At 62.0% G+C, this 115,343-nt stretch carries 94 protein-coding genes and 4 tRNA genes (2 of these 98 cut by a window edge); 54 read left to right on the plus strand and 44 right to left on the minus strand.

Annotated features, from left to right (window positions below; genetic code table 11):
* The 4 genes from dnaA to ACRQEC_RS03340 form a co-directional block, all read left to right on the plus strand.
* Nucleotides 1-753 carry the final stretch of a chromosomal replication initiator protein DnaA gene (dnaA, locus tag ACRQEC_RS03325; RefSeq protein ID WP_284889884.1) on the plus strand. Its footprint begins 951 nt before the window's first position, so the window shows 753 of its 1,704 coding nt (coding positions 952-1,704); its start codon lies off the left edge, out of view; its stop codon occupies nt 751-753.
* Between the two features lie 653 nt (nt 754-1,406).
* Nucleotides 1,407-2,537, plus strand: a complete 1,131-nt coding sequence (dnaN, locus tag ACRQEC_RS03330; RefSeq protein WP_284889883.1) for a DNA polymerase III subunit beta — start codon at nt 1,407-1,409, stop codon at nt 2,535-2,537.
* A 13-nt stretch (nt 2,538-2,550) separates the two neighbouring features.
* Complete coding sequence (gene recF / locus ACRQEC_RS03335) at nt 2,551-3,840, plus strand: DNA replication/repair protein RecF (RefSeq protein WP_284889882.1); 1,290 nt, start codon at nt 2,551-2,553, stop codon at nt 3,838-3,840.
* Nucleotides 3,830-4,420 carry a DciA family protein gene (locus ACRQEC_RS03340; protein WP_284889881.1) on the plus strand — a complete coding sequence of 197 codons (591 nt, stop codon included), beginning with the start codon at nt 3,830-3,832 and terminating at the stop codon, nt 4,418-4,420. Before recF ends, ACRQEC_RS03340 begins: the two co-directional genes overlap by 11 nt.
* 96 nt (nt 4,421-4,516) lie before the next feature.
* On the opposite strand, the gene ACRQEC_RS03345 is transcribed toward ACRQEC_RS03340, so the two are convergent.
* Nucleotides 4,517-4,888 carry a metallopeptidase family protein gene (locus ACRQEC_RS03345; RefSeq protein ID WP_284889978.1) on the minus strand — a complete coding sequence of 124 codons (372 nt, stop codon included), beginning with the start codon at nt 4,886-4,888 and terminating at the stop codon, nt 4,517-4,519.
* Nucleotides 4,889-5,036: 148 nt separating this feature from the next.
* On the opposite strand from ACRQEC_RS03345, the gene gyrB reads away from it, so the two are divergent.
* The 7 genes from gyrB to ACRQEC_RS03380 all read left to right on the plus strand — a co-directional run bounded on the left by gyrB (nt 5,037) and on the right by ACRQEC_RS03380 (nt 11,617).
* Nucleotides 5,037-7,154 carry a DNA topoisomerase (ATP-hydrolyzing) subunit B gene (gene gyrB / locus ACRQEC_RS03350; RefSeq protein ID WP_284889880.1) on the plus strand — a complete coding sequence of 706 codons (2,118 nt, stop codon included), beginning with the start codon at nt 5,037-5,039 and terminating at the stop codon, nt 7,152-7,154.
* A gap of 14 nt (nt 7,155-7,168) precedes the next feature.
* Nucleotides 7,169-9,793, plus strand: coding sequence for a DNA gyrase subunit A (gene gyrA / locus ACRQEC_RS03355; protein WP_284889879.1), 2,625 nt, complete (start codon nt 7,169-7,171; stop codon nt 9,791-9,793).
* Nucleotide 9,794: 1 nt separating this feature from the next.
* Nucleotides 9,795-10,460, plus strand: coding sequence for a DUF3566 domain-containing protein (locus tag ACRQEC_RS03360; RefSeq protein WP_301575031.1), 666 nt, complete (start codon nt 9,795-9,797; stop codon nt 10,458-10,460).
* Entirely contained in the window at nt 10,453-11,142 is a 690-nt protein-coding gene (locus ACRQEC_RS03365; protein ID WP_284889877.1) for a YczE/YyaS/YitT family protein, read from the plus strand. The genes ACRQEC_RS03360 and ACRQEC_RS03365 overlap by 8 nt, the downstream gene beginning before the upstream one ends.
* A 183-nt stretch (nt 11,143-11,325) precedes the next feature.
* Nucleotides 11,326-11,399: transfer RNA gene (locus tag ACRQEC_RS03370), tRNA-Ile, on the plus strand.
* 17 nt (nt 11,400-11,416) lie between these two features.
* Nucleotides 11,417-11,542, plus strand: a complete 126-nt coding sequence (locus ACRQEC_RS03375) for a hypothetical protein (RefSeq protein WP_257960159.1) — start codon at nt 11,417-11,419, stop codon at nt 11,540-11,542.
* Nucleotides 11,542-11,617: transfer RNA gene (locus ACRQEC_RS03380), tRNA-Ala, on the plus strand. The genes ACRQEC_RS03375 and ACRQEC_RS03380 overlap by 1 nt, the downstream gene beginning before the upstream one ends.
* 609 nt (nt 11,618-12,226) lie before the next feature.
* On the opposite strand, the gene ACRQEC_RS03385 is transcribed toward ACRQEC_RS03380, so the two are convergent.
* On the minus strand, nt 12,227-12,451 hold the full coding sequence (locus tag ACRQEC_RS03385) for a DUF6290 family protein (protein WP_284889876.1): 225 nt from the start codon (nt 12,449-12,451) through the stop codon (nt 12,227-12,229).
* Between the two features lie 235 nt (nt 12,452-12,686).
* Between ACRQEC_RS03385 and ACRQEC_RS03390 the strand changes: the two genes are divergently transcribed.
* From ACRQEC_RS03390 to ACRQEC_RS03420, 7 genes are all read left to right on the plus strand, one after another.
* Complete coding sequence (locus ACRQEC_RS03390) at nt 12,687-13,931, plus strand: ATP-binding protein (protein ID WP_284889875.1); 1,245 nt, start codon at nt 12,687-12,689, stop codon at nt 13,929-13,931.
* A 278-nt stretch (nt 13,932-14,209) separates the two neighbouring features.
* On the plus strand, nt 14,210-14,977 hold the full coding sequence (locus tag ACRQEC_RS03395) for a GntR family transcriptional regulator (RefSeq protein WP_284889874.1): 768 nt from the start codon (nt 14,210-14,212) through the stop codon (nt 14,975-14,977).
* A gap of 82 nt (nt 14,978-15,059) precedes the next feature.
* Nucleotides 15,060-16,028 (plus strand): ribokinase, encoded by a 969-nt coding sequence (locus ACRQEC_RS03400; protein ID WP_284889873.1) that lies wholly within the window; start codon nt 15,060-15,062, stop codon nt 16,026-16,028.
* 23 nt (nt 16,029-16,051) lie between these two features.
* Nucleotides 16,052-16,756, plus strand: a complete 705-nt coding sequence (deoC, locus tag ACRQEC_RS03405; protein WP_284889872.1) for a deoxyribose-phosphate aldolase — start codon at nt 16,052-16,054, stop codon at nt 16,754-16,756.
* An 8-nt stretch (nt 16,757-16,764) separates the two neighbouring features.
* Nucleotides 16,765-17,739 (plus strand): nucleoside hydrolase, encoded by a 975-nt coding sequence (locus ACRQEC_RS03410; RefSeq protein WP_284889871.1) that lies wholly within the window; start codon nt 16,765-16,767, stop codon nt 17,737-17,739.
* 41 nt (nt 17,740-17,780) lie between these two features.
* Nucleotides 17,781-19,250, plus strand: coding sequence for an MFS transporter (locus ACRQEC_RS03415; RefSeq protein ID WP_284889870.1), 1,470 nt, complete (start codon nt 17,781-17,783; stop codon nt 19,248-19,250).
* A gap of 93 nt (nt 19,251-19,343) precedes the next feature.
* Complete coding sequence (locus ACRQEC_RS03420; protein WP_284889869.1) at nt 19,344-20,681, plus strand: MFS transporter; 1,338 nt, start codon at nt 19,344-19,346, stop codon at nt 20,679-20,681.
* Nucleotides 20,682-20,810: 129 nt separating this feature from the next.
* Here the strand turns inward: ACRQEC_RS03420 and ACRQEC_RS03425 are convergent, their stop codons facing one another.
* The 6 genes from ACRQEC_RS03425 to ACRQEC_RS03450 form a co-directional block, all read right to left on the minus strand.
* Nucleotides 20,811-21,629, minus strand: coding sequence for a class II aldolase/adducin family protein (locus ACRQEC_RS03425; RefSeq protein ID WP_284889868.1), 819 nt, complete (start codon nt 21,627-21,629; stop codon nt 20,811-20,813).
* Between the two features lie 13 nt (nt 21,630-21,642).
* Entirely contained in the window at nt 21,643-23,145 is a 1,503-nt protein-coding gene (locus tag ACRQEC_RS03430; protein ID WP_284889867.1) for a rhamnulokinase, read from the minus strand.
* Between the two features lie 127 nt (nt 23,146-23,272).
* Complete coding sequence (gene rhaI / locus ACRQEC_RS03435) at nt 23,273-24,451, minus strand: L-rhamnose isomerase (RefSeq protein ID WP_284889866.1); 1,179 nt, start codon at nt 24,449-24,451, stop codon at nt 23,273-23,275.
* 33 nt (nt 24,452-24,484) lie between these two features.
* Nucleotides 24,485-25,777, minus strand: a complete 1,293-nt coding sequence (locus ACRQEC_RS03440; protein WP_016442072.1) for an MFS transporter — start codon at nt 25,775-25,777, stop codon at nt 24,485-24,487.
* A gap of 23 nt (nt 25,778-25,800) precedes the next feature.
* Entirely contained in the window at nt 25,801-26,166 is a 366-nt protein-coding gene (locus tag ACRQEC_RS03445; RefSeq protein ID WP_016442073.1) for an L-rhamnose mutarotase, read from the minus strand.
* Between the two features lie 187 nt (nt 26,167-26,353).
* On the minus strand, nt 26,354-27,364 hold the full coding sequence (locus tag ACRQEC_RS03450; protein WP_284889865.1) for a LacI family DNA-binding transcriptional regulator: 1,011 nt from the start codon (nt 27,362-27,364) through the stop codon (nt 26,354-26,356).
* Between the two features lie 221 nt (nt 27,365-27,585).
* Here ACRQEC_RS03450 and ACRQEC_RS03455 point away from each other — a divergent pair, with 221 nt between their 5' ends.
* Nucleotides 27,586-28,806 carry a hypothetical protein gene (locus ACRQEC_RS03455; RefSeq protein ID WP_284889864.1) on the plus strand — a complete coding sequence of 407 codons (1,221 nt, stop codon included), beginning with the start codon at nt 27,586-27,588 and terminating at the stop codon, nt 28,804-28,806.
* Nucleotides 28,807-28,873: 67 nt separating this feature from the next.
* Here the strand turns inward: ACRQEC_RS03455 and ACRQEC_RS03460 are convergent, their stop codons facing one another.
* Nucleotides 28,874-29,536 (minus strand): NADPH-dependent F420 reductase, encoded by a 663-nt coding sequence (locus ACRQEC_RS03460; RefSeq protein ID WP_284889863.1) that lies wholly within the window; start codon nt 29,534-29,536, stop codon nt 28,874-28,876.
* Between the two features lie 219 nt (nt 29,537-29,755).
* Here ACRQEC_RS03460 and ACRQEC_RS03465 point away from each other — a divergent pair, with 219 nt between their 5' ends.
* Both ACRQEC_RS03465 and ACRQEC_RS03470 read left to right on the plus strand, forming a co-directional pair.
* On the plus strand, nt 29,756-30,424 hold the full coding sequence (locus ACRQEC_RS03465) for a VIT1/CCC1 transporter family protein (RefSeq protein ID WP_284889862.1): 669 nt from the start codon (nt 29,756-29,758) through the stop codon (nt 30,422-30,424).
* Nucleotides 30,425-30,609: 185 nt separating this feature from the next.
* Nucleotides 30,610-31,653, plus strand: a complete 1,044-nt coding sequence (locus ACRQEC_RS03470; protein ID WP_284889861.1) for an LLM class flavin-dependent oxidoreductase — start codon at nt 30,610-30,612, stop codon at nt 31,651-31,653.
* Between the two features lie 178 nt (nt 31,654-31,831).
* Here ACRQEC_RS03470 and ACRQEC_RS03475 read toward each other — a convergent pair whose 3' ends face one another.
* Nucleotides 31,832-32,779 (minus strand): hypothetical protein, encoded by a 948-nt coding sequence (locus ACRQEC_RS03475; RefSeq protein ID WP_284889860.1) that lies wholly within the window; start codon nt 32,777-32,779, stop codon nt 31,832-31,834.
* 144 nt (nt 32,780-32,923) lie between these two features.
* On the opposite strand from ACRQEC_RS03475, the gene ACRQEC_RS03480 reads away from it, so the two are divergent.
* From ACRQEC_RS03480 to ACRQEC_RS03495, 4 genes are all read left to right on the plus strand, one after another.
* On the plus strand, nt 32,924-33,445 hold the full coding sequence (locus ACRQEC_RS03480; RefSeq protein WP_087070133.1) for a peptidylprolyl isomerase: 522 nt from the start codon (nt 32,924-32,926) through the stop codon (nt 33,443-33,445).
* A 275-nt stretch (nt 33,446-33,720) separates the two neighbouring features.
* Complete coding sequence (locus tag ACRQEC_RS03485; protein WP_284889859.1) at nt 33,721-35,232, plus strand: ATP-binding protein; 1,512 nt, start codon at nt 33,721-33,723, stop codon at nt 35,230-35,232.
* 236 nt (nt 35,233-35,468) lie between these two features.
* Nucleotides 35,469-36,137: a rhomboid family intramembrane serine protease gene (locus tag ACRQEC_RS03490; protein WP_284889858.1), complete on the plus strand. Its 669-nt coding sequence runs from the start codon at nt 35,469-35,471 to the stop codon at nt 36,135-36,137.
* 310 nt (nt 36,138-36,447) lie between these two features.
* A complete protein-coding gene (locus ACRQEC_RS03495; RefSeq protein ID WP_284889857.1) occupies nt 36,448-38,613 on the plus strand; it encodes a CAP domain-containing protein in 2,166 nt (721 codons plus the stop codon).
* Between the two features lie 131 nt (nt 38,614-38,744).
* On the opposite strand, the gene ACRQEC_RS03500 is transcribed toward ACRQEC_RS03495, so the two are convergent.
* Nucleotides 38,745-39,884: a 6-phosphofructokinase gene (locus ACRQEC_RS03500; protein ID WP_026428940.1), complete on the minus strand. Its 1,140-nt coding sequence runs from the start codon at nt 39,882-39,884 to the stop codon at nt 38,745-38,747.
* A 3-nt stretch (nt 39,885-39,887) separates the two neighbouring features.
* Nucleotides 39,888-40,265: a cell division protein CrgA gene (locus tag ACRQEC_RS03505; RefSeq protein WP_026428941.1), complete on the minus strand. Its 378-nt coding sequence runs from the start codon at nt 40,263-40,265 to the stop codon at nt 39,888-39,890.
* Between the two features lie 256 nt (nt 40,266-40,521).
* Between ACRQEC_RS03505 and ACRQEC_RS03510 the strand changes: the two genes are divergently transcribed.
* On the plus strand, nt 40,522-41,454 hold the full coding sequence (locus ACRQEC_RS03510) for a class E sortase (protein WP_284889856.1): 933 nt from the start codon (nt 40,522-40,524) through the stop codon (nt 41,452-41,454).
* Nucleotides 41,455-41,510: 56 nt separating this feature from the next.
* Entirely contained in the window at nt 41,511-41,669 is a 159-nt protein-coding gene (locus ACRQEC_RS03515; RefSeq protein WP_169719563.1) for a hypothetical protein, read from the plus strand.
* A 787-nt stretch (nt 41,670-42,456) separates the two neighbouring features.
* Here the strand turns inward: ACRQEC_RS03515 and pknB are convergent.
* Genes pknB through ACRQEC_RS03545 form a run of 6 tightly spaced genes read right to left on the minus strand, consistent with a single transcriptional unit; the run spans nt 42,457 to nt 50,455 of the window.
* A complete protein-coding gene (gene pknB / locus ACRQEC_RS03520; protein WP_284889855.1) occupies nt 42,457-44,640 on the minus strand; it encodes a Stk1 family PASTA domain-containing Ser/Thr kinase in 2,184 nt (727 codons plus the stop codon).
* A 29-nt stretch (nt 44,641-44,669) separates the two neighbouring features.
* The gene (locus tag ACRQEC_RS03525; protein WP_284889854.1) at nt 44,670-46,127 is read right to left on the minus strand and encodes a penicillin-binding transpeptidase domain-containing protein; all 1,458 of its coding nucleotides are present in this window, start codon (nt 46,125-46,127) and stop codon (nt 44,670-44,672) included.
* A complete protein-coding gene (locus ACRQEC_RS03530) occupies nt 46,124-47,668 on the minus strand; it encodes an FtsW/RodA/SpoVE family cell cycle protein (protein WP_284889853.1) in 1,545 nt (514 codons plus the stop codon). The genes ACRQEC_RS03525 and ACRQEC_RS03530 overlap by 4 nt, the downstream gene beginning before the upstream one ends.
* The gene (locus ACRQEC_RS03535) at nt 47,665-49,266 is read right to left on the minus strand and encodes a PP2C family protein-serine/threonine phosphatase (protein WP_284889852.1); all 1,602 of its coding nucleotides are present in this window, start codon (nt 49,264-49,266) and stop codon (nt 47,665-47,667) included. Before ACRQEC_RS03535 ends, ACRQEC_RS03530 begins: the two co-directional genes overlap by 4 nt.
* Nucleotides 49,263-49,760, minus strand: a complete 498-nt coding sequence (locus ACRQEC_RS03540; RefSeq protein WP_284889851.1) for an FHA domain-containing protein FhaB/FipA — start codon at nt 49,758-49,760, stop codon at nt 49,263-49,265. The genes ACRQEC_RS03535 and ACRQEC_RS03540 overlap by 4 nt, the downstream gene beginning before the upstream one ends.
* Complete coding sequence (locus ACRQEC_RS03545; RefSeq protein ID WP_087070127.1) at nt 49,757-50,455, minus strand: FHA domain-containing protein; 699 nt, start codon at nt 50,453-50,455, stop codon at nt 49,757-49,759. The genes ACRQEC_RS03540 and ACRQEC_RS03545 overlap by 4 nt, the downstream gene beginning before the upstream one ends.
* Before the next feature lie 387 nt (nt 50,456-50,842).
* On the opposite strand from ACRQEC_RS03545, the gene ACRQEC_RS03550 reads away from it, so the two are divergent.
* Nucleotides 50,843-50,929 (plus strand) — tRNA-Leu (locus ACRQEC_RS03550).
* Nucleotides 50,930-51,320: 391 nt separating this feature from the next.
* Here ACRQEC_RS03550 and ACRQEC_RS03555 read toward each other — a convergent pair.
* Nucleotides 51,321-51,518 carry a hypothetical protein gene (locus ACRQEC_RS03555; protein ID WP_284889850.1) on the minus strand — a complete coding sequence of 66 codons (198 nt, stop codon included), beginning with the start codon at nt 51,516-51,518 and terminating at the stop codon, nt 51,321-51,323.
* A 330-nt stretch (nt 51,519-51,848) separates the two neighbouring features.
* On the opposite strand from ACRQEC_RS03555, the gene ACRQEC_RS03560 reads away from it, so the two are divergent.
* Complete coding sequence (locus ACRQEC_RS03560; RefSeq protein ID WP_284889849.1) at nt 51,849-53,957, plus strand: ABC transporter transmembrane domain-containing protein; 2,109 nt, start codon at nt 51,849-51,851, stop codon at nt 53,955-53,957.
* Nucleotides 53,954-55,705, plus strand: a complete 1,752-nt coding sequence (locus ACRQEC_RS03565) for an ABC transporter ATP-binding protein (protein WP_284889848.1) — start codon at nt 53,954-53,956, stop codon at nt 55,703-55,705. The genes ACRQEC_RS03560 and ACRQEC_RS03565 overlap by 4 nt, the downstream gene beginning before the upstream one ends.
* A gap of 78 nt (nt 55,706-55,783) precedes the next feature.
* Here the strand turns inward: ACRQEC_RS03565 and ACRQEC_RS03570 are convergent, their stop codons facing one another.
* The 3 genes from ACRQEC_RS03570 to ACRQEC_RS03580 are packed head-to-tail and all read right to left on the minus strand — an operon-like array spanning nt 55,784 to nt 58,027.
* Nucleotides 55,784-56,023, minus strand: a complete 240-nt coding sequence (locus ACRQEC_RS03570; protein ID WP_284889847.1) for a hypothetical protein — start codon at nt 56,021-56,023, stop codon at nt 55,784-55,786.
* Nucleotides 56,024-56,051: 28 nt separating this feature from the next.
* Entirely contained in the window at nt 56,052-57,146 is a 1,095-nt protein-coding gene (locus ACRQEC_RS03575; protein WP_284889846.1) for a DsbA family protein, read from the minus strand.
* On the minus strand, nt 57,146-58,027 hold the full coding sequence (locus tag ACRQEC_RS03580) for a macro domain-containing protein (RefSeq protein WP_026429261.1): 882 nt from the start codon (nt 58,025-58,027) through the stop codon (nt 57,146-57,148). The genes ACRQEC_RS03575 and ACRQEC_RS03580 overlap by 1 nt, the downstream gene beginning before the upstream one ends.
* 180 nt (nt 58,028-58,207) lie before the next feature.
* Here ACRQEC_RS03580 and ACRQEC_RS03585 point away from each other — a divergent pair, with 180 nt between their 5' ends.
* The 3 genes from ACRQEC_RS03585 (at nt 58,208) to ACRQEC_RS03595 (ending at nt 63,342) form a co-directional block, all read left to right on the plus strand.
* Nucleotides 58,208-59,041: a ribonuclease H family protein gene (locus ACRQEC_RS03585; protein ID WP_284889845.1), complete on the plus strand. Its 834-nt coding sequence runs from the start codon at nt 58,208-58,210 to the stop codon at nt 59,039-59,041.
* Between the two features lie 236 nt (nt 59,042-59,277).
* Nucleotides 59,278-60,213, plus strand: coding sequence for an Abi family protein (locus ACRQEC_RS03590; RefSeq protein WP_284889844.1), 936 nt, complete (start codon nt 59,278-59,280; stop codon nt 60,211-60,213).
* Between the two features lie 861 nt (nt 60,214-61,074).
* Complete coding sequence (locus ACRQEC_RS03595; RefSeq protein ID WP_284889843.1) at nt 61,075-63,342, plus strand: S9 family peptidase; 2,268 nt, start codon at nt 61,075-61,077, stop codon at nt 63,340-63,342.
* A gap of 16 nt (nt 63,343-63,358) precedes the next feature.
* On the opposite strand, the gene mtnN is transcribed toward ACRQEC_RS03595, so the two are convergent.
* The 5 genes from mtnN to ACRQEC_RS03620 form a co-directional block, all read right to left on the minus strand.
* Nucleotides 63,359-64,792, minus strand: a complete 1,434-nt coding sequence (gene mtnN / locus ACRQEC_RS03600) for a 5'-methylthioadenosine/S-adenosylhomocysteine nucleosidase (protein WP_284889842.1) — start codon at nt 64,790-64,792, stop codon at nt 63,359-63,361.
* On the minus strand, nt 64,789-65,244 hold the full coding sequence (locus ACRQEC_RS03605) for an S-ribosylhomocysteine lyase (RefSeq protein WP_201769801.1): 456 nt from the start codon (nt 65,242-65,244) through the stop codon (nt 64,789-64,791). The genes mtnN and ACRQEC_RS03605 overlap by 4 nt, the downstream gene beginning before the upstream one ends.
* A 293-nt stretch (nt 65,245-65,537) precedes the next feature.
* Nucleotides 65,538-65,873: a type II toxin-antitoxin system HicB family antitoxin gene (locus ACRQEC_RS03610; protein WP_284889840.1), complete on the minus strand. Its 336-nt coding sequence runs from the start codon at nt 65,871-65,873 to the stop codon at nt 65,538-65,540.
* The gene (locus ACRQEC_RS03615; RefSeq protein ID WP_284889839.1) at nt 65,870-67,057 is read right to left on the minus strand and encodes a hypothetical protein; all 1,188 of its coding nucleotides are present in this window, start codon (nt 67,055-67,057) and stop codon (nt 65,870-65,872) included. The genes ACRQEC_RS03610 and ACRQEC_RS03615 overlap by 4 nt, the downstream gene beginning before the upstream one ends.
* Nucleotides 67,058-67,152: 95 nt before the next feature.
* Nucleotides 67,153-67,707: a DUF4232 domain-containing protein gene (locus ACRQEC_RS03620; protein ID WP_284889838.1), complete on the minus strand. Its 555-nt coding sequence runs from the start codon at nt 67,705-67,707 to the stop codon at nt 67,153-67,155.
* A 417-nt stretch (nt 67,708-68,124) separates the two neighbouring features.
* Here ACRQEC_RS03620 and ACRQEC_RS03625 point away from each other — a divergent pair, with 417 nt between their 5' ends.
* Complete coding sequence (locus tag ACRQEC_RS03625; RefSeq protein ID WP_284889837.1) at nt 68,125-70,728, plus strand: hypothetical protein; 2,604 nt, start codon at nt 68,125-68,127, stop codon at nt 70,726-70,728.
* 34 nt (nt 70,729-70,762) lie between these two features.
* On the plus strand, nt 70,763-73,186 hold the full coding sequence (locus ACRQEC_RS03630; protein WP_284889836.1) for an LPXTG cell wall anchor domain-containing protein: 2,424 nt from the start codon (nt 70,763-70,765) through the stop codon (nt 73,184-73,186).
* Between the two features lie 179 nt (nt 73,187-73,365).
* On the opposite strand, the gene ACRQEC_RS03635 is transcribed toward ACRQEC_RS03630, so the two are convergent.
* Entirely contained in the window at nt 73,366-73,605 is a 240-nt protein-coding gene (locus ACRQEC_RS03635; protein ID WP_284889835.1) for a hypothetical protein, read from the minus strand.
* A 564-nt stretch (nt 73,606-74,169) separates the two neighbouring features.
* On the opposite strand from ACRQEC_RS03635, the gene ACRQEC_RS03640 reads away from it, so the two are divergent.
* The 3 genes from ACRQEC_RS03640 (at nt 74,170) to ACRQEC_RS03650 (ending at nt 77,862) form a co-directional block, all read left to right on the plus strand.
* Complete coding sequence (locus ACRQEC_RS03640) at nt 74,170-75,024, plus strand: GmrSD restriction endonuclease domain-containing protein (protein ID WP_284889834.1); 855 nt, start codon at nt 74,170-74,172, stop codon at nt 75,022-75,024.
* A 129-nt stretch (nt 75,025-75,153) separates the two neighbouring features.
* On the plus strand, nt 75,154-76,740 hold the full coding sequence (locus ACRQEC_RS03645; protein ID WP_284889833.1) for an L-serine ammonia-lyase: 1,587 nt from the start codon (nt 75,154-75,156) through the stop codon (nt 76,738-76,740).
* Between the two features lie 231 nt (nt 76,741-76,971).
* Nucleotides 76,972-77,862, plus strand: a complete 891-nt coding sequence (locus tag ACRQEC_RS03650; protein ID WP_284889832.1) for a dihydrodipicolinate synthase family protein — start codon at nt 76,972-76,974, stop codon at nt 77,860-77,862.
* A gap of 837 nt (nt 77,863-78,699) precedes the next feature.
* On the opposite strand, the gene ACRQEC_RS03655 is transcribed toward ACRQEC_RS03650, so the two are convergent.
* Nucleotides 78,700-79,830, minus strand: coding sequence for an L-talarate/galactarate dehydratase (locus ACRQEC_RS03655; protein ID WP_284889831.1), 1,131 nt, complete (start codon nt 79,828-79,830; stop codon nt 78,700-78,702).
* A gap of 327 nt (nt 79,831-80,157) precedes the next feature.
* The gene (locus ACRQEC_RS03660) at nt 80,158-80,922 is read right to left on the minus strand and encodes an IclR family transcriptional regulator (protein WP_301575020.1); all 765 of its coding nucleotides are present in this window, start codon (nt 80,920-80,922) and stop codon (nt 80,158-80,160) included.
* A gap of 316 nt (nt 80,923-81,238) precedes the next feature.
* Between ACRQEC_RS03660 and dapA the strand changes: the two genes are divergently transcribed.
* The 7 genes from dapA to ACRQEC_RS03695 all read left to right on the plus strand — a co-directional run bounded on the left by dapA (nt 81,239) and on the right by ACRQEC_RS03695 (nt 88,685).
* The gene (gene dapA, locus ACRQEC_RS03665; protein WP_087070094.1) at nt 81,239-82,126 is read left to right on the plus strand and encodes a 4-hydroxy-tetrahydrodipicolinate synthase; all 888 of its coding nucleotides are present in this window, start codon (nt 81,239-81,241) and stop codon (nt 82,124-82,126) included.
* Nucleotides 82,127-82,264: 138 nt separating this feature from the next.
* Nucleotides 82,265-83,626 (plus strand): gluconate:H+ symporter, encoded by a 1,362-nt coding sequence (locus tag ACRQEC_RS03670; RefSeq protein ID WP_284889829.1) that lies wholly within the window; start codon nt 82,265-82,267, stop codon nt 83,624-83,626.
* A gap of 171 nt (nt 83,627-83,797) precedes the next feature.
* Nucleotides 83,798-84,694 (plus strand): 2-hydroxy-3-oxopropionate reductase, encoded by an 897-nt coding sequence (gene garR / locus ACRQEC_RS03675; protein ID WP_284889828.1) that lies wholly within the window; start codon nt 83,798-83,800, stop codon nt 84,692-84,694.
* A 233-nt stretch (nt 84,695-84,927) separates the two neighbouring features.
* Nucleotides 84,928-86,262 carry an enolase C-terminal domain-like protein gene (locus ACRQEC_RS03680; RefSeq protein ID WP_284889827.1) on the plus strand — a complete coding sequence of 445 codons (1,335 nt, stop codon included), beginning with the start codon at nt 84,928-84,930 and terminating at the stop codon, nt 86,260-86,262.
* A 149-nt stretch (nt 86,263-86,411) separates the two neighbouring features.
* Nucleotides 86,412-87,611 (plus strand): glycerate kinase, encoded by a 1,200-nt coding sequence (locus tag ACRQEC_RS03685; protein ID WP_284889826.1) that lies wholly within the window; start codon nt 86,412-86,414, stop codon nt 87,609-87,611.
* A 78-nt stretch (nt 87,612-87,689) separates the two neighbouring features.
* Nucleotides 87,690-87,953 (plus strand): hypothetical protein, encoded by a 264-nt coding sequence (locus ACRQEC_RS03690; protein ID WP_284889825.1) that lies wholly within the window; start codon nt 87,690-87,692, stop codon nt 87,951-87,953.
* A gap of 297 nt (nt 87,954-88,250) precedes the next feature.
* On the plus strand, nt 88,251-88,685 hold the full coding sequence (locus ACRQEC_RS03695) for a hypothetical protein (RefSeq protein ID WP_284889824.1): 435 nt from the start codon (nt 88,251-88,253) through the stop codon (nt 88,683-88,685).
* Nucleotides 88,686-88,970: 285 nt separating this feature from the next.
* Here the strand turns inward: ACRQEC_RS03695 and ACRQEC_RS03700 are convergent, their stop codons facing one another.
* The 5 genes from ACRQEC_RS03700 to ACRQEC_RS03720 form a co-directional block, all read right to left on the minus strand.
* The gene (locus ACRQEC_RS03700) at nt 88,971-92,084 is read right to left on the minus strand and encodes a Cna B-type domain-containing protein (RefSeq protein WP_284889823.1); all 3,114 of its coding nucleotides are present in this window, start codon (nt 92,082-92,084) and stop codon (nt 88,971-88,973) included.
* A gap of 430 nt (nt 92,085-92,514) precedes the next feature.
* The gene (locus tag ACRQEC_RS03705; protein ID WP_087071230.1) at nt 92,515-93,165 is read right to left on the minus strand and encodes a LutC/YkgG family protein; all 651 of its coding nucleotides are present in this window, start codon (nt 93,163-93,165) and stop codon (nt 92,515-92,517) included.
* The gene (locus tag ACRQEC_RS03710) at nt 93,162-94,859 is read right to left on the minus strand and encodes a LutB/LldF family L-lactate oxidation iron-sulfur protein (protein WP_284889822.1); all 1,698 of its coding nucleotides are present in this window, start codon (nt 94,857-94,859) and stop codon (nt 93,162-93,164) included. Before ACRQEC_RS03710 ends, ACRQEC_RS03705 begins: the two co-directional genes overlap by 4 nt.
* Nucleotides 94,856-95,719: a (Fe-S)-binding protein gene (locus ACRQEC_RS03715; RefSeq protein ID WP_284889821.1), complete on the minus strand. Its 864-nt coding sequence runs from the start codon at nt 95,717-95,719 to the stop codon at nt 94,856-94,858. The genes ACRQEC_RS03710 and ACRQEC_RS03715 overlap by 4 nt, the downstream gene beginning before the upstream one ends.
* Nucleotides 95,720-95,812: 93 nt before the next feature.
* A complete protein-coding gene (locus ACRQEC_RS03720) occupies nt 95,813-97,426 on the minus strand; it encodes an L-lactate permease (RefSeq protein WP_284895990.1) in 1,614 nt (537 codons plus the stop codon).
* A 503-nt stretch (nt 97,427-97,929) separates the two neighbouring features.
* Between ACRQEC_RS03720 and nrdH the strand changes: the two genes are divergently transcribed.
* From nrdH to nrdE, 3 genes are read left to right on the plus strand one after another with little or no spacing between them, the layout of a single operon-like run.
* Complete coding sequence (gene nrdH / locus ACRQEC_RS03725) at nt 97,930-98,193, plus strand: glutaredoxin-like protein NrdH (protein WP_026429161.1); 264 nt, start codon at nt 97,930-97,932, stop codon at nt 98,191-98,193.
* Between the two features lie 42 nt (nt 98,194-98,235).
* Nucleotides 98,236-98,634, plus strand: coding sequence for a class Ib ribonucleoside-diphosphate reductase assembly flavoprotein NrdI (gene nrdI, locus ACRQEC_RS03730; RefSeq protein ID WP_026429160.1), 399 nt, complete (start codon nt 98,236-98,238; stop codon nt 98,632-98,634).
* Nucleotides 98,616-100,769 (plus strand): class 1b ribonucleoside-diphosphate reductase subunit alpha, encoded by a 2,154-nt coding sequence (gene nrdE / locus ACRQEC_RS03735; RefSeq protein WP_284895993.1) that lies wholly within the window; start codon nt 98,616-98,618, stop codon nt 100,767-100,769. Before nrdI ends, nrdE begins: the two co-directional genes overlap by 19 nt.
* A 238-nt stretch (nt 100,770-101,007) precedes the next feature.
* Here nrdE and ACRQEC_RS03740 read toward each other — a convergent pair whose 3' ends face one another.
* Both ACRQEC_RS03740 and ACRQEC_RS03745 read right to left on the minus strand, forming a co-directional pair.
* The gene (locus tag ACRQEC_RS03740) at nt 101,008-104,196 is read right to left on the minus strand and encodes a DEAD/DEAH box helicase (protein WP_284895996.1); all 3,189 of its coding nucleotides are present in this window, start codon (nt 104,194-104,196) and stop codon (nt 101,008-101,010) included.
* Nucleotides 104,197-104,205: 9 nt separating this feature from the next.
* On the minus strand, nt 104,206-104,475 hold the full coding sequence (locus ACRQEC_RS03745) for a hypothetical protein (protein ID WP_284895998.1): 270 nt from the start codon (nt 104,473-104,475) through the stop codon (nt 104,206-104,208).
* A 240-nt stretch (nt 104,476-104,715) separates the two neighbouring features.
* Between ACRQEC_RS03745 and ACRQEC_RS03750 the strand changes: the two genes are divergently transcribed.
* The 4 genes from ACRQEC_RS03750 to ACRQEC_RS03765 all read left to right on the plus strand — a co-directional run bounded on the left by ACRQEC_RS03750 (nt 104,716) and on the right by ACRQEC_RS03765 (nt 108,198).
* A complete protein-coding gene (locus tag ACRQEC_RS03750) occupies nt 104,716-106,314 on the plus strand; it encodes a trypsin-like serine peptidase (protein WP_284896001.1) in 1,599 nt (532 codons plus the stop codon).
* 120 nt (nt 106,315-106,434) lie between these two features.
* Nucleotides 106,435-107,412: a class 1b ribonucleoside-diphosphate reductase subunit beta gene (gene nrdF, locus ACRQEC_RS03755; RefSeq protein WP_016442136.1), complete on the plus strand. Its 978-nt coding sequence runs from the start codon at nt 106,435-106,437 to the stop codon at nt 107,410-107,412.
* Between the two features lie 123 nt (nt 107,413-107,535).
* Nucleotides 107,536-107,622: transfer RNA gene (locus tag ACRQEC_RS03760), tRNA-Ser, on the plus strand.
* 123 nt (nt 107,623-107,745) lie between these two features.
* Nucleotides 107,746-108,198: a DUF488 domain-containing protein gene (locus ACRQEC_RS03765; RefSeq protein ID WP_435734850.1), complete on the plus strand. Its 453-nt coding sequence runs from the start codon at nt 107,746-107,748 to the stop codon at nt 108,196-108,198.
* Here the strand turns inward: ACRQEC_RS03765 and ACRQEC_RS03770 are convergent.
* The gene (locus ACRQEC_RS03770; RefSeq protein ID WP_284889814.1) at nt 108,169-108,993 is read right to left on the minus strand and encodes a DUF8757 domain-containing protein; all 825 of its coding nucleotides are present in this window, start codon (nt 108,991-108,993) and stop codon (nt 108,169-108,171) included. The genes ACRQEC_RS03765 and ACRQEC_RS03770 overlap by 30 nt on opposite strands.
* 285 nt (nt 108,994-109,278) lie before the next feature.
* On the opposite strand from ACRQEC_RS03770, the gene ACRQEC_RS03775 reads away from it, so the two are divergent.
* Both ACRQEC_RS03775 and ACRQEC_RS03780 read left to right on the plus strand, forming a co-directional pair.
* Nucleotides 109,279-109,641 (plus strand): hypothetical protein, encoded by a 363-nt coding sequence (locus tag ACRQEC_RS03775; RefSeq protein ID WP_284896009.1) that lies wholly within the window; start codon nt 109,279-109,281, stop codon nt 109,639-109,641.
* Between the two features lie 349 nt (nt 109,642-109,990).
* Nucleotides 109,991-110,263 (plus strand): hypothetical protein, encoded by a 273-nt coding sequence (locus ACRQEC_RS03780; RefSeq protein ID WP_284896011.1) that lies wholly within the window; start codon nt 109,991-109,993, stop codon nt 110,261-110,263.
* Between the two features lie 116 nt (nt 110,264-110,379).
* Here the strand turns inward: ACRQEC_RS03780 and ACRQEC_RS03785 are convergent, their stop codons facing one another.
* From ACRQEC_RS03785 to ACRQEC_RS03810, 6 genes are all read right to left on the minus strand, one after another.
* Complete coding sequence (locus ACRQEC_RS03785; protein WP_284896014.1) at nt 110,380-110,598, minus strand: hypothetical protein; 219 nt, start codon at nt 110,596-110,598, stop codon at nt 110,380-110,382.
* 108 nt (nt 110,599-110,706) lie between these two features.
* On the minus strand, nt 110,707-111,021 hold the full coding sequence (locus ACRQEC_RS03790) for a hypothetical protein (protein WP_284896017.1): 315 nt from the start codon (nt 111,019-111,021) through the stop codon (nt 110,707-110,709).
* 198 nt (nt 111,022-111,219) lie between these two features.
* A complete protein-coding gene (locus ACRQEC_RS03795) occupies nt 111,220-112,467 on the minus strand; it encodes a leucine-rich repeat protein (RefSeq protein ID WP_284896019.1) in 1,248 nt (415 codons plus the stop codon).
* A 181-nt stretch (nt 112,468-112,648) separates the two neighbouring features.
* Nucleotides 112,649-113,587: an HAD family hydrolase gene (locus tag ACRQEC_RS03800; RefSeq protein ID WP_284896022.1), complete on the minus strand. Its 939-nt coding sequence runs from the start codon at nt 113,585-113,587 to the stop codon at nt 112,649-112,651.
* Nucleotides 113,588-113,668: 81 nt separating this feature from the next.
* On the minus strand, nt 113,669-114,952 hold the full coding sequence (gene serS, locus ACRQEC_RS03805) for a serine--tRNA ligase (RefSeq protein ID WP_284896025.1): 1,284 nt from the start codon (nt 114,950-114,952) through the stop codon (nt 113,669-113,671).
* A gap of 9 nt (nt 114,953-114,961) precedes the next feature.
* Nucleotides 114,962-115,343: the end of an aminoglycoside phosphotransferase family protein gene (locus ACRQEC_RS03810; RefSeq protein WP_284883304.1), read on the minus strand. Its footprint extends 743 nt past the window's final position; only the last 382 of its 1,125 coding nucleotides appear in the window; its start codon lies beyond the right edge, outside the window — the gene reads right to left on this strand; it ends in the stop codon at nt 114,962-114,964.

Here is a 115,343-nt window from a genome sequence, read left to right on the forward strand (position 1 = left end):
TCTTTCCGCAAGGTCGATATTTTGCTGATCGACGATATTCAGTTCATTGGCGGGCGCGATACCACCGTGGAGGAGTTCTTCCACACCTTCAACGCCCTGACGAATTCCAATAAGCAGATTGTTATTACCTCCGATGTGGCGCCGAATCTGCTCAACGGTTTTGAAGAGCGGATGCTCTCGCGTTTCAATTCCGGGGTGGTGGCCAGTATTGACCGCCCGAATCTGGAAACTCGTATCGCCATTCTGGAAAAGAAAGCGCACGTGGACGGCATTAGTGTGCCGCGCGAAGTGCATGAATATATCGCCACGCATATGACCACGAATGTGCGTGAAATGGAAGGGGCGCTGCGCCGGGTCACCGCCTTCGCGGATCTGTCCAAACAGCCGGTTTCGCTCACTCTTTCCGAGATGGTTCTCAAGGATCTCATCACTAATCCGGACTCGGTGGATATTAAGCCGAGCCTCATCATGGCGCAGACCGCGAATTACTTCTCCATCACCATTGACGACCTGACCAGCGCGGATCGTTCCCGAATCCCGGTGACCGCGCGGCAAATCGCCATGTACCTGTGCCGCGAAATGACGGATCTGTCCCTCCCGAAAATCGGTTCGCTTTTCGGCGGGCGCGACCACACCACCGTCATGCACGCGTATCGCAAAATCGATAAGCAGATGGCCGAGCGGCAGACCACCTACAACCAGGTCTCCGAGCTCTCCGTGCGTATTAAGCAAGCCGCCAGCCAGGCGGAGTAGCGCTGTAACGCCGTAGCTCGCGTTTAGTACGACGACGCCGCCACCTGACTAAACGGACTCCACGCCTTCGAAGCGACTTTTCGGCTTATTCCCGCGCTTTCCCCATGCTTTCCTGTACCAATCCGGCGCGCCCGCCCGTTAAAATCTGACTAAATGAGCCAAGTCATGTTTCACCTCTGGCACCTCATCTGCCACGTGCGGCGCACAGCCCGCTCACAGCCCGCCTCACAAACCGCTCTGTTTCCTCACCCACATGACCTGCGCGAACGCTATCCACAGGGCTTGCGGATAAGCTGTGGACACGGGCGTAAATTAAGCGGATCGGCGAGATTTAGCGGTGGATAGCCGAAAGCCCAAAGTGTCTCATCCCCCGAAAACCCATATTATCCACAGCGCCGTCCACAGGCTCATCCACAGCCCAGATCCGCATGCTCACGCCGTTTCGAACACATTTCCACAGTGTCCACAGCACCTACTACTACCACTACCTATTAACACCCGCATGAACAACAAACGGTTGCCGAGGGCCGGTGCACCCGCGCACCGTAAATTACACTGGTGTAATTACAAAGCCGCTAAATTCTTTTCCTTCCGGGCCCTCCCTCGCGTAAAGTAGCCCTAGACGTTTCTTGTTATTGGGAGGAAGGTTCGCTGTGAAATTGCGGATTGAACACGATGTCTTCGCGGACGCCGTCTCGTGGACGGCACGCACTATCCCCACCCGCCCTTCGCTGCCCATCCTCTCCGGGATCAAAATCGAAGCCAAAGACACCGGCGTCATTGCGCTTTCCTCCTACGATCCTGATATTTCCTCCTACGCTGAAATCACCGGGGATGTGGAAGAAGCCGGAACCATTTTGGTGCACGGGCGCCTGCTGGCCGAATACGCCCGCGCGTTGCCCAATAAGCCCATTGACCTCACGGTTGAGGGCACCAAACTTGATCTGCAATGCGGTTCTTCGCGCATGGTGATGACTTCGATGCCGCTGGAAGATTACCCGGCAGCCCCGCCTCTCGATGGGGTTTCCGGCGTGGTGGACGGTGCTGCCTGGCAGCACGCGGTGGCCCAGGCCGTCACCGCCGCCTCCACCGATGACACCCTCCCGCTTCTCGTCTCGGTCTGCATCGAAATCAATGGCGAAAATATTGCTCTCATGGCAACGGACCGCTATCGCCTGGCCATCGCTAACCTTACCTGGGAACCGGAAGATCCGCAGATTTCCGCGCGTATCCTGGTGCGGGCCAGCCGCCTGTCCGATATTGCCAAGTCCCTCAGCTCGGTGGGTAATGTGCGTATGACCCTGGATACCAGCGGGCGTACCGGCCTCATCGGTTTCCGCGCCGCGGACCGCCAGAACGTAGCCCGCCTTATCGACGGGGATTACCCGCAGGTGCGGGCCCTTTTCCCGGATACCGTCAATGGGTACGCCGTGATTGATCGCCTCATGCTGCTCGATGCCATCAAGCGTGCGCGGCTCGTCGTCGAAAAAAATAGTGCGGTGCGCTTGAGTTTCAGCGAAGGCAGCGTGGTTTTGGACGCTGGTCAAAACGATTCGGCACAAACCAGCGAAGCCCTGCCGGCCACCCTTACCGGGGAAGATATTGCGATGGCTTTCAACCCGGCCTACCTGCAAGACGGCCTGACCGCGGTGGATACGCCTTTCGTGCGCCTGTCCTTCACCAGTCCCACGAAACCAGCGGTTATTACCGGCCAGCCCGAAGAAACCGGCTCCGATACGGATGAGTTCCGCCTCCTCCTCATGCCGATTCGCACCTACTCCTAAGGCGCGGGTGTGAGTGTACATCTCTGACTTAGCGCTGGCGGATTTTCGTAATTACCGGCGTGAAGTGGCTCGTTTCCGCCCCGGGGTGACCATCCTCGTGGGCGAAAATGGCCAGGGGAAAACCAATCTGGTGGAGGCCATTGGCTACCTGGCCACCCTCACCTCCCACCGGGTCTCCTCCGATAATGCGCTGATCCGCCAGGGTGCCGCCGCCGGCGTGGTGCAGGCCCGGGTGCTGCGCGGCGAATCGCCCACCACCGTGGAAGTGGAAATTTACGCCGGGCGCGCCAACCGAGCCCGCCTCAATCGCGGGAACGTGCGCCCGATAGAAATTCTGGGCACGATCCGCGCGGTGCTTTTCGCTCCCGAAGATTTGGCGCTTGTGCGCGGCGAACCCGCGGTCCGGCGCGCTTTCCTGGACGACCTCATGGTCCAGCTCCGCCCGCGTCTCGCTTCCGTAAAAAGCGAATACGAGCGGGTGATCCGCCAGCGCGCCGCCCTCCTCAAAACGGCCGGGGCTGCGCGCCGCCGCGGGAAAGCCGTGGACCACGCCGCGATTGATGTGTGGGACGAGCAACTAGCCGCGCTCGCCGCCCAGATCGTGGCCGCCCGCGCCGAATTGGTGGCGCGCCTGCGCCCGTACGTCACCGACATGTACAACGTGGTCTCCGGCAACCGCGGCCACGCCCGCCTCGATTACGCGGCGAATGCGTGGCGCGGTACCTTCACCCTGCCCGATGCCGCCGCGCTTTTAAACGACGACGACGCCAGCTGCCACGCCGTCACCGCCCAGGAAGAAGCACTGCGCGATGTGGAAACCGCCCGGGCTTTGCTGCGTTCCCAGCTGGATGAACGCCGGGATCAAGAAATTGAGCGGGGCGTGAACCTGGTGGGCCCGCATCGCGATGATCTGCGCTTATCTTTGGGGAGTCTGCCGGCCAAAGGCTATGCGAGCCACGGGGAAAGTTGGAGTTTCGCCCTCGCGCTGCGCCTGGCCTGCTGGAAATTACTGAGTGAGGATGGCGAACCTATCCTCCTCCTCGACGATGTTTTTGCCGAACTTGATGCCCGGCGCCGCGAACGCCTGGCCGAGCTGGTGGCCGGCGCGGAGCAGGTGATTGTGACCGCCGCGGTGGGTGATGACCTGCCCGAAAGCTTGCGCGGGGACCGCCTCCATATCGCGGCCGGCAGCATTACCGGGGAGGTTCGCGATGGTGCGGTGACTGAAGAGGCCTCCGCTAGCGTGATACCGGAAGAAGCCGCTGGCAGCGCGATTCCCAAGGAGGTGGGCGATGGCGCGTGATGCCGGCGATCTTTTCGCGCTCCACGCCCTGGATGCCGCCCGGGAAGCCGCGTTCCGGCGCGGAGATGTGCGCACCCGCCGCCCCGCTGCCGCACCCCGCTACCTCGCGGCGAGCGGCGCGGGAGCGCCCGGTGAAAATGGCGCGGCTGATCGCATCGGCGACCCGGTGGCCAGCCCCGGCCCGGGCTGGGGCGATGTGGGATCCGGGGCCAGGCCCTCCTGGCGCGACCCGCATCCGATCGGTGAACTCCTGGCCCGCACCATCCGCGACCGCGGCTGGCAAAGCCACCTCGATATCGCCTCCGTCTCCGCGCGCTGGGATGCGATTGTGGGACCGAATGTGGCGCGGCACTGCCGTATCGAAGATTTTTCCGACGACGGCGTTCTCACCCTGCGCGCCTCGTCCACCTCGTGGAAAACTCAGATGCGCGCGCTTCTCGCAACCCTTTCCGGGCGGATTGCCGCCGAAATAGGGGAGGGGATTGTCAAGGAGATTGTGATTTTGGGCCCGCATCGGCCCAGCTGGAAGCACGGGCCGCTCTCGGTTCCCGGCCGCGGACCCCGCGATACCTACGGATAGTACTGGATACTCACGGATAGCCCGGCCCGCTTATCCGTAGGCAAACCCGAACCGTCAGCCCCGATACCCACGGCCAGCCCGGCGCACCGATGCTGGCTATTCCCAGCCCAGGGCGTGCAGGGCGTCGTCGTTCAAACCGTAAAAATGCCCGACCTCGTGGATAATGGTGACCCCGATTTCCTCCACCAATTCTTCGCGCGTTTCGCACCAGCGCATGAGTGGGCCGCGGAAAATAAAGATGCGGTCGGGAAGTAAGCCGGCGTCGTCCCCGCGCTCGGTCAGCGCTACTCCGTCGTAAAAACCGAGTACCGCGGGCAGGCCGTCCTCATCGTAATCTTCCGGGCGGAGCATATCGGGCTCGGGTTCCTCCTCCACCAAAAACACCACATTGGGAAGGGAGGCGAGGAAAGCCTCGGGAAGCAGATCGATGGCATCGGCCACCGCCTCCTCGAATTCTTGCTCGGACATCTCCAGCACAGCGGTCCTCCGTCTCAGTTTCATAGCTGCTTATAGGCTAGAATAGACGAGGGACTCTCCAGCGTAGGTACCTACCAGAACGGCGGTCAACGCGGGAGAGGCCCATTTTTGAGAGTTAGCCTGAAGGAGTGTTCCGCGCGTGTCGGAAACAACGAGTCATCCCGAACCGGTGCAGCAGCCGGAACAAAACCCGGCCTCGCAGCCGGAGCAGAATCCGGCCCCGCAGGGCCCTGCGCATCACGTCGGCGAAGTATCCCCCGATCAGTCCTATGACGCATCGAATATTACCGTCCTCGAGGGCCTGGAGGCGGTGCGCAAGCGCCCCGGTATGTATATCGGCTCCACCGGGGAGCGCGGTCTGCACCACCTGGTCTACGAAGTTGTAGACAATTCGGTTGATGAGGCGCTGGCCGGCTACGCGGATACCATCACGGTGACCCTGCGTGAAGATGGCGGGGTGCGCGTGGAAGATAACGGGCGCGGTATTCCGGTGGATATGCATCCCACCGAAGGGCGCCCCGCGGTGGAAGTCGTCATGACCGTGCTGCACGCCGGCGGAAAATTCGGCCAGGGCGGCTACGCGGTGTCCGGCGGCCTACACGGCGTGGGTGTGTCTGTGGTGAATGCGCTGTCCACCCGGATGGAAACCATCGTCAAACGCGATGGCTATGTATGGCGCATCGCCTACGAAAACGGGGTACCCACCCGGGAACTGGAACGCGGGGAAGAAACCACCGAAACGGGAACCACCCAAACCTTCTGGGCTAATCCGGATATTTTCGAAACCACGGATTATGATTTCGAAACGCTGCGCAAGCGTTTCCACCAGATGGCCTTCCTCAATAAGAACCTGCGTATCAACCTCATTGATGAACGCTGCTCCGCCACCTCGGAAGGCGATGAAGTCACTGGGGCAGAAGGGGAAAGCGCCGCGGAGGTTCCGGCTAAGCGCGAAGTGTCCTATTGCTATTCCGGCGGGCTGCTTGACTACGTCAAGTTCCTCAACTCGATGAAGAAATCGGACATCATCAATAACGACATCATCTACTTCGAAGCTGAAGATGATGAGAAGCAGATCGAAGTGGAAGTGGCCATGCAGTGGACCTCGGCCTACTCCGAATCGGTCAATACCTTCGCGAATACCATTAACACCACCGAAGGCGGGATGCACGAAGAAGGCTTCCGCTCCGCCCTCACCTCGGTGATTAATAAGTACGCGCGCGAACACGGGCTCCTCAAAGATAAAGACCCGAATCTTTCCGGTGATGATGTGCGCGAAGGTCTTACCGCGGTGATCTCCGTGAAATTGGGCAACCCCCAATTCGAAGGGCAGACCAAAACCAAGCTTGGGAATACCGAAGCGCGCACTTTCGTGCAGCAGCAGATGTACACCCAGCTCAGCGATTGGCTTGATTCTCACCCGGCGGATGCCAAAGAAATTATCCGCAAGGGTACCCAAGCTTTTGCCGCGCGTGCCGCGGCCCGCAAAGCCCGGGAAGCCACCCGCCGTAAATCCGTGCTGGAATCGGCCTCTATGCCCGGCAAGCTCAAGGATTGCACCTCGAATAAACCCGAGGAATGCGAAATTTTCATCGTGGAGGGTGATTCCGCCGGTGGTAGCGCGGTGAACGGGCGCGATCCGGAACACCAGGCGATTATGCCCATCCGCGGCAAGATCCTCAACGTGGAAAAGGCTCGCCTGGATCGGGCGCTTTCCTCGGATACCATCCAATCGCTTATCACCGCTTTCGGCACCGGCATCGGCGATGAATTCGATATCGATAAGCTGCGCTACCACAAGATTATTTTCATGGCCGATGCGGATGTGGACGGCTCGCATATCGCGACCCTCCTGCTCACCCTGGTGTACCGCTATATGCGCCCGCTGATCGAAGCCGGGCACGTCTTCCTGGCCATGCCCCCGCTCTACCGCATCAAATGGACGAACGCCCCGCATTCTTACGTGTTCTCGGATCGGGAACGCGATGAGGTGCTCGAAGAAGGCAAAGAAAAGGGATGGCGGCTGCCCCGCGAAGAATCCCAGCGCATCCAGCGCTACAAGGGTCTGGGTGAAATGAACGCGGAAGAACTGTGGGATACCACCATGAATCCGGAATTCCGCACCCTCAAGCAGGTCTCCATCGGGGAGGCCGCCGCAACAGACGAAACCTTCAGCGTTCTCATGGGCGAAGATGTGGATTCTCGCCGCGGCTTCATTCAACGTAATGCGCACGACGTGCGCTTCCTCGATATCTAGGATTTGTCATCATTATGAGCGAAAGCGAAACGACGTCCACGTATAATCACGGCGCGATTATGGAGGTGGATCTCCAGCGCGAAATGGAGAGTTCCTACCTCGATTACGCCATGTCCGTTATTGTGGGTCGCGCGCTGCCGGACGTGCGCGACGGCCTCAAGCCCGTGCATCGGCGCGTTATCTACGCGATGTACGACGGCGGATACCGGCCAGATTCCTCCTTCTCCAAGTCAGCGAAAATCGTGGGCGATGTTATGGGGCACTACCACCCCCACGGCGACGCCGCGATTTATGACACGATGGTGCGCCTGGCCCAACCCTGGTCCATGCGCTACCCGCTGGTATCGGGCCAAGGAAACTTCGGTACCTCCGGTGATTTGGGGGCGGCCGCCCCGCGCTACACGGAAGCGCGTATGGCCCCCCTCGCCCTGGAAATGGTGCGGGATATCAAGGAAAATACGGTTGATTTCGAGCCGAATTACGATGGCTCGCTTATGGAACCGACCATCCTCACCTCCCGCTTCCCGAACCTGCTGGTCAACGGCTCCGAAGGTATCGCGGTGGGTATGGCCACCCGCATTCCCCCGCATAACCTGCGCGAAGTGAATGACGGCGTGCAGTGGTACCTCGCCCACCCGGATACTTCCCGGGAAGAACTCCTGGGTGAGCTCATGCGCCGCATCAAGGGCCCGGATTTCCCCACCGGGGCAACGATTCTAGGTACTCGCGGTATCGAGGATGCCTACCGGACCGGGCGCGGGTCTATCACCCAGCGCGCCGTGGTGGAAGTCGATGAAATCGGGGGCCGCACCTGCCTGGTTATCACCGATCTGCCCTACCAGGTCAATCCGGATCGGCTGCTGGACAAAATGGTGGAGGGCATTAAGGATGGCCGCCTCCCGGGCATTGCTGATATTCGCGATGAGACCTCCGGGCGGGCCGGCCAGCGGATCGTCGTCGTTCTCAAACGCGACGCGGTACCGAAGGTAGTCCTCAATAATCTCTACAAGCATACGCAACTGCAAAATAATTTCCCGGCGAATATGTTGGCGCTGGTGGACGGGGTGCCGCGTACGCTTTCCCTGGACGGTTTTGTGCGGCACTGGGTCGCGCACCAGATGGACGTGATTCGCCGGCGCACTGAATACCGCCTCAACGAAGCGCTCAAGCGCATGCATATTCTGGAGGGCTACCTCAAGGCTCTCGATGCTCTTGATGAAGTTATTGCGCTGATTCGGGCTTCGGCCACCGTGGATGTGGCCCGCACTGGCCTTATGGAGCTCCTCGATATTGATGAGGACCAGGCCAATGCGATTCTGGAAATGCAGCTGCGCCGCCTGGCCGCCCTGGAACGCCAGAAGATCCTGGATGAATACGAAGAAAAGCGGGCCCTCGTGGAGGACTACCGCGGGATTCTGGCTTCGGAGGATCGCCAGCGTTCCATTATTTCCGAAGAACTCCAGGCCATTACCGACAAGTACGGTGATGACCGGCGCACCACCATCCTTCCCTACGACGGCGAAATGAGCGTGGAAGACCTCATCCCCGAAGAGGACGTGGTGGTTACTGTCACGCGTTCGGGTTACGTCAAGCGCACCAAGGTGAGCGAATACCGCGCCCAGCATCGCGGCGGTAAGGGGATTCGTGGGGCCTCGCTGCGCGTGGATGATGTGGTCGATCACTTCGGGATTGCCTCCACCCACGATTGGCATTTGTTCTTCACGAACCTGGGACGGGTGTATCGCCTCAAGGGCTACGAGCTTCCCGAAGGTGGGCGCGATGCCAAGGGCCAGCACGTGGCGAATCTGCTGGCCTTCCAGCCTGGGGAAACGATCGCGGCGGTGCGTTCGATCCGCAGTTACGAGGACGCGAAGTACCTGGTGCTCGCCACGAAGTCCGGGCTGGTGAAGAAGACCCCGCTCCAGGATTACGATTCCCCGCGCTCGGGCGGTTTGATTGCGATTAAGCTGCGCGAGCTGGCGGATGGGTCCAGCGATGAGGTGGTGGCCGCTTCCCTCGTGGATGAGGCCGATGACCTGCTGCTCGTCTCCCGCCACGGCATGTCCTTGCGGTTCACCGCGGATGCCGAATCGCTGCGGCCGATGGGCCGGGCGGCTTCCGGGGTGACGGGTATGAAATTCCGCGGGGATGATTCGTTGCTGACCATGGACGTTGTGCATGATGACTCCCAGGTATTCGTCATGACCGAGCAGGGCTTTGCCAAGCGGACCAGCGCGGATGAATACCGGGTGCAGGGCCGTAACGGCATGGGTATTAAGGTGGCGAAGCTGACCGAGGCCCGCGGCGATCTGGTGGGCGCGCTCATGGTGTCCAGCGGTGACGAGGTGCTCGCTATTATGGAATCGGGCAAGGTGATGCGCGCCGCGGTTGATGAAGTGTCGCTCACCGGCCGCAACACCCAGGGCGTTACTTTCGTGCGGCCCGATAAGGGTGACAGAATTATTGCTGTCGCGCGTAATGCTGAGGTGGAGATCGAAGAAGAGGTCCCCGCCGCAGGCGAGCAGGCGGCAGCGGAGGCATCCGCGGAATCTTCGGAAGCTGCTGAGGTGACGGAACCTACGGCAGCCGCGGAACATGCGGAACCTACAGAACCGGCCGCTGAAACCTTGGAGAACTGAGATGACAGATACACAACACACTCCGGAACGCGGGTCCGGCCGCGGGCGTGAGCGCGCGGGGCTGGAGGCCACCCGGGTGCGCGGGGCCATGCCCGCGGCGGCGGAGGGCCACACCGGTCCGGCTGCTTCTACTGCTTCCGCGCCGGCGCATTCAGCTATGCAGTACGACGGCGCCGCTGGCGCCCCGGGGCGGGCCGCCAGCGGATCAGCTGGCCCGGCCGCGGGCGGGGCCGCAACCGGGCATCGGGCTAGTGCCTATCCTCGGGTTTCCGCCCCGGAAGGCGCTGCTCCCGCGAAGCAAACCGTGGGCATTCGCCGGATCCGGATGACCATCGCCAAGGTCGAGCCGATGTCCGCCATGAAAATCGGCTTCCTGCTGTCCGTGGCGATTGGCGTGATGATCGTGATCGCGATGATGCTCATTTGGTTCGTGCTGGACGGCATGCACGTGTTCTCCCAGATGTCGGATCTATTTGAGACCCTCGGCAACGAAGAATTGCTGCGGGTGGGCGAATACATGGAATTTGGTCGCTGGATGGCTTTCGCCGTGCTGGTGGGGATTATTCATATTGTGCTTCTGACCGCGCTCTCCGCGATCGCGGCGCTGATCTATAACCTCTTCGCGGCTCTGGTGGGAGGACTGCGCTTGACAGTCACCGATGAGTAGGGCGCACGCCCCGTGGTGGCTGTGGGTTATCCGCTACCTTGTGCTGGCCCTGGGCCTGTTCATTATGGGCTTCGGTATCCAGCTGGCTATTGCCTCCGATCTGGGTACTTCCCCGATTTCTTCCCTCCCCTACGTGGTTTCGCGGATGACGCCGATCTCTGTGGGCACCCTGACCGGGTGCATGCACGTGGTCTTCATCGTGATCCAGCTGGCTTTGCTGCGCCGCGAATTCCCGCCGCTGGAATTCCTGCAATTACCGATGGCCCTGTTCATGGCCACGGGTATCGACGCGGCCGGCGCGATCCTCGGCCCGATCACGTATTCGAGCTACACCCAGCAGTGGCTGCTGTGCCTGGGCGGCGTGGCGGTGCTCGCGGTGGGTATCTGCGTGGAGGTGAGCTCCGGGGCGGTCGTCAACGCCGGCGAAGGCGTGGTCATCGCGATCTACCGAAAAACAGTGCGCCGCTTCGGCGTGCATCGCTGGACTAATTTCGGCGCCATCAAGGTCTATAACGACGCCGCCCTGGTTGCTCTGGCCACCGCATTGTCGTTCGCGGTGCTCGGGGAGCTCGTGGGCGTGCGAGAAGGCACCCTGGCGGCGGCGGTGCTCACCGGCCCGGCCATCCGCCTGGTGACTCCCTGGCTCGGGGTGCCGCTGCGCCGCCTGCTCCGGCTCGCCTAGCCACCAGCCGGCCGGGCGCGCCGGCGAAGCCGGCGCCGGCGTCGTCGTAAAAAATACGCGCGCAGATGCGGGTTCCTGGGCGTGAAAACGGCGTTTGCGCACGCCATCGGGCCGGTGTGACGCGAACCGCAAGCGAAACGATTTGGAAACGGCGGCTCGCCGGTGTAAACTCATGTGGTCACCGGGCCTATAGCTCAGTTGGTTAGAGCGCAGTCCTGATAAGACTGAGGTCGATGGTTCGAGTCCATCTAGGCCCACGGTTACGAGGAGGGTTATGAAACGGGTTGGTTTCTTCCTCGGTTCGCTTGCTGCTGGATGTTGTGCTGTCGCTGCCCTGGTGCACGTGATGGATGAGCATTCTCGTTGGCACCACGTTCCGGATCCCGCGCCGGAATCTTAGGGGCTATGGCGCAATTGGTAGCGCACCTGCTTTGCAAGCAGGGGGTTAGGGGTTCGAGTCCCCTTAGCTCCACCAGATTTTCCTTGATGCTCAGCCTTTATCCCGCCCGCAAAGTGTGTGTATGAGCACCGTTTTCTCTTGTTTTTGGGTGTCTTATACACACTTGGGCATCCGAGCGGTTGTGAGGCTGGCGGCCCGCCGGCCTACCGGCCTTGCCAGTCTCGTCAGCAAAATGTACGAGGGTGACAGTTTTCAGCTGGATTTATGTTCCTGACGTACATTTTGCGGCCCGTTAGGTCCGAAATGTACATTCTGTGAAGCCGGAAGCCGAGGCCCATTCAGGATAAACGTAACCCCGGCGATTCAGCCGAGGCTGGTGATCGTTCCGGGGTCTTCGCGAGCAATCCTACGGGAAATCCGATCAAAGTCAACAGTGTATCGACGGGTAAATAGACAAAAATGGTTGCTAATACCCGGACTTTCCCTTGCGCCGGCTACGCGAAATGCAAGACACCCGGCGCTGGAACGCCGGGTGTCTCTGATCGAAAGGAAATGATCATGCAATGAAACACTGACATTTCAATGCTGAAAATAACTTTACGACGCTTAGTTGTGGAAATCAACGCAAAGCTAAGGCGAGCACCCTTAACCTGACTTGGCTCATTTAGTCAGACGGTATCGGTATCAATCCTCTGCGACCACGCGCATGACCTCGTCCATGGAGTACCGAATTCCGTCGTCTTGATCCTGTGCCTGCAGATAGAGTTCCGTATCAATAATTTCTTCAACGCGCTCCAGGGCAGATTCACGAACAAAATCCGAAAGGCTTTGGCCCAGCGTATTAGCGTGCGCCTGAATCCACTCAAGTTCCCAAGGTTCGAAGTGGATGTCCACCGTGGATGTGTCCATGACTTACCTCTCCTACAACGTTGTGAAGCCAAGTGCTAAGGCAGCTATATCCAAGGATATCTTCAATGGGATCGCCCGCGTGCTACAAAGTGACGACTGCACCGCCTACAAACTGACGACTGTATTCTCCACAAACTGACGACTCGATTTCCGATAAACTGACGACTGTATTCTCCACAAACTGACGACTCCACCCCAAAAGCGCGAGATATCAGGGAAAATGAAAGCAGGCGATATGGCTCAGGAAAGCATCTCCTACCGACCCAGGCTGGCCGATAGCGAGCTGGAAGATGCTCTGGCGCGCGCCGGTGGTGTACTCGTGACCGGGCCTAAGGGATGCGGGAAAACGGAGACGGCTCGCCGGTATGCCAAGAGCGCGATTCAGGCGGATATTGATCCGCAGCTCGAACAGCAATTAGCGGTGCTCCCGCAGCTTGTCCTCGAGGGCGATACCCCGCGGCTCGTGGACGAATGGCAGGTTTTCCCGGTGCTATGGGATTTGGCCCGGCATGAAATTGATCGGCGCCACCGCCCGGGCCAGTTCATTTTTACTGGCTCCACTGCTCCTGGCGAGGGCGCCGCCCGCCACAGTGGCGCGGGGCGGTTCGCGCGCCTCGTGATGGGAACCATGACCTTCGTGGAAACCGGGCACAGCGACAACGCCGTCTCCCTGCGTGAGCTCGCGCAATTGCCGCCCGGAGCTGCGATTACTCCGACCTCCTCATCCCTTACCGTCCCGGATATCGCCCAGCGCATCGCGCACGGGGGCTGGCCGGGCAACCTCGAGCTCAACACGGAACAAGCCCGTGCTAATAATCGTGATTATCTGGAGACCGTCTGCGCCGTCGACATTAGAATTCCGGACAATACATATCGCGACCCGCAGCGCGTCGCGGCCCTCCTCACCTCCCTCGCGCGCGGAACCGCAACGGAAATGTCCGTCAGCGCGCTGGCGCGCGATACCGGCTTGGCGCGCGATTCGGTGCGGGATTACCTCGATTCTTTGCAGCGTATTTTTATTACGACGCCGCAGCCAGCCTGGCGTGCGCACCTTCGCTCCGCAGCGCCGCTCCGAGAAGCGCCCAAGCACCACCTGGCTGATCCGGCGCTTGCCGCTGCCGCATTGCACGCGAGCGAGCGCGAACTCCTGAACGACCTCGAGTTTTTCGGGCAGCTTTTCGAATCCCAGGTTGTGCACGATCTGCGCTACCTGGCTCGTACCGATATTTATCACGGTCGCAGCGCTGACGGGCTGGAAGTCGATGCCATCTTGGATATTGGTGGGCGAACGGCACTGGTCGAAGTGAAACTCGGCTCGGTTCCGGGCATTATTGATGGGGCAGCCGCGAATTTACAGCGTTTTGCGCAGCGGTATGTGAAAAGTCCGGATCCGCTCCTCGTGGTGGTGACCGGATCGGGCCTCAGTTATACCCGCCCCGATGGGGTGCACGTGGTGGCCTTTGGAAACCTTGGTGCTTGAAAGGCGGTGACGGGGAACGTACTGCGTTTGTGGTACATACGCGGTACAGCTCGGAAAGAACATACCATCTCCGGTGCCGCCCGAACCTCGTGTTCCTAATCCGCCCGCACCCACACCTAGCGTGCATGCCACCCGCGCCTCCCGCCCCCGCCAGCCCACCATCAGGCGCTTTCCAGCGCCCTCCCAGGCCGCGCGGTACCCTAGAGATGCCGGGCAAAGCAGCCCGGATCCGAACATAGATCCGAACATAGACGTCCAGGAAGCGATGGTGAGGAACCATGCACACCGAGTCCCCGGGCCTTGACCGCAATGCCCCCACCCCGATTTTTCGGCAGCTCGCCACCTGGATGCGTGAACAAGTAAGCACGGGCGCGTGGCGCCGCGGCGACCAGCTCCCCATGGAAATCACCCTCGCCGAACAGCTCAATGTGGCCCGGGGGACCCTGCGCAAAGCCGTGGACCAGCTCATTGACGAAGGTCTGCTGGTCCGGGTACGCGGGCGCGGCACCTTCATCGCCCACGATATTGTGCGCTCGCCGCTCACCTCCTCCCTCACCACCCTCGCCGAGGAACTCAAGCAGCGCGGCATCGACTACACCACCCGGGTGCTCGCCCAGGAAGTCATCCCCGCCCCGCCGCCGATTGCCGCTGCGCTGGGAATCGATGGCAACATTTTCCACCTGCGCCGCATGCGTGGCGACACCGAAGGCTCCATCACCCTACTCGATAATTGGGTGATCCTCCCCCCGCTCTGCGCGGAACGCGCCGTCCTCGTCAAGCAGGATTACGAGGCGAATTCCCTTTTCGGCACCCTGGAAAACGATCTCGGCATCGCCCTCTCGCACGGCAGCCGCACCATCTCCGCCGTCGGGGCCGACCGCAACCTCGCGCGCATCCTCGCCGTTCCGCACGGCTTCCCACTCATCGACATGAAACAGGTCACCTACGATGCCTCCGACCGCCCGGTAGAAACCTCGCGCATCTGGATCCGCCCGGACCGCCTGCGGATTCACTCCATCGTGCACCGCACCCCGCTTCCCTCCTAAACCTGTCCACTAGCTGTACCTACTTGTATATACTTGTTCACACTGCTACCCTCGCCTTAACGCACGAGTTCAAGGGGGAGCAATGCGAATACTTGTTGTCGGCGGCTACGGCGTCGGCCTGTCATTTTTCACCGAGCGCCCGCCCGCGGACGGAGAAACCGTCTCCGGGGCGCGCTTCAGCCAGGAACACGGCGGCAAAGCATCCAACCAGGCAGTCGGGGTGGCCCGGCTGGGAATCCCGGTTAGCTTACTCACCGCCGTCGGCTCGGATTGGTACGCCCACGCCGCGCGCGAAATGTGGGCGGCCGAGGGCGTGGACGCCTCCGCCGTCGTCACCAAAGAAGGCGTCACCATGGTCGGTGCGATTATCACGGACGCCACCGGAGAAAATCGCATTATCCTCGCCAACGGGGTTTTAGACCAGCTCAGCCCGGCAGATATCGGCGCGCACGCCGCCATATTTGAAAGCGCGGATACCGTCCTTATTTCCTGCGAAATCCCCGCGCCCAGCGTAGCGCGCGCGATCACCTTCGGGCGCGCGGCCGGGGCGCGCGTCATTCTCAACCCGGCCCCGGTGCCGCGCCTGCCCGAACACGTGTTGCGCCAGGTCGACGTCATCACGCCCAACGAAACGGAAGCGCTCGCGCTCTTGCAGATGTTGGGGAACGACGACGCCGCCACCGCGCTCGCGGCCCTCCCGCCGCAAGAAAAAGCCGCCCGCATCGCCCAAGCCCTGGAATGCACCGTGGTGCTCACCCACGGAGCGGAGGGCTGTTACGTATGCGAAAGCGGGGGCCAGCCGCAGAAAATCCCAGCTGAGAAGCCCCGCGCTGTTGTGGATACCACCGGGGCGGGCGATGCCACGAACGCGGCGCTCGCGGCGGCCCTCACCTGCGGGGCAACGCCCGCGGAAGCGGCTCGCTTCGCGAATTGCGCTGGCGCCCTTACCGTAGAAGCGGAAGGAGTGCTGCCGGGTATACCCAGCATTGACGATCTTCACACTCGCTTCGGTGCCGAGCGCTGCGCCGTCGTACTTCCACGTAACTCATAACAATCCGAACGGAAGGATAAATAATGGAAAAACCCACGCGTATCGCGCCGGAAGCTATTACGAATCCGCGCGATTTAGCCCCGTATATTCAACACACACTCATTAAGATCGGAACCACGCGGGCCGAATCGATCCGGCACGCGGAGCAAGCCATCGAATATGGATTCAACGCGGCGATGGTCGCCGGATCCCAGGTGCCCATTACCGCGAAGGTGCTGGAAGGTACCGGGATTGAGGTGGCCTCCGCGCTCGATTTCCCGACCACCGGGGTGATGACCTCGGCCGGGAAAGCCGCGGAAGCCGAAGCGCTGGTCAAGGCCGGCGCCACCCAAATTGATATCGGGGTGCAGATCGGGTGGCTCAAGGACGGCGAATATGACAGGTTCCGCGAGGATATTGCCGGCGTCGTCGCCGCGGGCGTGCCCGTTAAAGTGATGCTCGAACTGCCGCTCCTCACCGAGGCCGAACGCCGCGCCGCGGTGGAACTCTCCGTGGAAGCCGGCGCGAAATACCTCAAAAATGCCTCCTCCGGTTCGGTGGAAAAGGCGAGCGTTGAATCGATTAAGTTCCTGAAAAGCCTGGCGCCCGCGGGCGTTCTCATCAAGGGGTCGGGCGGCATCTCCACCTTTGACCACGCACTATCGTTGATCCGGGCCGGAGCGGCCCTGGTGGGATCCTCGAACTCGGTTGCCATTGTGACCGGGGAAAACGGCCACGAAAGTTACTAGGAGCACTCATGACGAAGGTACCTTTTATCCTCGATACCGATACCGCGCAGGACGATTGCGTGGCGATTCTCTTCGGCCTTCTCGATGAGCGGGCTGATTTGCGGGCCATCACCATGGTGGCCGGAAACGTTGGTTTTGAGCGGCAGATCAAAAATGCGCAGATGACGCTCAACGCTGCCGGTAAGCTCGGCGCGGTCCCCATTCACGTGGGGTGCTCGCAGCCGATGTTGCGCGAATGGGTGTCCGCGGAGGACGTCCACGGTGACGGCACCGGCGGTTTGAGTATTGATTTTACGACGACGCACGTGGAGCACGAGCACGCCGTAGACGCTCTTCTGCGTATTACAGCTGCCCAACCGGGTGAGGTGAGCGTGGTGGCCATCGGGCCACTGACGAATATCGCGACCGCGGTGGTCAAAGACCGCAATTTCGTGAAGAACGTCAAGAGCCTCTACATTATGGGTGGATCCAATAACGGCCGTGGAAATACGATTTCCGCGGCCGAATTTAATTTCTACGTGGATCCGGAGGCCGCTCAGATTGTGTTCACGGCCGGCTTCGAGGATATTCACGTGGTGACCTGGGATCCCATCACCCTGCGTGATGCCACGATCACCCGCGCGGAATACAATGCGCTGGCTGATAAGAACACCACCCTCGCGAAGTTCTTCAAGAAGGTCTGCGATACCACCTTGGACTTCAACGAATCGGTGGGAGTGGATGGCTCCACGCACCCCGATTCCATGACGGTGGCTACCCTCCTGCATCCGGAACTCATCCTCAGCGAAAACCGCTACCGGGTGGATATTGAAACCGGTTCGGAGCTCACCCGCGGGTACTCGGCCATGGCCTGGGAGAAATTCCCACTCCCCGCGAATGCGTACGTGGTGGAAGAAGCCGATAAAAAGGCATTCTTCGCGCGCCTGGATGCTTTGCTCGCGCTGGAAACCACCCCGAATCAGCCCTTCGCGGGCCTCGCGTAGTTCTGCCGGATATCAATTCATCATTTGTGAAGGAGAATTCCATGGCTGAACTTTTGCGGGAACAACCCTCAAAGGAACTCCCCTCCGAATATATTGAGGGGACCACGGTGCGTGCCGCCGGCAACCGTGCGATTAATCCGAAGCTGGTGCTCACCGCACTCATGCTGGTCATCGCGAGTTTCCAGCTCAATGCCACGATGCTGGCGCCGGCTATCGGCGATATGGCCAGCGCCCTTAATACCAATGCCGGGGTGATTGGCTGGAGCTCCACGGTATTCCTCGCGGTGGCCGCGGCGCTCGCGATTTTCTTCCCGCCGCTGGCCGATAAAATCGGGCGGCGCGTGACCCTGCTGATTTCCGTGAGTTTTATGGTGGTGGGAACGGTGCTGGTGCTGGTGACCAGCAGCGTGGCCATGCTCATGGTGGGGCGCTTCCTCCAAGGTTTCTGCGGGGCCACGTTCGCGCTGGGTAACCTCACGCTGCGCGCCATCCTCCACCCGAAGAAATACGGTTTCTATATCGGTTTAGTTGCCGCGATTAATTCCGGGGTGGCCGGGATCGACACCCTGCTGGGCGGGGTGATTGTGGATCACGCCGGCTACAAGGGAATTTTCTGGACGATCCTTGCTCTGGAAGTCCTGGCCCTCATCTGCGTGGTGGCCTGGGTGCCGGAAACGCGCGTTCCGGCGGCCAGCCGCATGGACTGGGGCGGGGCGATGACCCTGACCGGCTCGCTATGGTCGGCGAATATGGCGCTCACCTTCGGCTTCGGTTCGCTGGGCTGGGGGAATACCTGGACCATTGCCGCGATTATCGCGGCGGTGGTGCTGGCGGTAGCCTTCGTGCTGGTGGAGCGCGGGGTGGCGGATCCGCTGGTTCCGCTCAACGAGCTGGTCAAACGCCAAACTTGGGGCGTGACCGGCACAGCCTTCTTCACCCTGGCTTCCGCTTTCTCGGTGCTCATGTACCTTATCCCGGCGGTATCCCAGGACGCGGAGAACGGCCTGGGGATGGGAGGCACGGAATCCGCGCTGCTCTACCTCACGCCGTTCTCACTGCTGGGCTGGCTGCTGGCGCCCTTCGTGGGCAAGTATGCTCCGCGGCTGGGCTACCGCGCGATCCTGCGCGCGGGCCTGCTGGGCAGCATCGTGCTCATCACCGGGGTGGTGGTTTTCGGCTTCGAGAATCGCTGGGTGCTCTTCACCCTGGCCTTCCTCATGGGCGCCACCTATACCGCGATGTCCAATACCACCCTCAATGCCATGGGCGTGCTTTACGCTTCGCCCACTCGGCCGGGGGTGCTCCCGGGCCTGACCTCGGCGGCCTTCAACCTGGGCGCGGGCGTGGGTACCGGGGTGATGGCCTCCTTCGTGGCTCGCAATGCGGTGGCCGGCGATATTACCGCTGGCTATTCCCAGGCGGCCATTGTGGGCTTGGTCTGCGCGGTGATCGCCTTCGCGATTTCCCTGGCGCTACCGGCCCAGGAAACGACCGGAGGTGAGAAGATCTAGGTTGGCTTTTCTCGGGAGCCCGCGGCCCCGCTTTTCTCGGTAGGGTGGAAGCGTTAACACCGCATACAAACGATCCGCACGCAAAGGATAGTTGTGACAACGCAGCACGTTTCCCGGCGCCGGCGCCCGCCGAGTTCGCGCCACTACAGCGCCACCCAATTGCACCATGCCCGCCTGGCGGTGAGCGCGCTCTTCTTCACCAACGGCGCCATTTTCGCCAATATCGTGCCGCGCTTCCCCGAAATCAAGCGAATCCACGAGCTCGACAACGCCGTCTACGGCCTCGCGCTCGCGGCCTTCCCGGCCGGCGGCATCATCGCAGGTGTATTCGCCGCGCCCCTCATCCGCAAATTCGGCTCCGCGCCGGTGGCGGTGGCCGGCACGCTGCTCACCGCACTCGGCCTCATTGTGGCGGGCGTGGGCCCCACGGGAATCTTCTTCGCGGCGGGCATGTTCCTCGGCGGCGCCTGCGATGCCGCCACGGACGTGGGCCAAAACGCGCACGGCCTGCGGGTCCAGCGCCATTACGGGCGCTCAATTATTAACACCTTCCATGCCACCTGGTCCGTGGGCGCGATGAGCGGCGGGCTCATGTCCGCCGCCGCAATCGGAATCGGATTATCGGTGCCCACGCATATGGTGCTGTCCGGAATACTGTGGGCCGCGGTTGCGCTGGTGGCCCGGCGCTTCTGTTTACCCGGGAACGACGCCGCAGACCCCGGGCCAAGCGGCGCTCCCGCAGGTCACGTTGGTGGCGGGGTAGGCGATGCGGGGGAAGTGGCGGCGTCGTCGGCCCTCAATACGGATACGCAAGAAGCTGAGCCCTCGGAGGCTACCGCACCCACCGGGACTTCGGGGCCTCTCACGCTTCGGACCGTGGCGATGCTGGGTGCGCTGGTGCTCATTGCCACGATGGGCGGGCTCATCGAGGATGCCGGGTCGAGTTGGGCGACGCTGTACGTGGGGCAGCTCGGTGCCGCGGGCGGGCTGGCCGCCGCGGGGTATGTGGGGCTGGTCGGCTCGCAGTTTGTGGGGCGGCTGCTGGGCGATGGGCTGGTGGACCGCTTCGGGCGGCGCACCGTGGCCCAGGGCGGGGCGGCGCTCATTACCGCGGGGATGGGGCTGGCGCTGCTGTTCCCGAGCGTGCTGGGCACAATTGCTGGTTTCGCGGTAGCCGGTTTCGGCTCGGCCACGCTGGTGCCGGCCGCGATCCAGCAGGCCGATGAGCTTCCCGGTCTCAAGCCGGGCACGGGCCTGACCGCGATTTCCTGGCTTATGCGCATCGGTTTCCTGGTGTCGCCGCCGATTGTGGGGATGGTGGCCGATACGTTTGGGCTGCGCACCGGCCTGTGCGTGGTGCCTTTCGCCGGCATTACGGTGCTCCTCCTCAGCGGGACGCTGAGCCAGGGCGCGCGGGGTGCTCGGGAATAGCGAGCCGAACCGGGCGCGCGCGATGAGCGCGGGGAGCGGGGTGAGCGCGATAAGCGGCACATCCCCGCGCCGCCCCGGCCCAGCGTCCGGGAGGAAGAAGAGAGTTAATGCTCTCGGATTTCGTACTTTTTAGTACATATCTGTTTTCACATTGAATGCGGATACGACGCGGCGGATTTCGTCATCGCTGAGGCCGGTTCCCTTTCCACCGCTTGCGGCGTTCATGTGTTCGTACATGGCGCCGGTTTCGAGGTATTCGATGGTATCGACCGCGGAAAGGGCGGAGGAATCCGAACGAACCATAATTCCGTGCTTGGCCCACAGCGCGATGCGATGATCACGCAGCCCGATCACATTGTTCTCCATGAGTTCATCGCTACCGGGAACCATGAATTCGAGCACGGCGATCCCTTCCGGAACCTGAACGATGGTTTCCGGCTCCCACCGGAAGATCATGCGATTGAAATCCTTGTTGTTCAGAGTCTCGGGAATATGTGAGAGGGCAACGAGGTACGGAGGCTGCGCGTGCACAATCGCCTGGAAGCTCACGCCGCGCTGAGCCACCTGGTCGTTATGCACCGCAAGATGCGAATTGAATTCGCTCGTGGGGCGCTGATACGCCTTATTTGGATGCGTGTACCAGGTACCGGTTTCGCCGCCTTCGTCCACAATGAAGGCCGAAACATTCTTTTCGGGCGCGTCCGCTACCTCGCGCAAGCGGCATCCCGATCCGGTTACGAACACCGTTCGTCCCGCCAGAGCAGGTACCTTCCAGGGGAGCTTGACGCCGGCTTTTTTCTCCGGGAAAACTGATTCGAGATCGGTATCCCAATCAACGGAAATAGAGATATTTCCGGCGCCGGCTTCCGCGGCATGCAGGTGGTCGAGGCGACGTCCGGTCACTCCCATTTGTTCCAGGAGGGCGTCAACAGTTAATTGAGAAGTCATGGTCTCTCCATCCTTATTCGAAAATTCGACGTCGGGCTTCTTGCCAAACGCTGTGATTGTTCTGGGGTGTATAGCTGGTGAGTTCGGTCGATGCACGTACAACCTCACGCAGCGAGGTAAGTGAATCCGATATCGAACCAGCCGTTCGTGCCTGGAGTAAAAGATTTCCAAGCGCCGTTGCTTCCGTGGGGCCTGCGACGACGGGAAGTCCGCACGCATCGGCAGTTAGCTGACACAGTAATTTGTTCTGAGATCCTCCTCCGACGATATGGATAACATCTATATCCACCTGTGCAAGGCGGGCAGCCTGCTCGATGGTCTGGGCATGTGCAAGAGCCAGGGAATCAATGATGCAACGGGCATATTCCCCAATATCCCGGGGACGCGGTTGCCCGCTCGCTTCAGCAAGGGAATCAATTCGAGCGATCATATCTCCCGGTGTTGCGAAGATCGGGTTATTGACATCGATAACCGTGCGAAGGGACGGTGCTGCGGCCGCAAGGGAAATCACCTGGGAAATCGATAGGCTGGGATCGGTTTCTTTCCATTGGGCCACGCAACCGTTAAAGATCCACATCCCCATAATGTTCTTCAAATAGCGGATGGTCCCATCAACACCGAGTTCATTAGTGAAGTTAGCTTGCCGCGATTCTTCACTCAGGATCGGCGAATCTAATTCGAGCCCGGCCAATGACCACGTCCCACACGAAATAAAAGCGAAGTTCGTGTGGGCGCTAGCGGGCACGGCTGCTACCGCTGAGGCGGTGTCATGGCTACCCACCGCCACCACTGGAGTGGTTTCTCGGTTCTGGGTACGTAGATCGCATATCTCAGGCCGAATAGCGCCAATTCGAGTTCCAGGCTCGATGAGTTCGGGTAGTTTCGCGGAGATATCAATGCCGGATATTTCCTTATATATGCCAGTCATCTCGGGTGACCAGGATCGGGTGCGAGGATTGACGAAGCCCGTTGACGAAGCATTTGTTATCTCCGCATACTTCTTCTCGGTCAGCCAATAATTGACGAGGTCTGGCAGGAGCAGGAGTGATTCTGCTTGTTCCACGGCCGGTCGATAGTCTGCGCTGCGAGCAGCTGCGAGCAATTGGAAAATTGTGTTGATATCAATGTTTTGCAGGCCGTTATGGGTGTAAATATCCGTTGCAGAGTAGCGGGAATACAGTGTTTCGGGAACGCCCTGAGTCCTGCTATCGCGATAGCTAAAGGGGGGACTAATAAGTCCGCCTTCCGCGCCGAGCAGGCCGTAATCAACCGCCCAGCTATCCACGCCAATTGATTCGACAGGAGTGTCGCGTAAATTCTTGAGCGAGGCGCAAATATGCTCCCACACCTGGAGCAGTGGCCAGAAAAGATTATTCTTATCGGTCCCTGGAACACAGATAGGTCCGTTTGGAAATCTAGTGATTTCGCTGGTCGATTTCAGTTTTCCGTCAGCAATGGAGCCGGTCATGACTCTGCCGGAGGAAGCACCTAAATCGATAGCAACAAAAGTTTTCATTACTCACATTCCTCAGTGGAGCTTCGGGCCGGGCCCGTACGAGCTCGGCCCGAAGCTGGTTTGGCGCTCAATAGTTTCAATAATTCAGCGCTGGATGGTTAGTGAGGTCCACAGGGAAGCGGGAGAATTAGGCGCCCCAGCTTGCCTGAGTTCCACCAACCCGTTCCTTCCGAATCTTTTCCAGATAGCCGGATTCCATAAAGGCCCGCATCGGATCCGGATCAATACCTTGGGACTCGCGCAATTCGCCCAGGAGGCCGCGCACATCCGTGTAGAAAGCATCCATAAGAATGTCATTCGCCCCGAGAACATCGCCGGCTACCTGCTTTTTCTTGAGAGCATCGCGATCAACGAGCAGAGCCTTCGCGGTCATTTCCTGCACGTTGGTCACGGAGCGGATTTCAGCCGGGATCTTTTCTTCCAGGTTGTGGCACTGATCGAGCATGAAGTTCACAGGCGACCCTTCATCCAGAGCACCGGCCGCGACGATCTCATTGAGAATGCGGAAAAGCTGGAACGGATCGGCAGCCCCGACGATAAGGTCGTCGTCTGCATAGAACCGAGAATTGAAATCAAATGCACCAAGGCGTCCCACTCGGAGGAGCTGAGCCACGATGAATTCGATATTGGTGCCGGGAGCATGGTGGCCGGTATCCAGAACCACCATGGCGCGTTCGCCCAGCGCTTGGCACTGAACAAGCGACGTTCCCCAGTCCGGAACATCGGTGTGGTAGAAAGCCGGCTCGAAGAACTTGTATTCGAGCACCAGCCGCATATCATCATCGAGTTCCGCGTAAATCTCCGCAAGCGATTCCGCCAGCCGATCCTGACGCTCCCGAATGGAATCTTGACCGGGGTAATTGGTACCATCAGCCAGCCAAATCTTCAGGTCCTTCGATCCGGTTTTGCGCATAATATCGATGCATTGCTTGTGATGATCGATGGCTTTCTGGCGGATCTTCGGGTTCACGTTGCACAAGGAGCCGAACTTGTAATCTTCGTCCTGGAAAACATTCGAGTTAATCGTCCCGATTGTGACGCCAAGATCCTCTGCATGCTTGCGAAGCGCATCGTAATCATCGGTGAGATCCCACGGGATGTGGAGGGAAACTTTCGAGGCGGCGTGAGTGTAGGCATTCACCTGTGCCGCGTCGGATACCTTCTCGAAGGGATCACGTGGAACGCCAGGCGTTGTGAAAACACGGAAACGCGTGCCGGAATTTCCGAAAGCCCACGAGGGGAGTTCAACATCTTGACGTTCGAGGATCTCGCGGTTCTTCGCGCTGAGATCACTGAGTTTCACCATTGTCTGTTCCTTTCTCAATATTTCTTTGCGGTTTTATTTCGACGACGCAGCTGAAACAACTCGCCCGTACCGCTCGATCTCGATGTCCTCGAGCGACTTGCCCTGGGTCTTCGGTGCGCCAAGGGTGCCAACAATGAGCGAAATCGAGAGGAATCCGATAAGGATCAGTCCGTCGATCATGAGTCCGTTCTCCCACTGGAGGATGACCGGGAAGATAAGGGAAATAAGGCCGGATGCGACTCGTACCAGGAAGAAGATGATTCCCTGCGCACCGGCGCGGTACGGAGTGGCGAAGAGTTCCGGTGCCCACACCGAGTAGAAAGCCTGGGCGGAAGGACCAGCCGAAATACCCCAGATGATCGCGTAACCGAAAGCGGTGAAGGCGGAATCGGAAGGACCGAAGATGAGGATCAGCCAGGCAACGATGGCCAGAACAGCACCAATGAAGAAGTGGGTGCGGTAGGGCATCGTGTCCACGAAGTACATGAAGAAGACCGTGCCGATGATGACCACGCCCCACGAGAGCATGGAGAAGAGATTCGAGGCCAGCTGGTCGTAGCCGACGCTATTGAGGATGGTTGGGAGGAAAATACCGTTTTGCGAAGCTGCCTGATTCCAGCAGGTGTAGATAACCGCGAGGAAGATCAAGGCGCGGATATTGCACTTCCAGGAGAACAGTGCCTTGAAGGATTGGAACATCGACGGTGGCTTGGTTTCGGAACCGCCCTTGGCTTGCTGCCAAGCCTCCGATTCTTCCAGATTCCGCCGGATATACCAGGTAATCAGAGCGATAACCACGAGGTGGGCGAAAACGAGTCGGGATCCGAGCAGCCCCAGGGGTGTCACGGCGCTCGCGAGACCGAAACCGATGAACGGTCCGAATGACCAGGCCAATTGGGTTGCCCCAATATGTCTGCCTCTACTCTCGGTTGGTGCAAATTCCGCAATATATGTCCATCCTGCTGGAACTGATGCACCTACCGCGAGTCCAATTATGACGAAGCCTATGAAGAGCATCGGGAGGTTACCGGCGAAAACGACAATGAGTCCACCCAGCGCGTAGACGAGGAGGTCGTAGGTGTAGATAACTTTTCGCCCGTATTTGTCACAGAGCGGTCCGCCAATAAGAGCACCGATGGCGGCACCGAAAGCATTGGAACTGAAAGCAGCGAGCAATCCCGCGATTCGGCCGTTGTCATCAGGGAAGTATGCGGCGCCCCAAAAACCAAGCGAGGTTGCAATCGCAATAATGGACCCTGAGTCGATGTAATTGGACATGGAAACGGCAATTGTTGCCTTCCATCCGGTTAATGGCTTTTTTGACATGTTCTCTCCGTTGAAATCAGATGTCACTGAAGATAGAAATACTGGGACAAGAAGTAGTTCGTGCCGCCGTCGGGCTGTACAAAGTACTGAGCCATTTCGGCCTGCCACTTGGTGTTAATCTCCTCGTTCTCCATGCAGTTCATCGCTTGCCACACGTCATCGGCTTCGAAATAGCCAAAAACGACGGCGGTTTCCGGATCGACGAAGAGTGAGTAGTTCCGCCAGCCGGAACGTGACAAGGCATCGCGCATCTCTTCCCATACATGGCAGTGCGCTTGGAGGTATTCATCCAACTTGTCTTCGCGGACTCGTAAAACAAAGCCACATCTTGAATCAGACTTCTGCGTCGTGTCATTCAAAATCTGGTCAACAGTCGGGGTGCTAACCATAAGTCAACTCCTTCGTTGAAGGATTGAAAGGTTTCAATCCGTAATGAAATACTACGTTTGATACGTTTCAACGTCAAGTGGCAAATGTTGTTTGCTTCTGGGCAAACGCAGCTTGGTTGCTTATTCGCGCGGCTGCGCTACCCAAAGAAAGGGCGCAATAAGGGCGCAGTAACGCCGCTTTCGGATATCAATTGGCGGGCTGGCGTGGAGGCGCCGTCGATTCTCGAACTACCAGCTCAGGAATAAAGGCAATGTCTTGAGCTTCGGCGGGTTGCTCCAGAAGAAGGCGAGCCGCGGTTTCTCCGAGTTGCTCCATCGGCTGCCGAACCGTTGTGAGCGGAGTGATGAGTTCACGGGCAACGTCAATATCGTCAAAGCCAATAATGGACATATCGCGTGGGATAGAAAGATGATGCCGCCTGGCAGCACGCATTGCCCCGATGGCGAGGGAATCGTTGGCACAAAATACGGCGGTAACTTCCGGGTGGGAGGACAGGAGCTTCGTCATGGCGCGTTCACCGCTTGCTGCATCAAAACGCTCGGCGTTGATTTCCACCAAGGTTAGCAGGTCATCGGATTTCATGACGGTCTGGCGCACCCCTATTCTGCGCGCCTGCGCTTGCCGTACTTTAGCCGAACCGTTGATAAAGCCAATGCGGTGGTGGCCGAGGCTGCGAAGATGCTCAATGGCAATTTCAGCTCCCCTGGTGTCGTCAACTGAAACCGCATTCATCCCGTCCTTGAGTGCGGGATGATCAAGCAGAACGAGGGGTATTCTGCGGGTCTCGAGCAGATGCAAGCTTTTTTCGGCACCGGAGGATGGTGTCAGGATAATTCCGCGAACTTCTTGCCCGAGCAAGAGACGAAGCAAGCCAGCCTCGCGGTTAGGATCTCCCCCGGTTGAGCCGATAACGGGAAAACATGATTCTTCTGCTAAACGGGCTTCAATTGCGCTTGCGGCAGCGGCGAAAAATGGATTGGCGACGTCGAGAACTAGGACTCCGACCAATTTGGAATCGACTTTACGTAGGCGGCGCCCCGCTTCGGAAGGGATGAAACCGAGTTTCTCAATAGCTGCTTCGACTTTTTTGCGTGTGTGGTCGGAAACCCGTTCCGGATGATTGAGAACATTGGAGGCAGTTCCTAATGACACCCCGGCTAATTGTGACACCTCGCGGATACTGGGACGTCGAGTCACGTGTCCTCCTCGGAATTGGAACGGTAATATTAGCCATCCTAGGCGAGTTTCTTTACGGGCGGCGCCTTCCACATCACCATGAAACACTTACACGAAAAAGACCTCGCCGCGGCACAACCGCACCCGCGCCTGAGCCGATGTAACCGCCGAGCCTACCGCGAGGAATGGTTCCATCCATTCCTGCCAAAAATCGTGTCGTAGCAGCCCGGTAAACTGATGGCATGAGCGACAACGGAGCCCTAACTCGGCAAGAACCCCGCAGCCGTGCCACCCGCACGTCCCTGATTGCAGCACTTCTGGTGCTTGTACTTGGCGTGGCTGGCGGGCTCTGGTGGTGGTTCAATGGGCGAACTTCCTCAACTCCGGCGGCCGGCCCCTCGGCTACCGCAACGGCATCTGCTGAGGCGGGCGGAGCGGCAGGTGCGGCGTCGTCGCCCACTATCGCGGCGGAAAATAGCCCCGCGCCGGTGCCCGGCCCCACGGATAAAGAAATGCGCAACGGCACGTATATTCTTCCGGATGCGTGTTACACCAAACGCAACCCGCCCGCGCCCGTGACCGTGGCGCACGGGAAGATTCTTCCGGATCGCGAAACGGGGATGCAGCCGGGCACCGTTCACCTCACCGAGCCGCTCGTGCTCGAAGGCGTGGAATATCGCGCGGTCGCGATGTCGTGCGGGGTGGGGGACCCGACCATCGGAGCCATCGGGATTTATGACGCGAACCTCAAGCTTGTTTCCGCCATCGGGAACCGCACCCACGATGCTGGCGAAAACATCCGCGGCACCCACATCACCCAAGATCACGACGGCCTGTGGTCATTCAACGTGAGTTCCATGGAATTTGAGGCAGGCCAGGCGCGCATCACGTACACGTCCTACACGCCCGTCGGCGGCGTAACGCGGGCAATGGAACGCGCGTATCCGCCGCATTCCACCACCGTGAATTTCGTGTGGAACGGCTCCGAATTCGTGCAGACCGGGGAGGTGTCCTTCCAGTTCGAGGGCGGGCATTCGGTGACCGCACCCACAGAAGAACGCGCGCAGGCCGACCGGCAAGTCCTCGCCGCGGCAGGCGCGGAATGGGAAGATCTGCTCCCCGAACTCACCAGCGATCCGCGCCTCGCGGATGAAGAACAACGCACCGCCTCCGCTGCCGCACACCCCGGTTTCCGCGGGTGCAATGCGCGCGAACCGCTGAGCACCACCGTGAGCGGCGGGCACGTGAAAGACACCGGCGGGTACGTGAGAGAAACCGACCGCTTTAGCGGAAAAGTGCCCGGCGAAGGCGATATTGAACCGCGCCCCACCGACATCCTCTGCGTCTTTTCCGCGGACAACCCGGCCGTTGAAAATGGCGTAGCGAACTACACCTACTACCTTGTGTACGACGGCGCAGCTACCGGTACCCCGCCCCTCATCAACGTAGGTGTGCGCCCCTAGGCGCGCTGAGCTCCGGGATTCGCCGGAGGAATTCGGGCGTATCCGTGGCGGCAGGTTTCGCGGGGGCCTAACGGCGGGTTACCACGATATCCGCCGGCCAATCGGCCAGCTCCAGGCGTTGCCCGAAAGCCACGCCACCCGGCTCCAGTAGCGCAGCGTGCTCGGCGCTAAGCTCCACCGGATCAAAACCAATCGCATCAATAAAAGCGGCCACCCGGGAACGCGCGGCGGCGTCCCCCGCAACGGCCACCGTGCGCCGCCCCGGCGCCCCATGCGGGCGGGCCTCCGCGCTCAACTCCGTATACCCCGCATGATTGAGACTTTTGACAATAGCCAGCTCCGGATAACGCGCTTGCAGTGCGGCGGTGGTATGCCGGGTATTCGCGCTGCTAGCTGAGATGCTGTTGTCCGGCGTGCCATCAGTCGCCTCCCAAGCATTCGTCGCATCAACAACAATGCCGCGCACCCCGCTCAAATCAATCGAAGCGAGCGCGGGCTGCGGCAGCGCCAGGATGAGAATATCCGCGGTGCGGGCCAGCTCCTCGAAAGGCACCAGGCGAGCGGTCGGCAGCAAAGTCGGCAAGGTGAGATCGTAGAGCGGATTGCCCGGACGCACGCTCACCGCCAGCGGGAAACCCGCCTCCGCGGCCAAGCGCCCGATAGCAGTGCCGAGCTTGCCCGCTCCCAGCAGGCCAATCAGGTCGCGGTCATTTTGCGCAGTGGTGTTCATGAATAAAGAACGGAAAGCGCGCGGCAAAGTATTCCCGGGCCCGCGCGGCACGCCGTATACCGGCAGCGAAGCACGGCATATGCCGGCAGCGGAGCACATCCCAGATCGCCCGAAAATGAATCGCATTATATCCACGTGAGCGTAGCCTGACCTTCCTATCTTTTCCATAAGACCGGCATGACAATGGGAATAGCAACGTAGCCAATGGAGGGAATTGTTATGGAGAAGTATGCTATTGAAGCATATGAATTTAAGCATAGCGACACGTGTCGCGCAGATGCCAGCGATACCGCTCCCGGTATCCCGGGGGTGCTGGGCGCGGAGGCTATGAACCGGCTGCGGGCCGGTGTGCTCGGTGCGAATGACGGCATCGTCTCCGTGGCCGCGGTGGTCATCGCCATGGGTGGCGCGCGGGCCTCAAGTACCGCGATTCTGCTGGCCGGACTCGCCGCCCTCATTGGCGGAGCGGTATCCATGGCCCTGGGCGAATACATTTCCGTCTCCTCGCAACGCGATGCCGAACTCGATGCGCTGCGGCGGCGGGCTGGTATGGCACGCCGTGCGGATGTGGCACGCTGGAGCGCTGGGGTAGGTGAACCCGCCACAGAAAACAACATCGTCTCTCCCTTCGGCGCAGCCTTCTCTTCCTTCTTTTCCTTCCTCGCCGGCGGCGCGGTTCCCTTCGCCGCCAGCTTGCTCGCCCCGCTCGGCGCCATCGCCCCGATTTGCTTCGTGGTCACCGTGGCCGCGCTGGCGCTCACCGGCTGGATCGCCGCCTGGATCGGCCAGGTTCCACCGTTGCGCCCCACCATCCGCACCGCCGTGGGTGGCACGCTCGGCCTCGCCCTCACCTTCGGTATCGGAGCGCTCTTCGGCCAAGTAGTGTAGAGTTCAATCAGTGGGTGACTCTGGCTCGTTCTGTGGCTAAGCTCAGACCAGCGGCTTGCGCCACTGGTTAGGCGCGTGCCACCGGCCCAGCGCGCAACCGGGCCGCGAGCTCCGGGTACCTGTGCGTCCCGGCATCCCGCACCCCCGGCCCACCGGCTCTCACCCGGCCCTCGAAAGGACCTGATATGACCTACACCTTCGGAATCGATACTTTTGGCGACGTCACCGCCGATGCCTCCGGCACCAAGCTCAGCCACGCCCAGGTGGTGCGCAATGTGGTGGCCGAAGCGGTGCGCGCCGAAGAGGTCGGCGTCGACATCTTCAATATCGGCGAACATCATCGCGACGATTACGCGATTCCCGCCCCCGATGTGGTCCTCGCCGCGATTGCCGCGCGCACCCAGCGCATCCGCCTCTCCTCCGCCGTCACCGTCCTCAGCTCGGACGACCCGGTCCGCGTGGTCGAACGTTTCGCCACCGTGGACGCCCTCTCCAACGGCCGCGCCGAACTCATGGTGGGCCGCGGCTCCTTCACCGAATCCTTCCCGCTATACGGCTACGACCTGGCCGATTACGAAGATCTCTTCAACGAAAAACTCTCTATGCTCACCGAGCTGCTCGCCCGCAACGGCCAACCCGTCACCTGGAAAGGCGGCCCGCACACGCAGGCACTCAGCGCCGTGACCCTCTACCCGCCGCTCGAACACGGCCCGCTGCCCACCTGGGTCGCCGTGGGCGGCAGCCCGGAATCGGTGGTGCGCGCCGCGCATTACAAACTCCCGCTCATGCTCGCCATTATTGGCGGCCCGACCTCGCGTTTTGTTCCGTTCACGGATCTGTACCGGCGCGCCTGGGAGCAGTTCGGGAACGACGGCGCAGCTGAAGTCGGCTACCACTCCTACGGTTATGTTGCTCGCACCGATGAGGAAGCCGTGGCTGACTTCTTCGACTATTACGTGGAAACGAATTCCCGGCTCGGTCGGGAGCGCGGTTGGCGCCCGCCGTCGCGGGAGGCGTACCTCTACGAGGTGAAGAACGGGGCGCTGGCGGTGGGTTCACCGGAAACCGTGGCCCGCAAAATCGCCACCGGCATGCGCGAACTGGGCGCCACCCGCTACGACCTCAAGGTCTCCTACGGCTCGCAGCCCCACGAGCAGAACCTTTCCTCTATCGAGCTCTTCGGCACCGAGGTGATCCCGCGGGTCAAGGAGCTGCTAGCCGGCGAATAGCGGGGCCCTGAAGTAGCTGACTTGCAGCACCTGCGAACATAAAGCAGATATAAAAGAGCGCGACCCGGGCTGTTCTATGCCCGAGCCGCGCTCGCTACTGCGGTTACTGCTGCTATTACCGCTCTAGTTTTCGCGAAGGTGTGAGTCCTCCAGAAGGTGTGAGCTCTCCACGCCGGCTCTACTTCTCCGCGATATCTTCGACGATGTCCTTGGCCTGGTCAGCGGCGTGCTGCGCGGCTTCCTTGGCCTTATCCGCAACATCCTCTGCCGCATCCTTGGCTTCGTGCGCGCCTTCCTTGACGGCATCCTCAGCCCGGGAGCCAGCACGCTTGGCCTTATCGGCCACGTCGCCAGCTGCGCTTGCGGCGTCGTTCACAACATCTTCCGCAGTTTCCGCAACCTCCTCGGCACCGGCCTGCACGGAATCTTCCGCATCTTCCGCGGGAGCCTTCACGCCGTCCACGTCCTCCCAGTAGGCCTCCGCCCAGGGATCCTCCGTGGGCTGGGAGCGCTTCCACAGGTAGTAGACCGCAACCCCGAGGCCGCCAACCAGCGCGATGGTGCCGAAAACCCGGCCCTTTCCGCGGGACTTCTTCATCGGTTCGGGAGTCTGGATCTCACGCGAAGCCACCCGCGCGATCTTCTGACCGCGTTCGGCCACGGTACCTTCACCCTTGGCGGCCTCCGCCGCGGCGTGCAGGGCACGCTGGGCGCGCGGGAGGTAATCATTGCGGACGTTCTCCACGAACTCCGAAGCATTATCGCGGGCCTGCTCCACGTAGGGCTTGGCCTTCTCCGCGAGATCGTTGCCCACGGCCTTCGCCTGCTCCACGTAGGGCTTCGCCTTTTCGGCCAGCTCCTGGGCGCGTGGTGCCGCCCATTCGTAACCCTGATTGGCGTAATCGCTCAGGCGTTCGCCGGCCTGCTTCGCGTAATCCTGGAAATCAGACGCGGCGCTCTTCGCCTTGTGCTCCCACTTCTTCTGATTCCGCTTCCCCTTGAGCTGGGCTTTCTTTGCGGTGCGTTCGGCCTGGCCACGCAGCTCATCGATCTTCGCCATAATGGCGTCAACCTCCCGCTGCGCTTTCTTGGCCCGCTTGTCCGCGCGGCTTCGTCCACAAGCCATCGTTGACCTCCTACCGTTGAACCACAGAATTCTCCTGCGATTGAGTACCCCTCTATTGTTTCACTTTTCGCCCCCCATTTGTCACGTGAATCACGTTTGCTTTTCGCGTGGCATAAAACCATGAGGTGTGCGAGACTTGAGCGCATGGAAGCAATTTTTCACACAAGCGAAGGCGATATTCGCGTCGAACTCTTCCCGAATGAAGCGCCCGAAACGGTCGCTAATTTCACCGGACTAGCTCGCGGTGAACGCGAATGGACCAATCCCGCCACCGGTCAGGCTTCGACCGATCCGCTGTACAACGGAACGATCTTCCACCGCGTGATCTCCGGTTTCATGATTCAGGGCGGGGATCCGCTCGGTAACGGCACCGGTGGTCCCGGTTATACGTTCGACGACGAAATCGCTCCCGGCCTCAACTTTGACGCCCCCTACGTGCTGGCCATGGCCAATGCCGGGACCCGCTTCGGCAAGGGCACCAACGGTTCGCAGTTCTTCATCACCGTGGCTCCCACCCCGTGGCTGCTTGGCAAGCACACCATCTTCGGGAAGGTTGCCGATGAGGAATCCGTCAAGGTTGTGGATAAGATCGCCGCGGTTCCCACCGGCGGGAATGATCGCCCGCTCAATGACGTGGTGATTTCTTCCGTCGAGGTTATTGACTAGGCAACGGGCTGCGCGACTGATCAAGCGCGTGTCAAGCGCGAAGCTGTCCGCATAACTGCATAACCACATAACTCTGCAAGCGGGGTGGTACCCAGGTACCGCCCCGCTTTTGTGTGCTCTGCGGGCCTGCGGCCCACTCCACCGACCGCTCTGTCGTCCGCTCTGCCGGCCGCGCGCCGGAACACTCACACAACACTCATCCCAACACTCAACTTAACACTCACATACATGAGTGTTGAGTTGAGTGTTAAGTTGAGAGCTCGTAGGATGACGTTATGCGCATCCCCACAACAAGCGAGGAAACAGGTCGCCTTATTGAGGGTTTTCGCCAGCAAGGGCGCGATTCTCAGCACATCGAAGTGAAAGCGGCCGCCCACGGCTTACCCAAAAGTATCGTGGAGACTCTCTCGGCATTCAGCAACGGTTCGGGTGGCTTGATTGTGCTTGGACTCGATGAGGCCCGCGGCTTCACACCGGTTCCTAAGTTCCCGGCAGCGCGGATTTACGATGCGCTCGCGGGGGTATGCAGCGATAGTCTCACGCCTCCGGTTCGCGCGGATATCGCCATGGTTCCCTATGGAGACACCACTGACGGAGACACCACGCTGGTCATGGCCACGATCCCGCCGCTCCAGCCGCGCGATAAGCCCTGCTATGTCACCGCCCGCAATGTGTACGGCGGATCCTATATCCGCACCGGCGATGGAGATCGCAAACTTTCCGCCTACGAAATTGACCGCCTCCTAGAAAACAAAACACAACCCCACTGGGATACCGACCTGGTGGAAGAAGCCGGCCTCGATTCCCTGGACCAGGACCTCCTCCACGCGGTCCTGGAACGCGAACGCCTCAACCATCCGCGTATTTTCGGGAAACTCCCGGACGAAACCGCGATGGAGCAGCTACGCATTATCGGCACCGGCCCGGACGGGCAGCGCCATCCCACCCTGGCTGGCCTGCTCTGCTTAGGCACATATCCCCAGGAATTCTTCCCTCGCCTCACAGTCACCTACGCGGTGTACCCGGGATCAACCAAAGCTTCGTCGCTTTCCGGGCAGCGGCATCTGGACTCGGGGACGCTGGCGGGTCCTATTCCCGCCCTGGTGGCCGACGGTGTCGGCGTCGTCGCAAAAAATATGCGGGTGGGTGGCGTGGTGCGCGGTGCTTTCCGGCATGACCTGGTGGATTATCCGCTCGTTGCGGTGCGCGAGGCACTCACGAATGCGCTTATGCATCGCGATTATTCTCCGGTAGCGCGCGGCACTCAGGTGCAATTGAACCTTTACGCGGATCGTTTGGAAGTGATCAATCCGGGCGGGCTGTTCGGCACGGTCACTATTGATTCGCTGGGCACAACCGGGCTGTCCTCCACGCGCAACCAATTTCTGGCGCGGCTGCTGGAATCCACACCTTTCGAAGAGGGCGGTTTTGTGGCGGAAAATCGGGGGAGCGGCTACCAGGAAATCATGACTCAGCTGGAGCGGGAAATGCTTCCTCCGGCGCGGCCCGTCGACCGGCTGGATAGTTTCAGCCTCACCTTCGAGCGCCGCCGCATGACCCCCGCGGAGCAGGGCGCCGCGGCAGGAACGTCCTCGCGCGAACGCGTTCTCGATTATCTGCGTACCCACGCCAGCGCTACCAGCCGCGAACTCGCGGGCGCCGCCGGGATTAGCCTGGGCGGAACCCGAGCCGTACTCAATACCCTGGTGACCGAGGGGCAGGTGCAGCGCACTGAACCTAAAACAAGTCCAAAGCAGCGTTACCGCCTCGCTCAACCTGGTGCTTAGGTGTGCTCTGTCGTCCGCTCTGCCTGCCGCGCGCCGGAACACTTACTCAACACTCATCCCAACACTCAACTTAACACTCACATACATGAGTGTTGAGTTGAGTGTTAAGTTGAGAGCTTGCGGGCTACACCCGGTTCCGCCCCTATCCGGTCCCGCCCACCCGGTCACACCCGCGCGCCGTCCGGTACGCTTGATTCAGAGTTGTCGAGCGGGATGACCGCGCAGAGAGGCCGAAAGTGCACAACGTTCCCAAGAAGCGCCGTCTTCAGATCCGCAAACCCGTCCCCTATGTCACCATCACGCTGATCGTGGTGAACGTGGCGGTTTTGCTGTCCCAATGGCTCGACGCCCGCGTGGGGCAAGTCCTCATTTTCGCCCCCGGCATTGCCCACGAGGAGCCCTACCGCTTCATCTCCTCCACCTTCATGCACGCCGGCTTCACGCATCTGCTTTTCAATATGTATGCGCTGTGGCTGATAGGTTCGGTGCTCGAGCGCATGATCGGCTGGTGGCGTTTCCTGGGGTTGTACCTGCTCAGCGCGGTGGCCGGCAACGTCATGGTCCTCTACACCGTCTCCACCGACATCGACTACTACACCGGCACCGTTGGCGCATCCGGCGCCGTCTTCGGCATTTTCGCGGCGATGTTCGTGGTGCTGCGGCGCTTCGGCGGCAGCTTCACCCAAATGGCGGTGGTCATCGCCATCAACCTCGCGATCAGTTTCCTGCCCGGCACCAATATTTCCTGGCAGTCCCACGTGGGCGGGCTCCTCATGGGCGCGCTGCTGATGGCGATTATTTCGCGCCGGCGCCACGTATCCCGTGCGCTCACCGCCCGAGATATTGCGGTCTTGCTGCTCGGCACCGCATTCCTGGTGGCCGCGATTTTCTTCGGGTACCGGTAGGGGCACGCCAAGCTGCGCCGTCGTTCTTTCTTTTTACGACGACGCCGCCACTTCGCAATCCGCACCCAAATAACATCGATGTAATTATCCACAGGGTTATCCCCGGTTGGGGATAACAGGGCCCTGAGCTGGGGGTGTGCGCCGGGCTGTGCTGGCCCGGGCGCAAGCACGCTCCGGCAAGTGTGCCGGGCGGTGTGCTGACCGTGCCCGGGCGACTTCGCGACAGTGCGCAGGGTCACTTATTTTTCAATGTGCATACCTATATTCTGAAAATTACCTGGGAGCATAGCGCTGATCGAAGGAGACATATATGCGCACAACAGCACTCATGTTGGCGGGAACGCTTCTCGCCCCGCTGGCAGTCCACGCCCTGCCGGCCACCACCCCGAATGAGCCAGCCCGGTTGGTCTGCAATGCGGGAATGATGTCACCGGACCAACTGCGGGCTTGCCTGGCGAAAGCGATTCAAGATCGCGATGCGGTCGTCGCTGAATTGGAAGCCAAGGGAATTGACGTGGCCGAAGCGCGCGAGCTCGCGCAGGAATGGGCCAAGGCTGATATGGAGCGCAGCACCTGGGAAGCGCGCTATGTGCCAGAAAAGCTTGCGGTCGAAAACTTTGATGAGATCAAGAAGAAATACGATGACGCCGTTGCCAAACTAGCGGCAGCGCAGCGTGCATTTGACCAGGCCCAGGCAGAATACGATGCAGCTACCCAGCCCGATCCGGCGGCCGTGGCCGCGGCGCAACGGCAGATGGATAGCGCGAATGCTGCCCTCGAAGCCTCCAAGAAGGAAGCCCAGAACCGCTGGAACCGCGGATCGCTCGGATTCTTCGAGGCCATGGGCGATACTGCTGCGGTCGAAGTGTTTTCTGAAACGGATACCATCAACGATGTTCCGATTCCGCAATACACCCGTTTTGGACAGCCCGGGGACGCCACCAATCTGGACCTCATGCGCGACTCGATTCAGCGCGTGAATAAGCTCAATGAGCTGCGGGCACGCCACGGGCTCGCCCCGCTCAAGATCTCCTCCGCTCTTATGGCTCGCGCCCAGGTCAATGCCAATGTGAATGTGCACGGTGGCTTCTTCGATCACGTGGGTGGTTTCAATTACGGCGAGAATATCGCCGCCATGCCCAGCCGCAGCGGGGATCCCTTCACCATGTGGTATGACCAGGAGAAAGCGGAGTATGACCGGGGCGTGCGCGATTATCCGAAGATTGGGCACTACCTCAATATTATTCAGTCGGAATATGTGGTGACCGGCTTCGCCATCGCGGATTACGATGCGCATCCCACGTACTTCTTTGGCAATACATTCGGGCGTGGGGATCGGTTTAGCCAGAGCTACCTGCCCGGATACACCACCGCGGAGTACCTGGCTCGCCTGGACGGATACATCGGCAGCGCCCGGGAAAATATGACCCACGGAACCCCTGAAGCCCGCCGCGCGGTGGTGGAAGCGCAGGACGCTTTCCAGCGCGCGAACGCCGGCAAGGAAGACCCGGCCGCGCGAGCCAAGCTCGATGCCGCTCGTTCTCAACTTGAAACTGCTCGCCTCGTCCACGTCGTTGTGAAGCCCGAATATGACGGCGCGGTCAAGGCAAAGAAGAATCTCCCGGAAACCAAGAAGGCCTGGGAAAAGGCCGTGGCGCGTTTCCAAGAGATTGACGCCAAACTTGCCGAAGCCGGCGATCTCATCACCAAGCTCGCCAAGGCCGAAGCTGAGGTGCTGCGCGCTCAGGAGCGGGTGAACCAAACCAGTACCCCGGTTCCGGTGCGTCCGGCGGATACTGGCAACGTCTTCTACGTGTCGAATGACTGGACATCCACGCAAGCCTCCTCGGTATTCTCCTACGGCCGGGCGCGCGATGAGGTGCTCGTCGGTGACTGGAACGGGGATGGCACGGATACCTTCGCGGTGCGCCGCGGCAACATGATCTACGTGAAGAACTCCGTGGACGGCGGCGCCGCTGATATTGCCTTCAGCTACGGGCGCGTGGGCGATGAGATCCTCGTGGGTGATTTCGACGGCGACGGCCGGGACACCTTCGCGGTGCGCCGCGGTAATACCTTCTACGTGCTCAATTCCCTCCACAGTGGGAACGCGGATCAGGTTATTAACTACGGACGCTACGGAGATACCGTGTACGCCGGCGATTTCAACGGTGACGGCATTGACACCTTCGCCGTGCGCCGCGGGAGCACCTACTTCGTGAAGAACCACATCGCTTCGGGAATCGCGGATCATGTATTCGCCTACGGGCGTGCTGGCGATGCCACCATCCTGGGTGATTTCGACGGCGATGGCCGCGATACCTTCGCGGTGCGCCGCGGCAACACCATCTACGTCAAGAACTCGCTGGGCGCCGGGAACGCAGATTCCGTTTTCAGCTACGGGCGCGTGAGCGACGAGCTGTACGTGGGTGATTGGGACGGCAATGGAACCGATACCCCGGCGGTGCGGCGCTAAGTTCGCTGGTTAGCGGGCCCGTGCTGCACCCGCCCGCTAACCAGGCGTAATGCGCCAACTACGCGAACACAAACAATAAGGGGGCGGCCCGCCAATCGGCGCGGCCGCCCCTTCATTCGTACGTAGTATTCCTAAAGCGCCTCACCGAGGCTCGTGCCGACGGCGCGCGCCGCGGCCACCCAGGGGTGATCCACCGGGACCAGCTTGTCCTTCCCGGCCACGTCCTCCAGCGGCACCGGCACGGCCTGCCCGTTCTGGGAGGCGATCATCACGCCGGATTTCCCGTGCGCCACCACATCTGCAGCCGCACTTCCCAGCACGGTTCCCAGCAGCCGGTCGGCGGCGTCGGGAATACCCCCGCGCTGCACGTAGCCGAGGATCGTCACGCGCGCTTCCAGCCCGGTGGCTTCCTCCAGTTGCTGCGCCACCAGGAACGTCGATTCGCGCTCGTTTTCCTCAATGGAACGCCGGTGGCTCTTCGCCGCCTCCTTCGCCTCCGGGGTGGGGGCGTGGCGCACCAGGTCATTCGCGGCAGCCAGCTGCGCGGCCACCGGAATCGAATGCGCGCCCTCGGCCACGGCCACCACGGAGAAAGGCCGCCCGTTTTCCGCCCGCCGCCGAATCGACGCCGCGCAGGACTCAATCGAATACGGAATCTCCGGGATGAGAATAATATCGGCACCCCCGGCAATCCCGGCGCCCAGCGTCAGCCACCCGGCGCGGTGCCCCATGAGCTCCACCACGATAATGCGGTGATGGGAGTGGGCGGTGGAATGAAGCCGGTCGATAGCATCGGTGGCGATGGACAGCGCCGTCGAAAAACCGAAGCTGGTGTCCGTGTGCATAATGTCGTTATCGATGGTTTTGGGCAGGTGGATCACGGGAAGCCCGGCCTGCGCCAGCCGGTTCGCGTTCTTCGCGGTCCCGCCCCCGCCGATGCACACGAGCGCGTCGATATGCTCATCTTCGAGGTTCTGGGCGATCTGCGGGATCATATCCACGTACCCGCCGTTGCCGTCCGGGAACTTATGGACCTTATCGCGCGAAGTCCCCAGCATGGTGCCGCCCTGCGTCAAAATCCCGGCCAGGGAATCCGAATCCAGCGGCATATAGCGGTTATTAACAAGCCCGGTAATACCGTTGCGGTATCCCACCAGCTCCATGCCGTATTTCCCCATCGCGGCTTTCCCGAAACCGCGGATGGCGGCATTGAGCCCGGGGGCGTCACCGCCGGCAGTGAGGATACCGACCCGCTTCACTGCTTTACCCATCGGCTACTTCCACCCCATTGTCATGAGGAAGCCCACGATCATGAACCCGAAGCCGAGGAAAAGATTGCCGTTATTCCACCCCGGGATGGGGAAACGGCCGCCGGTCACGTAGGCCAGCACCACCACGATGAGCCCGATAATCATGAGCGTGCACATCACCGGCGCCCACCAGCTCGGCGAGCGGCGATCCTTCTGCGCGACCTTGTGGGAGCGCTTGGCCGCTTCCTTTTCCCGGCTGGCCTGCGCCTCAATATCGCGCTTGGTGCCGGGGCGGCGCACGTCCTTCGCCGAGGGCGCAGCGCTCTTGCGCGACTTCCGAGCCGGGGCAGCGCTGCCGGCGGCTTCCGAAAGTTCGGGTTCGTCGTACTGTTGATCTGTCATGTTCTACCTTCCGCGGATCCTTCCGCCCCTAAGCCTAACGAAGTAGCGCGCCCGGTGGCGCACCATATCGCCCGATTCCTCTGGTATTTTTTCACAAAAGCCGGCGCGTGGCCATGTGCGCGGGCGCTCGCGAGTGGCGCGCGGGCGCGGGGCGGCGTCGTCGTAAAAAATGAGGGGAGTTATCTCACCGCATTTTTCGAGCCGGAACCACTATTCTGTTTCTAGTACGAATCCGGTGGCAGTGGAAGGTGATACTATGCGCGAACAGCAGCCCGAACGAGGGCGCCGTGCGGGGCGGCGTGCGGCGGAAGGAAACGCTGCTCGCGCTCCGCGGCACGAAGCTGTGGGGCGCTACCGTCCGGCTACCGCCGGTGCAGGTACGCCCGGCGCAGGTGCAACCGGTGTTGGTACGACGGCGCAGCTTCCCGCCCAGGCCGCCACCGCCGCCCTCACCGCAACCCGGCCGGCCGCACCCGCGCGGCGCCGCGGCGGCATCCTCAACGCGATTATCGGCGTGATTGGCGAGCTGCTCATTACCGCGGGAATCGTGGTGGGCCTCTTTATTGTGTGGCAGGTCTACTGGACTGACCTGGGCGCGAACCGCGATCAGGCCCAGCAGATCGAGAACGTCAATAAGCAGTGGGGCGATCCGCGGGGGGCCAGCAAGGTGGGGACCCCGCGCACGGATGCCCCGCCGGCCGCGGACCACGTGAATCGCACCGGGGATCTGGAAGGCATTATTTACATCCCGCGCTTCGGGGCCGACTGGCGCTACACCGTCAAATACGGCGTGGACCTGGAAGCCGTGGTGGATACCGGGAGCTTCGGGCATTACCCGGATACCCAGTACGTGGGTGAGGTCGGCAATTACGCGATCACCGCGCACCGGCAGACCTACGGCGCGGCCATGCGCGATGTGCCCGAGCTCCAGCCCGGCGACCCGATCATCGTGCAAACCAAGAACGCCTACTACGTGTACAAGGTGGGCGAGCACGAGGTGGTGCCGCCCACGCAGGTCGGCGTGCTGGCCCCGGTGCCGAATCATCCGGAAGAGGCACCCACCCAGCGCATCCTCACCATCACCACCTGCCATCCGCCCTTTGTGTCCAGTGACCGCTGGATCACCTACGCCACCCTCGATCATTGGGTCGACGCCGCCGAGGGCGCCCCGGCGGAGCTGGTGAAGTAGGCGGCCGGCACCCATCAAGAATCGTCCTCGTCAAGAGCAGAGAAACGGAGCACGTAATGTACGGATTTATTTGGCGGCACCTGCCCGGCCCGACGTGGCTGAAGGTCATCGAGGCCCTCATCATCATCGCCGCGATTGTTTTCGCGCTGTTTGAGTGGGTCTTCCCCTGGGTGAATGCCGTGTTCCGCCCGCAGGACACCACCATCAGCCAGTAGCCCGTGCGCGTTAGCTATTAGCTAGCCGCGCGGAAGTTAGCTGCGCGGCAGCTGGCCTGCCCGAACCTGGCTCCAAGTCGGTGCTAAGGCGGCTCAACTCGGCGTCGGGCCACCTCTGGAAACAAAGTGGTACTGGAGCTACCAACGGCCGGTTTTCTGTTCTGGAGTACCACTTTGTTCGGCAAAAGTCACATATGCCTCGGGTGCCTCACCAGCCCCTGGGGAGGGGCTATATGTTTTCAGAGCTGTACTTCGCATGTACGACATCCGCAGTACACCCCGGAAAACACATACTGGGTCCGGTAGCCACGGGGCAGCGATGCTCCAGCGAGGCACAAACCGTGCATTCTGGACCGTTAGGGGTGCAGAATGTACATCCCTGACAATAAAACAGGGAAAAACTGTCACCCACGTACATTTCGTTGGCTAGCACAATGCCTACTTCTTCCCGGGGGATATACAAGCATAGACCGGTCGGGGGGAGGTGCTCGCAAAATGCAACCTCTCGGCGTTGGCACCGACAAATAGCACCACCACAGCGTCAGGGTTCACAGAATGCAACCTCTCGGCGCGGAAGCTCTCAAAAAGCAACGCCTCGACACGGAGGTGCTACAGGATGCAACGCTCCGGCCAGGGAGCGCACAAAAAGCAACGCCAGTGCATGATTCAGAAAAGTTAATGTAGCTGTGGTTGCTTTTTGTGGACTAGGCCGTTCGGAACCGCGCCGTGCCTGAGCTGGCATCGAGCTAGGCCGTGCTGCCCGAAACCGGCCGCTAGCTACCCGTACTTACCCGTTTCCCTGGCCGGTGGGCGCGGGATTGGGATGGGCGCCGCCGCCTGAACCGCCGGATCCACCCGATCCGCCCGAGCCGGAGCCGCCGGAACCTGAGCCGGCCGGCGGAGTGCTCGGGGTGGGAGTGGGCGCCGGGGCGATGCCCACGGTAATGCGCATCTCGGTATCGCGCTGCACCACGGTACCCGGGGCGATGCTCGCGTCCACAACCTTGCCAACCTTGGCCGGGTCGCTGACTTCCTGCTCGCCTTGGCCCACCACCGTGAGGCGAGCGTCGCGCAGCGCCGCCCGTGCCTCATCCACGCTCATTCCGCGCACATCCGGAACCGCCACATTGCCGCTGGCCACCTGCAGCTTGACGGTGCTGCCCGGCTTCACGCTTTCGCCCACATTCGGGCTGGTGGACACCACCCGGTCGCGGTCCTCGCTCGGATCATTGACCTGCTCCATACCGCCCACGGTCAGCCCGGCCGCGCGCAGCGCCTGGGAAGCCTGATCCGTGCTCATCCCCACCACATCGGGAACCTGCACGGCCGAGGGCCCGGAGGAGAAGTGCAAGGTCACCCGGCTACCCACATCCACGGTGCTCCGCATCGCCGGGTTGGAGGACACGACCAGCCCCTTGTCCACGGTATCGCTGGACACATCCGTGCCGCGCACGAATTCCAGGCCCAAGCTGGTCAGTTGCTGGCTGGCCTGCACCTCGGTCCACCCCGTCATATCGGGGATCGTCACCTGCGCCACCGCGGTCTCGGTGGGCTGCGGCTCGGCAGAGTCGCCCCGCCCGGAGAGGAAGAACCAGCCCAGAATCCCCAGCGCGATAACGAGCAAAGCCACCCCGCCCCAAATGAAGGGCGCGCTGGACTTCTTCTTCACCGGCGGTTGCGCGCCGGTTGCCGCCGGGTCATAGCCCGGATAGCTCCCGGTGGGGTAGCTGCCCGTGGGGTAAGCCCCGGGATAGGCGCCCGTCGGGTACCCGCCCGGGTAGGCGGGCGCGCCGCCCGGCTGCGTCGTCGTACTAGAAATTGCACCGGCACCGGCGCCGCCGTGTCCGCCGGCACCCGCACCGCCCGCGGCACCGCCGGGGCTTCCGGCAGTCGCGGTGGGATAAGCAGTAGTGGAAGCCGGGCGTGTATTAGCGGCCGAATAAGCTTGCGTGGCAGCCGTCGCGGCATTCGCGCCCGCCGCACCGGCACCAAGACCCGCGGCACCGGCGCCCGCCACACCAGCACCCGCAATCGCCCCGGCACCGGCACCCGCAATCGCCCCAGCCCCCGCCCCGTACGCGTTCCACGAGGAAATTGCCGGGGCGTCCACACCTTCCCCGCGCGCCGCGGCCAGCAGATCCGCGCGGAATTCAGCGGCGTCCTGGTAGCGGTCCTCGCGGCTCTTCGCCAGGGATTTCATGACCACGCGGTCGATGGCGTCGGGAATATCGGAAGCGATCTGGGAAGCCGGCTTCGGGGTTTCCGAGACGTGCTGGTAGGCCACCGCCACCGCGCTATCGCCCACGAAGGGCGGGCGCCCGGTGAGGAGTTCGTAGAGCACGCAGCCGGTGGAGTACAGGTCCGAGCGCGCGTCCACCACTTCGCCGCGCGCCTGCTCGGGGGAGAGGTACTGGGCGGTGCCCACCACGGAATTGGTCTGCGTCATGGTGGCGGCGGAATCGGCGATGGCGCGCGCGATCCCGAAGTCCATGACCTTCACCTTGCCGCCGGTGGTGAGCATGATATTGCCCGGCTTGATATCGCGGTGAATGATGCCTTCGTGATGGGAGTATTCCAGCGCGGAGAGCACGCCCACCACGATCTGCACGGCCTCGCCGATGGGCACCGGGTCCCCGCCGTGCAGCAGGGAGGCCACGGTGCGGCCCTTGACGTACTCCATCACGATATAGGGCAGCGCCAGCTCGGTGCCGCCCGCGGAGGTCACGGTTTCCTCGCCGGTGTCGTATACGGACACGATGGAGGGGTGGTTGAGCGCGGCCGCGGATTGGGCTTCGCGCCGGAAACGGGCCAGGAAGGTGGCGTCCTGCGCCAGGTCGGTGCGCAGGATCTTAATCGCTACCGTGCGTGAGAGCCGGGTATCGTAGCCGAGATGTACTTCGGCCATACCGCCTCGACCGATGATGTCGCCCACCTGGTAGCGGTTGCCGAGTACGCGGGGGATATCATTCACGTCGCGTCACCTTTCTGCTGAGCATCTGCTTAGTTCACCTTAGCTTCAAGTACTGTGCGGGCAAGGGGTGCGGCAACGGAGCCGCCGTCGCCATTCCACACCGCATTGCCCGAATTTTCCACGATCACGGCCACGGTATAGGCCGTGTCCCCGATGGTCGCATTCCCCACGAACCACGCGTGCGGGGGAATATCGTTCGTGATTTCCGCGGTCCCGGTTTTCCCGGAAGTTTCGATCCCGGGGAGCGTGAAGAGGTACCCGGTACCGTGCTTGACCTCATCCACCATCATCTGGTGCATAAAGCCGGCGGTTTGCTGGCTCATCGCTCGGGAGAGCACTTCCGGTTCGCTTTCGCTCACGGGCTCAAGATCCGCGGTGAGGGTGCGGCGCACCAGATTCGGTTTCATGACCACGCCGTCATTAGCAATCGCCGCCCCGACCATCGCCATTTGCATCGGCGTGACCCGAATATCGCGCTGCCCGATGGAATCCATGGCGAGCGCGGCGGCATCTTCCGGCGCGGGGAAACGCGAGGCGGAAACAGGCAGCGGCGTGGCGAGTTCGCTATTGAAGCCGAATTTTTCGGCCTGCGCCACCATTTTTTCCGGGCCCACCTTGATCCCGCCAATCGCGAACGGGGTATTGCACGATTGCGCGAAAGCTTCGGTGAGTTTCACCTGCCCGGAGCCGTCCCCGCAGGCAGCCTGCCCGGGATTCCACATATCGTGCGTGGTCCCCGGCGGCACGAACGTGCGCGGGGCCTCCACCAGCGAATCGGGGGTGAGCCCGAGGTTTTCGATCATTGCGGTGGCGGTGAGGAGTTTGAAGGAGGAGCCGGGCGCGTACTGGTCGCCGCCGGTGGCCCGGTCGATCAGCGGCGTGGTGGCGTCCGCTTCGAGGGTCTGGTAGTTCTCGCGCGCGGCCGCGGTATCGTGCGTGGCTACGCCGTTCGGGTCGAATCCGGGCGTGGAGACCTGCGCCAGAATATCTCCGGTGCGGGAATTAAGTACGACGACGGCGCCGCGCTGGTTACCCAGCGCGGCGGCTGCGGCCTCCTGGAGCTGGGGGTCGATAGTGAGCTCAACGCCCCCGCCCTGGGGTTGGGAACCGGTGATGAGTTCTTCGATACGTTGACCGGCCAGGGAGGAATCCGAGCCGCCCAGCACGGGGTTCATGGCGCGTTCCAAGCCCGTCATCGAGTTATGGGCGATGGAATAGTAGCCGGTGAGGTTCGAGTAGATCTCCGGGCGCTCGTAGACGCGCAGGTAATTGTAGGCATCGTCGATGGGCTGGGAGGAGACGATGGATTCCCCGGCCACGATAATGGGACCGCGCTGGGTGCCGTATTCGCGGTAGAGCGTGCGCACATTCCACGCGTTGGCATTCAGGCTGGCGGCCTGGAAGAACTGGATCGCGGTGGTGGAGCCGGCCAAGCCTAAGAACATGACCGCGAGGACCGCGACGAGCTGGCGGATAGGGCGATTCACGGGCGCACCACCTCCGTGCGAGCGCCACCAGCCGGGCCCTCCGCGCCGCGCGGGGCGCGGCGCGCGTCGTCGCCGCCCCTACTATCGCCCTCACCATCGCTCCCGCCATCAGCGTTCCCACGCAGGACCGCGAGTTCGTCGGTGGTGGGCAGCGGGCGGGCTTCTTCGGGGCGGCGCGCGGTATGCGACATTCGGATGAGCAGCGCGATAATAATCCAATTCGTCAGCAGCGCCGAGCCGCCGTGCGCGAGGAAGGGCAGGGCCAGGCCGGTCAGCGGGATAATGCGCGTCACCCCGCCGATGACGATAAAGCATTGCAGCCCGAGCACGAAGGACAGCCCGGAGGCGAAGAGTTTGCCGAAGCCGTCGCGCGATTCCAGGGCGACCCGCATGCCGCGGCTGATGAGGAGCAGGTAGATGCACAGGATGGCGCCCACGCCCACCAGCCCGAGTTCCTCGGCGAAGGAGGCGTAAATGAAATCGGAATGCGCCGCGTACACCAGGTTCGGGTAGCCGCGCCCGAGCCCCGCGCCGAAGAGCCCGCCGGAGGCCATGCCGAAGAGGCCCTGCACTACCTGGTAGGAGCCGCCGACGGCATCATAAAGTTCGGGGTCGAAGGGGTTGAGCCAGATGGCGAAACGCGCCTGCACGTGGGAAACCGTGGTGGAAATGAACCACACGCCGCCCACGGTGAGGAGCCCGCCGATGGCCAGCCAGGATACCTGCTCGGTGGCCACCCACAGCATCGCCACGAACAGCCCGAAGAAGAGCAGCGCGGTGCCGAAATCGCGTTCAAAAACGAGGACGCCCATGCACAGCGCCCAGGCGATGAGCACCGGGAGGATATGGCGGGCTTTAGGCAGGCGAATCCCCAGGATTTTCGGGCCGGCCAGCGCCAGGTTATCGCGCTCGGTCACGAGGTAGGCCGCGAAGAACACCGCGAAACAAATTTTCGCGACTTCGGCCGGCTGGAAGGACATCCCGCCCACCCCGATCCACAGGCGCGAGCCGTTGAGGGTGCGGCCCAGCGGGCTGAGCGGCAGCAGCAAGAGCACCACCCCGGCGATGAGCGAGGTCCACATGTAATTTTGCAGCACCCGGTAATTACGCACCGCAAGGATGGTAATAGCGAAGAACACCAGCGCCCCGGCAGTGAGGATGAGCTGGCTGCGGGCGTGGTTGGTATCCGCCGCGGCATCCACCCGGTAAATCATGGCCAGGCCCAGCCCGTTGAGCGCGATGGCGCAGGGGAAAAGCACCGGGTCCGCGTAGGGGCACAGCGCGCGAATGAGCAGGTGACAGGCGAAAACCAGGGCGGCGCCGGCGCCCACCACCAGCGCGAAGCTCGGCGGCAGCGCGGTACTACCTGCGCCGGCAGCATCCGCTCCTGCGGCAGGCGCTCCGGCATTGCCCGCGCCGGCATTACCCAGCCCGGTCCACACCAGGTAATAGGCGCCCACCCCGATGGCTCCGGCCAGGAGCAGCAGGGTGATCTCGGGCCAGCGGCCGCGGCGCGTGCGCGGGGGAACCACCGTGCTCATCGGTTCTCTCCCGGGTTCGTGGGGGCGGGGGCGTTCGCGGCGGGCGCCGGCTGTTCTTGCGCAGGCGCGCTCTGCCCGGGTGCCGGTGTAGTCACTCCCGGTGCTGGCGCGGCCGGAGCGCTGGGCGCGGGGCTCGCGGGCGCTGGCGTAGCTTCGTTGTTCTGGGCTTTTTGTTCACGAAGGGCGGCGACGACGGCGCGCGCTTCGCGCAGCGAAGCACGCGTGATAGGCGTGGCTAGCCGATCTTGGGCCACCGGGGTGAGGTCGCGGACCTGAAGATCAGTAGCTTCCGCTGCGTGGGAGAATTCCAGCGGGCCGAGCCGCTGCGGAATTCCCCGGTAAATCGTGACGATGCCATTGTTATTGGCCACGTAGTAGCGGCTTTGGGTCCAGCGGTAAGCGCCAAAGAGGCCGGCCACCGCCAGGGCCAGAACCGTGAGAATAACAGCCAGCCGAGCCCCCCAGCGCGCGCGGGGCGCACCCTCCGCGCCCGAGTTTCCGCGGCTGGCGGCCCCACACGCCGGGCCACTTTTTGCCGATTTATTCTTGCGGCCGGCACCCGAAGCCGCACCCGAAGCCGCACCCGAAGCTGCGCCAGCGCCGGAAGCGGTGCCGGTTCCTGAGCCAGCTGAGCCAGCTTCACCCGCGTCGGAGTCAGGATTACTGCTATTACTGCTTGAAGTCGCTGACCGGGGCTGATCTGAGGAGGCAGCTGCGCCAGTCCCAGCCCCCGCGCCAGCCCCGGCATTCGCATTCCGCGTCAGCGTCGCCGCTTTGGCGGCCGCGGAATTCCCCCCGCGGGTCGGCCGCCGGTAATCGCGCGCCGCCGAACCCACCACGATTGGCTGGGAGGGCAGCGGGCTGGTAAGTGCGGCGTCGTCAATAACATCCGCAAGAATAACCGTGACGTTATCGGGCGCGCCGGCCGCCAGCGCCAAATCAATGAGGTGTTCGCCCAGCTGGTGCAGGTCCGGGATCGCGCACATCGCGTGCTCGATGGTGTCATGCGCAACCACGCCGAACAGGCCGTCCGAGCACAGCAGCCAGCGGTCACCCACCCGCGCTTCCCGCACGGATTCATCCAGCTCCACCTCGCCGGGAGTATCCCCGAGCGCCCGCATAATCACATTGCGCTGCGGGTGGTGTTCGGCTTCCTCCGGGGTGAGCCGGCCATGATCCACGAGGTACTGGACCAGGGTGTGGTCATGCGTGACCTGCCCGAGCTTCCCATCGCGCAACAAATACGCCCGCGAATCACCAATATGCACCATCGCGAGCTTATTCGAGGCGCGCAGCATCGCGATACAGGTGGTGCCCATGCCCGCCATTTTCGGGTTCTCCGCCACGAGCGCAAGCATATCGTCATGCGCGGCCTCCACCGCGCGGCGCAGCAGCGGCAGCAAATCATCGGCGGCGTGCACATCATCCACCGCCACCAAATGACCCACCGTCACCGATGAGGCGATATCCCCGGCGGCCGCCCCGCCCATCCCATCTGCCACCACGAGCAAATGAGGCGAGGCGTAGCCACCGTCCTGGTTATTGGAACGAACCAGGCCGACATCGGAAAACGCCGCGTAGCGTAGCTGAATACTCAAACTTGTAGCTCCATCGTGGTTTCCCCCACCTGAATAACAACGCCGGGGTCCAGCGCGGCCGAGCCGTTAATGCGGATCCCCCCTACCAGGGTACCGTTTGTTGAGCCCAGATCCTCCACCCAGCGCCGGCCCTCCGCCGCGAAAATCCGGGCGTGATGCCCGGAGGCGTAGGTGTCATCCAAGACGAGCGTATTATCCGGGGCGCGCCCGATATAGACCGATTGCGAGCTGAGCGGCACCGCGGTTCCCAGTAGCGGACCGCCGGTCACCACCAGGTAGACGGGCCGTTCGACGGGCGCGGCAGGCGCTGCGGGGGAGTCGTTTTCCGCGGGGGCGGGCGCGTGGATGCTGCGGCGTCGTGCCGAAAGAAGAGAAGAACGACGGCGCACGTCCGTTCCCAGCACATCGCGGCGCACCGTCAGCACGACGGCGAAAATGAACAGCCACAGCAGCGCTAGAAAACCGAAGCGCAATAAGGTTATTGCCAGATTCATGAGGCGGACGCCGTTCCGGTCCAAAACATAATGTGGGTGCGGCCGATGGTGATGGTATTGCCGTCCACCAGGGTGGCCGCGCTAATGCGGTGGCCCTCCACGAAGGTGCCATTCGTGGAGTTGAGGTCCGTGGCGATCACGCCGTTCGGGGTGACCTGGAGTTCGAGGTGGTGGCGGGAGATGCCAGAATCATCCACGCTGATATCGCAATCGGAGCCGCGGCCGATAATCGCGGTGGTGCCGGTGAGGAGGTAGCGGTCCCGTCCCACCTGGATGAGCGGGTTTTCCTCCGTGCCGGCGCTGCGAGTGGCCGGGGCGATGGCACCGCGCTGCGTGGTTGTCCGGGTGCGTGCTGTTCCTTCGCGCAACTGGGGATCCTCCTCGAATGTGATCTCAATCGGGCCGACGAATAGATAGTCCTGTTCGGTGGCGTATTCCACCGCGGAGCGGGCGAGTTCCTCGCGGAGGGCTTCCTGGCCCCAGGAATCCACCCGGGCCAGATCCGCCGGGGCGAGCGCAACAGTGAACACATTCGGGGCGACGGTGCGGTCGCGGGACAGCTCCGCGGCGTCGCGCGTCATGGCCTTTTTGATGTCGGTGAGGATTTCCACCGGCTTCAGCTCGGACTGGAAAACGCGGAACGCCCCGGCGACGGCGTTCTCCACTCCCTTTTCAAACTTCCCGAGGGCGCCCATGGCCCTGCCCCTTCCCTATTCCTGTTCGCTTCTGTAGCTTCTCAGCCTTTGTAGCTCGTCAAGCTTCGGCGGCCGCTGAAGCTTCGTGAGCCTGTGCGGGTTCTCAATCTTCCGCGGCTTCTATAGGCGACTGTAATCGCCCGCGCCGGTGCGCCGCTACCTTCCGCGCCGTGAGCGGAGCGGGTGGTGGGGCGACGACGCCCAGCTGGCAGTGCGGCGCTGTGGCGCCGGTGCGTCCTCGCCGCGGCGTACTTCCCGCTGCCGTAACTCTGCGCGGCTGTCGGGACTGCGAACCTGAGCCCCGGCGCTGCGACGCGTCTCACGTAAATTCGCGCTGCAAAAACTTGGACTAATTGGGGATGAGACGATAAGCTCATACGTGCACTTGCTCAAGTGGCGGAATAGGCAGACGCGCACGGTTCAGGTCCGTGTGCCCGTGAGGGCGTGGGGGTTCAACTCCCCCCTTGAGCACCACAGTTGATATTGGAACCGCTGGCATTGCCCATAGCGGTTTTGGCTATATTGCCTTAAATGGCATAGTTCCCAGTTTTCCATTGCGCTCTACAGCGTTGTGCCGTACAGTTACTGCCGGATATCTCCTTTGTTTTATGGGAATATCCTTTCCACTCGGGACCCCGGCGCTTGCCTCGCCGGGGTCTTTGATTTCAACTCTGGACGGCAGCACCGCGGGTTGAAAGATCAATAGCGATCCCACAACAGGGTGCAAATCTACGCACCATTTTGGCCTGATTTCTGCTCTGAGTTTGCACTACACGACCCCGACCGTCCGGAATTTGCACTATGTTTACCCCAGACTCGGTGACGAGCCTTAATCGCGAATAAAGTGTGCGTGAGAGTACCGTTTTCACCTGATTTCATGTTCCTCACGCACACCTTGCGGGGCCTGCCGGATTCTGGCACGCGCGCGGGCAATATCGCGGAGGACTAATTGCATCGTTGCCGCATCTTCGTCTGCACGGGCGATCGCCAGATAGTCGTCAATGGCCTCTTGACTATCGAGGTATTTACTTGCGTCGAAAATAGAGAAGCTGACTGTACCCATTGCCCCGCCCTGTGTTCGGATTCGTACGGGATCATTCTTAGACGTGGCCAGCTCCGGGTCAATGGGCGCCCGGAATTTCTGTGCTACTATTCCGCACATGGGCATTCAACTATTCCTGTAGATCGGCGTGGCGCCACGCGTTGAAGCGGGGCAGTCACGCCAGGTCACGCACGCAGCACTCACCGGTAGGTACATCTGCGCACTTGCGCTCACTCCGCGTACCCCCGCAATTTTCGCGTGCTCTGCTCCCGATCAGCTCCATTTCAGCTCAGCTCCGGATCCTGATCCAGCTCCACGGAATATTCGAACCACAGCATCTTGAGGAATCCCATGACCCAGCCCTCGGCCGCGTCCACATCCGCTACGCGTTCCGCCTCCGCGACGCCTCACGCACCTTCCGATCCGCGTGCCCAAAGCACTGAAAACGCCGCAAGCACCGCCGCTTTGGAACGCGCCACGCACCCAAAACCCACCCCGCATATCTCCCGCTTCGCCGCTTTCCGCCCACGCTCGCTGCGTTTCTCCGAGGAACATATCCACGCCTACCCGAATCGGCCCCTCGCGTTCCTCCTCGCCATTATCCGCGAAAACGCCGGGCTGATCGCGCTGACCACGCTGATTGCCTGCCTGACCTCGGTGGCCAGCGTGGCCCAAATTCACTTCGTTGGGAAAATGCTAGATTCCGGGCTGGAGCACGGCATCACCGCCGAGCTCCTCGCGCCGGCAGGGGCCTTCGTCGTCGCCACTCTTATTCTTGCCCTCACGCTCTGCACGGAAATCCCCGAGAACGTGCTGTGGATGCGGGCGATGATCCATCCGCAGCGCACCCTCGCCGCCCGGCTTTTCCCGCGCCGCACCGATCTGGAGATGCAAACCGGCGACGTCGTCTCCGTGCTCAACTCGGATACCTACATGATCGGGGCCATGCTCATCAACACCCCGTCCACCTTGGCCTCGCTGCTGTCCTTCGCGCTGGTGGCGGTGCTCATGATGCGGATGAGCGTGCCGCTTGGCCTCGCGGTGATTATCGGCCTGCCGCTGGTCATGGCGGTTGTCTCCTGGATTTCCCGCGTCATGGCCAAATGGCGCGAGCCGCTGCGCGAAGAACAGGGCAAACTCACCACATTGGCCACGGACGGCGTGGTCGGGCTGCGGGTAATGCGCGGCGTCGGCGGAGAAGATTACTACAATGCGCGCTACCGCGAACAATCGGAAGCGGTCAAAAAAGCCGGTTTCGACGCCGCCCCGTCGCGTGCCCTCATGTCCACCGTGACCAACGGCGGCCCGCTTATTTTCCAGGCGGTCATCGTGACGGTGGGCGTGAGCATGTTGCTTAGCGGGCACCTCACCGCCGGCGAACTCTTCGCGTTCGCCGGCTATTGCGCCATCCTCTCCATGCCCATCATCATGTTCTCCAGCTTCGCGACCAGCGCGGTCGCGGCCTGGGTGAGTGCCAAAAAAATCACGCGCGCGCTCGCGGCCGAACCGCTGCTGCCCGATACCGGCACCGTGATTCCGCCGGACTGGCGCGCGGTTTCGCTGTACGACGCCGCGGCGGACCTGCACATCGAAGCCGGGCGCTTCACGGCCGTGGTGGGCGCGAACGTGGAGGAGGGCACCGCGATTGCGGCGCGGCTCGCGCGTATGAACGACGACGCCGACATCCGCCTGCGCTGGCCTGCCCCGCCACCTAACGGCGGGCCGGGCGGGGCGCCCACGCCGGGTGCCGCTCCCACCGGGGATGCTGCGCCGATGCCGGGCGAAACCCCCGCCGCCGACAAAGCGCAAGCACCGCGCGAAGCCCGCGCCGCGGATATCCCTCTAGACGAACTCCGCGCCCACATCCGCTACTCGGGGCCGGTCGCCGATCTTTTCGCCGGCACGCTGCGTGAGAACCTCCAGGGCGAGAATGCCCCGGCTGTTCCGGCTCGCACCCTGCCCCAGCTATTCGAGGATTATTCGAGCGGGCAGGCCGGCCAGCAGCACGCCCCGGCGGATACCAGCGCGGATGGCCAGCTCAACCGAGCGCTGGCCGCCGCCCAGGCCCGCGACGCCGTGGATTCGCTGGGTGGCCTGGACGGCACCGTGACCGAGCGCGGCCGCAATGTTTCGGGTGGCCAACGCCAGCGCCTGGTGCTGGCTCGGCTGCTGGCTTCCGACCCGGAGATCGCCATCCTCGTGGACCCCACTTCCGCGGTGGATTCTCACACCGAGGCTCGTATCGCCGCGGCCTTGGCCCAGGCCCGGCAGGGGCGCACCACCGTGGTTGTCTCGGCATCCCCGCTGGTGCTGGGGGCGGCTGACGTCGTCGTTCTTATTCGCGACGGCAAAGAAATCGCGCGCGGCACGCACGCGCACCTACTCGAGCACCCGGACTATCGCCGCATCGTGGTGCGGGAAACCGGAGAAGAACCGCAACCCGGAGAGGAGCCGGCATGATCCTTCCCATCGCATCCCGCCGTTTTTCCGTGCGTGCCCTGGCGCGCATTGTTCGCGGGCGCCTGGGCGAATTCAGCCTGGTCGTCGGGCTGCAATTGGTGGCAGCCATCGCGGCCGTGATTTCGCCCATCGTGATCGGCCGCGCCATCGACATCGCCGGCCACCCGGAAGCCGCCGCCCGCGCGGCCACGCTCATCGCCCTCATGCTCGGGGCGGTCGCGGTTCACACGCTGTTCACGTTCCTCGCGGATCTGCGCGCGGAGTACTTCGGCAACCGGGTTTTCGCCCAGCTGCGCGACGGCGTGGTGCACGGCATCACCCACCTGCCCCTTGACCTGGTGGAAAGCGCCGGCTCCGGCGACCTCCTCGGCCGCACCACGGACGATATCACCCGTGTGCAATTCTTCATCCAACGCGGAATTTCCAGCCTCGTGGTGCTGGTGACCACCGTGTGCGTCTCCCTGGGCGCGGCGCTCTTGGCGGCCCCGGCCCTCGGCTGGACGCTGTTCCTCACGGCGCTGGTCACCGCGGTGGTGCGCTGGTTCCTGCGCCGTATCGTCCCGGTTTTCCAGTCGGGGAGCGCGGTGCGCGCGGCTTTCGCCGGCTCGGTTTCCGAAACCGTCACCCAAAAAACCACCGTCGACGCCCTCAACCTGGGGCGGGTGCGCCTCGGGCGCCTCGGCACCTTCATCGAGGAACACGTGCGCGTGGAAACGTACGGCGCGGGGATCGTGTGGCTGTTCCGCGCCGGCGTGGCGCTGTCCGTGTGGCTGCCGGTCCTGGTCACGCCGCTGGTGGGCGCGCTGCTCATCCCGCGCGGCGCCGCGACCCTCGGCCAGGTCATCACGGTCACGATGCTCGCGATCCAACTGGCCGGCCCGCTAGAAGAGCTCGGCTGGTTCATCACCGAACTCCAGTATTCCCTGGTGTCCTTCGCCCGCATTTTCGGGGTGGATACGGTGCCGCCGGAGTCGCGCCCCGACGTGCCGCGTGGTACAGACGTTGAATTGCGCGGCGTGCGTTTCCGTTACGGCCGCACCATGAACGACGACGCCGGGCCTAGCGAGCCACGCGCCTACGCCCTCAAGGGCGTTGATCTGGAGGTGCGCAGCGGTGAGCACCTGGCGATTGTGGGGCCTTCCGGGGCCGGGAAATCCACGCTGGCCCGGCTGATTGCCGGAATCAACCGGCCCGAATCGGGCGCGGTGCGGATCGGCGGGGCGGATGCTTCCCGGATTCGGGAGGATCACCTGCACGCCACGGTGTCGCTGGTGACGCAGGAGCACCATGTGTTCGTGGGCACGGTGGCCGATAATCTGCGCATGGCCCGCGCTGATGCCCGCGAGGAGGAGATGCGGGCCGCGCTCGCGGCGGTAGAACTGGATCTGCCTTTGGAAGAGCGCCTGGCGGGCGGGGCGCGCGAGCTTTCACCCGCGCAGGCCCAGCAGTTGGCGCTGGCCCGCATTATTGTGCTGGATCCGCAGATCCTAATTTTGGACGAGGCCACCGCGATGCTGGATCCTAACGCGGCGCGTTCGGCGGAGCGTGCCCTGGCCCGGGTGCTGGAAGGGCGCACCGTTATTTCCATCGCGCACCGCCTGTATAGCGCGCACGCTGCGGACCGGGTGGCCGTGATGATCGACGGGCGGGTTGCCGAGCTGGGCAGCCACGATGAGCTGGTCGAACGCCGCGGGGAATACGCCCGGCTGTGGGAGATGTGGCAGGCGGTTGATGTGCCGGAGGTGTGAGGATGAAAGGATGGGGCGTGAGTGCGTTTCGTGAGGTGCTCGGCGTTAGTTTGTGTTTCGCGCTGCCGGGCCGGGGAGTTACCGCTCGGAGCTGAGCCTATCTGCACGGCTGAGAGCGTAGCGGGCTAGCGCCGTCGTCGTTCCAACCCAAAGAAGCGCGTACACGATATCCGCAGCCGCCGGTGCGCGCATCCACTGCACGTGATACGTGAGCGGGTTGCAGCGCGCGATGACTTGGAGGTACGCGGGCGCGGAGCTGAGCTCGTAGAACAGCGGGGCGGAGAGGACCACCGGCAGCGTGGTGAAGGTGGCGAGCATATCGCGTGCCGCGTAGCTGTTCAGTCCGTTAACCCGCCGCGTCTACCAGCGCCTTTTCCAGCTCAATCGTATTGGTGATTGCGGTGAGTGGCTGGTAGCCGGTGCTCGCGGTGCCGTTGATAATAATCGCAGGGGTGCCGCGCAGGCCGAGGGTTTCCAGCCCCAGGGATTCCTGGGCGGCAATGAAGCTGGTGGTTTCCGCGCTGTCACGCGCGGCCCGGAAAGCTTCTACGTCCAAGCCCAGCTGGGTGGCGTAAGCATCGAGGTTCTCATCGGAGAACATCGACGGTGCTTTGTCAGGGTCGTGGCCGGCGGCAGCTGCGCCGTCGAAAAGAAGAGAAGAATACTCCCAGAACTTGCCTTGCAATCCGGCCGCGTGCGCGGCGGCGGCTGCGCGATCACTGGACACAGTGTCTTTGAAAATCGGGACCTGCACGTACGCGAGGTAAATATCGCCCTTCTTGGCCAGCTCCAGGAGCTGCGGCACGGATTCCGCGTGGAGTTTATTGCAGAAACTGCAGGCGTAATCGGAATAGATCGTCACGTGCACGGGGGCCTTCGGGTCCCCGGCGGTTTGCCCGGAGGCAGTTTCCAGCTGCGGCAGGGCCTGGAGCTGGGTGCGAATCTCATCGGGCTGGGTGGGAATGTAATCCTGCCCGGCCACCCAACCGCGGTCCGTGGCGAGCTGGGTGTAGCGCGTCTCAACGGGGCCGGGCGTGGTGTTCAGTCCGCCCTGGCCCGGAGCGTCTTGCCCCGCGCCGGCGCCGGGGGTGGCCGGCGCGGTGGCGGTTGTGGTGGGATGCGGCGCGGCGCTGCCCCCGAAACGCCCGTTGGACGAACCGAGGGTAAGCAGCACCGCGAAAACCACCAGGGCAATAATCGCCAGCACGGTGATCATCACCCAGAACCCGCGGCTGCTGGGATGCTGTTCGGCTTCCCCAGCAGGCGCGGGAGGTGTGGAAGGCGGCCACGCCGGGGCGGTGCCGGTACCAGCGCCCGCGGCTGCACCGACGCTCGGATCCGGGCCCACGCCCGCACCCGAACCCGCCGCTGCGGGCGTACCGTACTGACCCTGGAACCCAGATTGGCCGCGATCCACGGAGTCAGGAGTTCCCTGGCTCATTATTCCTCCACCCAGCGCTCAATCGTGCGCACGAAATGTTCCGCATCTTCATCAGCGAAGATATCAAAGACCACCAGATTCACATTCGAGCGGGGATTCTGGTGCAGCCACTGCGCCACGGTATCCAGCGCGATCCGCGTGGCTTCCGCGAAGGGGAAATGCGAATGGCCGGTGGCCAGCGAGCAGAAGGACACCGAAGTAATATCGCCCTTCTCCGAAGCCAGGTCGAGGCAGCGAGTGTAGCAGCTGGCCAGCGCCGCGCGATCCGCATCCGTGACTTCACCTTCCACCGTGGGCGGCAGGGTGTGGAGCACGTAGCGCGCCGGCAGGCGATACCCGCGGGTGAGCGCCGCTTCGCCCGGTTCCAGTTCGCGATCCGACATCGAGTACAGCGTGGCGCAGTCATTGCGCAGCCACGGGCCGGCCTGGCCGTGAATGGCCTGGTCAATGGAGGGCTTATTGTAATCGCGGTAGCCCAGCAGATTGGGGCGCGCCCCGTTGACCACCGCGTCCACCACGAGTTCCCGCGCGTCCCCGCGCCAGATCACGGTCTTATCGCGGGCCGGGTATTCGGATTCGGGCATCATGTCAGAAATACGAGCCAGGTGGCGCGCCTCGGTGCGCCCGAGGTAGCCGGACAGCCGGTACAGCAGCACGTCAATCGCGCGCGAAACATCTTCGCTGATGGCTTCGGGATCGCGCTGGATGAGGCGGTGGTTGAGTTCGGTGAAGAGCTCCCGGTCGGTCATTTTCGCCAGGTTGCCTTCCAGGCCGCCGAAGGCAACCTCGAAAAGCTCCCGGTCGGTGCGCTTCGAGGCGGCGGGCGCGGGCCACTCGTCGTCGAGCTTCAGGGCGTCGCGATATTCAGCTAGGTTGAGCATTATTCTCCTTATTCTGGGTCCGAACAGGGTTCCCTAGTACAAGGGTACCGGGCAGAAACGGTTTTCGTGCGCGTATGCACAGGGCCCGTGCCCGCGCGCGCCCACGCCCGCCCCTGTGGATAACTTCGCGGTATCCCCGGGAATGCGTGGCCGCGCCGCCCGGCACGCTAACCTAAACCTATGACAACCTGGTTAACAACCGCTGAATTGGCCGAACGTTGCGGCACGGATACCTTCACTACCCTCGCCGCCCTCGAACTTTTAGGTTTGGCCGACGGCGCCGCGCCCTCGCCGCTCGCTTCCCGCCACGGTTTAGCTGATGTGGGGCGCGAAAGCGGGGCGCTGTGGCACGCGGATTCCGAACGCTTGCTGCGCGTGGTTGTGGATACTGACGCAAACGGTGCCGGCACCGCGGAGCCTGTGGATAACGAGGTGCAGGGTGTGTTACCGCTCGCGGGCGTGGATGAAGATGAGCTTGAGGGGTACGACGACGCCGCAGCCAGCCCCGCTCCGGCCCAGCCGGCCGGGGGCGGTAGCCCGGTCGGCAGCCCGCGCCCGGGTTTTGCCGCGGTGCTTGCCACCGATGGGGCGTGCTCGGGAAATCCGGGGCCGGGCGGCTGGGCCTGGGTGGAGCAGCTCAGCGGGGCGCGGAATAGCGGGGGTGCGGCCCGCACCACGAATAACATTATGGAGCTGACGGCGCTCATCGAGGGTTTGGAATATGTGGCGGCCCAGCACGGCACCCAGGCGCCGCTGCTTATTCGCGCTGATTCACAATACGTCATTAATGTGATGACGAAATGGGCGCGCGGCTGGCGCGCGAAGGGCTGGAAGAAGGCGGACGGCAAACCGGTGAAGAACCGCGATCTCGTCGAACGCCTCCTTAATCTTTACGAGGCCCGCACCGGCCGCACCGAAGTGGAGTGGGTCAAGGGCCACGCCGGCGATGCCGCCAACGAGCTGGTCGATTCCCTCGCCGTCGCCCGCTCCCGCGAATTCTCCCGCCGCGGCTAAACGCGCGTAGTTCCGTTCGGAACCCGGAAAACTGACAGCGGAGAAAGCCATTCAACCGCCCTCGACCTGCTCAAAGCCGCCCTGGCGTGAGTTGATCCTGACTAGAATCCAGGGGAGCTTGCGTTTTCTTAATGATCTGGTAGAGTAAAGCTATCAAGACCGGTTCCGCTGCTCCCCGGAGCAGTCCAGGGCCGGTCCTCATTTTCTTCACCGAGCATGGAAGCACAGGAGCGAACATGACTCAGGCAACGAAAGTATTCAAAACGCATGGCGACCAGATAGCCCTATTGTGTTCGCGTGGTATGCGTATTGACGATCCTGCATATGCGCGTTTTGTTTTGGAACGGGTGAATTATTATCGGCTATCGGGCTATTGGTATTCATTCAGGCAACCGTCCGATAAAAAGAATCAACGCCTAGATGATTTCGTTCCTGGCACGAGCTTCCATGATGTCGTGGAGGTCTACAACTTTGACGAGCGTTTACGATCTGCCGTTTTCTCTTGTCTCACCACCATTGAGCTTGCATTGCGATCAATGCTCGGTCACGAACTGGGCCGCATCGACCCACTTATTCATTTGAATCCTGAACTGTTAGGGCCTTTAGCCCACCAGAAAAATTCACGTACCGCGCCGTCCGGGCAGTATTTGGCGTGGCGTGCCAGATATGACAAAGAACTATCGGGCTCGCGTGAAGATTTTGTCGAACATCACCGGCGCAAATACGGTGACGAGCTGCCTATCTGGGCAGGGGTGGAGATCATGGGATGGGGGTTGCTGGCTAACCTTTACCACCTCTCGCCAATTTCCGTACGTGAGATCATCGCTGCGCGGGCAGGTCTGCAGGCGGCTCAATTTGGGTCGTGGGTCAAAACGTTGAATATCGTACGCAATTATTCAGCCCACCATGCGCGTATTTTCAATCGCGTTTTCACTCTTAAACCGCGTTTTCCAAAGGCGGGAGAGCACCCTGAACTGGATGTCATTCGGGCAACGACCAATCGCTGCTTCGGTAAGCTCACCTTGATTCAGTACTTGCTAGGAGTGCTCAATATTGGAGATAGGGACCTTTTACCAGCTGTTTTAGCAACGTATCCCGATGTCTTCGCCATACCTATCAGTCATATGGGGGCACCGGAGAACTGGCAGGAACTCGCGTTATGGCGGCGTTGATGTCATTCCCAGATGGTCGTATCGATGAATAGGTGGAGCGCTGACGACTCCTAGCTAAAGTCCCTCGAGTTCTTAGTGGAAATGTCGGAATTGACGCGGTTGTTGGGAAGGCTCCACTAGCAAAATCTAGGAGACATTGGCTGGAGTCTTGGGTAAGATTGGATGCGCAGAAGGTGGGAACAAGGTCTCCCATCATGTCCAAGGAGGGTCTAGCGGACGTAAGCGCCGCTAGGTTCTCCTTTCTAATCCAGGAATCTGGTTTCTCCAACTCAAATTTGCTAGGCTGTGCATCACCAAGACCGGTTCCGCTGCTCCTCGGAGTAGTCCAGGGCCGGTCCTCGTTTTCTTCACCGAACATGGAAGCACAGGAGCTTTGGCTCCACGGCTGGTAACGTTCAAAGCCCGCGTGAATGACAGTTCAACGGATAGCCCTCAACAGGATGCAAATCCACGCACTATTTTGGCCGGATTTCTGTTCTGGATTTGCACTACGCGACTCCGATAGTCCCCAATTTGCATCCTGTGGCCCGTCCCCTCGGTGCCCAGGTGTCCTAGCCGGCGGGGCCGGTTGTTTTTCCGGGCTGTACTGCAAATGTCGTACATGCGAAGTACAGCTCGGACAACACATGCTCCCTCCCCAGGTGCTGGTGTGACTGCTGAGGTTCGTGAGATGCTCGCTCCCTTACGCTCGCTAACGTGGCGGGGTCCGCGCTGGCCGTCGGCTGCGCCGTCGGCCTGAGCTGCGCCGTCGTACCACCACAGACCCGCGCGCAAGGTGCCGCGCAACAGCGCCCGCCCGCACCCACCAACCGCCCACACGCCCCCGCGCACCAACCCCCGCATCTCCAGTAGAATCCCTCCATGACTACCGGCCCGATTGCGAAGAAGATCCCTACCGAACGTACTTTCCACGGCGACACGTACGTCGATAACTACGAGTGGCTGCGCGATAAATCCGATCCGGATGTCCGCGCGCTCCTCGACGCTGAAAACGCCTATTTCCGGGAGCAAACCGCGGGGCTGAGCGATCTGCGCGATAACCTCGTGGCCGAATTCAAGGCGCGCACCAAGGAAGCCGACCGCGCCCTGCCCTATCGCGTGGGGGACTGGTGGTATTACCGGCGCACTTTCCAGGATCGGCAGTACCCGGCGATGTTCCGCACCCCCGCGCGCGGCGCCGCCCGCCCGGACCTCAACACGTCTTTCCCGGAATTCCCGGTCTGGGACGGCAACGAGCTAGCCCTCGGGGAAGAATTCTTCCTCTGCGGCGGCTTCATGCCCTCCCCGGACGGCAAGCTCGGCGCGATGAGCGTGGATTTCACCGGCGATGAGCATTTCACCCTGCGCATTTTCGATATCGAAACCGGCCAGATCGTGGACGATTCGGTGCGCGATATCGGCTACGGCCTAGCCTGGATGGCCGATTCCAGCGCGGTTGCCTATTCGCGCGTGGACGATTCGTGGCGCCAGTGGCAGGTCAACCTCCACCGCATCGGCGATTTCAACGACACGATCCTCTTCCAGGAAAACGACGAACGTTTTTCCGTCGATCACGAACAATCCCGCAACGGCAAGTGGATTATTATCCGCTCCGCCTCGGTGACCTCCTCGGATGTGCGTTTTATTTCCACGGAGAATATCGAGCAGCGCGTCAAGATCCTCGACCGCCGCGAGGGCCTGGAATACACCGCCGAACCGGCCGGCGACCAGGTCCTCATCGTCCACAACGCCAACCGCCCCGATTTCGAGGTCGCTTCCGCGCCGCTGCGCACCTCCACCCCGGAAGAATGGGATCCGATTTTCGTGCCCGAAGAGGGCGAGCGCGTCGATTATGTGGAGGCCTACGCCGGCCACGCCGTCATCTCGATGCGCTCCGAAGGCCAAACGCAGCTGCGGGTCATGCGCCGGGAACGTCCGCTTTCTGCCGCCAGCGCTATCGGTTCGACGCCGCCCGTAGCGGTCACCTCCGATTCTGGGACCGTTTCCGGGACCGACGACGCCGCCACCGTGGCGCCCGCCCAACCGGCAGCGGACATGCCGGCCGCGCTGGGCGCGCCCGCTCCCGATGCTGCGAACGCTGCACCGGCTACGCCGGCCGCCAATCACGGCTGGTCCGCCCCGGTGGCTATCCCGACCGGCGAGGGCAGCTTCGTGGAAACCTACCCGGAGGGCAATTGGTTCACCTCCCGGGTGGTGTTCACCGAGCAGTCCATCCTGGAGCCGCCCACCCAAAAGGCATTCGACCCGATCACCGGCGATATTGAGGTCCTGCGCACCCTCGACATCCCGGGCTATGACCCCTCGCTCTACACCCAGGACGCGGTGTGGGTGACCGCCCGCGATGGCGTGGAAATCCCGCTCACGGTGGTGCGCCGCGCCGATATCCACCCGGACGGCACCAACCCCGGCTACCTCTACGGTTACGGCAGTTACGAAGTGTCCAACGAGCCCTATTTCTCGATTTACCGCCTGAGTTTGCTGGACCGCGGCGTCGTTATCGGGTGGTCGCATATTCGCGGCGGCGGTGAACTGGGGCGCCGGTGGTACGACGACGGAAAACTCCTCCGCAAGAAAAACACATTTAACGATTTCGTGGATTCGGCACGGTGGCTTATTGACTCCGGCTGGGTGGCGCCTGACCGGCTCGTGGCCGAAGGTGGGAGCGCCGGCGGCCTGCTCATCGGCGCGGCGATTAACCAGGCCCCCGAGCTGTTCCGGGCCGTGCATGCCGCGGTGCCTTTCGTGGATGCGCTGACCACGATCCTCAAACCGGAACTCCCGCTCACGGTGGGCGAATGGGAAGAATGGGGCAACCCGGTGGCTTCCCCCGAGGTGTACGCCTATATGAAGGAGTACAGCCCGGTGGAGAATGTGCGCGAAGGGGTGGAATACCCGGCGGTGCTGGCCACCACGTCCCTCAACGATATTCGGGTGCTGTACGTGGAGCCCACCAAGTGGGTCCAGGTGCTGCGCGAGAAAACGAAGCCCAACCCGGAGCGCCCCATCCTGGAGCGCATCGAGATGGTAGCCGGGCACGCCGGGAAAACCGGGCGCTACGACGCCTGGCGCGAGCGCGCCGAAGAAGTGGCGTGGATGCTAGACCAGGTGGGCGCCACCGAGGTGTACTAAGCGCGCCGCGCGCCGGCTAGCTAATCCCGGCTTCCGCCAGCGCCGCGGACCACGAACCGAAGCGTTGGCGGATGGCGGCCCCAGAGGGGTAGGTGCCCTGGTTGCCCGAATCGGCCAGCCATTCCACGTACCCGTTGTAGCTGACGGTTTTGCCGTTCCGCCGCGCCGCGATCGCGTGGCTGCGCAGTGCATCCACGTAGTCCTCCCGGTCAAATTTCAAGGCCCCGCGCTTGCGCCCGTTGCTGACCGCCAGCCCGACCGCCTGGAGTGCCTCGTTCCAATACCCGGAGAAACGCTTAATGACGGTTTGCGAGGTGGGCGGCCAGGTCAGTTTCCCGCGCCCGGATTCCGCTCCCGCGAGTTCCGTGACGGCCAGGCGTTCGGCGTCGTACTGCTTCGCCGTGAGGGTGAGGTGTGGGTCGGCCGCAATCGCGCCCTGCGCCCGGGCAATGCAGGCGAGCACCTCGTCCACGTTAAGCTCAGAATCTTCGAGCGCTGTGCGCACATCCGCAACCATCTCCGGGTCAAGTGAGGCGGCGGGTGCCGCGGCGTCGTCGCCCTCAGGGGTGTGGACACGGCCGAAAATGTAGAGAATTGCGGCTTCGAGCGCGAGGTGCGAAAAACGCGGCGTGAGGCGGCGGGCGCGCGAGCCACCCGCGGTGGTGCCGAGCCACGGCGTGATTTCCGCGAGGCGCGCGAGCGTGGCCGTGACCGCGCGGGCGGAGAGGTCGGCGGCTTCGTCGATGCCGATGTGGTAATCGATCCCGGCCTGCGGGCCGCACAAATCGGAGGCGGAACGGATCGTGAGGAAGGGGATTCCCGCGAGCGCGGCGGTGTGCGCGGCGGCGGTCGATTCCATATCGGTGAGGAGCGCGTCGGGGAAGCGGGTGCGGGTGTCTTCCACGTTCGCGGCCGTGACGAAGGCGTCGGAGGAGAGGACTTCGCCGCGCCGGATGTTCTCGGGGACCGCGGCGAGCAGGGTCGCGTCGCCTTCGAAGAATTCGGGGGCGCCGGGGACCTGCCCGGGTGCGTATCCGAAGACGGTTGCGTCCGCGCGGCCGTAGCGGTAGCGGGTTCCGGCGACGACGTCGCCCACCCGGATATCAGCAGCTAGGCCGCCGGCGGACCCGGCCGAGATGATGACTTCGGGGCGGTAGCGGAAGAGTGCCCAGCCGAGCGCGCAGGCGGTGGCGACCAGGCCCACGCCGGTGCGCATGCAGAGAATCGGGCCGAGGGCGGTGGGCACGTTCACGCCGGATGCCCCGCGCAGTTCGGTGGGGAAGATGGGCTGGAGGGATTCGGCGGTGGCCGGGGTGGTGGCGTAGAAAGGTTCGGCGCGCAGGGCGGCGAGGACCGGCACGATTTCTTCGTCTTGAGCTGCGATAATGAGGGCGCGTGCCCGGGTCTTGCCGGGGGCGAGGGAGCGGGTGCGGGTGTGGGTAGGGGTCACTTGGCCATCACCTGTTCCCAGGTGTCGCGCCCGGCGAGCATGGCGGCTACCGCTTCCTGGGCGGCTTTGAGGTTGTGGTTGGCGCCCCAGCCGCATTGGACTTCGTTCGCGGCCGGGACTTCGGTGGCGGCCAGGATATCGCGGAAGGTTTGTTCCACCAGGTCGCAGGTGGCGGGCACGTTCGGTTCGGCGGCCAGCAGCAGGTAGAAGCCGGTTTGGCAGCCCATCGGGGAGAAATCGACCACGGCATCGCTGTGATTGCGGGAGTATTCGGCGAACGAATGCTCGATGGAGTGGATGACCGGCATGGTCAGGTGTTCTTTATTGGGCTGGCAGAAGCGGATGTCGTATTTGGTGAGGACGTCCCCGTGCGGCAGGTGTTTGATATCGGCAACCCGCACGTAAGGTGCGGAAACTTTCCGGTGGTCGAGGTTGAAGGACTCGACGTTCATATGCGGCACGGCTCTTCCCTTCTTTGGAACGCGACATGTGTGGGCCGGGGTGCGGGCCCGGTTGTGCTGGGCCCGCGCGGTTCGGCTGGGCTCTGCTGGCCTGGCCGGGTCCGCCCGGCGTGTTACAAACAACGGCTATTGTATCTAGCTTTAACAAGTGCGGTGAAGCGGTCTCAGATTCCCAGGAAAATTCCAGCCTTGGTGCATGGTATTTTAGGGAACCTCGGGTTATATAGAACATGTCAGCGGAAAGCAACGGGAGGCGTGGACCCGTTCCGCTGCCGGGAGACTGGTTATCTCCCGGGGACAGGCTCAGTCGCAGCCAAGATGAACCCGGATGGTTCCCATTTCATCCGCTGTTCTAGCGCGAGAGTCTTCAGAAGGCCGGGGGAGCGTGGACCCCCGGCCTTCGCCATGTCTGCCGCGGGCTGGCTCAGTCCGGAAGGATAACGCGAACGCGGGCGCTGGCCGGATCCCGTTCCACTTCGGGGGAAGAGCGCAAGGGCATCACGCACCAAATCCGGAATATCCTCAGGCTTTCGGCTTTGGGTAAAGAGCCCGGGTACTTCGTCCACCTCGACCACCCACCAGCCCGCCTCGCGGGTGGCGCGTGCCGTGTATGTGCTCATGAATCATTCTCCGCAGCAACGATTTCCTTCAACCGCGCCTCGCCGGCCGGGTTGCCCTCCAACACCAGGTAAGAATCGAAACGCTTGGTCGGGGTTTCGGGAACCAGCTGGGCGGCCTCGCGGCGGTTGCCGCCTAAAATGGCGAACTCATTTCCATCCAGCGCACACAGAATATCGGTGGCCGCGGCCGGCGCGGTTTCCGCGGGCTCCCCGATCCAGTAGGAGCGCCCGCGCTCGCCCGCTGCGGCCTTCGCGTCGGTACCCGCCGCCACATCCGCCCGGTTATCCGCAATAAACGAGGCGTAGGGGAAGTACGTGATCGAGTCCGGCCCGCGCAGTGAACACCCGGCGATCCGAGTATCCGCCGTGAACACGCGCCCGGCCAGCTCGCCGGACATCCCGGCCTCCCGCGCCTTCTCCGCCGTTGCGAGCGACTCCAGCTCGGCGTTTTTCGGTTGCACGACGACGCTGCCATCGGCCAGCGTGTACTCGACCTGATCCTGGACCCACTCGCTTCCGTTCCACGTGAAACGCCCACGCACGCTGGCCTGCCCACCGAAACTATCCAGCGGCGCCCAGCTCAGGGAGATCTGGTCCGCCTGCATATCCACTACGTCGACTCGGGGAGCATGCGCGCTGCCATGCCGGTAATCCTCGGGCATGATCTGGGCGATAGGCCGGTTGGCGCCGTCGTACCACGCAAAGGTGACCGACGGAGTTTCCGGCGCCGCTTCGGGCCCGGCGCTGCGGATACTGCTCGTGAAAATCACGCCGCGCACGGGCACCCCGCCCACGGTAGTGGCGCCCAGATCGTCCATGCGGATTTCGAAGAGGTTGCCGCTCGGGGTGGCACCGGCGGCGACGGGTGTGCGCGCGGGGGTGCCGCGCTCGGTGTCGTGGAGGAGTGCGGTGCCGTTGGTGAAGGGCACGGTGACCTGGGCGGGTTCTTTGCCGGGATAGGTGCCATCGCCGTCGCGCACCGCCCGCGCGAGGTAATCGGGGAGGGCGAGTTCCGAGCTGGCCAGCGCCGCGAATTCCGGAGCAGGTGCTGTGGCGGGCGTGGCGCTCGCAGCCGACGCGCTGGAATCGGGCGACGCGGCCGAACCGCCAGAATTCGTGCATCCGGCGAGCGTGAGCGCGAAGGCGCTCGCGAGGGCCAGGGCTGGGGGAGCGAATCGTTTCATGGGTTCTCCTTCTCGGATCGGCGGGCGCGGCGCCCGTTTGTGCAACGCTGCACAGCTGTTATTCTACGGGTCAAGCCCCTGCAACTGAACCGCGCTCACTCCACCTCAAAATCCCCAACCTTCACCGTGGCCTCCCCGGACGAACACGAATTCATCTGTTCCCCGTGGGAAACGGAATACACGCTGGTGCCCGGATACCCCACCGCAAGATCGAGACCCGACACCATCTTCTCCGGGCACATCGCGCCGGGATTAATAGCGTCCACCTCCATGGCGATGCGCTCGCCCGGCCCCAGCACCACATCCGCCCCGGTCGCGCTGGTCGCCGGTGCCGGCTCGGTAAACATATTCCCGTTGGCGCTGATGGGCGTAACCTCGAGCTGCGCCGGAATGAAGCACGGCACCCGGCCGGTATTTTCCACCCGCAGCACGTAATACCGATGCCCGGCGCCGCCGTCCTGATACTCCAGCGTGGTCGCCATTTCCGCCGGCGCGCAGCGGGAAAGTGAATCCGCGCTCGCGGTTTCTGCGGGTGCGTTTGCCGGTGCGCTCGCGGCGTTTGGCGGCGCGGATTGCGTGGCGCTGCCCGAACACGCGCCGAAGAGTAGCGCCGCGGCACAGGCCATAGGTACGAGAACGAAACGTTTCATGCTTACCTCCTTCATGCAGGCGTGCGTACCCGTGTGGTTGTTGGTACGACGACGCCGCAGCAGCGGGGCGCCACCCAGCCTGCGAGTGAACCTGCACCACCGCCAGTCTACGGCGTTCTAGTAACCTGCGCCACAAAATGGGGTGATATGGGGTGGTGTCACATGGGCCAGAAGGCCCGACCGCTAGTTAAAGGAATAATAATGCGGGTATATGTAAATAATAGCAATTAACCAATAATCCGCTTATTTGCGGGCTTGCGAGTGCTGAATGGCGAAAATGCGGTGGCATTCCCGAGAAAATCCCAGACAATTCCAAGCCGAATCTGGCTTTTCTGCCATTAACTGTTCCCCGTAAAATCGTGGCCCAGGCAAAGGGTGCCACTCTCACCTAGATGTATATTCCTTGAAAGGATAACGATGAGGTCCCAGACTCACCGCGTCGTCGCTACCGCTCTCACCGCTGGGGTAGCCGTTGCACTTGTTCCGGCCGGCGCCGCGCAGGCGCAGCCGGTTTCCGGAGCGGGCGAGGTGCCCGTGGCCGACGCCGCGCGCCCCGCGCTGAGCGTGGAGGAAGCCGAACGGAATGTGGCTGCGGCGCAGGTTGAAGTCCAGAATCGCCAGGCGGAACTCGATCAGGCCACCAAGAAGAATTCCGCCGCGCAGGATGACCTCAAGAAGGCGGAAGAATCCGCTACTGCCGCTGCTACTGCTACCCAGGAAGCAGAAGAAAAACTTGGTGCCGCCCAGAAAGAGCGCGATGCCGCGCAGCAGGCTGTTGAGGAAGTAAAAGAAGCGGGCGAGGCCGCCAAGAACCAATTGCAGGAAGCCAGCGCTCAGGCGCAGGACTCGGCCAAGCGCGCCGATGCCGCAAAAACCAAGCATGATGAAGCGACTGCCGAGCTACAGCAGGCTACCGAGAAACTCGGCGAGCAGCAGAAGCTGGCGCAGGAAAAGGCTGCCGAAGTAGAAGCTGCCAATAAAGCCTTGACGAAAGCTGAGGAAGCTGAAACCGCCGCCAAGGCTGTGGAGAAGCGCCTGGGTGAGGAAGTCAAGCAGCTGGCCGAAGCGGAAAAGGCCGCACAAACGAAGCTTGATGAGGCGCAGGAGAAGTTGCGCCAGGCCGAAGCCGAGCGCGACGAAGCGCTCAAGAATGACAAGATCAAGGTCGATGCCGAGATCAGCGCGGTGACTGCGGCTCAGAAACTTGCTGAGCAGAAGGCTGCTGAACGAGATGCCAAGCAGCAGGAAGCGGAGCTTGCCGAGAAAGAGCAAAAGGCCGCTGAGTCTAAGCTGCAAGCCGCCAATGAAGCCCAACAGAAAGCTCAGGCCGCGGTTGAGAAGGCTAGCCAGGATGAAGCACGGTTGTCCAAGGAACACGGGCAGCTAGAGAAGGATTCTGAGCAGAAGGTCGCGGCTGCGGAGAAGCTCAAGGCTCCTATGGATAACGCCGAAAAGGCACTCGATGAGGCGAAAAATAAGGAAGCTGCTAAACGCCAAGACATCAAGCAAGTTGAGCTAGCACTTACGACCGCTCCGCCCCAGGCGAAGAAAACCTTGCAAGACCGTCTCGCAGAGCACCGCGCCGAGCTGAAAAAACTGGAAGCTACGGTGGCTGAAAAGAAGAAGGTCTACACCGAGGCTAAGGCCGCATATGAAGTATTAGCTGCGGAACGTGAGGACACGCTTAGCAAACTTGAGGAGAAGAGGAAAGAACGCGTTTCCGCCACTATTAAAAAGGATGAAGCTGGGCAAAAGCTAAAGGAAGCTCAGCAAACGGCCAAGGATCTCAGCGCGGATGTTGCTGGCAAGAAAACCGCGGCTGAGCAGGCGAAAACCGCCGCGCAGCAAGCGGAGGTAGCAGCAACGCGGGCAACCACGGACCTGCAAAATGCCCAGCAGAAACTCACTGAAGTGAACGCTGAGGCAGAGAAAACCAAAGCCGCGCAGGATGAGAAGGTAAAGGCCGCGCACGGTACACACGATGCCGAGCGCGATAAGCATGCGGAAACTGCGAAGGAGCTCGCTGACCTCAAGGCCCAGGTAGACGGGCTGAAGCAGGGTTGGGCTGATGCAGAAAAGAAGCTCGCCGCGGCGAAAGCTGGTGTGAGCGCCGCGCGCGAGGCGGCCCTCCAGGCCACGAAGGATCTTGGCGCTGCGAACGTGAAGCTGGAAGCCGCGCGGGAAGCTGAGAAGGAAACCGCTCGCAACCTTGATAACGCGAAGAAGGCGGCCGCCCAGCAGCAAGCTCAGCTGGATAGCTTGATCGCCGCGGCTCAGAAGTACGACGAGCGCGCCGCGCACCTGCAACAGGCTGCCGAGGCGGCTCGGCTTGCCGGTGAAAAAGCAGAGCAGGCCCGGGCCGCGCATGAGAAAGCAACCCAGGCCGTCACGGCGGCGCGCGAAGCCGCGCAGCAAGCGCAGTCGGCGCAGGCCGAAGCGCAGAAGAAGCTCGGCGCGGCAACGGTCGCCTTGCATGCTGCCGAACAGCAACTCACCTTGGCGCGTCAGCAGGCCCCTGCCCCGAAGCCTGATGCGCCAAAGCCGGACGCACCCAAGCCTGACGTTCCGGGCGTGAAACCGGCTCCGCAGCCGGACCAGCCCGATCAACCGGGAACGAAGCCGGGCACGCCTGGGGTCAAGCCGGATGCCCCCACTCCGAAGCCGGATGTACCCAAGCCCGGCGCTCCGGAGGTCAAGCCCGGCCAGCCCGAGGTGAAACCCGAGGTCAAGCCCGGCGTGAAGCCGGAGACCAAGCCTGATACGAAGCCGAGTACCCCGGCGCAGCCCGGATCTCCCACGGCTCCCGCTGCGAAGCCCGCCGCGCCTTCGGCACAACCGCAGGCTCCCGCAGCACCGGCCACGCGCCCGGACACTCCCGCACGTACCCAGGCCCCCGCCAAACCGACTCTGGCCGCTTCCGGCAGTGACACCAGCAGTGCCATCGGCGCGGCCTCGCTCTTGCTGCTGGCCGGCGGAGCCGCGATGGCCGTTCGCGCTCGCGGCCGCCGCGCCCACTCATAAAAATCTCAATTAACTCTAAGACCAAAGGATAACCATGAGGACCCACACTCACCGCGCCCTCGCCGCCGCCCTCACCGCGGGGGTCGCCGTAGCGCTGCTCCCCGCCGGTGCCGCCGTTGCGCAGCCGGTGCAGAATAACGACGACGCCGGCGCGGCTACCGCCGCGCGAACCGCGCCTAGCCTTGCCGAAGCAGAAAAGAACGTGGCAGCTGCCCAAGAAACAGTGGCGGCGCGCCAAGCTGACGTGAAGCGACTCACCGCGGCCGCCGCGGAAGCGAAAGCCAAGGCAGCGGAAGCCGAAAAAGCGGCGGAGCAAACTCAAGCTGCGGTAACGCAGGGTGAGCAGAAGCTCGCGGATGCCACGAAGGAAGCGGAGGCCGCCCAGAAGGCCGCGGATGCGGTCAGTGAGACGGGGAAAGCCGCGAAGGGCCAGCTCCCGCAGGCGGCTGAGCAGGCCAGAGATTCTGCCGACAAAGCCGCTGCCGCGCAGATTGCCCACGAGAAAGCGGAGGCGAGCGCGCGGGAAGCCGCGGGCGGCGTCACCGCAAAAGAAGCTGAGCTTAAGGAAAAGGCCGCGGCTGCGCAGGCGGCCGGTGCTGAGCTGACGACGGCGCGCGAGGTGGACGCGGCGGCGCGGGCGGATAAGGAGCGGCTGGGCAAGGAAGTCGCGCAGCTCGAGCAGGCGAAGACCGCGGCGCTGGAGGCGCTGGTGCAGGCTGAAGAGGAGCTGGAGAAGGCACGGGCCCAGCGTGATGCGGTCATCGATGCTGAGGCTGCGAAGGTCCGCAAGGAATCGGACGCGGTTTGGGCTGCCCAGGCTGAGGTGAAGGCGAAGGAAGCGGCGAAGGATGCCGCGGCTGAGGTGGCCAGCAAGGCACAAGATGCGATGGTCACCGCTGCTGAAGCTGAGCAAGTCGCGAAGAAGGTCGTGACTGAAGCGGAGGCGGCTAAGGCGGAAGCTGAGCAGAAGGAAGCGCGGCTAGCATCGGAGATCGAGGAGCTTGAAAAAGAAGAGGGTCGGCTCGTAACAGAGGAAACCGAAAAGCAAGCTGCTGAGAAAGATGCCGAGACTGCGCTCGCGGATGCGCAAAAGATCGAGAAGATGAAGCGCGAACAGCTAGAAAATCTCGAGAAGTTGGCTGAGAACAATGACGATGTGAAGGATCTGGCCAAGCAGCAGAAGCAAAAAGTCGAGGAAGCGGCGAAGGTAACTGAACAAAAGCAGCAGGCTCTTGAAGAAGCGAAAGCGGCGCATCGAGAGGCTGAAGCGAAGCTGGCAGCGGCGCGTGAAGAAACGCAGCAGAAAAAGGATGCGTACCAGAAAGCCGTAGCCACGAAGGAAGAAACAGCTCAGAGGGCGCAGCAGGCGCAGGCGGTCGCGGAGCAGCGGGCGCAGGAGCTCGTGGCTGCGAAGGCTGACTCTGAAAAAGCTACTCAAAAGGCAAAGGAAGCAGCGCTCGCAGTTGCCGCTGCGCAGGAGCAGCTGGCAGCTGCGGCAGAGAAGATGGACGCAGCTGTTGCCGCTCAGAAACAAGCGCTTGAAAAAGCCGAAGCTCCGGTACGCGAAGCGGAGGGCAAGCGCGATGCGGCTAATAAGACAGCAAGCGATGCTACCGAGAAGGTGAGTGCGCTCAAGGAACGCGTCGCGGAACTCGAACCTACCTGGGTGCAGGCCACGGAGAGACTCGCAAAGGCCGAAAAGGATATGACCGCGGCACAGGCCACCGCGGAGGCCGCCAAGGAGGCAGGAGCTCAGGCGAAGGCGGCTGCGGATAAGGCGCGCGAAGTTGCCGCGGAAGCGGTGCGCACCCTCAATGAAGCACGCGCGACCGCTGCCCAGAAGCAAGCCGAATTGACCCGGCTCGCCGACGCGTCGAATACCTACGACGAACGGCAGCGGGATGTTCGGCTGGCCACGGAAAAGGCGCAGGCGGCCGAGGCGGAACTGCTCAAGGCTCAGGATGCTCACGCTAAGGCGACGCTCGCGCTTGAGGCGGCTCGTGAAGCGGAGGAGTCCGCACTGAAAGCCCAGGCAGAGGCACAGCAGGAGCTGACCGCGGCGGAGCTTGCCTTGCGAGCGGCACAGCGGGATCTGGAACTGGCGCGTCAGCAGGCCCCGACTCCGGAGCAGAAACCTGGGAAGCCCGAGAAGAAACCTGGGAAGCCGGAGAACCCGAAGAACAACCCGGAGAAGCCTGCGGTTCCCGAGAATCCGGGACAGGCGCCCGTTGCGCCGTCGCCGTCCCAGCCGGCTGGCAAGCCGGAGGCGAAGCATTCCGCGGAAGAAAATAAAACGATTACCGCGAAGCGAGCAGCGGCGAAGAATGCAACTCCCGCTCAGAAACTTCCCGAGACCGGAAGCGATATGAGCGGTGCTATTGGTGCGGCAACGCTTCTTATGCTCGCCGGCGGCGCGGTTGTTCTCGGGCGTTCCCGCGCGCGGCATGCGGTGAAGTAGTGGTATGCAGACATTAGATGGCGGCGCGTGATGTCACGTGCTGCGAATAGGTGCCCCACCCGGCCAGTATCGGTTCTGGCTCCGGGCGGGGCACCTTGTTTTCACGGGTGTACTTCGATTGTGTTACGGATGCAGTACAGCTCGAAACTTATATATGCCCGCCCGTGCCGGGTTTTGTCTCATCGGCGGGAATCCTTAGTCTTCCAATGATTTTGCCACCACGCGTTCCACCAGAAGAGAATCGCGCCATCGATGTAGATGAAAATGGCGAAGCCGATGCCGAGGGCTATTTGAAGTCCTCGTGACTCCGGACCGGTAATCATGTCCCACGATGCCCAAAATGCCAGGGGCAGGATAATTGGCATGGCATACAAGGAATACCGCCAGAAACGTGACTCTTTGATATGTGGGCCGGCCATTTTTCTCTCCGCTCTATAGAAAACTCTCAGTGGCTAATTTCGGATAACCGCATCACGAAGGTGGCCGAGCGGGACATACTCCAATTACTGAACTGAACGATTTTGTAAGCCGCATTGCTCACTTCTTTCACTGTGTTAGAAACCGGTGGCGGAACCATATATGTATCGGTTCATACAGGCTGTTTCACCGTCGCGGATCTACGTGTATATCTTGAATTTACAATAAATGAATTGTAGTCGCAATACATATTTGTGAGGTGGAACGGGTTGTGGTGCTGAACGGTGGCCCCGGCCCGGGCCTGGCGTCGTGAAGGCGTCGTCGTACCACGCGCACGCCCCGCTGCGCCGCGCCTGCCCCGCTGCGCCGCTCGCGCACACCTCGCGCCGCAAACCAGCCCGCAGCATACCACCACCGCCGCGCACCCCAGCCACCGCGTTCACCTGGTGTTCCACCATGTGCCCCGCCTTTGAATCCGCGCGGTTGCTTGTCTACCATTGTCACGCGACGTTTCGGCGTCGTGCAGTTTTATCTATTCGAGAAGAGAACGAAAAGAGAAGGAAGTCATGCCACGCACTAGTTTTGGCAGCGCCGGCCACGGCGCATCCACCACCGCCCGCACCTCGCTCGCGAAGTGCGCCGCCGCCATGGGGTCCTTGGCGATTCTCGCGGGGATGATGGGGGCATGCACCAAGAGTAGTGATGAGGCTGCAGCCACCTCCGCTCCCGCTACTTCACCTGCCGCTAGCTCCGCCGTCGTCACTCCCGGCGCTTCGGAAACCCCGCCGGAAAAGCTCCCGGCAGTCATCCCGAACCCGGCCCACCCGCAAAGCGCAACCGAGCTTCTCGGCACCCTCACGGTTGCCGAACCTTCCGCCACCGATAAGGCCGATCCGGCGAAGTTCGGCCCCGATGCGGCCGGGCTGAACGAAGACGAATGTAACGTCTACACGGACATTCTGCGCCGTGACCTCGTGAACGTGGGCGTGCAGCCGGGTACCTCCGGCTGCGGCATCGCCTACGGCACCCTGGTGGATAGCTACACCGGGAATATGGTTGATTACGCGCGCCCGGAAGCCGGCACCAAGACCGTGGTGGTGGACCGCATCGTCAGCCTCGATAACGCCTGGGCTTCGGGAGCCAACCAGTTCACGGACGAGCAGCGCGCCGCTTTCGCCAGCGACCCGCGCAATATGCAGGCCGTGTCCGCGGACCAGGCCAAGGAGAAGGCCGGGCGTTCCGCCGCCGAATGGGTTCCCGCGAACAAGAACTTCACCTGCCAGTACGTCGCGCGGCAGATCGGCGTGAAGGCCACCTACGGGCTGACCGTCACCCAGGCCGAGCACGATGCTTTCGCCCAGTACTTGCAGACCTGCCCGAACCAGCTGGTTCCCGGGTGGGAAGGCCCGGCGGGCAAGTAGCCTGGGGGCAGTAGCCGCATAGGCGGCTAGCCACACAGGCGCGGCACAAAAGTGGCCGGGGGCGCGCAGCTCCCGGCCACTTGCCGTATGATCACAAACGGTGCGTGACCAGCAACCGGAAGGACATGTATGACCTCGCGTTTAAGGCTCAATCCTGATTTCGACGACGCCGCACATACCGTCCCGGTCTCCCTCAGCGAACGTCACCCCGGCACCCCGCACACCGCCCTGCCCGCCGCCATCCTCGCCGGCGAAACGCAAGTAACCGGGACTATCGGCGAATCCGGGGAGGAGGAAACCCGCGCGAATCCCCTGGGGGTATGTGATATGTTCCGGGTGGGGATAGGCCCGTCGTCGTCGCATACGGTGGGGCCCATGCGCGCCGGGCTGCATTTCGCAACCCTGCTGGCCGCCCGCGCCCCGGGCGCCCGCATCACGAGCCTGCGTGTGGATCTTTTCGGTTCCCTCGCCGCCACCGGGCGCGGGCATAATACCGACCGCGCGGTCCTCCTCGGGCTATCCGGCTACAGCCCGGAAAATGTGTCCATCGCGGTGGTGGACGGCATGGAAGCCGCTATCGATGCGTCCGGCACCCTCACCGTGCCTGGTTTCGCCCCCACACCGTTCGTGCGCGACCGCGATATTATTTTTCGCCCGCGCGATATTTTGCCCTACCACGTAAATGCGTTAACCTTGCGCGCCTGGGCGGGCGAGGAGCTCCTCGCTGAACATACGTATTATTCGGTGGGTGGCGGTTTCGTGATGGAAGAGCTGGGCGATCCGGCCGAACCGCGGGTGGCGCCGCTCGCCACGGAAGAACAGGCCGACGCCGCCCAGACCGCGGTCCCCTACCCATTTTTCACCGCCGCTCGGCTGCTGGAGCTCTGTTCCGAAACTGGCATGCGCATTTCTGAACTCGCGCTCGCTAATGAAACCGCGCTGCGCCCGCAGCCGGCGGTTATTGCCCATATGGATCGGGTGCACGCGGTCATGGACGAGGCCATTAAAGCCGGTATTGCCACGGAGGGGACTCTTCCGGGTGGGCTGCGCGTGAAGCGGCGCGCCCCCGGGCTGGCTCGTGAGCTGGAGGAAAAAACCGCGGCGGGGCATCGCGCGGACCAGCTGGAAGCCCTCGGGTGGGTGAATCTTTTCGCCCTGGCGATCAACGAAGAAAATGCGGCCGGCCACCGGATTGTCACCGCGCCGACGAACGGCGCGGCCGGCGTCGTTCCCGCGGTCCTCACGTATTATGAACGTTTCGTGCCCGAAGCAACCCGCGAAGGAATGTATAATTTTTTGCTCGCCGGGGCGGCTATCGGCGGAATTATTAAGACGAATGCGTCGATTGCCGGGGCGGAAGTGGGCTGTCAGGGTGAAGTCGGTTCAGCTTCGGCAATGGCGGCCGCCGGTTTCGCCGAGGCCCTGGGCGGCACCCCGGCCCAGGTGGAAAATGCCGCGGAAATTGCTATGGAGCACTCCCTCGGCCTCACCTGCGATCCCGTGGGCGGCCTGGTGCAAATCCCCTGCATCGAACGCAATGCCATGGCCGCGGTGAAATCCATTAATGCTGCTTATATCGCGCTGTGGGGCGACGGCTCCCACACCGTTTCCTTTGATACGGTGGTGGAAACCATGCGCCAAACCGGGATGGATATGCTCTCCAAATACAAGGAAACTTCGGAGGGCGGGCTCGCGGTCAATGTGGTGGAGTGCTAGCAGAACCGTTCGGCTGCACCGTTCAGCGGAGTGGTGCGAAACTTCGTGAAGAGGCCCGGAACTAGCCCGAACGGCCGGAAACTACCCGAAACGGCCGCGAAATGTGACGTAGCGCAAGCCCCGTCCAGTCCCATTAGGTGGAACTTAGTTCCATAATAGATGTATGAACGACTGTCGCGGCATGCCGCCCATTCGGGGTGGCCGGCCGCGCGCCACTGACAAGGGGTTGGAATGTTTTCTGGTGTGTATTGCCCGTCGGTCACGTTGATCGACGATTCGGGTGCGATTGATTATCCGGCGATGGCTGCCCATATTGATCGTCTTGCCGAGTCCGGGCTCAACGGGGTGCTCTTCTTCGGCTCGATTGGGGAGTTTTTCTCTTTCTCGACCGAGGAGAAGGCCGAGTTCTTGAAGTTCGCGGTCAAGCAGGCCGCGGGGCGTTTCCAGGTGCTGGCCGGGGTGAGCGCGGCGCGTTTGGGTGAGGTGCTGGAGAATATCGCGGCTGCTGAGGCGGCTGGTGTGGATGGGGTGGTGGCCCTGCCGCCCTTCTATTTCGGGCATTCGCACGGGCGGGCGCTTGATTTTTATGACGAGGTTGCGGGCGCGACGCAGCTTCCTGTTATGCTTTATAACTTCCCGGAGCGTACGGGTGCGGATTTGAGTCCGGAGTTGGTGGCTGAGCTGGCGGCTCGGCACGAAAATATTGTGGCGCTCAAGGATACGGTGGATACCCAGAGCCATACCCGGCGGGTGATTCGCGAGGTGCGGAAGGTGCGCCCGGATTTCGCGGTGCTTTCTGGTTTTGATGAGTATTACATTGGGAATAGGGTGTGTGGCGGGGCCGGGGTGCTCTCGGGCCTGACGAATTTGATTCCTGAGGTGTTTGCGGCGATGCATGCGGCGTATGAGGCCGGGGATGTTACGCGCGCGGCCACGGAGTTGGGGAAGATTACGCGTTTGGCTGCGGTGTATGAGATCGGTGATATTTTCATTGCTGCGATTAAGGAGGGTGTGCGTTTGTGCGGGGTGGAGTGCTCGCCGTTGATGCGCGCCCCGCAGGTCCCGCTGAGCGCGGAGGATTCGGAGAAAATCGCGACGCTGCTGCGCGAAGTACGCGCATAAATACGCGCGCATTAAGTACTGCGTTAAGTAGCGCGCTAAACGTCGCGTATCACATACGCGCGCATTAAATACGACGACGCCCGGGGTGGGCGGATTTTCCGCCCACCCCGGGGCCAACTGGCCATTGTGTTCCTTGCCCACGCCGTTGCCCGGGAAATACTCAGTCGTGGGTGACTGCCGAAAAACGCAGAATCGACGGTCGAAAAATAATCCACCCTCCGATTGAAACATTGCTCAAATACTGCACTGACGTGTATGTTAATAATGTATCTGATATGAGATACGCTTCTTCGCAAGAATTTCGACAAGTTGCGTCGCTGATGACGGAACTCCGAATGCGGCAAGAATTGAAGCTCCGTGGAATAAGGAGGAACGATGTGGTGGCGTCTATTCCCGGAGGGGGTGTGGGGCGGAATCCTGGTAGCCCTCGCTGCCAATCTTGAGCAGGGGGGATGGACTGATATCCCGGTTATTCTTGAGGCCGTTCTTCTATTTCCTGTAGCGCTGTGGAGTTTTTCCTGGCGGCGGCGGGAAGGTCTCACGGAAATCCTCCACGCGGGATTCTATATGGCAAGTGCAATAGCACTGCTCGTAATACAGAATTCTTCGTGGACGCGATTCGCCGTCGTTATCCTCGCAGTGGGCTACGCGGTCGGCTATAAATATCGGAGGCGAAACCTCGCTATACGAAGTGAAAATTAGTACCCCTGGGGCGTGATTGTCAGCGTATAGCCGTCAATCACGCCCCAGTTTTCCTTAGGTTTGACTGCGAGATGAACTGTTGTTCATCTCGAGGTGACCCATGGTTGCCGAACGGTTGATGGGGACTCGTTCCTGTTAAGGCCGCTTGCCGATCTCGAAGGTATTCACCGTCCAGGCACGCAGCTGATCGGAAAGCGTCACTCCCAGGCCGGGCCGGTCAGAAACAATCATGCGGCCGTCCTTGATTTCCATATGCTCATTGAAGAGCGGATCCAGCCAGGTGAAGTGCTCCACCCACGGTTCCAGGGAATAGGTGGCCGCCAGGTGGGAGTGGATCTCCATGGCAAAATGCGGGGCGAGCTGCAGGCCGGCATGCTCGGCCAGCTTCGTCAGCTTGAGGAACTCCGAAACGCCGCCCACGCGCGGAGCATCCGGCTGAATGAAATCACAGGAGTGGTTCTCGATGAGCTTGACGTGCTCGGCCACCGAAGCGAGCATCTCACCGGTAGCAATCGGAGTGATGAAACGCCGCGCGAGCTCCGCGTGGCCTTCGTAATCGTAGGCATCTAGCGGTTCCTCAATCCACACCAGATTGAATTCTTCCAGCCACTCGCACATGCGGTTCGCGGTGGGGCGATCCCACTGCTGATTCGCATCCACCATAAGCGGGAAGTCATCGCCCAGCGCCTCGCGCACCGCCTTGACGCGGGTGTAATCTACCTCGTGATCCGGGTGACCCACCTTGATCTTGATGCCGCCAATACCCTTCTCCTTGGAAGCCAGCGCATTCTCGATCACTTCTTCCAGCGGCGAGGAAAGGAAGCCGCCGGAGGTGTTGTAGGTGCGGATGGAATCCCGGTGGGCGCCAATAAGCTTGGAGAGCGGCAGCCCGGCCCGCTTCGCCTTCAAATCCCACAGGGCCACATCAATGGCGGCAATGGCCTGCACCGCCACCCCGCTACGCCCCACCGAAGCCCCGGCCCACAGCAACTTCACGCGCAGCCGGTCAATATCATTGGGATCTTCGCCGATGAGGTTATCGGCAACCTCGGAAGCGTGGGCGAATTGGGCCGGCCCACCCGCCCGCTTCGAATACGAAAAACCAACTCCGGAATGACCGTCGGTTGTTTCAATCTCGCAGAAGAGGAAATTCACCTCCGTCATGGGCTTTTGCCGCCCGGTGAACACCTTCGCGTCAGAAATCGGGTTGTTCAGCGGCAAAATAACGTGGGAAAGCTTCACGTGTGCGATGGTATCCCGGCTCACAATATGCTCCTTTGCCTTGGGGTCTGCCTGAGATATGCCGGAAAGGCGCCCGTGCAGTGGTATACACACGACGCCATCATATTTACCGGCAGTACAAGTATCTACACATGTAGACCATAGCAAATGTGACATAAGTCCCCACGTGGCGCACTTTCGCGGCTAATAGGGAGAAAGCCAGGTGGCGGCGTCGTCGTTAAAAACGCGCGGCGGCGCGCGCTACGCTAACGCGCGCCGCAACACTACCGCGCCGTTGAATCTGCGCTATGCAATCGGCGCGGAACCCCCGCTACGCAAACGCCGCAACACTACCGCGCCGCGGAACCCCTGCTACGCAATCGGCGCGGAATCGAGAATCCGATTGACGGCCGTGCGCATGGCGGCCGCAAGCTCCGCTTCGCGCTCCGCACTCCAGCGCACGCTAGGAACCGAGCAAGAAATAGCGTCGCGCACCGGGCTTTCGTAGGGGAGGGAAAATGCCACACAATGCAGGCCGAGGGTATTTTCCTCGTTATCAATGGCGTACCCGCGTGCGGCGGTTTCTTTGAGGTTCTTGCGCAGCTGCGTGGGCGAAGTGATCGTCCGCGCGGTCAGCTCCACCAGCTCCTCCGGAATGTCCTCGGGGCGGTGGGCCAGCACCGCCTTGCCCAGCCCGGTGGCCGCGGCGGGCAGGCGGCGCCCCACGCGCGAATAGGTACGGGTGGACCGGTCGGATTGCTGGGTAAGCAGATACACGATTTCCGCGTTATCGAAGCGGCCCATGTGGAAGGTTTCCCCGTGCTCCTTCGCCAGGTCCACCAGAATCGGGCGCACGATCCGCACGTAGGGATCCGCGTCGATATAGGCCGTGCCCACGGTGAGCGCGCGAATGCCCAGCATATAGCGATCCGTGGAGGTGGCCTGCACCCATTCGGCGTCGATGAGGGTGCGCAGCAGCGCGTAGGTGGAGGAGCGTGGCGCATCTAACTCCGTGCAGATTTCCGCCAGGCGCGGCGGGTCGGCAATGCGCCTGCCGAGGAATTCGAGCAGGTCAACCGTGCGCGAGGCAGATTTTACGGGGCGAACACCGCCACTAGTTGTGCTTGTAGCTCTCAAACGAATCCAACACCTTCGTAGCCGCGGTACCACGGCGAGCGGTGAGACGCCACGCGCTGTGGGGTACCTCAGAGATGCCACGGTACCACGATGATTTCTTCCATTTTCCTAGGTTCCATAGTAAAGGACAGCGCAACAAGTTCCCCGGAACTGCGCCGCTGGATACCTGTGTCGCTCCGCATACCTCAGACGTTAGTCCCAGCCTGTAGTACCGCTATCGCGTTTTAATACTAGTGTCTACATACGTAGCTGACTGTCCACAAAGTTTCGCACTTCGTTGCTGAAGTCGAAACTGAAGCCGCAACCAAGGAGAACTATGGAGTTCCATGCAGAAGGCGTGATTCCCGCTCTCGTCACTCCCTTAGATCGCGAAGGAAACTTGCTGGAGCAGGGTCTGCGCGACGTCATTGACTACACGATTACCAACGGCGTGCACGGCATTTTCGTGCTCGGCAGCTCCGGCGAAATTTACGGTCTCGATAATGCCCAGAAGCGCCGCGTTGTTGAAATTGCCGTGGAGCAGGCCAATGGCCGGGTCCCGGTCTACGCCGGCGCCTCGGAAATTACCACGCGCGATTGCATTAAAACCGCGCATATGGTCCAAGAAGTGGGCGGGGTATCCGCTCTTTCGGTCCTCACCCCCTACTTCATGACCCCCACCCAGTCCGAACTGGTCGAACACTATAAGAACATCGCGGCGGAAACCGATCTGCCCATCCTGGTGTACTCCAACCCGGGCCGCACCCAGGTCCCGGTGGCCCTGACAACCATGCTCGAACTGGTGGATGTCCCCAATATCATCGGCATCAAGGATTCGGCCGGGAATCTCACCCTGACCGGGGACTATATCCGCGAACTCCCCGATGATTTCGATGTGATTATGGGCCGCGATACCCTCATCTACCCGGCCCTGTGCCTGGGAGCCGCCGGCGCCATCGCCTCCACCGCGAATATTGCGCCCAAGCTCGTTTCCAGCATTTACAACGAATACCGCGCCGGCAACCGCGAACGCGCCCTCGAATTGCAAAATGCGCTCTCGCCGCTGCGCAACCTCGTGGACGTGGCCACCTTCCCGGTGGTCCTCAAAGAAGGCCTGCGCATGGCGGGTGTGGAAGCGGGCTACTGCTTCGCACCGGCCCGTGAACTTGCCCCCGAATTCCGCCCGGCGCTCGAAAAGGCCGTCGAAGCGGTCACCAATATCTAAGCCGCTCGCGGCTCAACGTGCCGCGCGGTGCTGCCGATACCTGCGGCGTAGCTGTGCCTATGGCACGCCTCGCCGCGCGGCTCCCGCAGCGCCGCATCCGGCTCTCTCAGTGATGAGATTGGAAACTAAGGAAAAACCATGCCACTAGTAATCCTCGCACTTGGCATTGCTCTTCTCCTGTTCCTCATGATCGTGCTGAAGATGAATGGCTTTATTGCCCTCGTCATCGTCTCGGTCGTGGTGGGCATGGCGCAGGGTATGCCTCTCCTGGCAACCGTCGACGATAAGGGTGAGAAAGTCAAGGGACTCCTTGACGTCATCCAATCGGGCGTGGGCGGGCAGACCGGTAAACTCGTGCTGCTCCTCGGCTTCGGCGCCATGCTCGGCGTTTTCATGGCGGATATGGGCGCGGCAAACCGCCTCGCCACCACCATGATCAACAAGTTCGGAATCAAGCATTCCCAGCTTGCAATTGTTATCGTGTCCTTCCTCGTGGGTGTTGTGCTCTTCTACGAGACCGCCTTCGTCATCATCATCCCCATCGTCTTCGCCGTGTGCCGGGCCTACAAGATCCCGGTTATGTGGCTGGCGATGCCCATGGCGATCGCGCTGTCCACGATGCACTCCTTCCTCCCGCCCCACCCGGGCCCCTCGGCCGTGGCGAATATGTACGACGCCTCCATCGGCCTGACCATGCTCTACGGTCTTATTTTCGCCATTCCGCTGGGCGCCGTGGTCGCGATCATGTGGCCGCGCCTGCCCTTCGTCAAGTCCGTGACCGCCCGCCCGCCGGCCGGCCTGGTCAACGAAAAGGAATGGACCGACGAAGAAATGCCGGGCTTCTGGGCCTCGCTGTGCATCACCGCCCTCCCGGTTATCCTCATCGGCGGGCACGCCATCCTCGAGGTGACCCTGGGCCACGAACACGCGGTCACCAAGGTAATGGCCTTCATCGGTCACGACTGGTTCGCCCTCATGATCTCCCTGCTGGTTGCGGTGGCCTACTTCGGCCTGGTCCGCAAGGTGGCGATGGATAAGATCATGGCGTCCTGCGCGGCTTCGGTGAAGTCCATTGCGATGATTGTGTTCATCATCGGCGGTGGTGGCGCCTTCGCGGCCGTGCTCAAGAACGGCGGCATTTCCGATTACATTCTTTCCATTACCGAAAACCTCAGCCTCTCCCCGATTATTATCGCCTGGCTTATTGCCGCGCTTATGCGCGTGGCCCTCGGTTCGGCTTCGGTGGCCGTGGTGGCCGCGGCCGGTATCGCGGTGCCGATGATCGCCGGCGGCGGGGTGAGCCCCGAAATTATGACCCTGGCAACCGCGTGCGGTTCCATTATGGCCTCGCACGTCAACGACCCCGGGTTCTGGATGTTCAAGGAATTCCTCGGGCTCTCGGTGGCGGAAACCATTAAGGTCCGCACCACCTACACCTCCCTGCTTTCCGTGCTCGGCCTGGGCGCCTGCCTGTTGCTGAGCCTCGTGGTTCCGGCTTAACGCCGGAGAAATAGGGGGTACGACGGCGCAGCTGCGGCGTCGCCCCACCCCCGCGAGGAACGGTGCGCATGGAAAACGGAACATAAAAACGGAGCGCCCCACCCCACGTGACACGCTCCGCCCGTTGGAAACACCAACCTGACGATCATACAAAAAGGAAGGAAAAACTCCATGAAGATCGGATTTATCGGTCTTGGCATTATGGGCAAGCCCATGGCGAAGAACCTCCTCAAGGCCGGCCACGAACTCTTCGTGAACGACCACAATGCCGAAGCTGTTGCCGAGGTGGTGGAAGCCGGAGCAACCGCCGTTGCCAACGGTAAGGAAGCGGCGGAGAAGGCCGACCTGGTCATCACCATGCTTCCGAATTCCCCCCACGTCAAGGCGGTGGCCCTGGGCGAAGGCGGCATTATCGAAGGGGCTCGCGAAGGGCTCATCTACGTTGATATGTCCTCCATCGCGCCCCTCGCCTCGCGCGAAGTGGCCGCGGGCCTGGAAAAGGCCGGCGTGCGGATGCTGGACGCCCCGGTCTCCGGCGGTGAACCAAAGGCCATTGACGGCACCATGTCCGTGATGGTCGGCGGCGAAGAAGAGCTCTTCAACGAGGTCAAGGACGTGCTCGGCGTGATGGCCGGGGACGTGACCTACGTGGGGCCCATCGGGGCCGGCAATATTGCCAAGCTGGCCAACCAGGCCATCGTGGCGATCAATATTGCCGCCTGCGCCGAAGCCTTCACCATGGCCCAGAAGGCCGGGGTGGATCCGGAAGCCGTGTACCGCGCCATCCGCGGCGGCCTGGCCGGCTCCACGGTGATGGATGCCAAGGTTCCCATGATGCTGGCCCGCAATTTCAAGCCGGGCTTCCGCATCAACCTCCATATTAAGGACCTCAATAACGTCATGGACACCGGCCACGGGGTCAATTCCGCGCTTCCGCTCACCGCCCAGGTGCGCGAGATGATGTCGGTACTCGAGGGCGATGACCATGCCGGTGAGGACCACTCCTCCCTCGTGCGCTTCTACGAGAAGCTCGCGAATATCGAGCTGCACCCGGGCCTGCCCGAGTAAAGCACCCGCCGGCCGCGGGTATGTGACTCCTAGCCGCGCGGCCGGCATGATGCGGCTGGCTACCGCGCCGGCCCGGCCGGAAAGGAACCTCCCCTGACCGGCCGGCCGGCGGCCAGCTGGCGGCGTCGTCGTACTACCCGTATTACCTGCACTACCCGTACCACCTGTACCTCCCACGTACCCACTCGCGCCGCGCACCCAATTCGCGCAGCGCCCAAACAAGAAAGACAACGATGTCAGTTCCCACAATTAAGAAAATCGATGTTTACCCGGTTGCCGGCCACGACTGCATGGAACTCAACCTCTCGGGCGCGCACGGCCCCTACTTCACCCGTAACGTGGTGGTGATGGAAGATTCCAGTGGAAACGTTGGTATCGGCGAAGTCCCCGGCGGTGAGAAAATTACTCGCACCATCGAGGACGCCAAGGATATTGTGCTGGGGCGTTCCCTCGCCGATTACAATAATTTCCTGCGTGAAGTGGGCGAGCGCTTCGCGGATCGCGATGCCGGCGGGCGCGGCCTGCAAACCTTCGACCTGCGCACCACCGTCCACGCCGTCACCGCGTTGGAAGCAGCCACCCTGGATCTTTTCGGCCAGTTCCTCAACGTGCCCGTTGCCGCGCTCCTGGGCGAAGGCCAGCAGCGCGACCAGGTGCGGGCCCTCGGCTACCTCTTCTACGTGGGCGACCCGGATAAAACGGACCTGCCCTACCTGCGCGAAAAGGATTCGGATGTGGAATGGTACCGCATCCGCCACGAAGAAGCCCTCACCCCCGAAGCGATCGTGAAATTCGCGGAAGCCACCCACGATCTCTACGGATTCCAGGACTTCAAGCTCAAGGGCGGCGTGCTGGAAGGCGCCGAAGAAATGAAGGCGATTGTGGCCCTCAAGGAACGCTTCCCTGAGGCTCGTATCACCCTCGACCCCAACGGCGCATGGTCCCTCAAGGAAGCCATCGAGCTGTGCAAGGACAAGGTCGGCATCCTCACCTACGCCGAGGATCCCTGCGGTGCCGAAAACGGGTTCTCCGGCCGCGAGATCCTCAACGAGTTCCGCAAGGCCACCGGCCTGCCCACCGCCACGAATATGGTCAATACCGACTGGCGCCAGATGACCCACTCGCTGACCCTGCAATCCGTGGATATCCCGCTGGCCGACCCGCACTTCTGGACAATGCGCGGCTCGGTGCGCGTGGCCCAGCTCTGCCACGATATGGGCATGACCTGGGGCTGCCACTCCAATAACCACTTCGATATCTCCCTGGCCCAGATCGCCCACTGCGGCGCGGCGGCCCCGGGCGAATACAATGCGCTGGACACCCACTGGATCTGGCAGGAAGGCGTGGAGCGCCTCACCAAGGAACCGCTGAAGATCGTGGACGGCAAGCTCACGATCCCGCAGCGCCCGGGCCTGGGCATCGAGCCCGATATGGACCAGATCCTCGCGGCGCACGAACTCTACAAGGAGAAGGTGGAAGGCGGCGGGGCACGCAACGACGCCATCGGCATGCAGTACCTCATCCCCGGCTGGACGTTCGATAATAAGAAGCCAGCACTGGTGCGCTAAGTCAGCGACCGCATACGCTAGTTCCTAGCAACCAGTGTTCCTATCGCGCGGGGTGCGCGGGCGCGGGTTTTCTCCATTTCCTCGCGTTCGCGTGCCCCGCGTATTTTTCGATTAGTGTTTCTGTAGCTTTCGATAGCTTTAGCATTCGCGTGACTCAGCACGGCGAAACCGTAGATACCAGCGTGAAAGGCTCTGCCATGAAAATTGTGTGCTGCCCCGATAGCTTCAAAGAATCCATGACGGCGGCCCGGGCGGCCGCGGCGCTCGCGGCCGGGGCGCGGCGGGCTATTCCCGATGCGCAATGCGTGCAAGTCCCGATGGCGGACGGCGGCGAAGGTTTCGCCCGCGCCATTGCCGATGCGTTGGGCGCCCGCGTTATTACGCTTCCGGTGGCCGGGGTGCGCGGGGCTACCGTGACGGCCGAGCTGGCGCTCGCGGGGGAGCGCGCCATTTTTGAAAGCGCCGCCGCGGTGGGCTTGGACCAGTTGCGCCCCGAGGAACGCGATATTCGCCGCTCGGATAGCACCGGGGTGGGGCAGCTTATCGCGCGGGCGCTTGACGAGGGCGCCACCGAAATTCTGGTGGGCCTGGGTGGTTCCGCCACGAACGACGGCGGTGCCGGGATGCTCGCCGCACTCGGCGCACGTTTTTACGACGACGCCGCCACCGAGCTGGGCACCACCCCGGCGGAAATGGCGCGGCTGGCGCGTGCGGATTTCAGTGGTTTGGATTCGCGCCTGGCTGGAGTGGCCATCCGGGTGGCCTGCGATGTGGATAATCCGCTGCTTGGCGAGCGCGGGGCTTCCGCGATTTATGGGCCGCAGAAGGGCGCGTCGCCGGAGGATGTGGAATTCCTGGATGGGGTGCTGCGTAATTTTGCGACCGTTGCTGGGAAGATGGACGTGCAAGAGACGCCGGGTGCGGGGGCGGCCGGCGGCCTCGGCTTCGCATTTTTGCTGCTGGGTGCCAGTCTGGAATCCGGGGTGGATCTGGTGATGGAAACCGTGGGGCTGGCCGAGGCGATGGCCGGCGCGGACCTGGTTCTCACCGGGGAAGGCGCCATGGATCGCCAAACCCTCATGGGCAAAACGCTTTCCGGGGTGGCGCGGCTCGCCGCGGCGGCTGGTGCGGGCGCTGGGTGCACCAAGCCCGCCGGCGTGCCGATTATTGCTTTCGCGGGGAAGCTTGGCGAAGGCGTCGAGGATCTGTACGAGCATGGTTTCGTTGGTCTGGTGCCGATTGTTGATCGGCCCTGCACGCTCGATGAGGCGCTCGCGGAGGGCGCAGCGAACCTGGAAAACGCCGCCGAGCGCGCCCTGCGCCTCTACGTTGCCGGCCAGCAGGCGTAATTTCTCGGCGGTAGCAGCTTATTAAACCATCCATGACCCCTAGGGTAAACAAGTGTTAACGTAGGACGAGGAGGAATCATGGACTCTACTCAAATGAGCATTGAAGAAATGGCAAGCTGGTTTGAGAACTGCACGCTGGCAGACTTCGATACCATCGAGGCCAATAAGGCAGCTATTGCACTGGAAAAAGCCCGCATAGCAACTCAGCAAGCGCAAATAGCGTCACTTGAAGCCGTTCGTAAAGCTCGCGAAGACGGTCTTACATGGGAGCAGATCGGGGAACATCTCCATCTTTCCCGGCAGGGAGCTTTCCAAAAATACGCCCATAAAATAGCTTCCTAAAACGCGTATTTAGCCCCGGTCCTTCCAAGGGCTCCGTAAGCTGAGGTTCCATAAGTCGAACCTCAGGAGTCACACCAGCACCTGCGGGGGCACTATGTGTTTGCAGAGCTGTACTTCGTATGTACGACATCGGCAGTACATCTCGGAAAATGCATACCGGGTCCGGCGGGCTGCGCCCCGGCCCCCACGGATATAAAAAGGAGCACGATCATCTTCATGGCATTTCCTCGTTCGGGCCGGTGGGGTAAAACTATACCAACGAGTTGAGTGTCACATGCGAGGGGTAAGGAGACCGCGGTGAAGCAATATAAACGAAGGCTGATTGCTGCAGGTTTTATGTTCCTCGCCGGTCTCCTTGCCTCGTGTTCCACCCAGACCGGCCCAATCGAAGTTCCTATCACCTACGATATGCCGGGTGTGCTGATAGCGGATTTTTTGTCCATGTACGACACCGTAGCTATCTATCAGGATGGTGACGATGTTTACGTTGATGCGGCCAGCTGGGAGAAAGCTAAACCCGATGAACCGCACCGGTACAAAGTAAAGTCTCCCCGAGAGCTTACTGCTGATGATGTCAAAGTTACGTGGTACGGAGACGAGTTCGGTAAAGACGAGAAAGACCCCTTTAACGGTAATTCGCTATCGGCACGTATCGTTATCACGGTCGACGGCACAGTTATATTTGATCACCTCGAATCTTTTGTTGAAAACAGACCTGTATATCCGTATTAGGTGTCGCAAGCGAAATTGTCTGTATAGAACGGATATTTTGAAGCACCATGGTGAAGGTCGTGAAGCACGATTACCTTGATGGTATTGATCCGGCTGGGCCTTGTTAGGGCCGGCTCGGTCGTGGCGCAACAAAGTGGTACTCCACGACAGGAAATCATCTAGTTAATGTAGTTCTGGTACCACTTTGTGTACGCAGGGCTTGGGGGCTATCTGGAAGAACGACGACGGCGGGGGGGGTACATCGCGTGCGATGTACCACCCCCGTGGCTTAGGCGTTGGGCTTGCCTAGCGGTCGGTGCGGATGCGGCGCCAGGCCAGGATTCCGAGGCCGGCGAGCAGTGCTGAGCCCGCGAGGGCTGCTCCGGTGCGGGCGTCGCTGCCGGTGCGCACAATCCGCGGCGGATTAGCTGGCGGCGTGCTCGGTGGAGTCGTAGCCGGAGGCGTGCTGGCCGGCGGAGTTACCGGAGGTGTACTCGGCGGAACCGTGGGCGGCGTCGGTGGCTCACTCGGAGTGGGCGGCACCGGCGGCGTTGTAGGTGGAGTCGTCGGGGGAGCCGGTGGCGTCGGCGGAGTGGTCGGCGGTACCGGCGGCTCGGTTGTGGGCGGCACCGTGGGTGGCGTTGTGGGCGGCACCGTGGGTGGCGTTGTGGGCGGGGGTGGGGTCAGGGTATTGACTACCGTCACCGCGCGATGAATAATGCCGTCCGCGCCGGGGGCTTCGGGTGTGCCGGGCCCAGCCGGCACTGGCACAATCGCCCCGGCGTTCGGTGAGGCAGCGCCACCGGCACCGCCGGTACCACTAGCACTGGCGCCGCCAGCATCACCTGTGCCAGCTCCCTTCTCACGCAGCCCGTACACGTAGGCCACGCCTTCCGCATTGGCGCGGGGCAGCCCGGTGAGGGTGCGCGTCCAGTTATCGGCCTTCGTCACGGTGAAGCTTTGCACCACCTCGGAGTGGGTGAACTCCGCGCTGGTATCGCGCAGCAGCTCGAATTCCACCTGCTCGGGCTGCGCCGCGCCCGGCACCGGATCGCTCGAATCGCGGTAGGCCCACTGTTTCGTCACCGTAATATCCACCGGCACGGGCACCTCATTAGCCACCTTCCCGAGGAACCACACCTCGGGCGGGGCCATGCCTTCCGCCAGCTTCGGACGCTCCGGCAACTCTTCCCCACGCTGCACCAGCAGCTGCGACGGCTCCAGTACCTTGGTTTTCAGCACCTTGCCGGCCGTGTCCAGCTCCTGCACCGCGTAAACATAAAACTCCCCGGCATCGTTGCGGATGGGCAAATCGGTGAAGCTCTTCGTCCACTCCTCGCCAGCCGTCACGCTGAACTCGTGCACCACTTGCGGGTTCGGTAGCTCAGCGGACGTATCGGAGACCAGGCGCATCGGCACAATCGATGAGGCAATATCCGAAGGGCGTGCAGGTACCGGACTGGGCGCGTTGCCCGCTGGCGGCGTCGTCGTTTCATAGAACCACTGCTTCGTGACCGTTGCCTGCGCGCGACCCCACGTGCCGAAAATAACCGAGCCATTCGTGCCGATACCCGCACCGCGCGGGGCGGCGTTGCCCGTAATGACCAGGCGCGCGGCACCGCGGGCCGCGTTCTTAGCGGGATCGGAAACCACGGCGGCGAAGCCCTCGTTTGAAATGCGGCGCCCCTTGACGAGCTGCGGGTAGGGCCGCTGGTCCGCGGGCAGCGTGAGACTGGCCGGATCGAAGCGGGCGCCCTCGTTGTCCTGGTAATAATCCACCAGGCCGCCGCCGATGATGCTATCCGAAAGCCACACCGGAGCGGAGCTGACCGAACCGAGGTTATCGTGGGCAAGGTCGGCACCGTAGCGCTTGGCTGTATTGCCGAAAACAGCGGCGCCATTATCCACGTGGACTTCCACGTTGCCGGTGGGGCAGGTCCAGATCCCGCCGCCAATTCCCGAAGCGGCGTTTTCCGTCACCAGAGTATCGGCGAGGTGCAGCGTGTAATTGGCGGTAGCAACGTAAACACCGCCGCCCTGCTGACCTGCCCTGTTGCCGCTGATCGTGCCGCCATTAAGTAGCACCTTGTTGGAGACCACGTTCACGCCGCCGCCGGTGCGCCAGCTGGAATTATTCGAGATCGTGCCGCCGTTCATGGTGAAACCACCCGGAGAAAGCTCGGACCACTGGTCACGGGTGAAACCCCAGTTCATGCCGTCGCCGGGGATTTCCTGCCAGGTGCCATCAGCGCCCCAGGTGTAGAGGTTGAACGTTCCCACACCTCCACCGTTGGGGGCATTATTGGAATCGATGGTGCCGCCGTTCATAGTGATATCCGCGTTGCCGAAAGCAAGAATGCCGCCGCCGGAGAACGAGGCGCGATTACGCGAAATGGTGCCGCCATTGACCGTGATATAGCCGCGGGTGCGAGCGGAGTTTTCGGGGGCGGCATCCGATTTGGACCACAGCCACGTGAACGCGAGCATCCCGCCCGCGAAACCGGAATTTTCCGTGATGGTTCCGTCGTTAATGGTGACGTTCCCACCTTTGTAGAGGCCAATCCCGCCAACTTCACCGTAACCTTGAGAATCGATAACGCGAGCTTTGCCCTTGCTGACCTCCCCGCCATTCATCACGAAGGTGGCGCCCTCGGTCACCGCGATATTCGCAGCACCGTACTGGACGGCGCCGGGATTACCCAGCTCACGATGATTATCGGTGACTTTCCCGCCATTGAGGGTGAAACTGGCGCCTTTCCCGCTGACGGTGATCGCGCCCTGGTAGGTCTGCTTCGCCCCGCGCACCCCGGAGAATTCCCCGCCGTTAATCGTGAGGCTACCGCGCACATCCAGAAGGGTGCCGCCGCCCGGGACCCATTCGCCGCGGCTGAGCAGGTGGAAGGTACCGCCGTCGTAATTATCGAAGGTGAGGGAGGCACCCGCCGGCACCTGCACCATCGTGCCGGTGAAGCCATCCTCGCGGTTGAGGCCCGACGTGGTGGTGCCCCACGGGGCGCGGGCGCCATTGACGAGTTCGATATCCGCGCCGGCGGGAATCTTCAGGGTTTGCGTGAGCATCGTGTCCGTGGCGCCCAAAATAATACGGGTGGGCGTGGTTCCGGCCTCGCTAATGCGCTGGGTGAGGAGGGCTTCGGGGCAGGTCAAGTCATTGGGATCTTGCGAACATTGCACGACGGCGCGCGGCGACGACGCCGCATCAGCCGCGGGGCTGGTATCGGCTGTGGTGCTGGCATCGCCCGCAGTGCCAGCATCGGCGGCGCGGGCCGGCCCCGGAGTGATCCATATGAGCGAGCCAAGAATAAGGAAGAGAACCGCCAGGAAACTCAGGAGCGCGCGGGAGCGCGGCTGGCGGGTGGAGATCGGGCGCGGATTTCGGCCGGGTAAAAGGCGGCGCGGCATGAGTTACTCCTTGACCTCAGCAGCTGCGATGCTGCGACGAAATATCTAATAAAGGTTCGGCAATATTATTTTTATTCAGTTTAGTACTTTTTGATGGTGGAATGTATTGAACAAGGGAATACAGGCGGATATGTGCGCGAAACTATAGTGTTATTCGGATTGGAAAGATAAATAAAACTACCTAGCGGTGGCGTGGTGGAATAAATAGTTAGGTGCGGGCTCGCGCTCGGGTGGACGCAAAGGGCCCGGCCGGGATCACGATCCCGACCGGGCCCTGGTGTGCGGGTGGCCGCGTCGTACTGATGGGCACCCGCACTGATGGCGTAGCGCTGATGGCGGAGCGCTGGGTAGCACTGGCGGCTTGCGGGGTGGCGGCGCGGTGCACCGCTCGCCGCCACCCGGCCGCCGTGTTGGCGGCAGTGCCGCCTGCTTAGCCGGCGACCAGCACGTGCAGCTGGCGCGGGCCGTGCACGCCCTCCACGCGGCTCAGCTCGATATCCGAAGTGGCGGACGGCCCGGCCACGAAAGTAATCGGCTGGCCATCGCGCACCGAATCCTGGAGCCGAGTCATCGCCTCGGGAGTATTGGAAACAACCTGGTCGGCACGCAGCACGCACACATGCGCATCGGGCACCAGAGTGAGCGCACGCCGGCCCTGGTCGGCGCGATGATCCATGGCGAACGTGCCGGTATTGGCCACTCCGACAGCGGCGGCCGTCACCACCGCATCAATCTCGTTGAGTTGGCGGGCGCTCAGGTTATCGTCGTCGTATATCTGGAAACCATCCGCGGCAATAGCCGCGCGCCACGCGGAATCCAGCCCCGCGGGAAGCACCACGGAACGCGCGCCAATCGCGTGCAGGTGCGCGACGATAGCCGCCGGGACCGCTTCCGGTTCCACCCGCTCCACCTCGGCCTTGTAATCGGCCACGAGCTCGAGGAAATAATCGACGATGTCGCCCTCGATGGCGGTGGGCTGGTTGTACTCCCAGCTGATCGCGGATTCTTCCGGATCCTGGCTGGGCACATCGCCGAGCGCGGAGCGAATCCGCGCGAAAATCTCATCACGTGCCGAGGTCATGACAGCTCCTCAGTGGTCGGGCGGCCGAAAATATCAGGTGCGCAGGTCGGGTTCTGCCCCGCCGCGGACGGCAGTTGCGGTAACTGCTGAGGGGCAGTTGGCGAATTGGCTGCGCCGTCGATCAGACTCGGATCGCAACCGAGCTGCCCCTGCAACTTTTTCTGCAACTCCTTCTGCATGCGCTTGAGCTGCCGCGCTTCGCGTTTCTTGCGCCGCGCGAACGTGGCGCGGGCGCTGCGCTTGGGCAGCATGGGGACGTCGCGAGCCCGCGTCCAGCGATGCACGCCGGGAATATGCCAATTCCCGATGTGATGCATGAACAGGCCCATAATCTTCCCGCCCACGCTGGCCATGCGCGCCGCGGCGCCCAGGCGCCAGCCCTTGCCCATAACCCAGCCGCCGCCGGCCATGAGGATCGGCTCCACGTGCGGGCGCAGCCCCGCCTCCGCGCGTTTCTTATCCACCGCTTTGCGGCGCAGGTGCACGAGGATATTCGAGATCGGAATTTTCACCGGGCACACTTCATTACACGCCCCGCACAGGGTGGAGGCGAAGGGCAGGGAGCGATCCACCACCGATTCCAGGCCGCGAATCTGCGGGTTGAGGATGGCGCCGATGGGTCCGGGGTAGACCGAGCCGTAGGCGTGCCCGCCCACCTTCTCATACACGGGGCAAATATTCAGGCAGGCCGAGCAGCGAATGCAGCGCAGCGCCGCGCGGCCGATCGGGTCGGAGAGCACCTTGGTGCGCCCGTTATCCAGCAAAATAATATGAACATCGCGCGGGCCGTCACCTTCGCGGGCGCCCGTCCAAATGGTTCCGTAGGGGGCCATGCGCTCGCCGGTGGACGAACGCGGCAGCAGCTGCAAGAACACCTCAAGATCCTGGAAGGTGGGGAGAATCTTCTCAATACCCACCACGGAGATAAGGGTTTCCGGCAGGGTGAGGTTCATGCGCCCGTTCCCTTCGGATTCCACCACCACCAGGGAACCGGTTTCCGCAATCGCGAAATTCGCGCCGGAAATCCCCACCTTGGTGCGCATGAACTTTTCGCGCAGGTGCACGCGGGCCGCGGCGGCCAGCTCGGCCGGCTCGTCGGTCACATCGGGCGGGCAGGGCGTGCCGTACTGGCCCATTTCCCGCAGGAAAATCTCGCGCACTTCGCTGCGATTACGGTGAATCGCGGGCACCAGAATATGGCTGGGGCGGTCGTGCCCGAGCTGCACAATAAGCTCGGCCAAATCCGTTTCCCAGGCCGCGATCCGCGCTTCTTCCAGGTGTTCGTTCAGGTCAATTTCCTGGCTGACCATGGACTTGACCTTGGTGACTTCACTTTCCCCGGTGGCGCGCACCAGGTCAATCACGATCCGGTTGGCTTCCTCCGCATCGCGCGCCCAGTGCACATGCGCCCCGGCGGCGGTGGCGTTCTTTTCAAACTCTGCCAGATAATGATCGAGGTGGCGGCCCACCCGGTTCTTAATATCGGCACCGGCCTGGCGAATATCCTGCCAATTATCCAGCTCGCTCACCACCGCCTGGCGCTTCGCGCGGATCGTGTGGGTGGCGTGATGGAGATTCTTCGCCTGCGTTTCGTTGCCCAGCTCGCGCACCGCGGCCTTGGGGAAGGCCGGGGAATCAAGCAGATCCCCTTCGGGCGGGGCCGGGGTAAGGCGTTCCAATTTCAAGGTTTTCATACGATCCTCCCGGCGGGGGTGGTAGCGGCTCCGGTTGCGGCCACGGCGCCGGCGGCACCAGCGGCGCCCGCTACGGACGCGCCCATGGCGCCGGCGCCAACCGGCGCGGTCTGCACCAGCAAATTGACCATGTGGATGGGGCGGACGGGTTTCTTCTCGCGGTGCAGAATCCCGCCGAAGTTCATGAGGCAGGCATTATCGAGGCTGGCCACGTATTCCGCCCCGGTTTCGATCACGTGCCGGGCCTTATCCCGCCCCAGCGCGATGGACACATCCGAATTCTTCACGGAGAACGTGCCCCCGAAACCGCAGCACTGGCGCATATCTTCGAGCGGGATATATTCCAGCCCGCGCACGGCTTGCAGCAGCCGAATGGGCCGGTCGCCCACTTCGGCCACCCGCAGCGAATGGCACGAGGCGTGATAGGTGACCGTATGCGGGAAGTACGCGCCCACATCCACGGTCCCCAGCACGTCCACGATGAACTCGCTGATGTCGTATACCCGCTTCTGCACTTCGTGGACGCGCCGCGCCAGCTCATCCTCGCCGGCATCGAGGGCCAGCATCTCATGCTGTTCGCGCACCGAGCCCACACACGATCCGGAGGGCCCCACGATGTAGTCGTAGTCTTCAAAAGCTTCGAGGAAGGCCCGCACGCTCGGCAGCGCCCGGTCGAAATACCCGGTATTCGTAAACATCTGACCGCAGCACGTCTGGGCGCGCGGGAACTCCACGTCACACCCGAGCCGCTCGAGCAGCACCGCGGTGTTATTCACGGTATTCGGGAACATCACCTCGTTAATACAGGTGGCGAAAACCGCAACTTTCTTGCGCGGTTCCGGCCCGGGAATGAGGGTCATATCAACTCTTTTCTTTCGTTGTTATTACGACGACGCCGCCGCTGCGCGGCGCTGTGCCCGGCCAGCCGCGGACCTCTGGCAGGGCGGAAGTATTTAGGCGAGGAACCCAACCAGCAGGCACAGCAGGATAAGCAGGCCGCAGGCCCAGGGCAGGGACTTACGCAGCAGCACGGATTCTTCGCCGACCATATCCACCCCGCCGGTGGCAATCGCCAGAGTTTGGGGGCTGATCATCTTGCCCACGGCCCCACCCACGGTATTGCAGGCCACCAGCAGCCCCGGATCCGCCCCGATTTGGGTGGCGGCGGTGTGCTGCAGATTGGCAAAAAGCGCCGTCGTTGAGGTTCCCGAACCGGTCACCGCGGTGCCGATCCACCCCAGAATCGGGGCGAGGAAGGGGAAGACGGAACCGGCCCCGGCAATCCAGGTGCCGATGGTGAGGGTCTGCCCGGAAAGGTTCATAACGTAGGCGAGGGCGAGCACCGAACCGATGGTGAGGAAGGTCCAGCGCAGCTTGTAGACCTGGGCGAACATGAGGCGCGCTACCGCGCCCGGGCGCATCCGGTAGCAGGCGGCCAGCACCAGCGCGGTCAGGAGCAGCAGGGTGCCCGGGGAGCTCAGCCAGGCGAAGGTGTAGGTGGTGGAGGCGGCGGGCGTGCCGTCGGCAGCGCGCACCAGATTCTCGCCCCCGGCCCACAGGGCCGGCCAGTGGATAGTCACGTTTGTGGCCGCGAGGGCGCTGCGGATTGCCGGCACCATCTGGGTGGTCACGAAAACGGCCACGATAAGCACGTAGGGGAAGATGGCCCAGGCCAGGGCCGCGGGGCGAATCCGTTCGGTGGCCGGTTGGGGCGCGGCGCCGGTGAGGCGTTCGGCCGCGGCGCGGCTGCCGCGCGGTTGCCAGATGCGCAGCAGCGCGATGCCGACCGCCAGGCTCACCAGGGCGGGAACCATATTGACCAGGCCGGGGGCCAGGGTGCGGGCGGCGAGCCAGGTGCTCAGCGCGTAGGAGGCGCCCACCGCCAGGGCCAGGGGCCACACCTGCGCCAGGCCGCGCCAGCCGTCCATAATGAGGAGGAGCGCGAAGGGGATGAGCCAGACGAGCACGCTGGTTTGCTCGCTGATCTGGGCGGAGAGAGTGGCGGCATCGATGCCGGTGAGGTTTGCGCCGGTGAGCACGGGCGTGGCCATCGCCCCGTAGGGCACCGCGAAAGTATTACCCACCAGCACTGTGAGCGCCGCCTTCCAGGGCGCGAAGCCGAGGGCGAGGAGCATAACGCCGCAGATCGCCACCGGCGCCCCGAATCCGGCCAGCGCTTCGAGGAGGGCGCAGAAACTGAAGGCGATGAAAATGCCCAGGGCCCGCGGATCGGGGGAGAGCCGCGCGAAGGCCTGCATGAGGGTGTCATGGTGCCCGGAGGCCACCGTGAGTTCGAAGAGGATAATCGCGGTAAGAACGATCCAGGTAATGGGGAAGATGCCGAAAACGGCGCCTTCCAGGCCGGCAGAAAGCGCCATTCCGGCGGGCATACGGAAAGCGAAAATCGCTACCGCAAGCGCCACGACGACGCCGCATACCCCCGCCCAGTGCGCTTTCATATGCACAACGCCCAGCAGGAAGAACACCGTGAGGAGCGGCAGGAGGGCCACGAGGGCGGAGAGGGTGAGACTCCCCAGTGGCGCGGCGGTTTGTGTAAAGGCTTCCACGATGTTCTCCTTTTCATCGCACGAGGTTGGCTCGGATACGGGTCGGTGAGCAGCGTTGGTCACGGCGGTCGAATCCGAATCCGCTTAAGTCTGATTAGAATCGTACGGACGTAGGTCACAAGATAAAAATTGAGAGCGCCAAAATTAGCGTGAGGTTGGTTACAAAAGGGCGGGTAAGGGACTCCTTACTCTGGCGGAAATTTAGTAAATGTGCTAAATGATCCGGCGCATTGAGCGGGTGCCTAGATATGTAGCTGGCCCGCGCGTGGCCCACCCGCGGCCCGCCCCGCGTGACACGCCGGGCGGCGTGGTTACCGGCTTCACAAAGCGCGGGCCCAAAGTCCTAAAACCGCGTAAATAGGCGCAAAGTGGGAGTGGCGGCGTCGTCGTAAAAACCACAAGTTCTAGTGGTCTTTTGTTCTAGGTGCCACTAGGTGTAGTGTTTAGCCTTGTAGTCGTTCCACCACGCACACAGCGTGACAATCCGAATCCGAGGAGACCCCATGAGCATTACCGTCTACACCAAGCCCGCGTGCGTGCAGTGCAATGCCACCAAGCGCGCGCTCGATAAGGCGGGGCTGGAGTACGAGCTCGTGGATCTCACTCAGGATGCGGAGGCTCTTGCCGCGGTGAAGGCCCTCGGGTACCAGTCGGCGCCCGTGGTTTTCGCGAACGGTCATCACTGGTCCGGCTACCGCCCCGATGAAATCAAGGCGCTCAAGGCCGGCGCGCAGGCCACCGCGGAACCCACCCTGGTGACTGCCTAAGCTGGCGGTGCGGCCGCGTGCCGCCCGCTGAGGAAAGAACTGATGGCACGTATCGTCTATTTTTCTTCTCAAACAAATAACACGCACCGGTTCGTGGAAAAGCTCGGCTACGATGCCGTGCGCATCCCCATCCACGGCGAAACGCCCGTGGTGGATGAACCCTACGTGCTTATTTGCCCCACCTACGGTGGCGGGAACCATCGCGGCGCCGTGCCGCGCCCCGTCATCAAATTCCTCAATAACGAACACAACCGTGCTCTCATCCGCGGGGTGATCGCCGGAGGAAATACCAATTTTGGCGATGTTTACGGACTCGCCGGGGATGTTATCGCCGAAAAATGCGGCGTCCCCATGATGTATCGCTTTGAACTGCTCGGCACGCCCACGGACGTCGCCACGGTTAAGGAAGGTTTGGAACAGTTTTGGGCAACGCAACACTAACGGATACCGGTTCGGAAAACCTGGGTGATTCGCTCGTGGATTACCACTCGCTCAATGCCGAGCTCAATTTGTACGATGCCGAGGGCAAGATCCAATTCGAGAAGGATCATGAAGCCGTGCGGCAGTACTTCCTCCAGCACGTCAATAAGAACACCGTGTTCTTCCACGATCTGGAAGAAAAGCTGGAGTACCTCGTGCGCGAAGGCTACTACGAAAAGCGCGTGATCGATGCCTACGATATGGCCTTTATTAAGGAGCTCTACAAGAAGGCTTACGCGCATAAGTTCCGCTTCCCCACCTTCATGGGGGCCTTCAAATACTACACCTCCTACACCCTGAAAACTTGGGATGGCACCCGCTACCTGGAGCGTTTCGAGGATCGGGTGTGCATCGTGGCGCTCGCGCTGGCCGATGGGGATACCGAGCTGGCCACCAACCTCATGGAAGAAATGATTAGCGGGCGGTTCCAGCCGGCCACCCCCACCTTCCTCAATGCCGGCAAGCAGGCCCGCGGGGAACTGGTCTCCTGCTTCCTGCTGCGGGTGGAAGACAATATGGAATCCATCGCCCGCGCGATTAACTCGGCGCTCCAGCTTTCCAAGCGCGGGGGCGGGGTGGCGCTCAACCTCACCAATCTGCGCGAGCAGGGTGCCCCGATTAAGCGCATCCAAAACCAGTCCTCCGGGGTGAACCCGGTTATGAAGCTGCTGGAGGATTCCTTCTCCTACGCGAACCAGCTGGGGGCGCGCCAGGGCGCGGGGGCCGTGTACCTGCACGCCCACCATCCGGATATCATGCGTTTCCTGGATACCAAGCGCGAAAACGCGGACGAAAAGATCCGTATTAAGACGCTCTCCCTGGGCGTGGTGATCCCGGATATTACCTTCGAGCTGGCCAAGAATCGCGAGCCGATGTACCTCTTCTCTCCCTACGATGTGGAGCGGGTCTACGGTAAGCCGCTCACCGAGATCTCGGTGAGCGAGAAGTACCGCGAAATGGTTGATGACAAGCGCATTAAGAAGACGAAGATCGATGCGCGCCAGTTCTTCCAGACCCTCGCGGAGATCCAGTTCGAATCCGGCTACCCCTACATCGTTTACGAGGATACGGTCAATAACACCAACCCGATTAAGGGCCGGATTACCATGTCCAACCTGTGCTCGGAAATCCTCCAGGTCTCCGAGGCCTCCGAATACAATGCGGATCTTTCCTACAAGCACGTGGGCAAGGATATTTCCTGCAACCTCGGCTCCCTCAATATTGCCAAGGCCATGGATTCGGAGGATCTGGGCAAAACCGTTGAGATCGCGGTGCGGGCCCTCACGGCTGTTTCCGACCAGACCAGCATCGATTCGGTGCCCTCCGTCAAGCGCGGCAATGAGATGTCCCACGCTATCGGGCTGGGGCAGATGAACCTGCACGGCTACCTGGGCCGCGAGCGGATCTTCTACGGAAGCGAGGAAGCCCTCGACTTCACCAATATGTACTTCTACACGGTGGCCTACCACGCGATCCGTTCCTCCATGCTGCTGGCCAAGGAACGCGGGGAGCGCTTCGACGGCTTCGAGGATTCCACCTATGCAAACGGTGCTTACTTCACGAAGTACCTCGAGCAGGAGTGGGTCCCGCAAACCGAGCGGGTGCGCGAACTTTTCGCCGCGCATCATATCCCCACCCGGGAAGATTGGGCGCAGCTAGCTGCGGACGTGGCCGAATACGGGATGTACAACCAGAATCTCCAGGCGGTTCCGCCCACCGGTTCCATCTCCTATATCAACCATTCCACCTCCTCGATCCACCCGATCGTGTCCAAGATCGAGATCCGCAAGGAAGGCAAGATTGGGCGCGTGTACTACCCGGCACCGTACATGACCAACGACAACCTGGAATACTTCCAGGATGCCTACGAAATTGGCCCGCAGAAGATCATCGACACCTACGCGGTGGCCACCCAGCACGTGGACCAGGGGCTTTCCCTCACGCTGTTCTACCCGGACACCGTGACCACGCGCGATGTGAACCGCAATTACATTTACGCGTGGCGCAAGGGCATCAAGACGCTCTACTACATGCGTATCCGCCAGGCCGCCCTCCAGGGCACCGAAGTGGAAGGCTGCGTCTCCTGCATGCTGTAGTAGGTATGCGGTGTTTACTTGCGCCGCGTGGGTAAACGGTGTTTACCCGTGGCGCGGGTGAGCGGAGCGGGCCTGCGGGCTGTGTGCTTGCGCGGAGCGGGCCGGTTGCGTGGAAACGTGACCGGCCCGCTCGGCTTAAGCGCGGGCGCTTCGTTTCGGTGGGGAACGACGACGGCGCCGCGCCCCGCGCTCCGTGCCGCGGCGATGCCGGGCACGGGCCCGCGGTACGACGGCGCAGCTAGCGGCCCTCCGGCCCGGTGAGCTCGAGAAGGGAACGGATATCCGCCCCTGAAATGGGCCCGCGGGCCGCCTCATCAACCAGGCCGGCCAGCTCCCGCTTGCGCGCCTGGAGTGCGATGACTTTCTCCTCGATGGTATCCGCCGAGGCGAGCCGGTAGACGGTGACCGGCTTATCCTGGCCAATACGATGGGCCCGGTCAATGGCCTGCTCTTCGGCGGCCGGATTCCACCACGGGTCCATAATGTACACATAATCCGCTTCCGTGAGGGTAAGCCCGGTACCACCCGCCTTGAGGGAAATAAGGAACACCGGGGCGCTGCCATCGCGGAAGGCCGCGATTGCTCCGGCGCGATCCCGGGTGGAACCATCCAGGTAGCTATAGGTAATACCCTCCCGATCCAGCTGGTGGGCAATACGCTCCAGATAGGTGGTGAACTGGGAGAACACCAGGGCCCGGTGGCCTTCCGGGATAATCTGCTGGAGGTGCTCAAGGAGCAGATTGGTTTTCGCCGGCGGGGTGGTAATGCGCCCGTCCACCAGACCCGGGTCGATAGCCATGCGCCGCAACCGGGTGAGGGAAGCCAGAATCGAAATGCGATTCGCATTCGGGTCATCGATAAGCCCGAGGATTTCCTGGCGTTCACGTTCCAGCTGCTTGCGATAGCGCTGCGCGTGGGCGGGTGCGAGGGGCACACTCAGCTCGGTCACGGTGCGGGCCGGGAGGTCCTTGGCCACCTCGGCTTTGCGGCGTCGTAACATAAAGGGCCGCACCAGGCGCGTGAGCAGCGCGGCAGCCTCTTCGTCATTAAATTTCTCAATGGGGTTCTGGAACTGCTCGGTGAAACGCGCGTGCCCGGGGAGCAGGCCGGGGCTGGTGAGGGCCAGCAGCGCCGCCAAATCCGAGAGGCTATTTTCCACCGGGGTGCCCGTGACCGCGAAGGTCCAGGGGCGGGTGAGCGCGGCGACGGCGTGGTAACCCACCGTGCTGGGGTTCTTCACTGCCTGGGCCTCATCGAGGATCACCCCGCCCCAATCAACCTTCGCGTACTCCGCGCGCTCCAGGCGCAGCAGGGTATAGGAAGTCACCACAATATCCGCGCTCGCGGCAATATTCGCCAGGGCCAGTGAACGGCGTTTACCCGAGCCGGTAATGGTGTGTACCCGCAGCTCCGGGGTGAAGCGCTCCGCTTCGCTGCGCCAGACCGGCACCACGGAGGTGGGAGCCACCACGAGCACCGGGCCTTCCAACTTGCCCTCCGCCCGTGCGCCGCTAATCATGGCGAGCATCTGCGCGGTTTTGCCCAGGCCCATATCATCGGCCAAGATCCCGCCGTAATGAGCCCTTGCCAGGTGGGTGAGCCAGGAATAGCCGGCTTCCTGATAGGAACGCAGGGTGCCCTGGAACGTTTCGGGAACCGGCACCGGCTCGCCCAGGTGATCAAGCTGGGTGAGCGCATCGGTGAGCGCCTGCGGATTGGCCAGCGCGGAAAGATCCAGGGCGTGGGCACGCGCCCTGGGCACGGAGATACTCTCGGGGGTGACGGTGCCGAGAGCTGCGGCGTCGTGCAAAAGCTGGCGCAGCGCATCGAAGTCGCTGCCCAGCGGGATCAGCACATCGCCGAGGATGAGGTGGTCGTGCCCGCTGGTCAGTGCCTCGTAGAGTACGTTGAGTGGTATCTGATGCTCGCCGACGTCGACGGTGATATTGAGGTCAAGCCAGTCGTTCTCCTCGCTCACGCTGGTGCTCAACACCGGGGCATCGGTCACGATAGTGAGATCGGCATCCTCCATGACGGTAGTGGTGATACCTGCCTCGCGCCAGGCCGGAATAACGACTTCGCGCAGGGTCTGATAGATGCTGAGGTCCAAACTTTGGGTTGTTAGAAGGTCAAGCGGTGGCAGCTTCGTGGCCTTCGTCCAGATTTCACGCACCGCGGTCAGCTGTTCCCGAGGCGCCTCATGCAGGAGACGGTGCACCGTCAGTTCCGTATAGAGGGATGTGCTCTCCGGATCTTCGGATTCGGCGGGGTTCTCACTGCCATCGGCCGGCAGCATGCGCCGCCCCAAGTACCACTCCAGGAGGAAAGCGCTGTGCCGATAGTGCGCGCCGTCCTCAGCGGAAGGGCGGCGAATAAGCGCGTGGAGATTCGGTTCGGCGAAGCGGTGCGGCGTGAAGGCGCCGTCGGGGGAAACAACGGGGATATCCTCCGGGAGTTCCGGGAGGAGATTGAGTTCAAAAACAGGAACATCCGCCGCCGGGATGGTGAGAGGATGGGCATCTTCCGCGGCTTGGAAAAGATAATCGGGGATCGTGGAGCGCAGGCGCCCCAGAATATAAGCACCGTCCTCGTAACTGAGGGCGAGAGGCGGGGTGGTACCCGCAAGAACTTCGGCGGGGGTACCGTTCGGCGTTTCCGGGAGTACCCGCAGAAGCAGGTCATTACTATCAGGTTCGCGGGCGGAAAGGCTCAACTGCACACCCCAGGGGTCATGAGCCAGGCGCAAGGGCTGATCAACATCACCGCAGTAAAGCTCAACGCCGGCATCGTGGACGTTACGCAGGTACGCCATCGCGGCGGTGCCGAGGTCCCGGAGGGAAATATTGGGGTTGGAATAGGGATTCCGCCGGGCTGCCTCGTACAAGTTCCGGAGCGCGCTGAGCTGGAGCGGGTCAAAGCCATCAGTATTGGCGCGGGAGCCGTACCGCGGCGCGATAGTGGACCACGCGGTACTCCGCCGCGACCATTCACCGTTGAGGTTGCGCTGCGCGGGATACAGCACTCCCGTAATTTTCCCATTTTCCGGATTGCGGCCGAGAATAAGCCCGAGGCCCCGCGTTTTCGGGGTGGATTGTGCCTGATGTAATACCCGCGTCAGCAGTGTGCGCCAGGATCTATCGGCGCAATTTTCTGCGCATATCAGCAGGGTTGCGAGGATATGTTTACAGTATTGAGCCACCGGGCAGGAACAATAGGCCAGGAGCGGGTCAGTATCTTCGATAACGACCTGGTAGGTATGCCCGTTGCCGAGTACGTGGGCCGTAATCTCCCCGGAGTCTTCGGAGATATCAAGGACGTGGCCATCCTCCGCGTAACGTTTCGCACGCGCGCGGGTTTGCGGTGAGAAATAAACCTCGTAGTCATCCAAGGTTAGCGCCGCAATCTTTGAACTTAGTGTGACAGCCATCCTTTAAGTTTAAGACGCATCCGGGGATGAGGAAAGTCCGGGCTCCTGGAGCTCAGGATTCTCTGTGTGCACCGGGTTTTCCGCGTGCTCCAGCTTCTGGGTGTGCTCCAGCTTCTGGGTGTGCTCCAGCTTCTCCGCGCGGGCATTCGCCAGGCGCGTGAGCGCCCCGAGGAAACGCGCCAGCGCAATACCGACCACCGCGATCACCACCGCGCCGGTCAGATACAGCAGCGGACCGGCAAGAACGGAAAGAATAGCCAGGATATTTTGCCACAGCATAGGTGCTCCATTCTGCGTAACTCCGCGCGATGGTGGACCGGCCGGCAGCCGGCCAGGTAGTTCACCACTCTACTAGTTCTGTGCATATCGCGCTTGCGAACCCGGCCGCGTCACGCCTCCGCCAGGCGTGGCGCGCGCTGGCGAACCTGCTAGCGAACCAGCCCCATCACCTTCAGGCCGGCGCGGTAGGATAGGTGCCACTTCCGCGGAGCCACCCCGCGGAGAAAGAAGGCGGAGCAGGTGAGGAATCGGTATCGTCACGCGGGTACCCTGGCGGTGTTACTCGGCGCGCTGCTCACGCTGGCTCTGCTCGCCGGGCTGCTGGGTAGTTGCGCGCTGGTCAAAGCCCCGGTGCTCGCCGCTCCGGTTCCGCGCCCGGTTACTTACGATAATTTTGGCGACGACGCCGTGGCCATCGTCTGGGACGACGATGCCAATCACCGCGATCTCGACGCCGAATTTGACGACTCTGGCATTGTGGACGGCCGGGTCCTGGCCGCGGCCTACCACCGCGGTGCCGGGCTTCCCGATTCCCTCAACGCCGCCCTCAATGAGGACCCGAAGGTCAGCGATGTGGGGCTGGGGGAGGGCCTGCCCGGGGCGGGCTACAACTTCCCGGGAATCCCGCAGGTGGGCACCTTCTTCCACGTGGTTCCCGGCACCACTCAGGTGATCCGTGGCTGCACCGGCGTGGTCCTCGATACCCCGGGGCGTTCCCAGATTCTTTCCGCCGCGCACTGCTGGCCCGGGGATGCCTACGCCGCCACGGTATTCGTGCCGCAATTCTCCATTATTGCCGGCACCGCCTATATTCCCCACGGTATTTGGCGTATCGACCCAGACGCCGTGGTCATCAACGACGCATATTACAGTGATGATGAGGATGCGGATCGGTACGACGCCGCCGTCCTCACCGCGGACCCGGACCGCTTCGGCAACCTCCTTGAGGACGTGACCGGCGGCTTGCCCCTTGCCGATGTGAGCCCGGAACAACCTGATATTGAGGTGATTGGCTACCCGGTGGCCGAATCTTTCGAGGCCGATAACTACACCTCCGCCTACCCGCGCCACTGCCGTAACTCCACCGAAACTTTCACGGAAAACGGGGTGGACTACTTCCATATTGAATGCGCCGGGATGCCCACCGGGGTCTCCGGCGGGCCCTGGCTCCAGCAAGGCGAGAACGGGGAATGGGCTATCGTGGCGATCACCGGCGGCGCGCAGGACGGCGGCGGCTATACCGATGATGAATCCGTGGGCGTGCCCATGGATAACCTCATCGCGCAGCTGCTGGAAGAAGCCCGCATCACCCTGGAGGATGCCACCCTCGAACCGGGCAACCCGGCCCACGAAGTCCTCGGCTACCTGGGCGGCCAGCCCGACCGCGCCGATGCCTTCACGGTGTGGCCCTCCGGGGCGGTCGCGCTCTACCTGGATGCCGGCAGCGGAGCGGAAGTCCTGCCGGCAGCCGGGGAAGAAACCGGCGAGCTCGCTCAATTAGATGCCGCGCGCAGTTTCCGTTCCGTACGGCTCCTGGGCGGGCGTGATCGCCGTTTACGTAACCTCCGCACCCTCGCGGCCGGGGACCTGGACGGCTCCGGCATGGCCGATATTCTCACCCTCGGCCGCGATGGCGCCCTCATCCTCTGGCATGACCCGGGGCTCTTCGGTCTGCGCCACCCCGAGCACCTCAACCCGCATCTTCCCCTCGAATTCACCAACGTGACCAAGATGAGCATCGCCGATGACACCCTCACCGTCACCAATATCGATGGCACGACGACGCAGTATGCGGATATCTCCCAGCAAGGTATCCAGCCCAAGCCGCGCACCTCATGACCTGGCTCGCACCGCTTACCGATTCAACCGTCTAGAATGGGCGGGGTGTGGCGGCGCGAGCGGCGTCGTCGTTCCTATCCATCATCTATCCCGCATCACCTGCGCTAACGAGGAGCTACTGTGATCCCCCCGAAGTTGAAACTTGTCAGTTCTGTGCAAGCCATTAACTGGAACCGCATCGAGGACGAAAAGGACCTCGAAGTGTGGGACCGCCTCACGGGGAATTTCTGGCTGCCCGAAAAGGTGCCGCTGTCCAACGATATTCAGTCGTGGAATACCCTCAAGCCGCATGAACAGCTCATGACCACCCGGGTGTTCACCGGCCTGACCTTGCTCGATACCATTCAGGGCACTGTGGGAGCGGTCTCGCTCATTCCGGACGCGGTCACCCCGCACGAGGAAGCGGTGTATACCAATATCGCCTTCATGGAATCGGTGCACGCGAAGTCGTATTCCTCAATTTTCTCCACGCTCATTTCCACCGATGAGATCGACGAAACTTTCGAATGGTCGGAAAATAACGAATTCCTTCAGAAGAAGGCGCAGATCGTGTTGGATTACTACCGTGGGGACGATCCGGAAAAGCGCAAGGTCGCCTCCACGATGCTGGAATCCTTCCTGTTCTACTCCGGTTTCTACGCGCCCATGTACTGGTCCGCGCACGCCAAGCTCACCAATACCGCGGATCTCATCCGCCTCATTATTCGCGACGAAGCCGTGCACGGTTACTACATCGGCTACAAATACCAGCGCGCGGTGGAGAAGGCCAGCAAGGAACGCAAGGCCGAACTCAAGGAATACACCTTTGAGCTGCTCCAAGACCTCTACGAGAACGAGGAAGAATACACCGCCAGCCTCTACGATGAGATGGGCCTGACGGAGGATGTCAAGGCATTCCTGCGCTACAACGCCAATAAGGCGCTCATGAACCTCGGTTACGAAGCGCTGTTCAACCCGGATCAGACGGCCGTCAATCCGGCGATTCTGGCGGCGCTTTCCCCGAACGCGGACGAGAACCACGATTTCTTCTCCGGGTCCGGATCCTCGTACGTTATCGGCGAAGTGGAAGATACTACCGACGACGACTGGGATTTCTAGCGTGCTTGCGCGCTCGCGGTGGTGCGTGACTAATTCCGCCGGGAAAAAACTGGCACCACGCCCCGCTGAGCGTGTACGCTAGTAAGGCTTGCACGGGTGAGCTCAGGTTTTCCCGGTGAGCATGGAGACGTGACTGAGTGGCCGAAAGTGGCACCCTGCTAAGGTGTTAGTCGCAATAGCGGCTCGAGGGTTCGAATCCCTCCGTCTCCGCTCTGTGATGGCGCGTGCCATAGATTTACCTGTGATTTCGCGGCCATCGTGCTTGTGTGTAACTGAAGTTTCATGAGGTTATAGGGCCGCGTGCCGCCCGCTTAAGACGAAGGAGTGCAACCGATGGCCACCACTATTCTCGGTTGGGGCTACGAGGGGAAAACTATCAGTGATCTTCTCGCTACATTGGAAGCTAACCGAGTCCATACCGTTGTTGATATTCGACTTACCCCTATCAGCCGCAAGAAAGGATTTTCTAAAACGCGGCTTCGCCAAGCGGTTGAATCTACGGGGACTCGCTATGTTCATATGCGTTCCCTCGGTAATCCTAAAGATAATCGGGCAGCTTTCGCTCATCCTGGAACTCCCGAAGCGCATGCCGCTCACGCGCGTTTCCGCAACGAAGTGCTCGCGACTCCGGATGCTCGGGTAGCCATCCACGAGATTGCCGACCTAGCGCATGACGGTGCGATCCTCGTTCTCTGCTTCGAGGCTAATCACCAGCAGTGCCACCGAAAACTCGTGATTGAGGAAACGCACGCTGTGTTAGAAGAGTCCGAGCGCTTCGCGGCTTGAGGCAAAAATTCCCAGCACCAGGAAGCTGTGGCGTTTGTGCGGAGCGGCTTGGTTACCAACGATAATCCGCAGTGGAACGCCGGGCTTTTCCCGTTCTCTAATGAATTTCTTTTCGAATTCTTGCTGGGCGTATTCGATTGACGCCGTTGGCGGCCAACGGCGTTGCAGCGCTACCGCTTCCCAGTCCGTTATCGTCAAGGAATGGCGCGAGCAACTCGGAAAATTGCAATAAAATTCAAGCCTGGCAATAAACTGCGGGGCTTCGAGCGTGAGTCCCTTGTTACCGAAGATATCTTCGTCTTTATATTTGCGCAGCGCGGCTTTCTGCTGTTCATTCCAGCCCGGGTGAAGCGATACTTTAATAGTGGGTGTTGCACGGGGCGTGATGAGCGCAAGGGATTGCGCGGCCGGATTTCTCTTAGCTTCCGCCCGTAGTTCGCAGAGGGATTTGGTAGGAAGAGGGTCGAGATAGATGGCTCTCTCGTCCCACCCGGCAATAGGCTCATCTTGAGGTTGAGGATCCTTTTCGACCCGTAAGCTTTCTTCCCGGTCATCATCGTTAGGTACGCGGACGGATACTCGAATAGTTTGATATTTCTTGAAGCGGTCGGTGCCGTCAAGATAACGGAAGGCGATAGGGTAGAGCCTTACCCAGCGAAGCGGATCGAGGGCGACTCCGGCAACGCACACGGTTTCCTTGTATTTTTCTGAGGGGATGGGAGCGGTTTTAACAACGACCAAAACGTCGATTTCTCGACCTTGCCGGTCCAGTTCCCTTGCTTTGCTGATATCCATGGGCGCGCCTTCACGTCGAAGATGGTGGTGTGAATAGAGGCTACAAGATTTTCTTGCCGCTAGGGAGAGGTATGGATTACACGGGGCTGGTGACCTAGAATTAGCGCAAAGAACGCCGGGTCTGATCTTTGATGGGTAGGATTGCCGAGACAAACCGGAACCGGGAAACCGGGTCCTTTCATCCATAGAGGTGACTGAGGTCCTCGGAATCCTGCCCACCGAAGCTCAGGCGTCGCTTTTATTGGGGCTTTCCCACCGCGGATGTAAAAGAAGTAAGGATAAAGCGTGGCTGGAAGCGTAAACGATAAATCGAATACCTATCCTGTAATAGAGCTCGCCAAGTACGTCCAGGCACGTGGCGATCAACAATCCCTCTTTGGCGAAGGTGAGGGCGAGGGCTACGGGCACTACCTTGGTATGTATGGCGATGCATGGGATCTAATCTACGCAATTAATGCGGCCCATTTTTCTAAGTGCTCTCTGCCAGAGTCTCTACTTTCAGCAGCTGTCGACGACATTCTCGACGAATTGACTTACGGGTCGTCAAGGGAGCTTAACCGAAAACTCGAACTGATTGGTTCCCCGATTCGTGTCCCTCTTATCCCCGAGGAAGAAGAGCCGATCATCGTAGAGATTTCTCCGAGCTAATCGCGCTTATTTTATTTCTTGCGGGCCGCACTCATGTGGGGAATTTTTATACCCAGTAGGTTGCGACGTGATGTCGGTGATTCCCGCGCGGAGCTTATCAATCTACGGTTCTGACTGTTGGATTATTATGCAGCAGAATATATCCTGAGCCTTGATGATGATCTACCCATTTTAGGGTACCTCCATCTTCGTTGAACGGGCGGACGGTCCCGGGAGATACGATTCAATCGCTGTAGCAGTTGTTGCAACATTTCCCGGGGCCGTTCGTTTGGTCTGTAAGCCTCCCACGGAACCCGAAGGGGCCGAATGCTTCAAAGAAATCGAAAAAGCCAAAGAGAAGGTGATTGAGGTGGAGATTAATATCGCGTTTGAAGAACTGAAGCGGTATGTCAAAAGCCATTCTGATTTCCCCGATTATCTTTGGGAGTGCCTAGACGGAGACCACGCTTCCGGGCAAGACGAGATCGCAATTGAATCTATCATTGCAGTATGTACCAATGACCTGCATTTACGTTTACCTGAAGACATTATTCAAATGCTGCGTTCCGTTGATGACGCTTACCTCCCCTTCTGGAATTATGTCGAACAAGCTGTATCGAAGAATCAGTCGCTACCCATATAACGCATAACTGCACCAATGTCACGAAGCGAAAATCCAGCATCGCCTAACCGGGCAACTGCCAGCAGAGAAGCGTCCCGAGTCTCGTATTACGCCTGAATCAAACGAGGCGAGCCTCCTTATCTTTTGATATCCTCCGCGAATTCAGGGGTTTCGACGGTGATGTTAACGGCGAAACTATCGAGAGGATCTCCCGTAATCAGCGCCGCGGCGTCCTTTGCCATGTCTTCAATATGATCAAGGCGGCGCGCCTGCGTGCCGTATTCCTTTCCGTTAAGGGCAAATTCGGCGACGCACCAATTTCCATCACGGGTAACCGTGGTATTTAGTGTTGTCACTTCTTGCTCCTTTCGAGAATCTTACGAGCGAGCCTTTCGGAGATTTCACGCCGGCGGGGAATCGGTTCGACCTGGTCTCCGATCTGCGCCCGCTTTTGTCCGATAAGGCTATACCCGTAGGGACGACCCGATCTTCTCAAGGAATATATTCAAGACGCGCCGGGAGTGGACAGTTAGCTCGCCACGGATGTCTTCAATCGGTGGAATGAGCTTATCGTCTGGGATTTTCACTCCGTAACGGCTCGCACCATCCAAAGCATAGATGAGGCACCACGGGGTTCCACCTCCGCCTTTTCCTTCAAGCCAGTAACCGTCATCTTTCGCGACGAGTTCCGGGTCTGCGTGTTCATTGATCCAATCGATGAGAATATCGACGGGAGACCAGGGAAGGTTATCGTCGTTGTGCAGCCCTTCTCGGTCCACGGTGTTTTCTCCTTACCTTACGTGTGATTATAAGTATCCGCGGCGGCTTCTTTTGCCGCACATTTACCTTCAGTGTAGACAGCCGGTCAGATCACCACCCGGGATCTGTGCGGAGAATAGAAAACCTGGGGGCCGTGCCGGTATCGGCGCGGCCCCCAGGTGCGTGGCGTTTAGCCTTGAGTTACCTAGAACTTTGGGTTACTTCGCACGCCGGCGCAGGGCGTAGCCGGTGGACAGCAGCACGGTCATGACGGCCAGAGCGCCCGTAGTGGCCAGGCCAGTGTGGGCGAGTTGCCGCGTCGGTGCCTTGCTTGGGGCAGGAGCCGGCTTGTTAGCCTCGGGCTTCGGCGCAGGCTTAGGAGCCGGTTGGGGCTTCGGGGCCTGCTGTTGCGACGGAGAAGTTGGATCCGCGGGTTGCGGCTGCGGATCGGGTGCCGGATCTGGATCGGGTTGCGGCTGCGGTTGAGGGTTTGGATCCGGAACAGGGTCTGGTGCCGGCTGAGGGTTAGGGTCCGGAACAGGGTCTGGCGCCGGCTGGGGGTCGGGATCGGGAACTGGCTCAGGATCAGGAACCGGTTCGGGTTCAGGCTCAGGCGCCGGCTCGGTCACATTCACCCGAACCACCGCGGAATACAGCGGCTTACCGGTGGCCGTATCATTTGCCATCATGATGACGCGGGTGGAACCCGGGGCCACCCCGGTCACCGTGCCATCAGCAAAGGTCACGATGGAGCTGGTGAGGGCGGGCTCGGCTGCGCCGTCGTCCCAATAATACGCACTCCACGTGAGCCCGCGACCGCTGAGATCGCCGTTCACATCAGAAATCCGCGCGAGTGTGAGCGTGCCGTGCGCGGGTACCGTGGCGTCGGCGAGCTCCTGCTGCGCAAAAGCCGGGCTGCTATTGCCAGCGCTGCTGCCGGGCACCACCGGGAAAACGGCGTTGTTATACGCGCCGGCCAACCGCACCGTGGAAATATGATTATTTTGGAAAGCGCTCCAGGCCACCTCGGTGATCGAGGCGGGCAGCGTGACCTCCGTGAGCGCATTGGCCTGGAAAGCCGCCGGCCCAATCTTCTGCATCCCCGCCGGGAACTCCACCGCGGAAATCGCATTGCGATCCAGGAAACCGTAACTCACCTCCGTGAGCGTGGCCGGCAGCGTAATACCGGTGATTCCCTTGCTGTGCATATTCCCCGTCCGGCCATTCGGCCCGGTCAGCGCGGTCACGCCCTCCGGAATAACCACGTGCTTGAGGTTCGTAATTTTCTGCAGGCCGGTATCGCTCAAACCGCGCAGCGTTGTGGTAGCGCCCTCGGTTTCAATAGTGAAATCCGCGGCATCCCACGTGGCAGCGGGAGCGGCGGTGGCTGCCGGCACCAGCGCCGCCAGCCCCATCATCAATGCCGTGCACAGTGCACCCACCGTGCCAACGAGTCCCTTTTTCATCCGATATCCTTTCGTGGTGCGGCTCGGGAGAGCCCAGAGAAACTCGGGTTACTCACCGCCACCGTACCGCGAAACGCGCGGAAATTCATCAGAAAATGAACCGGATTGCGTAGAAAATATTATTATCGCAGCTTGCGGCTGTGCGGGGCGCTTGTGATATTTAACGACGACGGCGCCAGCGTTAACGCGCCAGCAGCACCTCGAGGAGGGTGGCTACGCCGTCGTCCCATACCGGATCGGTCACGGCCCGCGCGTGCGCACGGACGTAATCGAGCGCCTGCCCCATCGCGACCCCCACGCCGGCCCACTCGAGCATGTGGATGTCGTTCCCGCCATCGCCCACGGCTACGGTTGCCCCGCGCGCGATGCCGAAATCGCGGCGGAGCGCCTCGAGTGCGCTCGCCTTGGAGATCCCGGCCCGCCCGGCATCCACCCAGCCAGAGCCAGAGGAGGAAGACGCCGCCCAATCCACACCCGGCATCTCGAGGCGGGAGAGGCGCGCCATGAGCTCGGCGGCTTCCATGCGCGGAACCACCATAATGAGGCGCAGGGCGTCCGGGACCACGAGGTCTTTGAATTTCACCCAGATGGCATTGGGTTCCAGGCGTTCGGTGGCGTACCCGTGCGCCACCCGCCGCGGGCCTTCCACCGGTTCCACCGCGAAATAGGCACCCGAGAATTCGCGGCGCATCGCATCGAGGGCACGGGCCAGGTCGGCTTCCTCCATGGTGAAAAGGTGAGCGAGGCGCACCGGCACCACATCCCCGCGATCCGTCATGGAGCGGACCGTGCGCACCTGCACCCCGGGAAGCTGCGCGTTACCGAGCAGCACCGTTTCGTTCCCGTTCGAGCACACCATAATGGTTTCGCTCACCCGCAGCATATCGAGCACGGGAATGGCGGATTCGCGCCCGCGCCCGGTGGCCACCACCAGGTGGGTTCCCCGGCGCAGGTGCTCCTGGAAAGCGGCGTCCACCCGCTCGGCAATAATGCCGTCCGGCCGGAGCGTGGTGCCGTCCAAATCCAGGCAGACCATAAGCTCCGGCCCGGCCGGCGGGGTCCCGGCGGCATCGAATGCGGCTCGCAAGCGCGCCGCCGTCGATTCCACCTGGATTTTCACATCGCCGCCTTCGTTACGCTGGTCGTTACTCTGTTCGGAGCGCCGAGCTGTTCAGCCTTCGCGCACCGGATAGTTCACCGGCTACTTCACCGGCTCGATGAATTCGCGCCCGGCCAGGCCGGCTCCCAGGTAGGGCCGCAGCGCCTCGGGCACGTACAGCGAGCCGTCCTTCTGCTGGTGGTTCTCGAAAAGCGCCACCAACCAGCGGGTGGTGGCCAGGGTTCCGTTGAGGGTGGCCACCGCGCGGGTTTTCCCGTCCACGCGCTCGCGCACATTGAGCCGCCGCGCCTGGTAGGTGGTGCAATTGGAGGTCGAGGTGACTTCCATATAGCGGTGCTGGGTGGGCAGCCACGCCTCGCAATCGAATTTCTGCGCCGCGGAAGAACCCAGATCACCGGCCGCCACATTAATAATGCGGTAGGGCAGTTCCATCTTCCCGATCATTTCGCGTTCCATCGCGAGCAGCGCGCGGTGTTCTTCCTCGGATTGCTCCACCGGGCAGTAGGAGAACATTTCCACCTTATTGAACTGGTGCACGCGAATAATCCCGCGGGTGTCCTTCCCGTAGGAGCCGGCCTCACGCCGGTAGCAGGCCGAATACCCGCAGTAGCGCCGCGGCTTACCGCCCAGCTCCAAAATCTCATCCTTGTGGTAGCCGGCCAGCGGCACTTCCGAGGTGCCCACCAGGTACTGGTCATCGGCACCCAGGTAGTAAATCTCATCGGAATGCTCCCCGAGGAACCCGGTGCCGGACATAATATCCGGGTTCACAATCGTGGGCGTGGTCATGAGCGTGAAGCCGTGTTCGGCTGCCTGATCAATAGCCATGCGGAACATTGCCATTTCCAGGTGCGCGCCCACTCCCTTGAGGTAGTAGAAGCGTGAGCCGGAGACCTTCGCGCCGCGATCCATATCCAGGGCCCCCAGGCCCTCCGCAATATCGAGGTGATCCTTGGGGGTGAAGCCCTCCGCCTCGAAATCACGCGGGGTGCCGATCACTTCCAGCACCTCATAATCATCTTCCCCGCCCGCGGGCACCCCGGCGAGCACCGGGTTCTCAATCGCGCGATTCGCGGCCAGGTAGGTTTCTTCGGCTTCCGCCGCGGCCGCGTCCAGCGCCTTGACCTTTTCGGCCAGCTCCTTGGCGTGGGCGAGCACGGCGGGGCGCTCCTCCGGGGAGGCTTTCCCCACGGATCGCGACACCTCTTTTTGTTCGGCCCGGGCGGCTTCGAACTCTTGCAGGGTGGTGCGGCGCGCATCGTCGGCGGCGAGCAGGGCATCGACGGTAGCGGGATCATTCCCGCGGCGGCGCTGGGACTCACGGATGGCTTCCGGATTCTCGCGAACAGAACGCATATCAAGCATGGATCCAGCTTAGCGCGCGGCGGGCGCGCCCGCGATCCGGCGGGCCGTGGTGGCCCGGTGCCACATATGGCCGACGTCGCGTGCCACTCGCAGCAGCCGCTCAATATCGCTTTCATCGCTGGCCCCGCGTTCGCCGCTTCCGGCACCGGGCTTGCCGCTGCCGGGCTTGCCGCTGCCGATGCCGCTCTCCGCGGGCCAGTTTCCTCCAGCCTCGCGGTAGCCGCGCGCCGCGGCCTCGTCCAATTCCGGATGGGCCCGCCACAGTTCGTGCAGCTCCAGGAAATCCGCGGCGGCTGGCCGCCACCCGAAGCGCCCAAAATCAATGACCCGCAGCTGGCCGACGGGCTCATCCCACAACCAATTGCGCGCCTGCCAATCCCCGTGCGTGGGA

This window comes from Actinotignum saccati (genome assembly GCF_051265055.1).
Lineage (GTDB): Bacteria > Actinomycetota > Actinomycetes > Actinomycetales > Actinomycetaceae > Actinotignum.

What these genes read in the sequence shown, in the direction of transcription:
- ACRQEC_RS03340 (WP_284889881.1), top strand. Translation starts at nt 3,830, where the DNA reads ATGGCGCGTGATGCCGGCGATCTTTTCGCGCTCCACGCCCTGGATGCC.
- ACRQEC_RS03345 (WP_284889978.1), bottom strand. Translation starts at nt 4,888, where the DNA reads ATGTCCGAGCAAGAATTCGAGGAGGCGGTGGCCGATGCCATCGATCTG.
- gyrA (WP_284889879.1), top strand. Translation starts at nt 7,169, where the DNA reads ATGAGCGAAAGCGAAACGACGTCCACGTATAATCACGGCGCGATTATG.
- ACRQEC_RS03360 (WP_301575031.1), top strand. Translation starts at nt 9,795, where the DNA reads ATGACAGATACACAACACACTCCGGAACGCGGGTCCGGCCGCGGGCGT.
- ACRQEC_RS03365 (WP_284889877.1), top strand. Translation starts at nt 10,453, where the DNA reads ATGAGTAGGGCGCACGCCCCGTGGTGGCTGTGGGTTATCCGCTACCTT.
- ACRQEC_RS03375 (WP_257960159.1), top strand. Translation starts at nt 11,417, where the DNA reads ATGAAACGGGTTGGTTTCTTCCTCGGTTCGCTTGCTGCTGGATGTTGT.
- ACRQEC_RS03385 (WP_284889876.1), bottom strand. Translation starts at nt 12,451, where the DNA reads ATGGACACATCCACGGTGGACATCCACTTCGAACCTTGGGAACTTGAG.
- ACRQEC_RS03390 (WP_284889875.1), top strand. Translation starts at nt 12,687, where the DNA reads ATGGCTCAGGAAAGCATCTCCTACCGACCCAGGCTGGCCGATAGCGAG.
- ACRQEC_RS03395 (WP_284889874.1), top strand. Translation starts at nt 14,210, where the DNA reads ATGCACACCGAGTCCCCGGGCCTTGACCGCAATGCCCCCACCCCGATT.
- ACRQEC_RS03400 (WP_284889873.1), top strand. Translation starts at nt 15,060, where the DNA reads ATGCGAATACTTGTTGTCGGCGGCTACGGCGTCGGCCTGTCATTTTTC.
- deoC (WP_284889872.1), top strand. Translation starts at nt 16,052, where the DNA reads ATGGAAAAACCCACGCGTATCGCGCCGGAAGCTATTACGAATCCGCGC.
- ACRQEC_RS03410 (WP_284889871.1), top strand. Translation starts at nt 16,765, where the DNA reads ATGACGAAGGTACCTTTTATCCTCGATACCGATACCGCGCAGGACGAT.
- ACRQEC_RS03415 (WP_284889870.1), top strand. Translation starts at nt 17,781, where the DNA reads ATGGCTGAACTTTTGCGGGAACAACCCTCAAAGGAACTCCCCTCCGAA.
- ACRQEC_RS03425 (WP_284889868.1), bottom strand. Translation starts at nt 21,629, where the DNA reads ATGACTTCTCAATTAACTGTTGACGCCCTCCTGGAACAAATGGGAGTG.
- ACRQEC_RS03430 (WP_284889867.1), bottom strand. Translation starts at nt 23,145, where the DNA reads ATGAAAACTTTTGTTGCTATCGATTTAGGTGCTTCCTCCGGCAGAGTC.
- rhaI (WP_284889866.1), bottom strand. Translation starts at nt 24,451, where the DNA reads ATGGTGAAACTCAGTGATCTCAGCGCGAAGAACCGCGAGATCCTCGAA.
- ACRQEC_RS03440 (WP_016442072.1), bottom strand. Translation starts at nt 25,777, where the DNA reads ATGTCAAAAAAGCCATTAACCGGATGGAAGGCAACAATTGCCGTTTCC.
- ACRQEC_RS03445 (WP_016442073.1), bottom strand. Translation starts at nt 26,166, where the DNA reads ATGGTTAGCACCCCGACTGTTGACCAGATTTTGAATGACACGACGCAG.
- ACRQEC_RS03455 (WP_284889864.1), top strand. Translation starts at nt 27,586, where the DNA reads ATGAGCGACAACGGAGCCCTAACTCGGCAAGAACCCCGCAGCCGTGCC.
- ACRQEC_RS03460 (WP_284889863.1), bottom strand. Translation starts at nt 29,536, where the DNA reads ATGAACACCACTGCGCAAAATGACCGCGACCTGATTGGCCTGCTGGGA.
- ACRQEC_RS03465 (WP_284889862.1), top strand. Translation starts at nt 29,756, where the DNA reads ATGGAGAAGTATGCTATTGAAGCATATGAATTTAAGCATAGCGACACG.
- ACRQEC_RS03470 (WP_284889861.1), top strand. Translation starts at nt 30,610, where the DNA reads ATGACCTACACCTTCGGAATCGATACTTTTGGCGACGTCACCGCCGAT.
- ACRQEC_RS03475 (WP_284889860.1), bottom strand. Translation starts at nt 32,779, where the DNA reads ATGGCTTGTGGACGAAGCCGCGCGGACAAGCGGGCCAAGAAAGCGCAG.
- ACRQEC_RS03480 (WP_087070133.1), top strand. Translation starts at nt 32,924, where the DNA reads ATGGAAGCAATTTTTCACACAAGCGAAGGCGATATTCGCGTCGAACTC.
- ACRQEC_RS03485 (WP_284889859.1), top strand. Translation starts at nt 33,721, where the DNA reads ATGCGCATCCCCACAACAAGCGAGGAAACAGGTCGCCTTATTGAGGGT.
- ACRQEC_RS03495 (WP_284889857.1), top strand. Translation starts at nt 36,448, where the DNA reads ATGCGCACAACAGCACTCATGTTGGCGGGAACGCTTCTCGCCCCGCTG.
- ACRQEC_RS03500 (WP_026428940.1), bottom strand. Translation starts at nt 39,884, where the DNA reads ATGGGTAAAGCAGTGAAGCGGGTCGGTATCCTCACTGCCGGCGGTGAC.
- ACRQEC_RS03505 (WP_026428941.1), bottom strand. Translation starts at nt 40,265, where the DNA reads ATGACAGATCAACAGTACGACGAACCCGAACTTTCGGAAGCCGCCGGC.
- ACRQEC_RS03510 (WP_284889856.1), top strand. Translation starts at nt 40,522, where the DNA reads ATGCGCGAACAGCAGCCCGAACGAGGGCGCCGTGCGGGGCGGCGTGCG.
- ACRQEC_RS03515 (WP_169719563.1), top strand. Translation starts at nt 41,511, where the DNA reads ATGTACGGATTTATTTGGCGGCACCTGCCCGGCCCGACGTGGCTGAAG.
- ACRQEC_RS03530 (WP_284889853.1), bottom strand. Translation starts at nt 47,668, where the DNA reads ATGAGCACGGTGGTTCCCCCGCGCACGCGCCGCGGCCGCTGGCCCGAG.
- ACRQEC_RS03540 (WP_284889851.1), bottom strand. Translation starts at nt 49,760, where the DNA reads ATGAATCTGGCAATAACCTTATTGCGCTTCGGTTTTCTAGCGCTGCTG.
- ACRQEC_RS03545 (WP_087070127.1), bottom strand. Translation starts at nt 50,455, where the DNA reads ATGGGCGCCCTCGGGAAGTTTGAAAAGGGAGTGGAGAACGCCGTCGCC.
- ACRQEC_RS03555 (WP_284889850.1), bottom strand. Translation starts at nt 51,518, where the DNA reads ATGGGTACAGTCAGCTTCTCTATTTTCGACGCAAGTAAATACCTCGAT.
- ACRQEC_RS03560 (WP_284889849.1), top strand. Translation starts at nt 51,849, where the DNA reads ATGACCCAGCCCTCGGCCGCGTCCACATCCGCTACGCGTTCCGCCTCC.
- ACRQEC_RS03565 (WP_284889848.1), top strand. Translation starts at nt 53,954, where the DNA reads ATGATCCTTCCCATCGCATCCCGCCGTTTTTCCGTGCGTGCCCTGGCG.
- ACRQEC_RS03570 (WP_284889847.1), bottom strand. Translation starts at nt 56,023, where the DNA reads ATGCTCGCCACCTTCACCACGCTGCCGGTGGTCCTCTCCGCCCCGCTG.
- ACRQEC_RS03575 (WP_284889846.1), bottom strand. Translation starts at nt 57,146, where the DNA reads ATGAGCCAGGGAACTCCTGACTCCGTGGATCGCGGCCAATCTGGGTTC.
- ACRQEC_RS03580 (WP_026429261.1), bottom strand. Translation starts at nt 58,027, where the DNA reads ATGCTCAACCTAGCTGAATATCGCGACGCCCTGAAGCTCGACGACGAG.
- ACRQEC_RS03585 (WP_284889845.1), top strand. Translation starts at nt 58,208, where the DNA reads ATGACAACCTGGTTAACAACCGCTGAATTGGCCGAACGTTGCGGCACG.
- ACRQEC_RS03590 (WP_284889844.1), top strand. Translation starts at nt 59,278, where the DNA reads ATGACTCAGGCAACGAAAGTATTCAAAACGCATGGCGACCAGATAGCC.
- ACRQEC_RS03595 (WP_284889843.1), top strand. Translation starts at nt 61,075, where the DNA reads ATGACTACCGGCCCGATTGCGAAGAAGATCCCTACCGAACGTACTTTC.
- ACRQEC_RS03605 (WP_201769801.1), bottom strand. Translation starts at nt 65,244, where the DNA reads ATGAACGTCGAGTCCTTCAACCTCGACCACCGGAAAGTTTCCGCACCT.
- ACRQEC_RS03610 (WP_284889840.1), bottom strand. Translation starts at nt 65,873, where the DNA reads ATGAGCACATACACGGCACGCGCCACCCGCGAGGCGGGCTGGTGGGTG.
- ACRQEC_RS03615 (WP_284889839.1), bottom strand. Translation starts at nt 67,057, where the DNA reads ATGAAACGATTCGCTCCCCCAGCCCTGGCCCTCGCGAGCGCCTTCGCG.
- ACRQEC_RS03620 (WP_284889838.1), bottom strand. Translation starts at nt 67,707, where the DNA reads ATGAAACGTTTCGTTCTCGTACCTATGGCCTGTGCCGCGGCGCTACTC.
- ACRQEC_RS03625 (WP_284889837.1), top strand. Translation starts at nt 68,125, where the DNA reads ATGAGGTCCCAGACTCACCGCGTCGTCGCTACCGCTCTCACCGCTGGG.
- ACRQEC_RS03630 (WP_284889836.1), top strand. Translation starts at nt 70,763, where the DNA reads ATGAGGACCCACACTCACCGCGCCCTCGCCGCCGCCCTCACCGCGGGG.
- ACRQEC_RS03635 (WP_284889835.1), bottom strand. Translation starts at nt 73,605, where the DNA reads ATGGCCGGCCCACATATCAAAGAGTCACGTTTCTGGCGGTATTCCTTG.
- ACRQEC_RS03640 (WP_284889834.1), top strand. Translation starts at nt 74,170, where the DNA reads ATGCCACGCACTAGTTTTGGCAGCGCCGGCCACGGCGCATCCACCACC.
- ACRQEC_RS03645 (WP_284889833.1), top strand. Translation starts at nt 75,154, where the DNA reads ATGACCTCGCGTTTAAGGCTCAATCCTGATTTCGACGACGCCGCACAT.
- ACRQEC_RS03650 (WP_284889832.1), top strand. Translation starts at nt 76,972, where the DNA reads ATGTTTTCTGGTGTGTATTGCCCGTCGGTCACGTTGATCGACGATTCG.
- dapA (WP_087070094.1), top strand. Translation starts at nt 81,239, where the DNA reads ATGGAGTTCCATGCAGAAGGCGTGATTCCCGCTCTCGTCACTCCCTTA.
- ACRQEC_RS03670 (WP_284889829.1), top strand. Translation starts at nt 82,265, where the DNA reads ATGCCACTAGTAATCCTCGCACTTGGCATTGCTCTTCTCCTGTTCCTC.
- garR (WP_284889828.1), top strand. Translation starts at nt 83,798, where the DNA reads ATGAAGATCGGATTTATCGGTCTTGGCATTATGGGCAAGCCCATGGCG.
- ACRQEC_RS03680 (WP_284889827.1), top strand. Translation starts at nt 84,928, where the DNA reads ATGTCAGTTCCCACAATTAAGAAAATCGATGTTTACCCGGTTGCCGGC.
- ACRQEC_RS03690 (WP_284889825.1), top strand. Translation starts at nt 87,690, where the DNA reads ATGGACTCTACTCAAATGAGCATTGAAGAAATGGCAAGCTGGTTTGAG.
- ACRQEC_RS03700 (WP_284889823.1), bottom strand. Translation starts at nt 92,084, where the DNA reads ATGCCGCGCCGCCTTTTACCCGGCCGAAATCCGCGCCCGATCTCCACC.
- ACRQEC_RS03705 (WP_087071230.1), bottom strand. Translation starts at nt 93,165, where the DNA reads ATGACCTCGGCACGTGATGAGATTTTCGCGCGGATTCGCTCCGCGCTC.
- ACRQEC_RS03710 (WP_284889822.1), bottom strand. Translation starts at nt 94,859, where the DNA reads ATGAAAACCTTGAAATTGGAACGCCTTACCCCGGCCCCGCCCGAAGGG.
- ACRQEC_RS03715 (WP_284889821.1), bottom strand. Translation starts at nt 95,719, where the DNA reads ATGACCCTCATTCCCGGGCCGGAACCGCGCAAGAAAGTTGCGGTTTTC.
- nrdH (WP_026429161.1), top strand. Translation starts at nt 97,930, where the DNA reads ATGAGCATTACCGTCTACACCAAGCCCGCGTGCGTGCAGTGCAATGCC.
- nrdI (WP_026429160.1), top strand. Translation starts at nt 98,236, where the DNA reads ATGGCACGTATCGTCTATTTTTCTTCTCAAACAAATAACACGCACCGG.
- ACRQEC_RS03740 (WP_284895996.1), bottom strand. Translation starts at nt 104,196, where the DNA reads ATGGCTGTCACACTAAGTTCAAAGATTGCGGCGCTAACCTTGGATGAC.
- ACRQEC_RS03745 (WP_284895998.1), bottom strand. Translation starts at nt 104,475, where the DNA reads ATGCTGTGGCAAAATATCCTGGCTATTCTTTCCGTTCTTGCCGGTCCG.
- ACRQEC_RS03765 (WP_435734850.1), top strand. Translation starts at nt 107,746, where the DNA reads ATGGCCACCACTATTCTCGGTTGGGGCTACGAGGGGAAAACTATCAGT.
- ACRQEC_RS03770 (WP_284889814.1), bottom strand. Translation starts at nt 108,993, where the DNA reads ATGGATATCAGCAAAGCAAGGGAACTGGACCGGCAAGGTCGAGAAATC.
- ACRQEC_RS03795 (WP_284896019.1), bottom strand. Translation starts at nt 112,467, where the DNA reads ATGAAAAAGGGACTCGTTGGCACGGTGGGTGCACTGTGCACGGCATTG.
- serS (WP_284896025.1), bottom strand. Translation starts at nt 114,952, where the DNA reads ATGCTTGATATGCGTTCTGTTCGCGAGAATCCGGAAGCCATCCGTGAG.